An 87,500-nucleotide genomic window follows, 5' to 3' on the forward strand; every position below is an offset into this window, starting at 1 on the left:
TAGACGAAGCGACCTGGAAAGGTCCGCCGTAGCGGGTAAAAGCCCCGTAGTTGAAAGTCCATTCTCTCCAGAGTGTATCCTGAGTACGGCGGAACACGTGAAATTCCGTCGGAATCCGGGAGGACCATCTCCCAAGGCTAAATACTCCCTAGTGACCGATAGTGAACCAGTACCGTGAGGGAAAGGTGAAAAGCACCCCGGAAGGGGAGTGAAATAGATCCTGAAACCATGTGCCTACAAGTTGTCAGAGCCCGTTAATGGGTGATGGCGTGCCTTTTGTAGAATGAACCGGCGAGTTACGATTCCATGCAAGGTTAAGCAGTGAATGCGGAGCCGCAGCGAAAGCGAGTCTGAATAGGGCGATAGAGTATGGGGTCGTAGACCCGAAACCAGGTGATCTACCCATGTCCAGGGTGAAGGTAAGGTAACACTTACTGGAGGCCCGAACCCACGTACGTTGAAAAGTGCGGGGATGAGGTGTGGGTAGCGGTGAAATTCCAATCGAACCTGGAGATAGCTGGTTCTCTCCGAAATAGCTTTAGGGCTAGCCTCAAACTTAAGAATCTCGGAGGTAGAGCACTGTTTGGACTAGGGGCCCATCCCGGGTTACCGAATTCAGACAAACTCCGAATGCCGATGATTTATGTTTGGGAGTCAGACTGCGGGTGATAAGATCCGTAGTCGAGAGGGAAACAGCCCAGACCACCAGTTAAGGTCCCCAAGTATTCGTTAAGTGGAAAAGGATGTGGCGTTGCCCAGACAACCAGGATGTTGGCTTAGAAGCAGCCATCATTTAAAGAGTGCGTAATAGCTCACTGGTCGAGTGGCGCTGCGCCGAAAATGTACCGGGGCTAAACGAATCACCGAAACTGTGGATTGACATCTTAGATGTCAGTGGTAGGAGAGCGTTCCAAGGGCGTCGAAGCTAGACCGTAAGGACTGGTGGAGCGCTTGGAAGTGAGAATGCCGGTATGAGTAGCGAAAGAAGGGTGAGAATCCCTTCCACCGAATGCCCAAGGTTTCCTGAGGAAGGCTCGTCCGCTCAGGGTTAGTCAGGACCTAAGTTGAGGCCGAAAGGCGTAGACGATGGACAACAGGTTGATATTCCTGTACCACCTCCCCGCCGTTTGAGCAATGGGGTGACGCAGTAGGATAGGGTGAGCGCGCTGTTGGTTATGCGCGTCTAAGCAGTGAGGTGTGGAATGAGGCAAATCCCGTTCCTATAACATTGAGCTGTTACAGCAAGGGGATTTATCCCTGAGTCCCTGATTTCACGCTGCCAAGAAAAGCCTCTAGCGAGGCGGGAGGTGCCTGTACCGCAAACCGACACAGGTAGGCGAGGAGAGAATCCTAAGGTGATCGAGAGAACTCTCGTTAAGGAACTCGGCAAAATGACCCCGTAACTTCGGGAGAAGGGGTGCTCTGGTAGGGTGTTAAAGCCCGAGAGAGCCGCAGTGAATAGGCCCAGGCGACTGTTTAGCAAAAACACAGGTCTCTGCAAAACCGCAAGGTGAAGTATAGGGGCTGACGCCTGCCCGGTGCTGGAAGGTTAAGAGGAGAGGTCAGCGCAAGCGAAGCTTCGAATTGAAGCCCCAGTAAACGGCGGCCGTAACTATAACGGTCCTAAGGTAGCGAAATTCCTTGTCGGGTAAGTTCCGACCCGCACGAAAGGCGTAACGATCTGGGCACTGTCTCAACGAGAGACTCGGTGAAATTATAATACCTGTGAAGATGCAGGTTACCCGCGACAGGACGGAAAGACCCCGTGGAGCTTTACTGTAACCTGATATTGAATTCCGGTGCAGCCTGTACAGGATAGGTAGGAGCCTTGGATTCCGGAGCGCTAGCTTCGGATGAGGCGTTGGTGGGATACTACCCTGGCTGTATTGGACTTCTAACCCATGCCCCTTATCGGGGCAGGAGACAGTGTCAGGCGGGCAGTTTGACTGGGGCGGTCGCCTCCTAAAGAGTAACGGAGGCGCCCAAAGGTTCCCTCAGAATGGTTGGACATCATTCGTAGAGTGCAAAGGCATAAGGGAGCTTGACTGCGAGACCTACAAGTCGAGCAGGGTCGAAAGACGGGCTTAGTGATCCGGTGGTTCCGCATGGAAGGGCCATCGCTCAACGGATAAAAGCTACCCCGGGGATAACAGGCTTATCTCCCCCAAGAGTCCACATCGACGGGGAGGTTTGGCACCTCGATGTCGGCTCATCGCATCCTGGGGCTGTAGTCGGTCCCAAGGGTTGGGCTGTTCGCCCATTAAAGCGGTACGCGAGCTGGGTTCAGAACGTCGTGAGACAGTTCGGTCCCTATCCGTCGCGGGCGCAGGAAATTTGAGAGGAGCTGTCCTTAGTACGAGAGGACCGGGATGGACATACCTCTGGTGTACCAGTTGTCTTGCCAAAGGCATCGCTGGGTAGCTATGTATGGACGGGATAAATGCTGAAAGCATCTAAGCATGAAGCCCCCCTCGAGATGAGATTTCCCATTACGCAAGTAAGTAAGATCCCTCAAAGAAGATGAGGTTGATAGGTCTGGGGTGGAAGCACGGCGACGTGTGGAGCTGACGGATACTAATCGATCGAGGACTTAACCAATTTTGAAAAGGGCTTGATTACCCTGATTCGTGTAGCACAATGTCTGTTTTATTCAGTTTTGAGCGAACAAGCTCAAAGAGTCTGGTGACGATTGCGAAGAGGTCACACCCGTTCCCATCCCGAACACGGAAGTTAAGCTCTTCAGCGCCGATGGTAGTTGGGGGTTTCCCCCTGCGAGAGTAGGACGTCGCCGGTCTCACACATTTATACTTCGACATAAATGTGGTGAAGTTAATTGAAAAGTCGAAAGTTATTACATGTTAAGGTCCCGTGGTGTAGCGGTTAACATGCCTGCCTGTCACGCAGGAGATCGCCGGTTCGATCCCGGTCGGGACCGCCATTATATTTTAAATTCAGAACCGATTCCAGGGATTAATTCCGGAGTCGATTTTTTGTATTGCGAAATAAAAGATAAATGAACTTTGAGGCAATTCAATCTAGATACGCTATAGTAAGAAAGTAGATTCTAATAAATAGGGGACTTAACGTATTTGAAAAGAGTTTTATCATCCTTATTCATCAATAATGATGCTTATTTCATTCATTATGAACGAATTAGAACCGTCCATAAAAATAGTTCTTGTAATTATCGTAAGACGTGCTATACTAAGTATTGTCTTTGAGAAAAGATGATGTAGGTCTGGTGACGATTGCGAAGAGGTCACACCCGTTCCCATCCCGAACACGGAAGTTAAGCTCTTCAGCGCCGATGGTAGTTGGGGGTTTCCCCCTGCAAGAGTAGGACGTCGCCGGTCTCACATATTTACTTTCGACATAAATGTGATGAAGTTAATTAAAAAGTCGAAAATTACTACATATTTAGGTCCCGTGGTGTAGCGGTTAACATGCCTGCCTGTCACGCAGGAGATCGCCGGTTCGATCCCGGTCGGGACCGCCATTAAATTTTAAATTCAGAACCGATTCTAGGGATTAATTCCGGGATTGGTTTTTTTGTATATAGAATTCTAAGGTTTAACTAATATGCTTTTTAAAAAAGCAGTAAGCAACACTCTTGAGAAACTAAACAATGTTATCGTAAAAGAAGACAACGTTTTCAGCAAAGTAAACAACACTCTATGAGAAATAAAGATCATTTACTACGAAAACACATCTATCAAGGGTAGATACTTTCTGATATAACATGTTTTCGGTACACTATAACAAAGAAGCAGAAAGGAAATAATCTATGACTCAGAAAATAGAAGTAAATTCTGTCGAGGAGACAGAGCTAATTGCAACGAAACTTGCAGCACTCCTTACACCACCGGATGTACTTACGCTTGAAGGCGATTTAGGTGCAGGTAAAACGACATTTACAAAGGCGCTTGCAAAAGGACTGGGCGTTACACGCACGGTTAACAGTCCGACATTCACAATCATCAAACAGTACGAAGGTAATTACCCACTCAATCATCTCGATGTCTATCGCTTAGCTGGCAGCGATGAGGATCTTGGCTGGGATGAACTATTTTATGGAGATGCAATATCTGTTATCGAGTGGGCGCATCTTATTAAAGATGATTTGCCGGCAGAACGTCTGGAAATTCAGCTAGTTCACGGTGGCGGAGATAACCGGATGATTATATTCACGCCAATAGGTGAAAGATATGAAAAGATTTGCGAGGGGATTTTCTTATGATCTGGCTAGGTATAGATACGGCTAACACGCCCATTTCAGTTGCACTTGTGAAAGATGGCGAACTATTAATAGAAGGAACTTCAGCGATGGCTATTAACCACTCGCTACGTGCTATGCCAGCAATTGAGGAGCTGTTGGAACAAGCAGGGTTAGTACCGGCGGATATTGATGCAATTGCAGTCTCAGAAGGGCCAGGCTCTTATACAGGGGTGCGAATCGGAGTGACGATAGCGAAGACACTTGCTTGGACACTTGGTAAACCTCTTGTTGGCGTATCCACATTAAAAGCACTAGCGGCAAATGCATTATTCTTCAATGGTTTGGTTTGTCCAATTGTCGATGCAAGACGGGACAATGTCTATGCTGGCGTTTATCAATTTGATGCAGGAAAGCTTACTGAAGTTATTGAGGATGGCCATTACTCTTTGGAAGAGTTGGTACACTTGCTTGAGCAGCATAGTAGTCCTATTTTATTCGTTGGAAAAGATATAGCAATGCATGAGCAAAAACTTATTGAGCAGCTTGGACAACGTGCAGTTCTAGCGCCTCTTCAGTTTAATCTACCACGAGCCTCTTCACTTATTTATATTGCCTTGCAATCAGAAGCAGAAACGGATATACATGCATTTGTTCCGGAATATCGACGTATTGCTGAAGCTGAGGCAAATTGGTTAAAAGAGCAGGGGAAGGACAATGATCGTGGATAAAGAGATTAGTTATAGAGAGATGGGAATAGAAGATATTCCTTCTGTTGTTGAAATCGAAAAGGAAGCATTTGCGACACCATGGACTGCAGAAGTTTTTGAGCACGAAATGACTGGAAATGACTATGCGCATTACGTTGTTGCAGTCTTTGAAGAAGAAGTGATTGGGCATTGCGGAATGTGGATCGTACTGGATGAGTGTCATATTACGAATGTTGCAGTACGGAAGCATTTAAGGGGTAATGGCATCGGCGAAGCTCTGATGAAAGAAGCGATTGCACTTTGTATAGAAAAAAAAGTCCGGTTAATGACACTGGAAGTGCGGATGACCAATACTACGGCTCAAAACCTTTACCGTAAGCTTGGGTTCCAGGACGGCGGAATTAGGAAAAACTATTATACGGACGACCATGAAGATGCGCTCGTCATGTGGGTGGAATTCAAATGACAAAAGATATCTATATATTAGGAATTGAAACGAGCTGTGATGAAACAGCTGCATCCATCGTGAAAAATGGAACGGAAATTATATCGAATGTCGTAGCATCTCAAATTACTAGCCAAAAACGATTTGGCGGAGTAGTACCGGAAATTGCATCGAGACACCATGTTGAACAAATTACACTAGTAATTGAAGAAGCACTTGCGAATGCTGAACTAGAACCTGCGGATCTTGACGCCGTTGCTGTGACAGAAGGACCTGGTTTAGTTGGGGCCTTGTTGATTGGGGTTAATGCTGCAAAAGCATTTGCCTTTGCCAATGGTCTACCGATTATTGGCGTTCATCATATTGCGGGACATATATATGCTAACCAACTAATGCAACCCATGGAGTTCCCGCTTCTTGCACTCATCGTCTCAGGGGGCCATACAGAGCTGGTAATAATGGAGGGGCATGGTTCGTTTAAACTGGTTGGAGAAACACGTGATGACGCTGCTGGTGAAGCCTATGATAAAGTAGCACGTGTACTGGGCCTCCCTTACCCGGGTGGTCCTCAAATCGATAAGTTGGCAGCTGAAAGTGATGGACAAGTTGAATTCCCGCGAGCTTGGCTAGAGCCGGGTTCTTATGACTTTAGCTTTAGTGGTCTTAAATCATCAGTGATTAACTATAAGCATAATCTTGCGCAACGTGGTGAGGCTGTAAACCCTTCTCATGTCGCGGCTGGTTTTCAGGCGAGTGTCGTTGAAGTGCTGACTACTAAAGCGTTAAGGGCAGCGAAAGAGTTCGGGGTGAAACAGGTAATTGCGGCTGGCGGGGTAGCAGCGAATAAAGGGTTACGTTCTTCTCTTGAAGAAACATTTAAGAAAGAAGAGATACCCTTTTACGTTCCACCAATCATACTATGTACAGATAATGCGGCAATGATTGCTGCAGCGGGATCGGCTATGTTTATAGACGGAATACGCGGAAATCTTGCTATGAATGGTAAGCCTGGCATGTCCCTTGTTTCATGGAAACAATAAATAAGTAAAAACACGAAAGTCGTCATATTGTGACAACTTTCGTGTTTTTTTATCCCGATTTTTTTGAAGATGTCAATAGGGAACATTCGTACTTATGCACAATTGTGGATAAGTTGTGCATAACAATTGTATATGCACATTTAGTAACAGTGGTTGGAGGATAACTATGTGTATAAGAAATACATTTTTTGTGGATAGTGTGGATAATAACAGTGGATTACAGGTATAACTACATTCGATGTGTGGATAAAACTGTGGAAACTCTTTTTAAGAGAATATCGTTTCGTACTTTTATTTGATAGGTTACGACAGCAAGAAATGACAAAACGTCACGATAAACCATTGGTTCTGGTTTAACATGACGTTCACGCTCATTTTATAATTCCTCTAGTTCTTCTTGAAGTCCAAGCCAATTTTCTGATTTGCTGTCATGCTGTGCCTGAAGTGCATCAATCTGTGCCTGTAACTCCATTAATTTCACATGATCGTCTGCAAATTCAGGAGTGGAAAGTTCATCTTGAAGTGCTACTATTTCATCTTCCAGAACAGAAAGTTGTGATTCGACTTCGTCAATAGCTCTAGTCAGCCTTCTTTCCTGCCTTTTTAGTTCTTTATCATCATCATTTTTTCTTTCAATGACAGGAGTTGCAGCTGTTTTAGCGGCATTTGAGTCGGCAAGCAACTCTTCCTGTTCCAGTTTTTTCTCAATGAAATAATCATAATCACCGAGGTATTCGGTTGTACCTATTGCGCTAATGTCGATTACTTTTGTTGCGATGCGGTTGATAAAGTACCGATCATGCGACACGAAGATGAGGGTGCCCGGGAAGTCATCCAATGCATTTTCAAGAATTTCCTTGCTATCCAAGTCAAGATGGTTCGTTGGCTCGTCGAGGATAAGCGTGTTTGACTTTTGTAACATTAATTTAGCAAGTGATAATCGAGCTTTTTCTCCACCTGATAGGGAAGTGACAGGCTTCTCAACATCTTCACCGGTAAATAAAAAGCGTCCAAGTACTGAACGAACATCTTTTTCATTCATCATCGGCCAATCATCCCAAAGTTCCTGAAGAACGGTTCCAGTTCCGATAAGTGTCGCTTGTTCTTGGTCGTAATAGCCAAATTGAACATTTGTACCATAACGAATTTTGCCTGCTAGTGGTTCTTGGAACTTGACGATGGTCTTCAAAATTGTTGATTTCCCGACCCCGTTAGGTCCTATAAGTGCAATGCGGTCTTGTTTGTAGGCACGCAAGCCAATACCAGTTGAAACCGGTATACTGTCATAACCGACTGCTACATCTTCCAGTGCTAGTACATCATTTCCGCTGGGACGATCAATCGAGAAGGTAAAGTTTGCGGATTTCTCATTGCCATCAGGAGAGCCCATCCAGTCAGTTTTTTCGAGCGTTTTGCGGCGACTTTTCGCCATTTTTGATGTCGATGCTCGCGCAATATTGCGCTGAACGAAATCCTCAAGTTTGGCCTTCTCACCCATTTCCTTGACGTAAAGTTTTTGATCACGTTCATAGTTTTTCGCTTTTTCGTCAAGATACGCACTATAGTTTCCTGTATACTTCGCTACTTTTTTTCTCGATACTTCGTAGACGATTGTCACGATTTCATCTAAGAAGTAGCGGTCATGGGAGACGATTAAGATTGCGCCTTCATAAGACACTAGGTATTTCTCTAGCCAGCCGAGCGTTTCGATATCCAAATGGTTTGTCGGTTCATCAAGGATGAGGAGGTCCGGTTTACTAAGCAGCATTTTAGCAAGTGCCAATCGTGTCTTCTGACCACCGGAAAGAAGATTGACATTTTTGCTATAATCCTCAGGATAAAAACGCATCCCATGAAGCACCGAACGAGTATCAGATTCATATTGATAGCCACCAGAATCTTTGAATTCGATTTGTAGAGCATCGTACTCTTTGATGACGCGTTCATAGTCGCTCGGGTTGTCGTAGACAGAGGAATCTGCCATAAGCCCTTCAAGCGATCGAAGCCGCCTTTCAATGCTATGGAGTGGTTCGAATACAGTCATCATCTCTTCCCAAACCGTCAATACAGAGTCGATACCTGAATGCTGTTCAAGATACCCAATCCGGATATCTTTAGGGACGATTAAATCACCCGAATCAGCGCTCATTTCACCAGCGATTATTTTAAGTAATGTCGATTTTCCAGCCCCATTGCGGCCAACAAGTGCGACGCGGTCGCGATGTTGAACTTCGAGCTTTACGTTTTCTAATATATCTGTTCCTGAAAATGATTTTGTTAGTCCGTTCACTTGTAATACAATCAAATAAAGCACCTCTATTCCTCTTCAGTTTAAATGAATGGCGTCAAGCGTGCAACGGTCGACTTTACAACATTCATTATCTACTGTACGATAGAATCGCCTTTAGATACACTCAGGAGGGTTAACATGATAGGGGAAACAATCAAAATTCCACAGGCGACGTCCAAACGTTTGCCTTTATATTATAGGTTCCTGCAAAATTTCGCGAATTCAGGGAAGAAACGAGTATCATCCAGTGAATTAAGCGAAGCTATGAAAATTGATGCTGCCACTATTCGACGTGATTTTTCACATTTCGGCGCACTTGGCCGTAAAGGGTACGGGTATGATGTACATTATCTTGTCGACTTTTTTCGTCAGGCACTGGATCAGGATGAAGTAACAGATGTAGCGCTCATTGGCGTTGGTAGTTTAGGGAACGCTTTTTTGAAATATAATTTCCATAAAAATCACAATACACGAATCATCATTGCATTCGATCCGAAAGGTACGCATGAAGGGACAGAGATGAGTGGAATTCCAGTTTTTCATCCTGATACGATTGAGGATAAAATCAAGGAATTAGGAATCGAGCTTGTCATTCTTTCTGTGCCTTCACGTGTAGCCCAAGAAGTGACTGATAAGCTTGCTACTATCGGTGTAAAAGGAATTCTTAACTTTACTCCGGTTCGGCTGACGGTCCCCGACTCGTTACGGGTTCATACAATCGATTTGTCTGTCGAGTTACAAACACTTATTTACTTTATTAAAAACGACGTAAAAGATTCACATATGTAATGCTTTGTAAATAGTATTTCAGTCACCATTCGTGTAAAATAGACACAAGAAGGATTGAGTTCAATCCCTAGTTTTAAGAAGGAGGTGTCCGAGATGCCAGGTCCAGGAAGTCTGATTATCATTGCTGTTATTGCTTTGCTCGTATTCGGTCCCAAGAAACTGCCTGAAATCGGGAAAGCCTTCGGTTCGTCATTGCGTGAATTCAAACATGCGACAAAAGGTCTTGTAGAAGACGACGATGTAAAAAAAGTTGAAGTTAAGAAAGAAGAACTGAAGTAAGTTAGGGTGTCTGTCCGATGATAGAAAAAAACTTAACAGTCATTGAGCATATAGATGAAATTAGAAAACGGCTGATGGTTATCGTCGTTTTCTTTGTTGTAGCTGTAGTGGGAGCCTTTTTTGTAGCAAAACCACTTATTCAGTTCCTGCAAAATGATGGAGAAGCACATAATATTGCCTTAAATGCTTTCAATGTACTTGACCCGATTATGATTTACGTGAAAGTGATTGTCTTTATCGCATTCATTGTCATTTCACCGGTTCTTATGTACCAATTATGGTCCTTTATCTCACCCGGATTGCATGAAACTGAGCGGCGCGCAACATTGAATTATATTCCGTTTACATTTTTCTTGTTTGTTGGTGGTATTGCGTTTTCGTATTTCGTTCTGCTACCTTATGTGATGAAATTCATGATGAATTTATCCACGGAGCTCGATATAACCCAGACAATCGGCATTAATGAGTATTTCTCGTTCCTTTTCCAACTGTTAATTCCATTCGGTATTGTTTTTCAGCTACCGGTAGTCTTGTTATTTTTAACAAGACTTGGTATTTTGGATCCGACGACACTTGTGAAGATACGGAAATATGCATACTTTGTTCTATTTGTAATTGCGGCGTTCATTACACCACCTGACTTGTTGTCTCATATGTTCGTTACAGTTCCATTGTTTGCGCTTTATGAAATTAGTATTTTCATTTCACGTTTTGGTCACAGAAAATACTTGAAGGCTGAACAGCAGCGACAATTCGAAGAGGCGAAAGCTGAACAACAACGTCAGATTGATGAAGTTAATGAGCGACAGCAGAAATGAAAAAAGTCTTCCACAACCCTAAGTAGGGATGTGGAAGACTTTTTTAGTGCATAAAGAAGATTATGGCTTGTTTCAAATCCTCTTGCCATTGTTGTATCTTCTCAATGTTTAAATTGAGGACAACGACAAATCCATTCATTAGTAAATGGGCAATCATTGGTGTCAGTATGCGTTTCGTCCGGTAATACAAGTAAGAGAATACGAAAGCGGGCATCATATAGATTAGAAGGTGTTCGAATTCATTATGAACAGCAGCAAACACTAAAGCACTGACAATGGCTGCAATCCAGAAATTCGTTTTTTGATAAACCCCTCCAAAGACAACCCTTCTGAAAATGATTTCTTCCAGGAATGGTGCGAATAGTACGATTGATAGGATGATGATTGGTGACACTTTCGCGATGTCGGAAAGGATTGCAGTGTTATCGGATCCTGGTTCTATTCCAATTGCAACCTCGATAGCACCAGCCAGCATTTGTCCACCCAATGCTAGAAAGAAGCCAATGAATCCCCAAAGAACCGAATTGCCAATGGAAGATTTTTTCCCTTTGAAAACTTGAAAGAAGTTTTTCTTCGGTACGATTAATACCAGGAAAATGATAGCTGCAATTAAGTTAACGGTGAAAAGAGTCCAAGAACTTGCCCGATATGCCATATCCTGTTTAGTGAATTGCTCATCCCAAGGAAAGTATAAGAATAAGCCCTCTGATAAAAAGATGCTGCTTACATGCATCAGGATGTAAGTGATTAATAAAGCGAGAGAGATTTTCCAATTCTTCATGTAACGCCACCCTTTCAACTGTGGTTGAGGTCAATTTTAGCTGTTTAGGGCGAGATAAGCAAAGAGAAAATGTTCGGAGTATTTCACTTGCAATATATGCAAATGTTCATTATGATTAGAAATGTATTAGCACTCATGTCTATCGAGTGCTAAAAGGGAGATATTATCTGAGGAGGTTGTTTCAATTGTTGAAACCATTAGGTGACCGTATTGTTATCGAGCTAATCGAGGCAGAAGAAAAAACGTCAAGCGGTATTGTTATACCGGACTCTGCAAAAGAAAAACCGCAAGAAGGTAAAGTTTTTGCTACAGGTACTGGACGCGTTCTTGAAAACGGACAACGTATCGAATTGGAAGTTAAAGAAGGAGATCGAATCCTCTTCTCAAAATATGCAGGCACTGAAATCAAACATGAAGGTAATGAATATCTGATCTTGCGTGAAAGTGATATCTTAGCGATTATTGGCTAATAGACTGATGCACAGCTCGTTTAAAAATACACGAAAAATCAGGAGGGTACTTATAAATGGCTAAACAAATTAAATTCAACGAAGACGCACGAAGCGCAATGCTACGTGGGGTCGATACATTGGCGAACGCTGTAAAAGTAACGCTTGGACCTAAAGGACGTAACGTCGTTCTTGAGAAAAAATTTGGTTCACCACTTATTACAAATGACGGTGTAACAATTGCACGTGAAATCGAACTTGAAGATGCGTTCGAAAACATGGGTGCAAAACTTGTGGCTGAAGTAGCGTCTAAAACAAACGAAATCGCTGGTGACGGTACAACAACTGCAACAGTTCTAGCGCAAGCAATGATCCGTGAAGGACTGAAAAACGTTACTGCAGGTGCTAACCCTGTCGGAATCCGTAAAGGAATCGAAAAAGCGGTTATAGCTGCTGTTGAAGGCCTTCAAGAAATCTCCAATGAAATCGAAGGAAAAGAAGAGATTGCACAAGTCGCATCTATTTCTTCTGGAGACGAAGAAGTTGGGAAACTTATTGCTGAAGCAATGGAGCGCGTTGGCAACGATGGTGTCATTACTATCGAAGAGTCAAAAGGCTTCACGACTGAACTAGACGTTGTTGAAGGAATGCAATTTGACCGCGGTTATGCATCTGCATACATGGCAACGGATACAGACAAAATGGAAGCAGTTTTGGACAATCCGTATATCTTGATCACAGATAAAAAGATTACGAACATCCAAGAAATTCTTCCTGTTCTTGAGCAAGTAGTTCAACAAGGTAAGCCACTTCTTATGATCGCAGAAGACGTTGAAGGCGAAGCACTTGCAACACTTGTTGTGAACAAACTACGTGGTACATTCAATGCTGTTGCTGTTAAGGCGCCAGGCTTCGGAGATCGCCGTAAAGCGATGCTTGAAGACATTGCAACTTTAACTGGTGGGGAAGTTATCACTGAAGACCTAGGTCTTGATCTTAAATCAGCTGATATTTCACAACTTGGTCATGCAGTGAAAGTTGTTGTTACAAAAGACAATACGACAATCGTTGAAGGCAGCGGCAATTCAGATCTTATTCAAGGACGCGTTAACCAAATCCGTGTTCAACTTGAAGAATCAACTTCTGAATTCGATAAAGAGAAATTGCAGGAGCGTCTTGCTAAACTTGCAGGCGGCGTTGCAGTTATCAAAGTCGGAGCAGCTACTGAAACTGAACTTAAAGAACGTAAACTTCGCATCGAAGACGCATTGAACTCAACGCGTGCAGCTGTTGAAGAAGGTATCGTTTCTGGTGGAGGTACTGCTCTTGTAAACGTCTATAGCAAAGTAGCAACATTACTAGAGTCTACTGAAGGCGATGTAGCTACAGGTATTAAAATCGTACTTCGTGCGCTTGAAGAGCCTGTACGTCAAATCGCTAACAACGCAGGTCTTGAAGGATCAATCGTTGTAGACCGTCTGAAACGCGAAGAAGTAGGAATTGGCTTCAACGCAGCAGAAGGTACATGGGTAAACATGATGGAAGCTGGAATCGTTGACCCGACTAAGGTTACACGTTATGCACTCCAAAACGCAGCATCTGTTGCAGCTATGTTCTTGACTACTGAAGCAGTAGTTGCGGACCTACCTGAACCAGCAGGCGCAATGGGTGGCGGAATGCCTGACATGGGCGGTATGGGCGGCATGATGTAATAAGCCGCTCAAACCCTTGATATGACGGGGTTTGTATGTGAGGAGAAAGTGATTTGCTAACATTTTGCTAACATAGAGGATTATAATCGAGGCTTCTCATGAGTTCACTGAACTTTTGGGAGGCTTCTTTTTTCATTTCCTTTGTAACGTGGAGATAGACATTCTTGGTGATTTGATCATCTGAATGACCAAGTCTATCCATGATTTGTTCAAGTGCAACACCTGCTTCTGCTAAAAGCGAAGTGTGTGTATGTCTCAATGAGTGAGGTGTTAAGTCTTTGTTTAATTTTGCGATTGCAAGAAGTCTAGCCATCCTGAGTTGTACCATTTTAATGACGATAGGATATCCTGGATGTCTCTCTGTTTTAGCAAAGATGAAGTCTTGATTATTGTAAGAATCACCTACCTGTTGAATGATTTTTGCTTGAGTATCTTTGTGAATTCTTAAAGCTTTGATCACATCTTCATCCACAATAATTTTCCGTCTAGATTTTTTCGTTTTTGGTGTCACCAACTGAAACTGAACGGTATTATTATTGGGGTTGTAATAGGTTTTAGAAATGTTGATGGTTTGATTTTCGAAATCAATATCTTTCCACTTGAGCGCTACAAGTTCACCAACCCTAATTCCTGTATAGGACAAGATGAGGAACATTAAGTAGTCTAATTCCAACCCTTGATTTTTAGCAGTACTTAGGAAAAGTGCAAGCTCTTCCTTTTCCAAATACTTTGGAATTTCTTCTTCCTCTAACTGTTCAATTGTCTTTTTATTTTTTTTAAGATAGGCAAATTCAGTTGGGTCCTTCTTGATTAGCTCCAATTCTAATGCTTTCCGAAAAATCATTCTTCCAGTTCGATTTATTCCTTCCCTTGTACTATCAGAATACCCACTGTACTTTAAATCGTTCAGAGCATCTTGATATCTCTTTCTTGTGATGTCCTTCAATTTCAGTTGGGAAAAGTAGGGCAACAACTTATTGATTTCATGAATACGGACTCGAATTGTTCCGGGTTTAACATCTTTTGCTTCGCTATAGATTGGGAGCCACTGATTTGCAAACTCACAAAAGGTCAAGTCTGTTTCCTCCACATATATTCCTTGATTTAACTCATGAATGAGCGCGGCAGCCGCTGATTCAGCTTCTTCTTTAGTCATAAAACCGCTTCGTACCTTTTGCCTCCTTTTCCCAGTAATCGGATCTATTCCAATATCGACGGTAAAAGCCCATTTGGAACCACAAGTACATTTTTTCTTCTTGCACGTACATCCTCTCTTGTAAAAATGTCCTTTCATTGAATGACTTCGCTTTCCTAAATATTTATATTACAATATCCATTATTTCCATTTTGAAAGATAACAATTCATTAACCTTAGAGTTTTAGTTCAACAAATATGCGTGAAAGAGGTAAAATAAAAAAAGAACATGTTTTAATTCAGACACGTTCCTTCTCGTCATTCATATTCTGCCAATTCTTTGTAATGTTCTTCCGCTGGATTCGAACCAAAAATGCGTTTTGGATAGTCTAAACCACCATCAATACCGACAGCGCCACATTTGCATAATTTGAAATCATTTGTGTTTTTTGATTCGATAATATTATTGCAATGTATGCAACGGATTCGGTTTCTTTTTAGTTTCTTCTTCATTTATAATGCTCACTACCTTTTCCATAAGTATAAATGAATTTTAAACACAGATGTGAAATGATGCTAAATCATTTTATAGATTGTGAAAATATGTACTTAAACTAACGGGGCAGTTTAGTTGAATAAGATATCATCTATTAACGAAATACCATCAGTAGATAAATAAGAAGGTTATACTATATGGTACATCCATATGAAATATTTGGAGGAACACCTTATATACATTATTAATAAATGAATTAATGACCTTGTGGAAGATAATGACAATTGGGAGCGACTCAAAGAGAATATATTGTTGGCTATCTTTGCAAATTAATAAATGAATTGGAAACAAAAAGTGAGTAGTCCTCTTCAACTAAAGGTGTAGGATAGTTCAACAAATCGGCCATTTTGTTGAATGACGCTTTATAATAATATAATAAAAAAGGACAACCCGAATTACCTTAGGATGTCCTTTTTCAAGAGTATATTAATTTGACTTTCCAATCCTCAACTGATCTTCACGTTCTTTTTTGCCGTGTAGAAAGTAGTAAGGGACAGAAGTTGCAAAGACAATGATTCCTAAAATCGCATACATACCATTATAGCCGGTAATGGGAATGACAAACCCAAGAATAGTAGGGCCAAATCCATTACCTAGATCAAAAAAGATAAAGAAGGTCGCTGTAGCAAGCCCCACACGGTGCGGTGAAGCCGAATTAACCGCTATTGTCTGACTGACTGAAGAAATGTTACCAAAACCAAGACCAATTAAAGCACCTGCCAATAACAAGGTTACACTGTTGTTTGCTGAACTTAGAATTAGCATTCCAACCCCAAATAAGATAATAGCCGGATACATAATAAAGTTCGCACCTATTTTGTCCATCATCCGACCAGTGAATGGTCGTGAAACTAAAACGGCAACTGTATATACCATAAAGAAAAAGCTAGCTGCTTCCACCAAATTTAACTCCACAGCATATAAATTTATATAGGAAATAACGCTGGAGAAAATAAATGTCATCATAAGGATAATGATGGAGATGGGAAGTGATTTTGGCTCAATAAAGTTAGAAAGTTTAAATCCTGAATTTTCATTTTTAACTACTGTCGTTTTAACTATTGGCACTTTAACAAAGAATGCCGTTACCGAACTCAGGATTCCTAACAAAAGACAGAGAGCAAAGATCATGTTAAAGCTCATATGCTGACTCATGTAAAGTCCAATGAATGGACCTATTCCAGTACCTAGTGCTGTACTTACAGCAAAGTAACCAATACCTTCCCCTCTCCGTGTTTCCGGTATTGTGAGGGCGACAATCGTACCAATTACAGTAGTCGCAATACCCACAGTAATACCGTTAAGAAATCGGCTTATTAGGAGAAAGAAAATCCCATTATCTATAAAGTATAACAATGTAGTTAATATGAAAAAGATTAACCCGATATTTAATATTCGTTTTTGTCCAATTTTATTCATTATAGGACTCGTAAACAAGCGACCAATTAATGCCCCGATAATGAAAATCCCGGCTACGAGACCAGCTTGGCTTGTAGATGCATTGAATTCATTTACGGCATAAAGGGCAATTGTTGCATTTAATAAAAAGAATATTAAGGTTAAGAAAAAATTGACTAAAGAAAGAACAATAAAATCTTTTGTCCACAATTTAGATTTTGTTTGCATTCGTTCATCGCCTCCCTCTAGTATATCTTGTCCACTTTTCAAACTAGAATGAGTATGATTCGCCGTCATCCGGCACTAAAACATGAGAAGATATCCCTTTCTCCTCAATAAAGGCTTTTAATTCTTCTCTGGATAACGTCCAATGATTGACGGCTTCCATATGGACAGAGATAATTTTTGCGTTCGTTGCAGCCTTATACACATCATAGATATCCTCTTTCCCCATAACTAGAGAACCGCCTTCAAAAAATTGATTATCTCCACCATTTACCACAATGATGTCTGGTTTATGTGTATCGATTATTTCTTTGACCCCTTCATACCAAACCGTATCACCAGCCACATAAAGCGTTTTTTCAGTTGGGTGTTTGAAAACAACTCCACACACTTGGCCGGCAAGTTTTACCATTTCCCCTCTTCCATGCTCACCTTTTGTTTTAATCAATTGGATACCCTCAAAAATTGTATCTTCATGTAAAACTTCTATATTTCGGAAACTGGCACCATGAATTTCTTTAGCATCTTCTTCATTTTGTACATATATTTTGATTTCTTTTGGTAATGCCTCTTTCGCAGCGTCATCCCAATGGTCATCATGCAAATGAGTAACAATAACAGCATCAACATTAATGACATTTTCGATTGAAGTGGGTAAGCTAACTAAAGGATTGTTTTGATCTTGTCTTGCTGAATTTGGAAAAGGTGGGTAAGCCCCCTTTTCTGCTAAAAATGGATCTATTAAAAACTTTTTGCCTGCGTATTCGACAACTAATGTTGCATTACGAATTTGATGTATATTCATGATCATTAACTCCCTTTTTTGATATTTTCTTGGTACTTGTATAGTCTATACTAAGACACATTGACGGATACATAGATTAAATAAAGTCTTTTGTCCGTTTGACTTTATTAATGAAAGGAGTTAAACAAATGTTAGATAATACGGACATGCGGATCTTAGATGAACTATCCAAGAACAGTCGGCTCACGATGAAAGAATTAGGTGAGAAAGTCCATTTGACTGGACCAGCTGTTTCAGCTAGAGTGGCTAAATTAGAAGATCAAGGAGTGATTGAGGGTTATTCAATTAAAGTTAATCGAGTAAAATTGGGGTGTTTTATACATGCTTTTATTATAATCATTACGCAAAGTACTTATCATCAGCCTTATTTGTCGTTTATAAAAACGCAAGAACAACACTTAATCAGTAACTATAAAATAAGTGGGGAAGGTTGTTACCTTCTCGAATGCAAATTCCCTTCTAATGAAGTAATGAATGATTTTTTGAAAGCCTTAAACGAACATGCAAACTATAAATTATCAATTGTTATTGATAAATAGTGGAAATACAATGGAGAGTTTGTGAATAAATGTACTTAAACTAACGGGGTGCTTTTGTTGAAGAACAGTATTTATTTAGCATCATGATTTTTAAAAAAATTATATTTGATAAGTAGTTGGAGTATAAAATCTATATGTAGATTGAAAGCAAAATAATATTATTTTGCTTTCAATTATGTTATCATGCAATGCTTCTCATCAATTCACTAAACTTGTTTGAAGCTTCTTTCTTCATTACAGAGGTTACGTGAAGATACACCTTTCTAGTCACTTCATCGTCTTGGTGACCTAACCGATCCATAATTTCTTCTAGTCCTACCCCAGCTTCTGCAAGAAGCGATGTATGTGTGTGGCGAAAAGAATGGGGAGTAACTTCAAGATTTAAGTCTACTTTTTTTAATAATCTAGCCATTCTAGTTTCCACTAGTTTAATCAAAATCGGATAACCAGGATGACGATTGAAATTAGCGAATACATATCCTTCGTTATAGTAGGAGTTACCAAAGCGTTTAATGAGTTTTTCCTGTTCTTCTTTATGTTTTCTAAATGCATTTATTACTAATTCATCGACGACAACCTTACGTCTAGATTTTTTAGTTTTAGGTGGGCCTAACTCATACTTTTTCGTATTATTTTTAGGATTATAATAGGTCTTCGTGATACTAATAATTTGTTTTTCAAAATTAATATCTTTCCATTTTAGAACAACTAATTCACCTACACGCATACCTGTATAGGCCAACGTTAGGAAAATTAGGATATCCATATATAGTCCTTTTTCTTTAACTATGTCCAAGAATAATGCGAGTTCTTCCTTTTCAAAGTAATTTGGTAGTTCTTCTTCATCGAATTCAATAATGGTCTGTTGATCACGTTTAATATAAGCATTTTCTGCCGCATTTAATTTGATTACTCTATTACTAATAGCCATTTTAAAAATCATCTTACCAGTAGTATGAACACTTTCAATGGTGCTTTTAGAAAAATTTTGATCTTTTAAATCATCTAGTGCTGCTTGGTACATTTCTTTAGTGATATTTTTAAGTTTTCCATGAGCGAAGTAATGCAATAATTTTTTGATATTGTACTCTCTAATTCTTACAGTTCCGGGTTTTGGAGCATTTCAATCAATGTAGGCGGGTAACCACACATTAGCAAAATCCTTGAATAGAATATCTGATTCTTTAACGTATGCACCCTGATTTACTTCGGTAATTATAGCCGAGGCTGCTGCTTCGGCTTCTTGTTTTGTTTTAAAGCCACCCTTAGTCTTCTGTTGTCTTTCTCCTGTTTTTGGGTCCTTTCCTATATCAATAACGAACGACCACGTCTTACCGCAGATGCAACGATTTGGACCACACGTGCAACCTCTTTTTGTAAAATGACCTTTCATAGTGTTTTATCACCTTTCTAATCTAGTGTTTTTTATCGGGGGGATGAGAATATTAGAAGAAGGGAAAGTGTATATGGACTTAATCAATACATTTTCTCTAATACTTTTCAGCTCTAGAATTTTTTCTCTTTTCTTTGTGCAATCCAATTCTTAAGATCAGATTTTTCGACTCTTTTAGATGCACCAATTGCAAAATTAGGGATACCACCTTGTTCTACATGTACTAGAAATAACTCGTAAACTCTTCTTCTAGAGATTCCAAGAAATAGAGAAATATGTTGTGCTGTTAATGTGTCGGGCAACGATTCCCAAGTTGTATAATTCTTTGTACGTTCCATGGTATTAATCCACACTCCCTGTAATTTTCCTTTTGTAGCAGATTCAATAACGAATTTAAAACAAAAAAACCGTAGTTGGACTAAATCCACAAAATAATTAAGTGGATTAGTTCCCGCTGCGGTTTTCGCTTGTTTTGGGTTCTATTATTTGATTAGATATTTCTAAAATCATTATATCTTCGTATTTTTATATTTGAAGTCTTTTTATAAATTGTTTTAAAGTTTAATTTTTCGGTTCTTTGACCATAATTAAAGTATAGCGTTCGGTAATTTAACCATCGAGGAATACCAAGATGGTTGGAAAATCGAATGAACATGCTCTAAAAGCCTTGATTACAAGGGATTCTAAGAATGCCGATTTTGTAACAGTAAATTTAGCGCATTCACTTTCGGTTTCCTAACCAGTCAAAATTTCTTCTTATCCCATTTGTTCGGTTACATAACCAGTTGCATTTTCTAACGAAACAAACGGAGAGAGACGATAACTGATATGAATTTCGTTATTTTTCTCAAAATTAATCGCTACTTCTTCGAAAAAAATTAAGAAGAATACTCTTAGTTCGGTATCTGCAAAGTCATAAAAACTATGTTTTAGCATTTCTTTTAAAGTAACTAAAAGATAGTCATCTTCAAGAAGTAGGTTAATTTCATCTATCGTCTCACTGATATAGGTTATTTTTTCTTGTAAGTGGTTCTTAGTAGACAGAAACACTTCAGATAATAGCGGTGAGTTTGCTATATCATCTTCTAATGTTCTTTCATTAAGGAATACTAATTTAAGTTGTTGCTTTAGGTTATCCATAGTTTTTCTAAGTTTGAAAGACCATTGTTTAAGTTGGTGCTTAGAAGTAGTTATAAAAGTATCGAGCTGTGTACTCCATTTTTTCTGCAGATCACTTAAAACAGATTGATGAACAGGTATTATTGATACACTATTTTTACATTCTGTACACCTGTAAATTCTATATTCTCCACGTTTTCCTTTAGGAGATTGGTCTTTAGCCGTTAAATACGAATTGCAACTTTTACATTTAATAATTGAACGAAGATAGAATGGCGTATTCATTGTTCCATAATGACCTTTTAAATCGTTTATCTGCTTTACTAGATGAATAACGGTTGGACTAATAATGGGAGAATGAATATTTTTAAATATCTCAATATCTTTTTCAGGTTTTGGTTTACTAATTTCATAGCTCGTTCTTACACCCCATGCCAAGTTTCCTGAGTAAGCGCGGTTTGAAAGAATATAACCGATTGTACTACTATTCCAATACTTTACTTTCGCACTTGTTACGGCACATTTATTTAAAAACTCAGCAATAATAGCATGTGAATGTCCCCAGCTAGCAAGATGGTAAATTAACTCTACTATTTCAGCATCTTCATTTGGGTACAACACTCCATCTTGCATATCATATCCAGCAGGTGTGCGGGAACCGGGGCGTTTAGGTTGTTCACGATTTAATAGATTCTTTTGAGCGTCTGTTGTGCGGACGGACTTTATTTCAGACTCTTCTGCTGCAAAGACAAGCTTTGCTTGAACCATAGGATCATCTGGATTCCATTCACCTTCCGATTGAGTACTGAAAAATTTCACATGAGGATACTGTTGTTTTATAGGGATATAAATCTCGTTATAGAAATCAGTGATACTCCTAGTAATTCTAGATTCCTCATAAAAACATACTGCTTCGGCACCATTAGCTATATCCTCTAAGAGAAGTTGAATACCTTCCCGTTTACTCACGTTATTATGAAAGGCACTAGTAGCTTTATCTGCTCGCCATTCAATAATTTCTAAGTTTTCTCTTTCAGCTAATTGTTGAATTTGGCTTTTTTGAATTGCTAAAGAGTTATTACCATCTTGTTTTTTATCAGAATACCGAAGATAGGCGACTGCATTCAAAGTTTTGATTAAATTGAATTCTTTTCTGTTTTTCATGATGCATTCGATTCCTTTGCAAATGATGAAAGAAATAGATCGATATGCAAGTAAGTTTCATAAACAAGAATTTTATCAACAAATAATTCTATGAGTCGTTGAAGTTCTTGTAGGGTAAAATCATAATTAAGCTGTGATAAAAACTGGGTAATGTCCTTAATCTCGCTACTTAGCCGCTGTAAAGATAATAGATCTTGTTCTAACTCGTTGTATTTGTTTTTAAGAGCTTGGATTTCTTCCAAATAGTTAGATATAGTAGTTTTCGCTTTACCATCCAGTGTGCAAAGCTTTATTGAAGTATCTAGATATTCTGATGTCGTCCTTTCTAATGCTTTTTGAAGTTTTTTTTGCTTTGCTGTAATATTTTTTGGAATCATTCTTTTTGCCAAATCAACAGAAATCGATTGAACATGATTCAAAACAGTTTGTGTTACTAAATCATTAATCTCTTCAACCGAAATAGCTAATCTTTTATGATTAGAACTACATACAAAATAACCTACATCAAGTTGATTCTCTTTCCGATGTCTCATCCTATTTCCGCATTCACCACACTTTGGAGTTACCAAATATTGTTTGTTAACTTCTTCTAGTTTTTCAAGATAGTAAGCTATAAACTCATCAATTTGTGATTTGTTCGTTAGAAAGAGTTCTAAGCTGATGATTGGTTCTACATGATGTAGTATCTGATAACCATTTTTCGATTCATAATGTCTAGAGTAAAATGGATTTGATAAAATTCTGAGAATCTTGTCTGGATCTTTTAGACCTTTTCTACGTACCAACAAAAACTCAAGGAACTGATTTTCATTTTGAACATTACTAAAATCGATAAATATTGATTGAATGACATCTTTTTTATCTTCATTGATAATATATTGTGGTTTGTTTGCATCATCGGTAATTCGTTTATACCCATAAATACTTGATGGATATTGCTTTCGAGCATCAGCAGTACGTGTACTTATATTCTGACCTTCCATTTGTGCAAACATCCCATAGAATGCTTCTAGAGCAAGCTTGTTCTTAAAGGGTGGCTCATTACTGGCTGTATAAACAACTTCCACATCATATTTGATAAAAATCTTTGTTATATCAACAAATTCATAAAAGTTTCTAGCCAATCGATCACGCTTATAGACAACTACTGTTTTAACTTTGCCTTCTTTAATTAAACGAATTAGTTGCATTAGATTAGGTCTTTGATTCATTTTTAACTTCGTAGCTGAAACGTCGTGATCATCTAGATAAATAATACACTCTTCGTTTTCCTTTAAACCCAGTGATTCAAGATGCCTTTTTGCTGCAGAAATTTGTAGATCCAGATTTTGTGCAGCAGAACTCACACGGCAATAAATAATAATTAAATTTCTTTCCCTCATGTAATTATCCCTTCTCATAGGTTATTTTCTACTAATCAGTAAAGCACGGAGTTTGTGATCATCTTTTGCAACATGATCAAGAAGTATTTTTTCAATATATCTTCTAAACCATAACTCAGATTCAGCTGATAGCTCTTCAGAGTAACTGACTTTTACAACACGATATTGCTCGTTCATTTAGCTCCCTCCAGTCTTATTTTTGTATTATCTTTGACTGGAAGGGAACTTTTTATACTCTATTTCTCTTTATCTGTAATAGTAGATTTCATTTCTTCGAAATTAAGTGATAACTGAACATCATTAACTTCCTTCAATGAATGATTCTTTCTTGGCTTAAAAACGGTGTTTATTTCATAACCAGGAATTTTCATCTTCTTTATTATTTTGTTCATGTTTTTTTTCCTGTAGGTGGATAAACAATTTGATGATAGTATTAGAGATATTAAGGGATTCACAATGTTCAACACATTGCTGATACCATTTGGTACTACTTGGATAATTGTACTTGTCCTCCACTGAGGGGTATCCTCCTTTCTAGTTAAGATAGTTATATATAAATTGGTTGCTATTGACCTCAAGCGTTAATCATTTTACTTATAAGATGTAAGAATATTATAGGTCTAAAGTTGTTTATTCGGTGAAACAAAATATAAACTATTTGGTTTGGTCAGTATTAGCACATCTTCTAACTGGTTATCCTTGAATTTTATGTTAAAATATTGAAATTAAGATATCTCAAAGATATAAGATAAAATAAGGGGACTTTCAGAGGGGATTTTTCTGACGCAAAATCTAGCGAGAAGATAGTGTATTAGGTATAGGAGGTAAAGAGAGTGGTCAATATTTCATTTATTATTAAACCCTTAATTGGAAAATTATCTGTATTTATAAGTGGTAAGTTAATAGAACAATGGAAGATTAAATGGAAACTTAACAACATGATAAAAACATTTAAACGAGAATATGAAGATACTTTTGTTGATTCTAATGCATTTCAGAAATTTTTAAATGATGAAAAGAACGGGCTTTTGATATTTAATTATGTATTTGGTGCTACTTATAGCTCTATTACTAAGGTTGCATTTATAGAGCAATTATCTAAACTAGCAATTAATGAGATAAATCTTTATAGAAAATCAGTGAAGCTAGAAGAAATAGATAATCATCTGGTTGTCAATCAATATCTTTATGACCTAATTACATATCTTGAAGAATATAGAGATAAAAGTTTTAAATTAAGCGAAAAAAATATCTTAGCTAATGTTCAAACTAGCATTGAAGAAAGTAATGAATCTTTAAAAGAGTATTTTAAAAGAAATTTATTAGAAATTCAGGAAAAAGCGTATTTAGAAAAATATACTGATATATATTTAGAGAAAATACTAGATCGAAACATAATGGATTTAGGGAAAAGGTATATTTCAGAAGCGAATGTAGAAACGAACTTTAATGAAATATTTGATTCTTTAGTAAGTAATAAGCAAATTTTTCAACACTTTAGTGAAGTATTAGGTAAATTGCAGATGAGTATAATGGAGTTTAGTGAAGCCTTCATTAAATATAAAGAAGTTTTAGGGTACGATAATATAAACTTTATTGAAAAGATTATATATTATTTAAAGGAAATTAACTGTGAAGACAAAGAATTTTATTTGCGAAGTAGTATGAATAATCTTTCTGATGAGATTAGTGGCTTTATGGCAGAAGTAGAAGGATTGAGGTACAAGCTATATGAAGAAGAAAAGAAGAGCGTTAGGGAAGAATTAAACAGTCCAATCCACAAAATAAATAAGTATGAAAGAGAATTAAATGATTATATAGACTTGGTAATGCCGATGTTAATTAATGAGCCATACTTATTAATATACGGTGATGCAGGAATAGGTAAATCTCATTTACTAGCTGATAATGCTAAAAGATTACAGGAAGATGGCCATAGTGTTTTTTTATTTTTAGGACAACATTTAAATACACATGACCATCCTTTTAAACAATTATTTGATTTAATTGATTACAAGGGTTCTAAAGAATATTTTCTGAAAGAATTTAATGATAGAGCGAATAAGAAAAATAAGAGAACTGTGATTATAATAGATGCTTTAAATGAAGGGGAAGGAAAATACTTCTGGAAAAATTTTTTAGTGAATTTTTTAAATTCTATAAAAGAATTCAAAGATATCGCTGTGGTCTTATCTGTTAGAAGTAACTACGTAAGAAGTATCTTACCTGAAAATATTGAGACAGACTTTCCGTTGCATAAATTAGAACACAAGGGATTCAAGAGTTTAAGTCTGGATGCATTAGAGCCGTTTTTTAATTACTATAATATTAATCCATTAGTATTTCCCTCTTTAGAAAATGAATGTTATAACCCTTTATTTTTACACATTTATTGTGAAGTATTCCAAGAAGAATACGTAGGATATAGAGGTTGGAGTATAGTTGAGGTATTAGAAAGATATATAGGCAAGATTAATAGTAGATTATCACTAGATCAAAGATTTTCATATACAAAATCTTTAAATCTCGTGGATAAAATATTGAAGGAAATTGCTGCGAAATTTATTGAAAATAAAAGTCATCTCATTAAATTGGATGAACTCTATGAGATCATATACAGTACAGCGAGTCCATATACAATTGGTTATCGAGAATTGGTTTTGGGACTAGAAGAGGAAAATATTCTTTCCATTAATTCGGGATATCATGGTGAAAGTTTAGTATATTTTACTTATGAAAGATTTTCCGATATATATATATCGTTAGTGCTATTAGATAGATATCGCCAAGACAAAAAAATGTTTGGTGAAATGCTAGCTTCTGATAATGCAATTTCTTATGGAGTTTATGAGAGTCTTTCAATAATTGTTCCTGAAAAGCTAAACGTAGAATTATTAGATTTAGTTGATAGTAAGTTAATTACATTTGATTTAGCGGAATCTTTTGTTCGAGGAATCTCATGGAGAAATGTACAAAATATAGACGAACGAACTTTGTATTGGATAAATTTATGCCTGAAACAAGAAAATATAGATTTACAAAGTTTAGTATATGAAAACTTGTTAAAGCAGTCATATATAATAGAATCGCCTTTAAATGCAAAATTTTTACATGATAATATAAATCCTATTGCAATGTCTATAAGGGATGGAAGTTGGACTATATCAATAAATAATAATTCAGAAGTACCTAATCAACTTGTAGAAATCATTCTAGATCAAAATCTGAGTTTCAGACACTTCAAGTATGAAAATTTCGAATTGCTTTCGTTAAGTATTATTTGGTTATTTACTTCTACAGATCGTAAATTAAGAGATATTTCTACTATAGCTCTAGTAAAACTATATATGATTGAACCATCTATTATTCTCAAGAATATTAATATGTTTATTAATGTTAATGATCCATATGTATTAGAAAGACTGCTTGCAAGTGCATATGGTGCAATACTAAGAACTAATGAAGTACCAAATTTAGAAGAAATAATTGATATTATATATACTGAAATATTTGAACAAGAAGAAGTATATCCGAATGTTCTAGTTAGAGATTATGCTAGGGGTATTATTTTATTTGCTGCTAATAAAGGTATTATTAGTCCTGAAGAGTACGAAAAAATTACTCCCCCTTATTCAAGTAACTGGTATGGAAATAATTATACATTGCAAGATGTTGATAAAAAGTTAAGTGAAATGCAGGAAGTAGCTAAGAATAAGTTTGGCGGCTTTCATCGAATTATTAGATCTATGACAACTGAATATGGAAGAAGAACTGGAGCTTACGGAGATTTTGGAAGATATGTTTTTGGAAGTACCTTATATGAATGGAAAAATCAATTTAACGATCAAGATTTAAGTAATATTGCTACGATGAGGGTTATTGATTTTGGATATGATGAAAAAATACATGGTTATTATGATAGTAATTTAGGATATTATAATAGACATGAAAACCTTGTAGAACGTATTGGTAAAAAGTATCAATGGATTGCGTTGTATGAGTTATTAGCCAAATTAACAGATAATTATCCCGTATACAAAGAAATAAATTTGTATACTCTTGAATACCAAAAATATAAGGAAAAACAAAATAATAGAATATTCTCAGACATGAGTGAATTTCTAAAAAGTCTTTCTGATGAGGACACAGAGCTACCAGTCGAGGGAATTGAAGAACCTTTAAACGAAGAAGAACACTTTCTCGGAATTAAGAAAGAATATTATAAAAAGTACAATGGGCCGTGGGATCCGTTCTTGAGGAACATTGATCCAAGTCTGTTAGAGTATCCAACAAAAAACGAAAATTCTAACCTAGTTAAGAACTACTTACCTTATAGATCAAATAAAATGTGGGCGCAAAACGAAGATGAGTTTAATACTCTGGATGATTTTATATTTATTGAGTATGAGGGAAATAAATATGTATCTTTAGCTCAATTACTTGTTCAAAAAAGAGAAGACAGTAAAAAATTTGTTGATAGAGATGAGTTTTGTATAAAGTCAAAGGCTGTTTTTTTACCTAATATGGATAAACAAAAATATATTTCTTTAAAAACAGAAAAAAAGGGAGATATGAGTGTATCTTGGGCAAATACGTATAGTATATTTGCATTTGAACACTATTGGCATCCTTCCTTCAAAGATATGTTTTATAAAAATGAATTTGAAAATATCGAGTGTGAAGATGCTATATGGGAATACCTGTGGGAAACGAATATCAATCCTGCATCTGGTGAGAGAACTTCTTGTAGCTACCTTTTACCTAATGCTGATTTAGTAAGGTTTTTTAATTTAAGACAGATTACTGAGGGAACATGGAAAGATATTGAGGATAATTTGGTTGCATTTGATGCTCAATATATGGGCTATGAAAGTAACTTATTATTTAGAGCAGATTATTTAGAGAAATATTTAAGAGAAAATAATCTGACTTTAGTATGGGATTTTTATATGGAGAAGATATCTGAGCGCAGCAGAAAAGAAGAATGGTTCATATGTTGGACTGTTAATGGAACTGACATAAAACACACTATATTAGATCAATATAAAGAATTAGAAATGGAAGATAGATATTAATTAGCTTATATTATGGGAGATGCGATAAAACTTTATGAATATTAACCATTTGGCTGAATCCATTTTCTAATTTCCTCATCATTGAATAATTATATTCTAACCAAAAGTGCGCCAGCAAAATGCTAACATTTTGCTAACGCAATCAAATGAAAAACGGTTAATTCTCGTTAAAGATGTTACACCTCTAATTAGCTAAAACCTTGATATACCGCACTTTTGGAACACATCGTGAAAGATGTTACACACTTTCACCTTACGGGCGGAATGATGTAATTCTCTTCACAAGCTATCTTGTGAAGCTGTCTCGTTCATAATTAATTAGTATAGGAATAACCACTTCTCATAAAATTGGAGAGGTGGTTATTTTTTATTCTTTTCAAATTAGTTTATCTAGATTGAACTATAGAATTCCATTCAATTCGCTACAGCGCTACTAGTTTTATTGGTGGTAGTGAGAAATTTATAACTAACCTATACTACATAAAGCCCTTGAAAACTCCTAATAGAGATTCCAAGGGCACAAAGTTTTGTCATCATTAAATTCTCAATGTGATCAACCATAAATCATAGGGTTAAGGCGCGGAATGATATCACTTCCCGCTAAGTAAATTATTTATATAATTTTAATTGTCATTTTATTTTTTTAGTGAGTTAAATAAAGAATTGTAAGCTGTAACAACTTGTTGATAGTAACCGACTAAGTTATCCCAAACCGTTGATTGAACAGCCTTTTTAGCAGGTTCTTTCGCAGTATTGTCACTATCAACAGGTGTTTCTGCTACATCTTCAGCGGGTTCTTCCGCAGCAACGTCACCATCCTCAGCAGTTTCTTTCGCAGTATCGTCACCATCAACAGGTGTTTCTGCTACAACCTCAGCAGTTTCTTCCGCAGCAACGTCACCATCAACAGGTGTTTCTGCTACATCTTCAGCAGGCACTTCCACAGCATCATCATCACCAACAACAGGTACTTCTACTGCATCCTCAGCAGTTTCTTCCGCTACATTGCCATCTTCATCTGGTAAGATCATACCAAGATGTTCTTGGATTAGGAAATCGTAGTAATCAATTAAACTTCCATAATTTTGTATGACTGATTTATATTCATTTATTTGCTCTTCTGTTATGATAGTACTATCAGTAGATTGGTCAGGTGACATAGTATCTTCATTGATATTATCGTCAGCTGGCTTTTCTTTTTCATTAGTTTCATTTGTTGACTCATCTTCATCAGCAGGCACCTCTGAAGGTTCCTCTTCAACTACAGTTTCCTCTTCAATTACAGGCAGATCAGTTGCTTCGTCTTCAATTACAGTTGCATCCGTTGCATCGTCTTCAACAACAGGTAGATCAGTTGCTTCGTCTTCAATTACAGTTGCATCCGTTGCATCGTCTTCAACAACAGGTAGATCAGTTGCATCGTCTTCAATTACAGGTAGATCAGTTGCATCGTCTTCAACAACAGGTAGATCAGTTGCATCGTCTTCAATTACAGGTGCATCCGTTGCATCGTCTTCAACAACAGGTAGATCAGTTGCATTCTCTTCAATCACAGGTGCATCTGTTGCTTCATCTTCATCAACAGGTACATCTGATGCTTCGTCTTCATCTGTAAGATTATCCGAATCATCATCTTCATTCGGTGCGATTTCCTGCAAATTTTGATTTGCAATTGTACGCATTATTTTTCCTTTTTCAGGTGAACCCGGAATGCTTGATGCAAAAGATGAAACCTCTGCACCGTGATTTTTAAACGCTGTTTCCTCACCATTTTCAGCTCCTAAAGCCGAGCCACCTGCTCCGAAAATAGCAGCTGTTATCATTGAGGTTGACATTACAAACGGCAAAATCTTCTTGTTCGTGCTTTTCCCTTTTTGATTAGTTTCTTTAACCAAGAATCATCAAACTCCCTTTAATTGAATTTTTTAATCTCGACTACTAAATAAGAAATTGAAATAACACTCATTCTATTAAGCCGTTATGTACATCTACCTCCTTCACAAGCCAGAGCCTAAAATCAGGGTCAGTTTTTTAAATATCCGTTATGAAGTTTTTCAAATGAATAAATTTAGCAGTGCCCCTTCTGCTTATTAACAACAATAACAAAAGGAAATAACAAGAGTGTAACGAACAAGTAACAATTTTCCATGGAAATATTAACCCTTGTCATAAATGAAAAACACTCCAGGAGTCCTAACTCATAATTGACCAGAGACTAAAAAGAGGGCCTATTCTAATAGACCCGCCCTCTTAATCCAGTTTATTCCTTTCTTGAAAGGAATCGTTATAGTGCGATACAAACGTATCATATTACTTTTTGGACATCATTATTGAACGGTCTAAACGATCTAACGTTGATCAATTTCAAATATTACATTCAGAAATGTAAGAAGTAGTATAACTGAAAAAGTTATGAATGAATGGCTCTACCCCAGTTATATTAAAGGTTAAGTAATGATTCATCTACGCATGGTCATATTATTGGTCATAAGCGCAACAAAATCAGTTAAAAGTAAGTCGAAAAATACTCCCACCATTTACGATTACTCTACTATAGGTAAGCATCTACTCAACCCTTCATTTGTTTATCAATGATTAAGTATTCACTCTAACGTTCTCAAACTACCTTAATGGAAATGCTAATAATAATACCTACATTTCATTATTATGCTTACATTGATTCAAGCAAAAAGTTTTTTCATCGACCCCCACAAAAAGAGAGTCCCATACGAATAACTGGTATGTCCACAAAAGGACAAAAAAATGTTGAGGTGATTTATAATGCAGAAGAAGTGGAAACAAACTGGAGCAGTATTGCTAATTGCAGGATTAACAGTAACTGGAACAAGCTATGCGTGGGCGGATGAAAAAGCGAATGAACCAATAGATCTTAGTCAACTCAGAAAAAATTCGACTACTAATGTAGTGGAAGATCCAACTGGAAAACTGGAATTGCCAAAAGTGGAAAGTGTTAGTAAAGAAGATGAAACAGACAAAGAAGTAAAAGAAGTAAATGAAGATAAAGCAACAGAAATAGAGGAAAGTGTGCTTCTAGAAATTCCAGAAGGATATACTGCTGGAAATCTAGTTGCGCTTGGAAAAGCCTATGAAAAGGTTCAAAATCCAACCGCAAAAGCATCTATTAAACGTAATATGGAGCGTTCCATTGAAAAATGGGAGAATAAGCAGTTGGAAACTGAAACTCCTGAGCAGCCAGAGGTAACAGAAGAAGCAGATAAGCAAGAAGCGCCGTTAAAGGAAGACAAACCTGCTAAAGTGAAACAGGAAAAAGCTCCTCAGGCAGTATTGAATGCACAGCACAAAGAACAAAGACAAGAATTGAAAGCAAATCAAAAAGTAGAGCGTGAAGCTTTAAAAACTGAGCGTAAAGCGGATAAAGAACAACAAAAGCAAGCGGGAAATGAAAAGAAAAACTGATTAGTCCTAGCAAACTTCTTTTCATTTTCCGTTGCACCCATTAATATCAAAAGCAATCGGATCTAATGGGAACGGAGGGGTATCTATGCTTTTGTCTATCATGCAAGGAGTATTCAATAAGAAGTCTGATACAGCATTGAATGAGCTTGTATTGAAGGCAAAGAGAGGCGATAAGAAGGTCATGAATGACCTTCTTATCGCATTTACTCCGTTCATGAAAAAAACGGCTTCTTTCGTATGCAAACGATTCGTTGATGAGCATGATGACGAATTTAGTATTGCTATGAGTGGCTTTCATGAAGCGGTATTACAATTCAGTCCGGGAGAAAATTCATCATTGACGACATTTTCACATTTGATAATAAAGAGGAGACTCTTTGATCATTTTCGAAAAGAGGCAACGAGAAACGACGCCATTCATTTAGTAAAAGCTGAGGATGAAACTACAGGTTCAGATGCACAACATTACGTATTTAAGCAATCGTCGATTGCATCCTACTCGAGAGAACAACAAGCAGCAGAACGTCGTGAAGAGATTATGGAATATACCAAACTTCTAAAGGACTATGGTTTATCATTCCATGAGCTTGCTATGTCATCTCCAAAACATGCAGATTCAAGGAAGACAGCTATTCATATTGCGCAAATCATCGCTGAAACACCTGAATTCTATACTTATCTTATGGCAAACAAAAGGTTGCCGATGAAAGAACTTGAAACGACTGTCGAGGTTTCAAGAAAGACGATAGAACGACATAGAAGGCATATAATCGCAGTTACGTTATTGCTCAATAGTCAATTCGTGTACATAAAGGAATATATAAAAGGGGAACTTATATGATGCGGACATACAGAGGCATTGTTTGCGACAAAAAAAATAAATATACTGTGTTCCTGACGGATAAAGGTGATTTTCTACGAGGAATTCCAATTGGTGAAACACCGGATATTGGAGATGAAGTCGATTTTCAGCTGGTTTCTACGCCTTCTCTATTTAGTAGAAAAGTGAAGCCACGATTCGTTGGAGCAGTCATGATTGCTGCAGTGCTTCTCTTTTCCATCGTAGCATCTTTAATTCCTATGAATGATAAAGTGATGGCGTACGTTCAATTGGAAACGGACTTGGCATTGGAGTTGGGGGTCAACCAGAAAGGAAAGGTTATTTCCTTACGTTATCTGAACGAAACCCTTGCTGAACCTGAAAATAGTCTTGCTGAGTGGAAGGGGTATCCTATCCGTATAGTGTTGGACACTGCCGTGAAGGAATTATCGACAGGGACCAGTGGTGTGCAAGTAATTATTACAACAATCTTCCCAAATGCCAAAAGCCAACATAAGGTGCAAGGAATTGTTGGGAGCGCGGTTCGGGAAGTACGAAGTGCACATAAAGAATTGGCGTGGGAAGTTGCTGACAGCACGGCGGAGGAAAGAGCGATGGCGAATAAGCATGAAATGTCCATTCATAAATTCAAAGTGAGTCAACAAGGTCCTCCGATGAATGAAGAGAAGCCGTCTACGGAAATCGATCCCCATAAGAAAACAAATACAATGAATCAGCAAAGAGAAAAAGATACTCACAAAAATCCGGGTCTGCAATCGGAACCTACTTTGCCGTCTAACCAGAAAAACAATGTGAATGAAAAATCGAAGGAATCAAATGAACTTAATGAACCAAAACTGAAGCAACCTGAGACAAAATCGAATAAAGTGCAGGAAGAAAAGTTTAAGTATTCCCCGGCAGAGAAGGGGAAATTAACTAACCCAGCACCGAAAAATAGTAACCCCAACAATGAAAATCAAAAACCAGTTCCAAAACACCCTAAGGGAAATCCGAATCAGCAGAAGCTGCCGGAAACCGGTAATAGTCATGGAAAACAAGAACGACCATTAGTCGGGAACGGTGAGAAATAGCCTTACTGTTAATCTTTCTAATCGCAAAGCCAGGGGATAACTTTTTCCTCTGGCTTGTTTTATTATTATCATGTCAAAGTTATTAGATAGTCCATGAATACTTTTACTAATTCCGTTATTCGTACAACGGGAAAACGGAATTAGTTCTATAACTCTTTTAAACAACTTCCTCAAATCACGTTTAACTTACGAAATATAGTGAATGGTAAGGTTGTTGATACTTTACAAGAGGGAGAGTGTGAAAATGAAAAAATGGTTAGTAGTACTTTCAGTATTTGTTCTTGCTATGGTCCTTGCAGCGTGCGGTGATGGTAAAGATAAAGATGACCCGGCTCCATCCACCGAAACGGACGGGAAGGATGCGGAAGAGGCGAGTGATAAAGAATTATCCTTTGCTTCTGCGGTTTTGATAAATAGTGAAGGAAAGTCGGTTGGCACAGCGGAATTGACTGAAGAAGATAACGGTGTACGAGTAAAGGTGAATGTGACGGACTTGCCAGAAGGTCCCCACGGATATCACTTTCATGAGGCAGGGAAATGTGAAGCCCCAGATTTTGAATCAGCGGGCGGACATTTTAACCCGACTGGTGCCAGCCATGGGCTGGAAGAGAAAGAAGGACCGCATGCGGGCGATTTACCTAATCTAGAAGTCGGTGCGGATGGAACAGTAGAGGATGAGTTTTTGGCTGAGCATGTCACGCTGGAAAGCGGGAAAGATAATTCCTTGTTACAAGTTGGCGGGACAGCCCTAGTCATCCACGCGGGAGCGGACGATGGGAAAACTCAGCCATCCGGTGATTCCGGAGATCGTATTGCGTGTGGAATTGTGGAATAAAAATAAATAATATTACGTCGAACACCTTTTTTACGGGGATGAATCCGTGGAAAAGGTGTTTTTTCGAATGTATTCGAGTGCGAAACTGATAACAAGGTAGGTATGTTCTCATAACAGCAATCATAGTATCAATGTAATTGTGTGTAATCATCAATGAGGAAGATTGAGTGTGAGTTTCGGTGTTGTAAGAGATAAGGCAGAGCGGGTATCACTATAAAGAGAATTTGAAAAAATCTCTTGTTCACAATTCGCTGAATCTGTTGTACAATTTATAGACTACTAATTTTGGAGGGAAATTTTGGTGAAATTTAAAAAAATTGGGGTCATATTAAGCTCTTCTGCTTTAACATTTGGGATGTTCGCGTCTGTTGGCAATGCTTCAACCACAACGATTGGACAACCTGCCAAAGTACAAATTCAAGTTGCTTCAACGGAAACAATTTTTTCGAAAAATGATTTAATTAAGAGGTTTCGTACCTTGTTCCCCGATCAGTTTGATTTTTTATCGAATAGTGATTTTCGTGTGGAAAGTAGTTTCTTTTATCCTGAAGATGATACGTTACGTTATGGCCTATCCTTCTTTAAGACAATTGATGGTAAGCAAGTAAATGGTAATATTGGATTTGTTGGAGAGAATTTAGAAATTGAGCAATTTTATTATCAACCTTCGAATGAAGCAGAAGCTTTATTTCCCGCCAAGGTCTCAAAAGAGGAGGCTAAGAAAATAGCCACTGATTTTATCAAGAATATTCTGGGTGGGGATGATTTTCAATTAGAAACGGATGTCTATAACTATTATCCAAATCAAATATTAACTGAACCAATACGTTACTCATTCTCTTTTGCCCGGACGGAAAATCAAGTATCCATTTCTAATCAAACAATAGGAGTATCTGTTCTTGGCAATGGTGAAGTTGTTAGTTTTCACAGAAATCCTGTGGAGTTGGAAACGTCTACCTTTGATGATCTAAAAAAAGTACTTGATAAAAATGAAGTTTTAAAGAAAGTAAAAGAAAATCTTGCCGTAGATTTGCAATATCATATTGATACGGATTATCGAACGGGTGATCGCCAAGTTCAGCTTGTTTACCAGCCAACAACAAAATTACAGGGGGTTAACGCACTATCAGGTAAGTGGTTGACTACAGACGGGTACTCAGCGGATTTTCCAGGGAAAACGAAAATTGAAAAAATTACAGCTGATTCACTACCGGCAAAACAGAATGGAATTACTTTAGAAGAAGCAAAGAAAATTGCTGAACAATTACTTGCCATAAAATCAGATAAGGTTAAGTTGAATATTCAATCTATCGATGAAATAGAAAACCAAAACGGACAGGCAGTTATTAGCATTCAGTATATGTATGAATATGCGAGTGGTGGAACTGGAACGAATTTGGAATTAGATAAAAATACGGGCGAGATTATTCAATACAGTGATATAAAAAGTGGAATGCTAGAACGGATTGAAGATAAACCTGAGAAAGAGAAAACGCTGTCTCAGAAGGAAGCCCTCACTCAAGCAGTGAAATATATTAAGGAATGGGCTCCGTCTAATGCACATCACTATGCTATGCCTATAGAGGAATCACACTTTGAAGATAGACAAGGTGCTTATTACTTTTCTTTCCCGAGAATTGTAAATGGGATTACAGTGATAGGGGATCAAATTGGTGTAAGTATAGGCAGTGATGGTTCTTTAAACAGCCTTAATGTCAATTATCAAGAGATGGAAAAATGGCCATCAATTGATGAAGTTATTTCTGAAGAAGACGCAATTGCTACCTTGAAAGAGGCACTAAGCCTAAAACTTAATTATATGAAACAAGGGAATAACAAAGATAATCATCACTATGATTTAGTCTATTCACCTGTTTTTAATGATGCAGACCTTAGTTTTTTAAATGCTAAGACGGGAGAATGGGGTAGCTTGTATGGTGGCGGAAATTCAACCGTCATTTCACATCCTTGGGCAGAAGAGGAACTTAATTATCTTATTAATGCCAAAATATTAGATATTAAAGATACTAAAAACTTTAATGGTGATGCCTCTGTATCAAAAGGGGAAGCGATAAAAATCATCATGAATTCACTTACTTATATTTATTACGGCAGGGATTATGGAGGAAACGAAAATACGAATCAGACTTTTGATAATATAGATGCCAAACACCCCCTCTATCAATCGGTCGAACGTGCCGTTGAAATGGGCATTATTAAAGGAGACAGTCAGAGCTTTGACATGGATGCACCCGTCAAAAGAGAAGAATTGGCAGCTTGGTATATACGCGCTCTAGGTCTTGAGCAAGCAGCTAAGCAAAGCAGTATTTATAAACTTGATATTGTTGATGCAAATAAGGTGCAAAAAGAATACACAGGCTATGTAGCTTTGGCAACATCACTGGGATTATTAAAGACTGACCAAAATCACTTTAACCCTGAACGAGAAGCGACGTATGCCGAGTTAGCAGTTTCAATTATTAAGCTAGCCCGAGAAATAACTGAAAAAGGCAGGGGCCTGAATTATTGAAATGTAAGGATATAACTATTTAATAACCCTCCGCCGTATGAGAACTCAAACGGTGGAGGGGTTTAGTTTGTCTAATCTATTACCAATTTCTTCAGTTGGTAACACCTGTTTTAAATGAATGTATAACACCGATTACGGATTATCACCGACTAAAATCGTAGCAATCATCGTATTTGTTACTCCCCTAACTATGGAAATACTATTATCATTCTGATTTGCCAACATCGATGGAAGAAAGCCTTTATCTATCAATTTTTTAGATGGCTACAAGGTCAATCGTGATCATATTCCTTATTAAAAAGCGATCCTACCTTTAATTTGCAAAGGTAGGATCGTTTTTTTTGCTTCAACTATTATCGAAAGCGTAAAAATCAATTGCTTGATCCATTAAGGCTATAAACTATTTGACTTTCGTCGCATAATCGCTCTTTGGATCGGATTTTTAGTGTATTTATATTCTGATGGAAATAAAAACCCCTTTACATTGTTGAAATGAAAGGGGCTACAGAAAAAAATGTACTCTTTCTTTTGACCTTATTTTCTACGGTTAGTTGTTTACGAAATAGTTATACCAGCACTTGCAGTACCTATAACAGTAGCGGCCAAAGGAGCACCAGATACTGAGAATACCATTAGCAATCGATCGCCTACCGATACCGGTACGGGTGCGAAACTCGCTGATCCGCTAAGTGTAGTGCCTACTGTCAAGAGATTTGTTAGAGTTGGGGCTAAATTCACGCTTATACCTGTTGGACTGAAGGTATTACTTCCAGCAGGTGCGCGATAGACTTGTGCATTGACAGTTGCAGTTGTTGCAATACTCAATGCAGTAGTTATTGTGTAAGCAGCGGAAATAGCCGTTATGCTACCTGCCCGTGGAACTGAAAAGGCTTCATTTATCAAACCTGTCAAGTCTATCGTGGTGCCAAGAACGACAGGGCTCGGAATGGCAGTGCCAAATCCAATGAAAAAGGGGATACCAGCTAATCCACCTACGAGAGAAGTCAATGCAACAGGTACTAGTCCAGAAGCGAATGGGATAATCGAACCAGTGTTGGCTGTTGGGATTATACAAGCTGCATCAATAGCTCTGAATGGTCCCAAATTACAATTGACGTGCCCAGTATCGACTCGGAAGCAACCAGAACTTCCGTGACGAGATCCACCAGATCCACCACATCCACTACATCCATGAAGTTTAAAATTATTAGAATTCATTTTAACACCTCCTTTCTCTGTTATCCTATTCAAAACAATTGCAGGGCGGACGGGCAATTAACTAATCGTTAATAATAGTTTTTAACTCATCCTAGCGTAATGTAGATTATTTGGATCAACTGTGTAGCTTTCGAAGCGCTACAGCTAGCTAAATTCCGCTGACCTTCTTACTAGATTTAAAAAAATAGCCATTCTGACACTAAGTCAGAATGGCTATTTTAAATGGGGTATATAATATGCCGAATACAGGAAATTAATCTGACTAGCAATTATTTTTCAGTAGCTCTAAATTATTGCTTCTTCCGAAAAATATTGAACAGCGATAATGTTTCTTTGTTTTTATGTTGTTGTCGTTTCATTTCATTCGAAATTTCAATTGGGGCTTTGTCCTCCTCAATTGTAGTTGCATTATGCACTTCCTCAGGTTCCGGCGTTACCGTTTCGATAATCTTCGGCTCGCTAGCCGTGAGTAACATATCAGGATCCGGCATCACTGTTTCATTAATTTCAAGCTCGCTAGTCGTGAGTATGGAAGCCGGATTCGGTGTCACTGATTCGTTAATTTCCGGCTCGCTGGTTGTTACTAACAAAGCCGGATCTGAATTCTCGTTTACGTTCATTGGAATCGCTTGTTGTTTCACAACGTTAGTCAGATGAATGGTCAATGGCCTATTTACATTTTTGTACAGCCTATTATGGATTTGCCCAGTATGAATGCCAGTATACGGAAAACTTTGCTTACCGAATTGCTGCTCTGCTGGATATTCCTTTTGAATATCCATACTTACTATAGGCGTTGTATCACTCGAAACTTCTTGGATGTTATTAGCGTTTCCTACCAGATTTTGCAGTTGCCTATAAGATGGTGGGCGATTAGATTTTCTCATGGAAGTATTAGATGTAGTTTCTTCTATATGGACCTCTTCTTTTTCCTCAATATTATTGGCAATACTTATAGATCTTGCTACATCAACTGGAGAAATTACTTTTTCTATAAGATCCTTGCTACCATCTTTTATTAATTTATTCTTGACTACGGAAAAGTCTTGATTCAACTCCTCGATTGTTTGATTAAGGGAGTCCATTTGTACTGAAAAACTTTTAATTTGTTGCTCATACTCCTCCAGTTGTAAACTTTGCTTTTCATTCATTAGTTCCATTACACCTTCTAATTTTGAGACTTTTGTTTTGAAACCATTCGCTTCTATCTTCAAGGCTAGATAATCGTCAACCGAATTCCCAATTTTTAATGTGGTTAGGGTATCTTTGTAAGTCGCAATTTTCTGCTTTAATTTTTCAATGTCCTCAGCGGAGTATAACTTAGAGTCTCCCATCAATTTTCACCCCTTTGCAGTACATTACTATTCTATTAATGATGTTTTCATTGCGTGACAAATTGTTTCCTGTTAGACGTGAATTTACTCAGTGATAAATTATTTGTCACTTTCAGCCTCGGTTCTATATATGATGAAGAAATGGATTCTCAGGGGACGATATCCTTTCTGAACTACTAAATTAGTATTAATTACTTCCTTCCTCCATCCTTTATGTGTCTAAGTTAATAAATATCTCGATAAATCATTTCTTTGCCCATACACTGATTTTTCCACATCATATGCTACGAACGAAAGATAAAAAATTTGGAGGTGTCTGCAACATGCAAGGAAAAGATCATTGTGATGGGAAAGAACTAATTTGTATAAATGTCGACAAGGTGTACGACTGGATTGTGAAAGAAAATTCGTTTGATTTTGCACTTCCAACGGGACCAATTGCTTTTACTCCAACGGGTTCAGTACCAACTTCAGCAACTGCAGGACTGCTTACTGGTGCGACAGTTACATGTGAAGTGAGCCCTGCTATGGCGTTTCCAATCGAGATTCTAAGTCGTGAGAATCGCCCGTTTTGTATTGATGGAAAGACTGTTCTTCTTCAACAGCTTCACATTCGTAAGAACTTTGTGGTAACAATTGTCGTGACTTTAACAAACGGAACGGTGCTGAGAAGTGCGGCTATTCCGCTTACCCGTTGTGAACAAGTTACCTTATGTGCACCTGAAGGAACAGACGTTGTAATTACGTATACGGATCTAGACTGTTTCGTGTGTTCTCCTGGGACACTCACTGTACCAACGGGTACTGCTGCTGGTTCAATCGTAATTACTGGCTTAAATCTCTCTGTAGCTACTTGCCAAAGCATTCAATCGACATTCCCGGTAACTGTTGAATTTTTAGCTGATTACTGTGAACCAAGAGATGATTTACCAACTGCGTGCCCTCCACCATTGCGCCCGCAACAATGCTCTGTTGTTTTCCCTGATACCGGACATTGCTGCCACTAATGTCGGCTAATGGTGATAACGAGTAAGCCTCAAACATATAATGAAGGGAGGATATTCCTCCCTTCATTTTTTTGTAACGTCAAAAAATATAAGCTCATGAATAACCTTATTAAGCCAATTAGGGCTCTGCTGTCACCTAAAGGCTCGGTAATAGTCGAGTTTTCTAATGGAAAAGGGGTAGAGAATAATGAGTAATAATCACAAAGATTTGGAAACAAAGATTACGCAGCTTCAGCATCAAACAAAATCATATGTATATGAAATTAAAAAGCTGGTAGATGAGCTCAATGATTCCGCCAGAATGAATATAATTAGCTATTTTACTTATTCATTAAACATTTCTCACGATCCTGAACAGGAGAGCTTATGCCTAGGAACTTACCATGTACATAATATGGGGAATCAGCCAATCACAAATCCTTATTTGTGTATAAAAATTCCTGAAGAATCTCCATTTTCATTTTCCGGGCGATATGTTTATGAAAACTTCAAACAGTCATTGAAGAATGCCGGTGGATGGGAACGAATAAATGATAAAACGAATCAAGAGGAATTTTGGCTAAAACCTTTGGGTAAAACATCCCTTGAACCTAATGAGACCATTTCATTTTCAAACTTCCAGATAAAATGGTTACCAGTAGAATCATATGCAGGTACTATTATGGGATTTACGTATAGTGATCAACTGAAAGATGGAATAGCCGTGATTAATCCCATCAATCTCAATGGAACTGTACGTGTAGAGGGGGTAGAGAATGAGTAAAACAGATGAAATAGAATTAATAATGAAGAATATAATACGTCAAATTATGAAAGATCAGTTTAACGAACAAACAGAAGATAAACAGGAAAACAACAATAGTTTTGTCTATTTAGAGAAAAGCACATTGAATATGTTGATTATGTATATGTTGATGAATGGTGAGCGTCGGCCTGATAAAGAGGCAAAAGGAGATTCTGACGTGAAGATTTTAGAGGAACTTGAACAGGCAATTATGGCCAACAAAGAGGACTTTGAGGAAATCATCACTCTACTTAAAGAAAGAATCTAAATTCATTTGATACAGCCTTTTGCTTGGAAAATAGCTGCGATAGGAGGGAATGACGTGAATAGTGAGAACGTCAAAAATAACGATCCCTTACAACTTCAACAAATAATCATCTTTTTAAAGGCGGAATTAGCTAAATATAAATACGAAGTTAAAAAGTATCAAGATAGCTATCACTATTCATTAGTAGAAAACCTTGAGCAAGAAAATATACAATTGACTAACGAAAAAAAAGAACTGGCTGAGGAGTTAGTTAAGTTAAATCAAGAATTTGAAAAAAGGGCTATCGATTATAAAGGATCTGTCCAATTGCAAGGATTACAAGGGAAAAGATACATCACTTCTATTGATTCCTTTCAGAAAACAAAAACAGATCTACTACCAATTAGCAAACAGCTAACTGAAGTTATTAATAAATTGAAAGACGGAGCTAATACCGATCAACATAGATACAAAAAACATGACAGGCAAGTTACATCTCTTCATAAAAAACTTGCTAATAATAAAACGACTATAGAACAGCTCGAATACAAGCTTGGTGATCTCATTCAAGAAACAAATAAACAAGTACACTCCCAACTGGAGAAGTTAGACATAGCCAACAAAGAGCGTACCCAGTCCGAGAAAGTGAGACAACGATTACTAATAGAAATAGAAGAAAAAAATAATACTATAGGAAAACTCCAACATGAAATATCGAATTTAAAAGAACAAAATGAAAAGCATACTGTGGCTGTTGCAATAGAAGAAAAAAATCTAACTAATAAAACGATTATAGCTCAGCTCGAATATAAGCTTGTTGATCTCATTCAAGAAGAAAATAAACAAGTACACTCGCAACTGGAGAAGTTAGCCATAGCTAATAAAGAGCATACCCAGTTCGAAAAAGTGAGACAACAATACCTACTAGAACTAGAAGAAAAAAATACGACTATTGGAAAACTCCAACATGAAATAGTGAATTTAAAAGAACAACATGAAAAGCACATTGATGCTATTGCAATAGAAGAAAAAAATCTAACTAATAAAACGACTATAGAGCAGCTTGAATATAAGCTCGTGGATCTCATTCAAGGAGAAAATAAACAAGTACACACGCAACTGGAGAAGTTAGCCATAGCCAACAAAGAGCATACCCAGTTCGAAAAGGTGAGACGGCGATTACTAAAAAAACTAGAAGAAAAAAATACTGCTATAGGAAAACTCCAGCATGAAATAGCGGATTTAAAAGAACAACATGAAAAGCATAATGAAGCTTTTACAATGCTAGAAATAAAATTGAACCAGAAGAATGATAGTCAAGCAGGGATGGACTATCATTCTTCTACACCTACTATTGATACTGAAACACTTATCTACTTAGACCATCAAATAAAAGAGGTAGTAGCCAAAACGTTGGATTACGAAGAGAAATTAGATGCGAAGTTGCTTGTTGTTAATAATTTGGAACAGAAATTAGATCAACTTACTGATGAAATTGACGGAATAAAGATTTTTAGTATAGAGGGGAGGGTTTTAAAAGAATTTTGACGATTATTGGTGTGTAATAGGATGGTAGCGAGTAAAGTAGATTGCATTTTGGTGTTCTATATTTACCTGAAACTCAATAGGATTACCCATAAGGCTCAACCTTTTCTCGAAAAGTTCTGAGCCTTTTTTGTTATGTTCTATTATAGAGTATGGACATAGCGACTATTAAGCTATCACTAATCCGTCTTTTGTAAAAGTAACACCCGCAAAAAAAATGAACCCCCTTTGTTAATCCTTAATCTAAGCGTTTACATTTCGTCACAATTGACCTATCATACTTGTATACAAGTATATCGGGCATCAAGTGGGGAAGTGAAATCATGAGTGAATACAAGGAATTACTATATCCTGAAAAATGGATTGCGAACGCTTCCATGGGAGCGCGTTTAGCGTGCGAGCTTAGAATGCGGATTATTTCTGGCATGATAGAAAAGGGTACTGTTTTATCGGAAAATAAATTAGCGTTGGAATTTGAAGTAAGTCGTTCTCCTATCCGGGAAGCACTAAAAGTATTGGCATCAGAAAATATTATTCGATTAGAAAGAATGGGAGCGGTTGTAGTTGGGTTAACCGAGAAGGATATCGAGGAAATTTACGATGTTCGTTTACTGATAGAAACCTTCGTTTATGAACGGATTGTTAAAATAGATACAAGTGAATTAGTGAAAGAACTAAGTAAAATACTTGAATTGATGGAAGTCGCCATTAAATATGGAGATGCAGATGAATTTTCTTATCAAGATGTTTTATTTCATGAAACGATTATTCGTTCAATTGACCATTCATACATCATGTTGATTTGGAATAATACGAAACCTGTGATGGAAAGTTTAATACTTTTATCGATGCGAATGCGTTTAGAGAAGAAATACGATGATTTTTCACGTGTATTGAAAAATCATGAAATCTACATTGAAGCCATAAAAATAAAGGATAGAGATATCATGATTCAAGCATTGCATCAAAACTTTGATGATGTTCAAGATAAAGTGGCAGACCTTTGGATGTCCCAACAAATGCTCGAAAAAGGAAGGGAGCGATAACTATGACGAACTATATGCTAGGTGTAGATATTGGTACAACGAGTACTAAAGCAGTTCTATTTACAGAAAAAGGTGAAATTATTCAACAGGAGAATATCGGTTATCCTCTTTACACACCAGATATTTCGACAGCTGAACAGAATCCAGAGGAAATATATCAAGCTGTATTACAAGCAATTTCAACCATAATGGGGAAATCTCAAATCTCTTCGGAAAAGTTATTGTTCATTTCATTTAGTAGTGCGATGCATAGCGTTATTGTAATGGATGAAAATGATGAGCCCCTAACGCAGTGTATCACCTGGGCAGATAATCGAAGTGAAGCTTGGACACGTAAAATAAAAGAAGAGTTAAATGGGCATGAGGTATACAAACGGACTGGAACACCTATTCACCCAATGTCCCCTTTAAGTAAAATTGCTTGGATTGTGCATGATCGTCCTGAAATAGCGACAAAGGCTAAAAAATATATAGGCATTAAAGAATATATTTTCAAGAAATTATTTGGTCGGTATGTTGTAGATCATTCTTTGGCTTCAGCAATGGGGATGATGAATCTGGAAAGATTGAATTGGGATGAAGAAGCATTGGAGATAGCGGGTGTCACGCCGGAGCAGCTATCTGAACTTGTACCGACAACCGAGATTTTTAATAATTGTAACGTAGGAATAGCGAGTAAGCTTGGCATTGATCCACAAACTGTATTTGTCATTGGCGCAAGTGATGGAGTGCTTTCTAATATAGGTGTGAATGCAATTGGTAAGGGTGAAGTAGCGGTAACGATTGGGACAAGTGGTGCAATCCGAACAGTCATTGACCGTCCTCAAACCGATGAGAAAGGACGGATATTTTGCTATGCATTAACTGAGAAACATTGGGTCATTGGTGGGCCAGTAAACAATGGTGGAATGGTACTTCGATGGATTAGAGATGAATTTGCATCATCAGAAGTAGAAACAGCAAAAAGACTAGGGATTGATCCATATGAAGTGTTAACGAAGATTGCTGAACGTGTAAGACCGGGATCTGATGGATTGTTATTTCATCCATACCTAGCGGGTGAACGTGCACCGTTGTGGAATCCTGACGTGCGCGGCTCATTTTTCGGTTTAACAATGACACATAAAAAAGAACATATGATTCGGGCGGCTCTTGAAGGTGTGATTTATAATCTGTACACAGTATTTTTAGCACTAATTGAAGTCATGGATGAACCAGTTATCCGAATTCAAGCAACTGGTGGCTTTGCAAGGTCTGATTTATGGCGCCAAATGATGGCCGACATATTCGATTTGGAAGTAATTGTCCCGGAAAGTTATGAAAGTTCATGTCTAGGTGCTTGCATCTTAGGGCTTTACGCTACGGGGGAAATTGAATCATTTGACGTGGTATCTGAAATGATTGGCAGTACTTATAAGCACACACCTATGGATTCTAATGTGCAAGAATATAGAAAACTATTACCGATATTCATTAATTTATCCAGAGTATTGGAAAAGGAATACACAAGCATCGCAGATTATCAGAGAAGCTTAAGTAAAGAGTAACAAAAAAGTTTGACCCTAAAAGAAAAAATGTAACACGGACGGTGCTTGAAACGATTATTTCGGAGAAAAAAAGACTATTAATTAGGTTTGAGAAAAGTTGTAGGGCATGTCATTTCCATCTTTAATTAAGTAATAAAAAATGATCTTTCATGAGTTCACATTGAACTTACGAAAGATCATTTTTTATTGTTTATTGCATATCAAAGCTGCCCTATTGAACGAAGAAGAGATGGTGGAGCCAAAAACAAAAACGTGAAGTCCGCTAGCCCCAAACATCCCATGTAGCCTCCAGGGACCATTGCCACAATTCTAGCGCACTCTGTATTTTATTCCAGACTGGAAATAGGCATAGGTGAAAATCGCTGCCAACAAACCAATACGTTTTCCGAATATAGAGTTAGTGACAGCTAGATTTGAATTATCTAGAACTTCTTTCATATCTACTAAAGTGTCTTGTCTTGTCATGGGAATAAAAAAATCTTTAACATGGAAAGCGACATGATCTATGTGCAGAATCGTCGTATGCGTTATTTGGAAATTGTCTAAACTTACTTGTCCTCTTTCTATCGACTTCTTTGTTTGATAAGCAAATAGATAAAGTAAGGTGCCCCTATTACGGCTGTCCATACACCTGCAGGCACTTCAATCGGTGCAAAGGCAACACGAGCAATCCAGTCTGCAACAACAACGAGAATTGCTCCAATGATTGCGGATAAACCTACCATTGAACCAAAGGTAGGGCCGACAATTCTTTTTGCAATATGTGGTGCGATTAACCCAACAAACCCAATACCGCCGGCAAAAGAAACGGAGGCACCCGTCAAGGCGGCACAAAGTAAAAGGAAAATAATTCGGTTCTTTTGAACTGGGGATCCAGCACTTTTCGCCAAATCATCACCAAGTTCTAAAACGTTCATTTCCCTCGTCATGGCAAGCGTGATGAAAAAAAGAATAGTAATCCATATCGCAATCATTCGAACTTCAGTCCAATTTGAACCGTAGATACTTCCAGTGATCCAAATATTCGCTTGGCTCGCCTGATGGATTGGTCCAACAAGCATAAGTACGGTTGTTCCAGCATGCATAAATGCTGAAATTCCAATCCCTATAAGTAACATTCGGAAGGGGGCAATGCCGTTTTTCCAAGATAACGTGAACACAATCGCGGCTGTAATCATCGCACCACCGAAAGCAAATAACGGCATCCAATCTTGACTCACTGTTAGCGCATTACTTTCATTTGAAAACAATGCTAGAAATAATACAACTGCAAATGAAGCTCCTGCCGTAATCCCAATGATATCTGGGGAACCAAGAGGATTTCTAGATACACTTTGCAAAATGGCGCCCGCTGTCGCTAAGCCGATTCCAACTAAAATGGCCATCATAATACGAGGTAGCCGAAATTCAAAGATAATCGTTTGATCAAAAGACTCACCAATACCCAAAATAACTTTTAAGACATTTAAAGGTGAAATGAAAAACTCACCAGAACTCATCGATAGAATAGCTACTAACCCTAAAAGCAACGTTGCAATCATCGTTGTAAACAAAGATTTCTTATCTAAAATAAACGAAGCAACATTTCCTATTCGAACTGTCACTTTATTTTTCATGCCCCAAATCTCCTTCTTGCCACATAAATAAAGAATGGAACACCGATTAATGCAGTCATGACTCCAACCGGCACTTCCTTGGGCATTATAATGTATCGGGCTGCAATATCAGATACGAGTAAGAGAATTCCACCGTATAATGCACAAAATGGAAATACCCACTGGTGTTGGATCCCGATGAATGATCGAACGATATGAGGAATAATGATTCCGATGAAGCCGATAGGACCCGCAATTGCTACAGAAATACCTGCTAATACAACTACAATAAGAGAAAAAACAAATTTTAATAGCACTACATTCTGACCTAATCCAGACGCAACATCGTCACCCATTGCTAGTAGGTTCATTTGCTTCGCCAAAACAAAGGCTACCAGCAATCCAATCACCATATAAGGCAATCCTGTAATTAATAGACCGATAGGCCGATTGGCTACGGAACCTGCGAGCCAAAATAATACTTGATCGAGTGCTGTTTCGTTAATTGTTAGGAATCCTTGTGTCATGGATGAGAATAAAGCGGAAACTGCTGCTCCTGCTAATATAAGCTTCATTGGCGTTAACCCTTCTCTGCCAATACTACTTAAAACAAAGACAATCCCGAAGGAAACGGCCGCTCCGACTAATCCGAACATCATATAAGATTGGAGGCTTTGTACTTGGAAGAACACAACCCCAATTACGACAAAGAAAACAGCACCAGCATTAATACCTAGAATACTTGGAGAGGCTAATGGATTTTTCGTTATGGATTGCATAATTGCACCTGAAGTGGCTAAACAAGCTCCAACAGCTGCAGCAATTAATGCACGTGGTAAGCGTACATTTTGAATGACAAGATGTTCAGTTGATCCGTCATTTTCTTTAAATGCGGAAAAGGCAGTGGACCAGCTTGTATCTGTATAGCCGTATACAATACTAGAAAAAAAACAAAGAATGAAAACTAAACTACTTACGATAAGAGCAATCCACTTACCCCTTGATGTATGTATCATGACTTCCTCACTTCATTGAGAATTATTTTCAATTCACTGTTGACATGAAATATATTAGCATATAGCATACTAAGTGTAAATGATTTTCATTCTCAATTAACAGGAGGAAATAATGTACATGCGAAAAATATCATCCCTCATACTTATTATGAGTATTCTTGTATTAGCGGCTTGTGGGGCTACTAAGGAGTCAAAAGATTCAGGTGAAAGTGCACAACCAGCTGATGTAGAAACATATACTGTCGATCATGCAATGGGAAGTACAGATGTAAAAGGAACACCAAAACGCATTGTAATCTTAACAAACGAAGGTGCTGAAGCCCTTCTATCAATGGGAATTCAACCTGTAGGTGCAGTTCAATCACCCGCTGAGAAAATTTGGTATGATCATATGGACATGACAGGTACTGAATCTGTGGGTATTGAATCAGAACCAAGTTTAGAAAAGATAGCATCTTTAAAACCAGATCTGATCATTGGGAATAAAATGCGTCACGAAGCAGTTTACGAACAGTTAAGCAAAATTGCCCCAACTGTTTTTGCAGAAACGCTTCGCGGGGATTGGCAGGAAAACTTTAAATTATATGCGAAAGCAGTAAATCAAGAAGAAAAAGGTAACGAGGTATTAGGTGCATACAATAATCGCGTTGAAACAATCAAGACTGAATTAGGGGATCAAACAAATAAAAAAATATCAATGGTTCGCTTTATGGCGGGAGATGTACGCATTTACCATAAAGATTCCTTCTCGGGTGTGATTCTAGATCAACTTGGATTTGCGCGCGCAGATGGACAAGATGTGGACGATTTTGCTGAAAAAGGCCTCACGAAAGAACGTATTCCAGCTATGGATGGCGATGTGCTCTTTTACTTCACTTATGAAACTGGAGATAACGAAGCTACGAAGCTTACAAACGACTGGATTGAGGATCCATTATTTAAAAATCTAAATGTCGCGAAAAGTGGAAACGTCTCACAAGTAAATGACATCATTTGGAACACTGCTGGTGGTGTATTAGCAGCGAACTTAATGCTGGATGATATTGAGGAGTATTTCTTGAAAAAGTAATTTAAATGGAATGAAATAATAAAAAGATGAAAACAGAAAACAGCCCGATGATGCGATATTTACTCGCTTCACTGGGCTGTTTTTTTATACATAATTTACTGTTCAGCTGCGTCTTCTTTAGGATACTTTATCACAAACGACGTTTTGGTGTTCTGATGTGGCCGAACTGCAAAAAACTAACTAGTAAATCGTAAGCATACAAATCAAATAAAAAAGGTATGTATGGTAGGAGCCCAAACATACCTTGAAGTATCATTAATTATCCGGCTACTGGAACATCGTGATTAATAATACGATGGCTCCAAGCAGGATTGAAATCCATGCCAATGCTTTTTGTGGAGAAGCTAAACAGACTAAGCCTAAAACGAGTGCGCCACCACCTAACCAATAAGGAGCATAAAAGAACCCTATAGCCGCTAAAATTATTGCTAACCAACCAATCCAGATGCCCAAGGAAGTTTTCAAGTCAATGACCTCCCTTCAATTTGATGGGAACAACAACTGAGTAAACGGGTCGTTCGTTATTGTTCTTATAGTTTATTATATGCAGGGTTACAGAGGGGACAGTGGTTAATGGACTCATTATTAATATTATTATTATGTGCATTTAGCTCACTTAGGATGGGGGAGCAAGAGCGGCGGGTTACGCAATCAATTCTGGAAAAGGATCAATTGACAGAAGTGACTTATTGGTACCTTGATTGACCTATTTAAGCTAAGAGGGACGTAAGAATTTAAATGAAGGATGGCGAAAGGCTGTTTAGCAACTATGTTGTTTAAAGTGACAAGCAATAGTCTGAATCTGTGAAATAAATTAATTACTTTCCAAAAAGGTGTTGCTAATTTTCCAACAATGATGTAAAGTCTGTAATAACGTAACTAAGCAAATCCAATTTAATAGTTTTTCTTATCTAGAGAGGTATAGGGACTGGCCCGATGACACCTCAGCAACCGCCATTTTATGGCATGGTGCTAATTCCAGCAAGTTGATAACACGACTTGGTAGATGAGGAGAAGACTTATTCAGATTTAGAGTCTACTTCCTTTATTCAACATAGGAAGAGGCTCTTTTTATTTTAACTAATTTTCCCATTAAGTAACATATTTTGAAGAATGATGAAGAGAGTTTCCGGAACGGGACTTTGGGAAAGTGAAAGGAGCAAGTGATAGTCGTGAATTTACTAGATACTATGAAAGAACGAATTTTGATCGGTGATGGTGCAATGGGAACTCTACTTTATTCTCACGGTGTGGATCTTTGTTTTGAAGAGCTGAACTTGACACATCCAGATCAAGTGCTTCGCATCCACCAAGCCTATATAGAGGCAGGTGCGGATATTATTCAAACTAATACGTATGGTGCGAATTATATCAAGTTAGCACGTCATGGGTTAGAGGACAGTGTAAAAAAGATAAATAAAGCCGCAGTTCAAATTGCGAAAAACGCAGCGGGTAAAAATACGTTCGTCCTTGGAACTATCGGGGGTATTCATGGATCTCGAACATCCATTGGAACAAAGGATGAAATCAAGCGCAGTTTTAGGGAACAACTATATTGCTTACTTCTTGAGGGAGTGGACGGCCTACTTTTAGAAACTTATTACGATTTTGATGAATTAACAACCGTGCTCAAAATTGCACGTGAGGAGACAGATATCCCGATTATTACGAATGTTTCAATGCATGAGGCGGGGGTGCTCCAAAATGGGATAGAGCTCATAGATGCCTTACAGCAGTTGGAGGATTTAGGTGCAGATATAGTAGGCATTAACTGTCGCCTTGGCCCTCACCATATGCTGAAGTCTCTAGAAACTGTGCCGTTGATGAAGCGTGCTTTACTTTCGGTGTATCCGAATGCTAGTTATCCAGGATATAAGGATGGGAAACTTTTTTACGAAAATGAGCCTGAATATTTCGAGAAGTTCGCACTGAGTTTTCGGAAGGCAGGAGTTAGTTTAATAGGAGGATGTTGTGGGACGACGCCAGAACATATTAGGGCCCTAGTGAAAGGACTTACAATTCGGGAACCAATTCAAGAAAAGCTTGTTAAGAAGAAGGAGGTAAAGACAGAGGTTGTGGAGTCTGAATTGAAGGAATCTCAACCCCCAACATTGCTTGAAACAGTGAGAAAAAGACATTCGATAATTGTTGAACTTGATGCGCCCAAACATTTAAACACGGGCAAGTTCTTTGAGGGGGCTCAGGCGTTAAAGGATGCAGGCGTGGATGCCATTACACTGGCTGATAATTCCCTAGCGACGCCAAGAATTTGCAACGCTTCAATGGCTTCTCTTGTTAAACAAAAGATTGGTGCAACACCTTTGGTCCATATTACATGCCGAGATCGCAATCTAATTGGATTACAGTCACATCTCATGGGATTACACACACTGGGTATTACTGAATTGCTAGCGATTACGGGGGACCCTACGAAAATTGGTGATTTCCCCGGAGCAACATCCGTTTTCGATGTGACATCCTTTGAATTGATTCAACTCATAAAGCAATTCAATGAGGGCATTTCAAAGTCTGGAAAGTCATTGCAACAGAAAACATCCTTTACTGTGGCAGCGGCCTTTAATCCGAACGTGCGTCATTTAGATCGTGCTGTGGAGAGATTAGAGAAAAAAATAGAAGCAGGAGCCGACTATTTTATTACCCAGCCTATCTATAGCACGGAGAAGATAATAGAAGTATACGAGGCAACAAAACATATTGAGACGCCAATTTATATCGGAATTATGCCGCTGACCTCATCGCAAAATGCCGAATTTCTACACAATGAGGTACCAGGCATTAAGTTGACGGATCAAGTACGTGCAAGAATGGCTTTATCTGATGGTAATCGTGAGCAGTCTACGAAAGAAGGTTTAGAGGTTTCGAAAGAATTGATCGATGTGGCGCTGGAGCATTTTCATGGCATCTATTTAATCACTCCCTTTATGCGCTATGACATGACTGTGAATTTGACGGAGTATATACACGGTAAAGTGGACGTGATTGTAGCAAGGGAGGTGGTCCAAACCGAGAGTATCGTGTATTAAAACAGGTTGAAAAAATACAATAAAAAATAAAGGGGCTAACATACAATGGTAAAAGTACAAAGTTCAACTAGTGGATATCCAAGAATCGGTGGAAAACGTGAATGGAAAAGGGCGTTGGAAAGTTTTTGGAATGGGGCAACATCAGAAGAACAGCTACTGAAAACAACGGAAACGCTTCGTTTAGAAAGTCTACAGAAACAAAAAGAATTCGGTGTTGATCTAATTCCGGTTGGAGATTTTTCATTATACGACCATGTGCTGGACACATCTATTATGTTTGGTGTCGTACCAAAACGCTTCGAGTATGCGGGTGGTAAAGTACCTTTGGAAACATACTTTGCAATTGCGCGTGGAACTAAAGATGCGGTTGCCTCAGAGATGACAAAATGGTTTAATACAAATTATCACTATATTGTTCCGGAACTAGAAGGTGTAACGCCGCAATTAGTAGAGAACCGCCCGCTCGCTTTTTATAAGGAAGCAAAAGAAAAGCTGGGTATTGATGGCAAGCCGGTTATCCTAGGCCCAGTTACATATATTAAACTGGCAAAATCTTTTGGCGAAGAGAATTTTTCTACTTTATTGCAACAGTTTACGCCGTTGTACATTGAAGTATTGAAAGAGCTTGTAGTGGCAGGCGTTGAGTGGGTTCAGATTGATGAGCCGATTCTTACAAGTAAGTTGACAGAAGAGGATTTCCAACATGTGCAACAGGCATACGCAGCAATTCATGAAGCAGTGCCACAATTAAAGATTATCCTACAAACTTATTTTGAAAAAGTAGCTAATTATGAAGCGGTTGTTGCGCTGCCGGTACACGGATTTGGTTTAGACTTTGTTCATGGCGATTCGCTTGAATTGCTACAAAAATATGGTTTCCCTCAAGACAAAGTACTTGCGGCGGGTGTCATTGATGGTAGAAATGTGTGGAGAGCGGATCTGGATAAAAAAGTAACACTATTAGAAGAAATTCAGTTACATGTTGATAAAAGCCGTTTGATTGTTCAACCTTCCTCTTCACTTCTTCATGTTCCTGTCAGTACGGAAACTGAAGAGAAATTGGATCCAATTATTAAAGGCGGTCTGTCATTCGCTGATCAGAAGCTTGCTGAAATTGTGCTCCTTAGTCGGGGGATTCACGATGGAACTGAAACGATTGCGACAGGACTTGAGGAGAGCAAGAACGCACTTGCTCGTCTAAATAACTCGAAGTATCGGCAAAACGTTGAAGTGAAAGAAACGATTGAAAATCTAACTGAGCAAGATGTAAATCGCTCATTGCCATTTGCGAAACGAATTATCGAGCAGCAAAAACGTTTTAATTTGCCTCTTCTGCCGACAACGACAATCGGGAGTTTACCGCAGACGCCAGAAGTAAGACAGACAAGATCTAAATGGCGTAAAGGAGAAATTACAAACGAGGCCTACGAGCAATTTATCAAAGATCAGATTGACAAATGGATTGAAATTCAAGAAGACATCGGCATTGATGTTTTGGTCCATGGTGAATTTGAAAGAACAGATATGGTTGAATACTTCGGTGAAAAGTTCGAAGGATTTGCAGTATCACAGTTTGGCTGGGTTCAGTCTTATGGTTCGCGTTGCGTCAAGCCACCACTCATTTTAGGTGATGTTGCGTTTAGTGAACCAATTACTGTGAAAGAAAGTGTATATGCTCAAACGTTAACGACGAAGCCTGTAAAAGGTATGCTGACGGGCCCTGTAACGATTTTGAATTGGTCCTTTGTCCGAGATGACATTCCACGTTTCGACGTATTGAACCAAATTGCATTTGCACTTCGTAAAGAAATTGAAGAGCTTGAAAAGAACGGTATTCGCATGATTCAGGTAGATGAACCTGCGCTTCGAGAAGGTTTACCGTTGGATCAAGATAAACGTGAAAGTTACTTAGATGCTGCTGTCTATGCATTCAAATTGGCAACTTCTTCTGTTGAAAATGACACGCAAATTCATACGCATATGTGTTACTCGGAATTCAGCGGTATTATCAAATCCATTAGCGCGCTGGATGCAGATGTTATTTCAATCGAAACGTCAAGAAGTCATGGCGAAATTATCGCTGCATTTGAGAACAATACGTATGATAAAGAAATTGGCTTAGGCGTTTATGACATCCACAGTCCACGTGTTCCAAGCAAGGAAGAAATGAAACAAAATATTAATCGTGCACTCAAAACAATTAATCCAAAACAATTTTGGATTAATCCGGATTGTGGCTTGAAAACAAGAAAAGAAGAAGAGACAATTGGCGCTTTGAAAATCATGGTTGAAGCGGCGAAAGAAGTTAGAGAAAGTCAATTGGCTACGCTTAAGAATTAATTATTTAAGTTGAAATGAAGATTCATTTCAAATCCGCTTAGGCTACCTCAGTAAGGCACCATTGCTTTGTTATTACATGTATTCATATGTTCACAATAAAAAAGGTATCTTCCCGTGCATTAATGACGGGGAGATACCTTTTTATTGTGGTCGGGGGAATATTGGTCTGCGAAGTATATGCTCGGTTGGTGAGGGATATGATCGGTTGCGTGAAGTATATGCTCGGTTGGTGGGGGATATGATTGGTCGTGTGAAGTATATGCTCGGTTGTCGGGATATATGATTGGTCGCGTGAAGTATATGCTCGGTTGACGGGATATATGATTGGTCGAGAGAAGTATATGCTCGGTTGTCGGAGGATGATTGGTCAAGCGAAGTATATGCTCGGTTGACGGGGTATATGATCGGTCGGGTGAAGTATATGCTTGGTTGGTGAGGGATATGATTGGTCGAGCGAAGTATATGATCGGTTTGCGTGGTATATGATTGGTCGCGCGAAGTATATGATCGGTTGTCGGGATATATGATTGGTCGGGTGAAGTATATGCTCGGTTGTCGGAGGATATGATTGGTTGTCGAGGGGATATGATTGGTCGCGCGAAGTATATGCTCGTTTTGTGGAGTATATGATCGGTCGCGTGTAGTTTATGCTCGTTTTGTGGAGTATATGATCGGTCGCGCGAAGTATATGCTCGGTTTGCGTGGTATATGCTCGGTCGTGTGAAGGATATGCTCGGTTGGCGAGGGATATGATTGGTCGGGCAAAGTATATGCTCGGTTGTCGGAGGATATAATCGGTCGTGTGAAGTATATGCTCGGTTGTCGGGATATATGATTGGTCGCGTGAAGTATATGCTCGGTTACGCAGGAAAATATGATGAGCTTAGGTCAGCATTTTTACTTTTGCCTTATGTGGTATCCTTTCATATACTATGGCACTTTGAAGTGCGTACTACCTAATTTGATTTACTTGTGTATAATTAGTATAGGAAGCTGAATTACAATCACAATCATATATAATAGAGGAGTTTTACATCATGGCAATTAAAGTTAAGGCAATTATCGGTAGTACAAGTTCAACTTCATTCAACTTGAAAATAGTTGAACATATGAGAAGTCGTTATGCAGATCAATTAGACATTACACCTGTCTTTATCAATGATCTTGATATGTTTTCAATTGATATAGAAAGCAACCCATCTGCAAACGTAGTTGATTTTAAAAATAATGTAAAAGATTCAGATGCTGTATTATTTGCAGTTCCTGAATATAACTTCTCTATTCCAGGCGCAATGAAAAATGCAATCGACTGGTTATCACGTGGTGGAGATTTCACACTTAAAAACAAACCTGGCTTCATCGTAGGATCATCTATGGGAGCATTCGGAAGTATCCGTGCGCAACTCCACTTAAGAGAAATTCTGTCAAATCCGGCGTTAGCTCCTATCTTACTGCCAGGTAACGAAGTATACATCGGTTCAGTTCATGAGAAAATGAACGAAGCTGGTGAACTTACTGATAAAGCTACGATCGATTTCTTGGATTCAGTAGTATTTAACTTTATTGAGTTCTATAACAAAACAAATACTACAGTTAAAGCTTAAGAAATCTCCTGATCATCAAAAACAGACACTCCCTGGAGAGTGTCTGTTTTTGATTTATCCATTATAGTGCGTCGCTGGTATTCTGGCTAATTCTTTTCTTTTCAATATGTGTGGCATGACCGGTGCCCCATTCGTGCATAATTGCTAAGATGGGCTGTAAGCTTTTTCCGTAATCCGAGATAGAATACTCAACTTTCGGGGGGACCTGTGGATAGATGACTCTGTTAATAATATCTTCATCTTCCAATTCCCTTAATTGCTTGGTTAACATTTTTTGGGTAATCCCTGGCATTAATCTTTTTAATTCACTAAACCTCTGAGTTCCTTCAGTAAATAAATGCAGTAAAATGATTGGTTTCCATTTACCTACTAAGATACCTAAAGCTTCGTCAACTTTACATAGTTCAGGCTTTATCCCCATAATAACCTCCATTAGTATCTTTTTGTATACTATAGCACTTTCAAGTGTGTACTTCACATTTTGGTGAATTTATTCCATAATAACATATATAGTGATCCATTACTATTCGGTAAAATTTAGCTATATATGCTGAACAAATGAACAGTTTTCTAAACTTAGCGAAAGCACCTTACAAGGGGCAGCTGAAGCCTGTCTTAGGACGGGGCACTCCTTAGCACCGTTGCTAATACAATGGGATCTTTTAATTCAACATATACAACCAAAAACAGAAGGAGGAATTTAATATGAATAATAAATCGGTCTTTTCAAGGGGAATCAGAAGTGTAAGGGATGTCGTTTATCAGGAACACTCGCCAACTCATAAAGTAGGATTGGTCATTGAACCGGGAAACTGGGAAGAAGTCGATCCATTTCTATTGATGGCTGAAGACTTTTTCGTGCGTGGAACATTTGGCATGCATCCACACCGTGGTATTGAAACTGTTACGTACGTCATTGATGGGACGCTAGAACACTTTGACAATAAGACTGGGGGAGGAGAACTACATCCAGGAGACGTTCAATGGATGACAGCGGGTAAAGGAATCATTCATACAGAGGATCCGGCTGTTGGGGAAACGGTTCAATCCCTGCAACTGTGGGTCAATCTTCCAAGTGATAAAAAAATGACGGAACCGCGTTACCAGAACATGCGTGCACAAGATATGTCGGTCCGTCATGAAGACGGCGCTACGATACGTGTCTTTTCCGGTTCTTCGGAAGGTGTTACGGCTGACACGAAAAATCACGTGCCTGTTACGATGGTTGAATTGATCATTGAACCCGGTACCACTGTTACACAGGACCTTCCCGGCAGTTACAATGGATTTCTGTATATAATAGAAGGAATAGGGACATTTGGCAGTGAAAGCGTGGAGGGGAAGAAGGGGCAGGTTCTCTGGTTGGAACGTGGAACAGATGAAGAACAAACTGAAGTGAAGATTCACGCAGAAGAGAAACTGCATATCATGTTATATGCAGGTAAGCCTGTCGGAGAAAAAGTAGTAGCTCGCGGCCCGTTTGTGATGAATTCAGAAGAAGAGATTATGCAGGCCTATAAAGATTACAGAGAAGGAAGATTCGAGTGAACATGTACCAGTGAATTTAGTGCGGAATCACAAAGTATGAAATATTCTAATAGATTTGATATGATTTTAAGTGAAATAAGAAAATGGGAGTTGCTGATATGGGAAGTAAGATAGAGCAGGTAGCGAGTTTTAAAGAAGCAATGGGGAATTACCCGACGGGAGTCACTGTCGTTACAGCATTTGATGCAGATAAAAAACCGATGGGATTAACGGTCAATTCATTTGCATCGGTATCATTAGAGCCTTTACTAATTTTATGGTCCATTGATAAAAGAGTATCCACTTATAGTGACTTTCTAGATGCTGAAAAATTTTCGGTGAATATTTTGGCAGCAGATCAAAGTGAGTTATGTACGTTATTCTCGAGCAGGGTTGCTGATCGATTTAGTCAATGTGATTGGAAAGAATCGGATTTAAACCTACCAGTACTTTCAAATTCGCTTGCGGTTTTACAATGTAAGACGGTGCAACAAATTGAAGCTGGAGATCATACGATATTAATAGGCGAAGTATTAGATATTCAGAATGAAAGTAAAGAACCACTTCTGTATCACCGTAGAACTATAGGTGCAATTCCAGAAGAATTTTATAGCTGACAGTGTCTATACAATCTTCAGTGTAGAAAGGCGTGTCATCAGTTTAATCTACTGATGACACGCCTTTTTTTCTTGAAAAAGAGGCTCTGTTAAAGTTTAATGTTGATATAGGGAAAAATTAGAACTTCCAATTATCCGGAAGTTCTAATTCGTAGTACAGCCTTCTTATACTAATGTGCCCATTTATGGAAAATAATTGTTAGGGATAAATTTCTTCTTTTTTGCTATAAATTTCATAAGCAAAATAGCCAACTAATAAACCTATCCCAGGTCCCCAAGCAATTGCAGATAGTAAGGGAATTAGGGAAAATATGTTTAAAAGTACAGCAATAGCGAATCCAATCATCATTCCGAATGGTATTAAACTATCTAATAAATTTTGAGCACTTTTTGACTTTTTCTTACCAAGCGTGCCTTTCTTATACTTATGTTTCATTCTTAGAATTACAAATACTGCAATTCCACCCACTATTACAATGGGTAGTAAAATACGCACAAATTCCAAAGTTGAGCCCATATTATAATCCCTCCTTTCTTTTGCTTTTGAATTGATTCAATTTTAACATAGTTTATTCCATTAAATGGTCCGTTAGTTGAATAAGAACTACTTTTTATAGTGCGAATCCTATATATGTTGACATAAAGAATCCACTCAACAACGCTCGGCTACCCCTATGAGGCGCCTTCGCTGGAGATTATATAGAACCATTAGTTCAACATATATAGGTGCATCATAGGTTTCTGTATTTTGTGTTAGATTTCCTCTGATAATCAAGTCATTCAAAGTGACTTCATTTCTCTGATATTGGCTACTTTCTAATACTTGAAACCAAGTGAGATAGTTGTTCAAATATTTAGTTGCAGATCACCTGGAATAGTGTCTAGCCCCACGAGCCATTGCCGCAGAACATCGCGATCTTAGCCTGCCTACTTCCTTTGATTGAATTATGCCTGTTGCATCTTAAAGGGCATCTTGCGCTTTTCTCAAGCCAAGGATACAACGTTCTTGCGGACCGCCTTACTGGAGATGGCTAGCACTAGAACTAGGCCCGCCGCCATTAATGCGCCATCGAGTAGAAGTGGCAAGCCCCAGCTGCCGGTGTTATCTCGAATGACTCCGGAGACGACAGGTGAGAGAACTGCTCCGATTTCTCCAATCAAATTGAGCATTCCAAACATGGATCCTCTGCTTTTTTCGGGCGTCAAATCGGAAGCCAGAGCATGTGCCACCGGTTGCAATGCAAAAAAGAATAATCCGGAGACAAACAAAATGACAGACATAACGATGGGGTTGTTATTGCCCATCATGACATAGACTGCAAATATAAAAATAGTTACAGTCAGTACAGCGGTTAGTACAGCAAGGACGTTACGTCGCCCATTTGGACGATTGGCCACTATGTCAGAAATTTTGCCGCCAAGAGGAAAACCAATGATTCCGGCCAAACCATTAAACGATGCAATCAAAGCGGCAGCCATTAACGCACCGCCACCGAAATCTTTGACGATAGAGACGGACCAAAATCCGTAAAACCATAGATGCCACATGATAGGGATAAAGAACAAGTACAATAAGAAAAGATTCTTATTCGCTATTAACGGTTTTATTTCAGACTTCTTCGTTGTGTATAAATAAAGTATTAAGAGCGGACAAAGTGCAACAAGAATGACCGCAATCGCGATAGAGGATAGACCTAGTTTGACGGAAAAGTAATAGATGCCCATCACTATGACAAGAAAAACGGCTGAGTACATGGACATGTACAATAGCCCTTTGCTAAACTGTGCTTTAATACCAGGTGAAGACAAATCTACAGAAGCACTTGAATCGTTTTTGGGCTTCATATATTTAAATAGTAGGAGTGCAATAATGAGTGTAATTGTTCCGGTCACGAAAAAAGGAAAGCGCCAAGCCCCTTCACCCATTAATGGTTCTGCGACTGTAATAAGATAAGGGACGCCAAGTGTGCCCGCTGTCAGACCAACAGAAAGTCCGGTAAGCGCCACGCCCATTCCTAATCCAACTTTTTCAGGAGGTGTATGATAGGCAATATAAGAGCGGTCATTCGAATAAAAAACGCCTTCGCCTAGCCCGAGTAGGACTCGGAAAAGAATAAATGCAACAAGGCCTCCCACCAAACCCGTTAATAAAGTGGCGATTCCAGCCCAAACAATACTTAAAATGATAATAGCACGATAGCCAAACCTGTCCCCAAAGTAGCCACCAGGAAATTGCATTAACATAAAACCGGCAAAAAATAAACTACCAATCAATCCGCCAATTCCATGGGGGTTTGCCACGACTGCAAAAAAAGAAACTTCATTTTCAATCATATATGTAATGATCGGCCCAGTTGCAACCCGGTCAACGTAAGAAACAAACCAACCTAAAAATAACAAGCCCCAAATCGTATGATATCTTTGCAAACCTTCCTTTTTCATTTCTCACACTTCCAATTCTATTGTTAATAAAACAAAATGCCCCTCCACTGTGTTAGTAGAGAGGCATTCGAGAGAAAATACCCTCTCATTTTCCAAAGCATAGTGCTTTGCAGGAATTAGCACCTTATCAACATGATTGTTGAATGGTTGCCGGGTTTCATAGGGCCAGCCCCTCCACCGCTCTTCATAAGAGTTTTATTAGCCTATTTAATTTGTAAAGGTTACTGCCAAACGTCTTGCGCGATAGTTACAACATGACGAACTTTTTCCCATTGTTGTTCTTCAGTTAACTGATTACCTTCTTCTGTTGATGCGAAGCCACATTGTGGGCTTAAGCATAGTTGATCTAAAGGAACATACTTTGAGGCCTCTGCTATTCTTGCTTTAAGCTGTTCAGGGGCCTCTAATTCGCCGAATTTAGAGGTGATCAAGCCTAATACGACGAAAAGGTCAGGGCGATTGACATGGCGCAACGGTTCAAAACTGCCGGAGCGTTCGTCGTCAAACTCAAGGAAAAGACCGTCAACATCTAATCCGCCGAAAATTGTTTCGGATACATCCTCGTAGCCACCACTAGAAAAATAGGTCGATTTGAAGTTGCCGCGGCAAATATGCATCGTCACGAGCAAGTCGGCAGGCCTTTTCGCGATGGATTCATTGATGGCACGTGCCGATAGTTGTACAAGTTTGTCAGGATTTTGCCCCTTCGCTTTCAATGTTTCCCTTCCTTCTTCCGATAAGAAGGAAGCCCAAGACGTGTCATCGATTTGAAGATAACGACATCCCTCATCGTACAGTGCTTGAATTACGTCTTGATAGGCTGTAACCAAGTCATCAAATAACTCTTCGTCATTTGCATAGATGCCTTCTTCGAATGTCGCTCTGTGAATCAGCATATTCGGGCTTGGAATCGTGAATTTTGCGACTGCATCAACTGCGATACTTTTCAGGAACTTGAAGTGTTCAATCATGTAATGGTCGCTAAACCCAATTTTTCCTGTCACTCTAATGCCGTGTGCTTTCGTTACAACACCATTGAATTGGAGTCCTTTATCTGTTTCGAAAAACTCAACGCCGTCAAAGCCAGAAAGGAAGTCAAAATGCCACCATTTACGGCGGAATTCTCCGTCCGTCACAGAATTAAGTCCAGCTTCTTTTTGCTTTTCGACGAGCTTTGTAATTTCTTCGTCTTCGATTGTGCGTAATTCCTCGGCAGTGATATCACCGGTTTCTCTTTGCAAACGCGCCTGCTTTAGGCGTTCTGGTCTTAAAAAGCTCCCGACGTGATCTGCTTTAAATGGTGCTTTCGTCAAAGTTTGTTCGGCTATAGGTTTTGTCAATTTAAATTCCTTCTTTCCAATATAATAATGTTTTCTTTAATGGTACTTAATTAGGTATGGCAACTTTTTCACTTGTTTTAATCAAGGCTTGATCAAAATCGGCAATCAAGTCATCGACATGCTCGAGTCCAACAGAAAAACGTAGCAGACCATCGGTAATACCACGTTTCTCCCGTTGTTCTTTAGGCATGGCGGCATGGGACATCGTTGCAGGATAGGAGAGAATTGATTCAACTCCGCCTAGACTTACTGCGAAAACGGGTATCCGAACGTTTTCAACAAAGGCCTTTGCTGCATCTCTGTTTGGCAAACGGAAAGATAAGACAGCGCCTGGACTTGTCGATTGTTTCGAGTGGATTACGTGTCCTGGATGACTTGCTAACCCTGGATAAAACACCTCTTCTACTAACGGGTGGTCGTTCAAGTACGAGGCTATTTTACTCGCCGATTCGGATGACTGTGTTAAACGGGCACCTAGCGTTTTAATTCCTTGAATTAACGCGTAAGAATCTTGTGCGCCTAGAATAGAGCCGAAAGAGTTTTGAATGAATGCCAATCGATTGCCAAGTTCTTCCCCCTTTGTAACCGCTAGCCCAGCAATGATATCGCTATGCCCCGATAAAAATTTGGTAGCACTATGAACAACGATATCAACTCCAAGATCTAGTGGACGCTGGTAAAGTGGCGACATGAATGTGTTGTCGAGAAACGTTAGACAGTCATTCAATTTTGCAAGGTCAACTATCGCTTCAATATCTGTAATGCCCAAACGCGGGTTGGATGGTGTTTCAATATAGATCACTTTTGTATTTGGACGGATTGCACGTGCGGTTTCATCTACATTCGCTAGATCTACAAAAGTATGGTCGATACCGAATTTCGGTAATACCTCGGTTACGAATCGGTATGTGCCGCCGTAGACATCTTCGGTAACCACGATATGGTCACCCGAAGAAAGGAGCATAAATGTAGCTGAGATGGCAGCCATTCCGGAAGCGAAGGCCAATCCGCGCGAACCGCCTTCTAGTGAGGCAATCGTTTTTTCCAACGCATCCCTCGTTGGATTGCCCGAACGGCTATAATCATACGGCCCGAATGCATCGAAGCTTTCCTGATGGAACGTTGAAGATAAGTAGATAGGAACGTTGACAGCACCTGTTTTTTGTTCGTAATCTCCGCGGGTCGAAGCATGGATAATAGTCGTTTCCAACCGTTCTTTATTCAAACTCATCGTTGTAGCACCCCGCTATTCAAAGTTGCAAACACTTGCTTCAAATCTGCGATCAAATCGTCAGCCTTTTCGACTCCGACAGAGAAACGTAAAAGTCGGTCGCAGACGCCACGTCGTATTCGTTCTTCACGAGGAATATCGGCATGTGTTTGCGTTGCAGGGTAAGTGATGAAACTTTCCACTCCACCAAGACTTTCCGCAAATGTAATGAGCTGCAGATTTTCAAGGAATGGCCCGACCGATTCACTATCGTTCAGCCGAAATGATAGCATTCCACCTTTTCCTGGATAGAGAACGTCCGTAACAAGTGGTTCATCTTTCAAATAATTGACGATTATTTTCGCGTTTTCATCATGCTGTTTCATTCTTAAATGCAGTGTTTTCAGCCCTCTGATGATTAGCCAAGAATCGGAAGGGGAGAGGACTGCGCCGATAGCATTATGGTTGGCGGCAAGTTGTTCGCAAAGTTTTTCACCTTTTGCAACGACAAGTCCCGCGAGGACATCGTTATGTCCACCGATATATTTCGTTGCGCTGTGCATGACAATGTCAGCCCCGAATTCAATCGGTCTCTGGAAATAAGGCGTTAAAAATGTATTGTCAACAATCAACAGTAAATCATGCTTTTGAGCCAGTTCTGCATACTGCCGAATATCAAATTCTTGCATGAGTGGATTGGTCGGTGTTTCTATGAAGAGCGCTTTTGTCTTCGAAGTGATCAACTTTTCGGTCTCGTTCACATCGGCGAAACTCGTATACGTTGTACCGATTGAATAAACGTCGGAATACTGTTCGAGCAAGCGATATGTGCCACCGTAAATATCTTCTGGGACAATCAATTCATCTCCAGGACGGAACAGCGTTAAGATAAGCTGAATCGCCGCCATACCAGAACTGCATGCATACCCTGCATCACCGCTCTCTAAGTTTGCAATTCCATCTTCCAATATGGAGCGGGTTGGATTTTTTGTCCGTGTGTAGTCGTAGCCAGTCGATTGACCGAGCCCCTTATGTTTGTACGCAGTTGATAAATAAATCGGAGGGTTGACAGCGCCCGTCTTCGGATCACTGTTGTTGCCTAATTGGACTAGGATTGTATTCAAACTTTGTTTTGTCATTGTAGTCACCCTTTTCTTTTAGATTACAAAAGGGGACCCTCTATAAGAAGAGGGTCCCCGAAATATCGTAGACTATCTTCTTATCTTCTAGGGAAATGAACACCTAAAGGAATTAGCACCGTACCTGAACAGGCTGGTTGCTGAGACGTCATAGGGCCAATCCCTCGGTCTCTCTTGATAAGAATCAAATTATGGAATTATGTGAAAAGAACAATTTCAATAACTTTATCATGACATGGAAAATAAAACAAGAGCGAATTATTAAAATCTGTCTTTCAGCAGCTGCATCCGTTGATTGAATAGACTTGGATATGATAAAAAGCCAAGCAATACACTTGTCACTGCAGCGGTCGTCAATAATAGGAATATGATGAGCAATTGGAACTGAACCGCTTGGATGGGGTCCGCACCTGCGATGATTTGACCACTCATCATACCTGGAAGTTGAACCAAGCCCATTGTCTTCTGACTTTCGATTGTCGGGATCATGCTTGCCTTGATTGCGTTGATGAGTTGTCTATGAATGGCCTGTTTTGGCGTTCCACCGAGAGAAAGGATGAGTTCGGTTTCATCACGATGCGTTTCAATCTCAGCTGTGAACCGGTTAAGGAATAGGATTGATAGCACCATTGAGTTGCCAATCACCATGCCGCTAATTGAAATGATGTATTGTGCGGTTGGCGGTACGATTTGAAAGCCTAGTAGAATACTCTGGGTTAGTACTTCTACAAAAAGTAATGTGACCGCGATTTTCCAAGTGATTCCCTTGATTGCTTTTCCTTTCTTACGGGTGTTTTGTGTTGCCGCTGCAATCATTAATGTAACCATTAACAAAATGTACAATATGTTTTCAGAATCGAAGACAAATTTAAGAATATAGCCGACCATAAGCAATTGGATAATGGACCGAATTGTCGCAATGATTGTGTCTTTTTCCAAATCTAAACGTAGAGTCTTTGATAGTAGTAAAGGTATGATTACAAATATAAGTGTAATGGATAACGTAAGATAGCTCATTCTACGCCTCCTTGCACAAACTGCTTCACAAATTCATTTGTTGGTGATTTCAATAAGTCACTTTCGCCAGTTTCAATGACTTGACCATTCATTAGAACCCAAGTGTAATCTCCAATTGATAAGGCTTGTTCTAAATTATGTGTTATCCAGATGATGGTTGTGCCATACACCCGGTTAATCTTGACGATTAATTCTTCGATTTCATGTAAAGATGTTCGGTCCAAGGCGGATGTGATTTCATCCAGTAATAGGATTTCAGAGCGGTTGATTAGTGTGCGAGCAATGGATACTTTTTGACGCTGACCACCGGATAATTCATTGGTTTTACGATGTAAAAATTGCACATCTAATCCGACGTCTTCTAGAATTTTAATGGCATCCTGTTCAGGCAATTTTTTACCTTGAAGTTCCATAGGGAGAGCTAAGTTATGATAGACGGTGCCTTTAATCATTGGTGCGCTTTGAAGTGCGATTCCGACATGGCGGCGTAGTTCAACGGGTTCATATGTGGAAATGAGTTTATCGTGAATGAAAATATCTCCTGAAGTAGATGAGATCAGCCCGTTACATAATTTAAGCAATGTTGTTTTTCCTGCTCCAGAAGGGCCGACGAGCGTTGTGATTTTCCCTTCCGGAAAGGAGCCCGTAATATTTTTTAAAATATGTACGTCACCAATGGAATAATTGGCGTCATGAAAGTGTAGGGCGGGTTTATAAAAATTGGACATTACATTCTCTCCTACCAGTTTCTTATTTATAATAATTCTAATCTAGGTAGTTTTGTCATGCAAGGAAAATCTATTGCAATTCCAAAAAATGTTTGTTACTATATCGTTAATCGATATAGCGATAAGCGATATAGTGAGAAGGTGAAAGAATGATAAAACAGCCAGAAAGTTTTTTACCATTGTCGCAGGCAACATATTATATTTTACTGTCCTTAAGGGAAGTACGTCATGGATATGCCATTATGCAGGACGTAGAAAAAATAAGTCGGGGGGAAGTTACAATGGGTCCCGGGACATTATATGGAGCACTAGGAAAATTAGAAAAGCAGAAAATCATTCAAAAAGTAGACATAGATGATGCAGAACGCCGCAAGTATAATCAGCTGACACCCTTAGGTAAAGAAGTGCTTCAGCTTGAGTTTAAGAGGCTTGAATCACTTGTGAAAAACGCCAGGAGCATCATAAAAGAAATGGAGGGCGAAGAAGATGACTGTTAAAAGGTTCAAGATTTTTCTTGCTTCAAGTGTTGATAAAGAAGAGCAGTGGCTGACGGATATGTCACGCCAAGGATTTCATTTTAAAAAGTATGGATTATTTACCTATACCTTCGATGAAAATCCTAATGAATCATATGTCTATCAAATTGATTTCCGGGATGCGAATGAAGAGTATATGCAACTATGTAAAGATGCCGGTTGGCAATATGTAGACAGCGCTCTAAAGCAATTTCATTATTTTCGTACAGAAGCAAATGAGTCAGGGGTAAAAAAGATTTACTCTGATGGTGAGTCAGTAAAAGAAACGTTTCAGCGGATGATGAAATTTTATCTGATATTATTTATAATCTTTTTAACATCGCAAATTGGATTGTTTTTGACGTGGAAAGGTCAGTTGACTCAAATAATTATGACGGTTATCATTATGCTTGTTATTCTTTTGTACTTGTACGTTTTTATTTCCTTGAAGAGAAAAATTGATTTTTATTGACTAATAAATGATGCTTATTTCAGCAAGTACTATTTGAAATTCATTCACCAATCGTCATTACAACCTTGATTTTAACCGCTGTTTTAGCGATATTCTTTTCTATATATATGATTGGATTATCGAATGAAGATAAACCCCCTTGGTAAATAAAGCGAGATGATTTAATAAAAAAGTGAAGGGCAAACAATTTGAGTTTGCCCTTCTATTTTATCTCCAAGGGGAGGTGATTGAATAACCAATCATGAAATTACTTGATCTTAGTAAAGAAAACGCCACAAGTAAAACGTCGCATAGGACTCCCAGTTCTCCCATGGTGCAGCAAGCTTTAAAATTTCTTCTTTCGTTGGCTTTTCTTCTGCTCCTGTCAAATGTTTGATGGCGTTATGAAGTCCGACGTCAGCAATTGGAAACGCGTTTGGGAAACGCAAACAGCGCATTAAGACATAGTTTGCAGTCCAGGGCCCAATTCCGCGGATTTTGATAAGCATGTTTTCCGCTTCCTTAAAGTTCCCAGTTCCCAATACCTGAGCTTTGGATAGGCTTCCATCTGCGATAAGCTGTGCAACCCCAATCAGGTACTCACATTTTTTTACGGTCATTTTTAATGACGATAAATCCTCGACTGTAAGCTTCGCAATGTACTCTGGTTCAGGGAATATCCAATATGACTGTCCTTCCCATTCAATCGAATTTCCGAACGTCTCCACAAAGCGCCTTTTCAACGTATATGCGTATGTCAGATTGATTTGCTGTCCAAGAATTCCCCAACATAACGCTTCAAACAGGTCAGGGATTCCGATGTTTCGCAATCCATAAAACTCACTTACTGCTTGTTGAAGCAATGGATCCCTTTTCGCCATCTCATAATAAGGTTTCAAATCAGTATCGAGATCGAACCAATCACGTACATAATGGACGACCATATCCCGGACGCTATCGCTAGACGGTGTATATTTTTCTATAAACCGAACCAGAAGGTTACCCTCTGTATTTTCGCTGACTTCGACTAATAGAATCTCATTCCCAACTGGAATTGCCTTGATCACTTTACCATCACGGATTTCAAACATACACTCATTGTTTGACCTGGACATATAGCTGATATTTTCTTTGAAATTGAACTCTTTCGGAACGGCTATTATCAAATGATCTTGTTGATTAACTAGCATTTTAAAAAATCTCCTCTGCATCTTATCTATATGTTTAGTTGTACCATAATCCCAGGTGGAAAAGTTTCGCTATCTTGCTGTTACGTCCTGAAAAGCATTTATTTTGGAAATAGAGGAGGTATACTTAGGGTAAGAGAAAGAGGTGATTCCGTGAGCGATCATCAACAAGTCAGGCAGTTGACTGACGAACAGTGGCAAGCAATTAGACATAACGACGTAAGGTTTGATGAAATCTTCATTTATGCCGTGAAATCGACGGGTATCTTTTGCCGACCATCTTGCAAATCAAGAGATCCAAAAAAAGAGAATGTCCGTATTTTCAATGATGCGGCGGAAGCGCTAGCAGATGGATTCCGACCTTGCAAACGCTGTAAGCCGGGTGGGCTGCGTTTACCTGATGAAGAATGGACTATCCAAATTGGAGAATATATAAACGAGCATTTTCAGGAGCCATTGACGTTAGAAATACTTGCAGACATGTGCCATGGAAGTCCTTATCACCTTCAGCGAACATTTAAAAGAATCACGGGGCTGACGCCTGTTGAATATATCCAAAAGATCAGAATAACGAAAGCGATGTCTGAACTTACTACAACCGATAAATCCATTGCTGAAATTGGGGTAAGCGTGGGGCTTCGGAATCCGTCCTATTTCATCACGCTATTCAAAATGAAAACTGGACAAACACCAAAACAATATCGAAAACTAGTGAAGGAGGTAGAGGTTAGTGGAGAAGAACAGTAAAAATAACGTGTATTGGACATTGCTTAATCACTCACAATGGAATATGTATATAGCTGCGACGACAGAGGGGCTTTGCTATATAGGTACCCCGAATGCACCATTCGGAGAACTGGAAGCGTGGGTGAACAAACGGCTTCCAAGTCATGTTCTGATAGAAGAAGCGGATATCTTACAGCCACACGCAGTTGAGTTAATGGGTTATTTGAAAGAGCGACGCAGGGATTTTGCATTGCCAATCGATCTTCACGGTACTCCTTTTCAACAAATTGTCTGGAAGGCCTTGCAAGAAATTCCGTACGGACGGACTGTTTCATATTCGGAAATTGCAGAACGGATTGAAAAGCCGAATGCGGTACGAGCTGTTGGAACCGCTATTGGTGCCAATCCGGTCTTAATTATTGTTCCTTGTCATCGTGTCATTGCGAAAAGTGGTAAGTTAGGTGGTTTCAGGGCCGGTTTAGAGATGAAAGAGCAACTTCTAGAACTGGAAAGATAGTGTTTCGACATAAAAAAAGACAAGGGAGAAGTTAATCTCACCTTGTCTTTTTGCTTTTTGGAACAGGTATGTGATTCGCAGGTTCTTTATTCGTGACATCAAGTATATCAAGTAGGAAGACAAACACGGGAATACCGATAATGAGTCCCCAGACGCCAAAGAAGTTTTGTGAGAAAATCAGTACGATAAACGTGTAAAAAACGGGTAAATCTGTTTTGGAGGACATCAGTTTTGGATTTAAGATATATGCTTCAATGCCATGAATAATCATAACTGCAATGAGAACATAAACAACTTTCAGGAATCCTCCGATTGTAAAAGCAATTATCGTCAGAGGGACAAGTGAAATGATGACCCCGGCAACGGGAATGAGTCCTAAAAAGAAAATCATAATTCCCAAACCGATTATTTGTGGGAATCCGAGTATGAGTAATACGATCACGGACAATATTGTATTAACAATTGCAATGATAAATTGGGCTTCAATCACTTTTCCGAATGTACGCGTGAACTTTTTACCAAAGAACTCAATTTCGAAGTAAAAGGGAGCAATCTTACTATCTTTAAATTTGTTTGTAAACTCTATTAACCGTGGTTTTTCTAGCAGGAAAAATAAGCTTAATACGAGGGCAAGTATGACTTGAATACTTGTTTTACTAATATCAGAGAAATATTTTAACAAAAATGAAAAACCATTTTCCAAATAGGCTGCAATTTGATTACTAGAGATGACGGATTCTAAGTAGGTGAGCAGTACACTATCATGAGGTGTGGAATAGAAGTTTGTAATTCTTACAATAATTTGACTGATTTCCATTGTGATTATAGGCAAATACTTAACAACACCAACTGTCAGTAAGCCAACAATCACTGTATACAGGAGAATGACTAGCAGCTTGCGGTTAAAATGTACACGTTTGAGCGTAAACTCAATAAGTCGATCCAACAAAAAAGCGAAAATGAAGGTAAGCAATATAATATTCATCATACTTTTGACGCTGTAAAGAATTAAAATAATCAAAGCGAAAATAAGAATACGCCGTGGTCCCTTTTTCTCGAAAATGTCTAATAACCCATTCATATGACTTTAGCTCCTTCATAAATAATTACAAGTGAAAACGAGAAATGAGACCTTTCATTGTTAGTATTGCCATGATTTGTAGAGATTATAAATTAGAAAATCTCTTTTAAAAAATAGCTTACGAACGAATATGCAGCACTAGCTGTGAAAAAGGAGTTATACACCGGAAAAGGTTATATCTCCTCAGCTCATGTTTTATTATATTATAGTTGTTGCAATAAATGAAGTTTGAAACATATTTTAATTGATAGGGATGGCTACCCAATGTCCTTTTGAAACCTCGATTAGCTCAGATTGCAATAGTTGATATTTATCCTCCTCAATTTGATCTTCCATTAACGTTCGTTTTTTCTTCGATTCTATTTTAGGGTCAGGAATTGGAATCGCTGAGAGTAACGATTTTGTATAGGGATGCTGTGGGTTAGAGTACAACTCTTCGCTTTCGGCAAGCTCAACAATTTTCCCCGCATACATAACTGCGACCCGGTCACTAATGTGCTTAACCATAGACAAGTCGTGCGCAATGAACAGATAGGTGAGTCCAAGCCGATGCTGAAGATCTTCCAGTAATTCCACAATTTGCGACTGGATAGAAACATCGAGTGCGGATAACGGTTCGTCGCATACTATGAAGTCAGGTTCTACGGCAAGTGCACGTGCAATACCAATTCTTTGGCGCTGTCCACCGGAAAATTCATGTGGATAGCGCATTGCATGGGAAGGTTCGAGTCCGACCATAACAAGCAACTCTTCTACCCTCTTTTTTCGTTCCTCTTTATTTTTACTCAACCGATGAATGTCTAATGCTTGACCGATAATATCAAGCACTTTAAAGCGTGGATTAAGTGAAGAGTACGGATCCTGAAAGATCATCTGCATATGGCGCCGCATCGTTTTCATTTCATTTTTCGAAAGCCGGTTAATGGCCATCCCTTGATACAAGACATCTCCGTCTGTCGGTTCGTGAAGGCGCAAAATGGCGCGGCCGGTCGTTGACTTACCTGATCCCGACTCGCCAACAAGACCGAGCGTCTCTCCGGGTTTGATATGAAAACTGATATCGTCCACGGCTTTCACTATATTGCCTTTCCCAACGTCGAAATGCTGCTTTAGTGATTTCACTTCTAGCAGGGGTTTCCCTTTTTCTATACCAATGGTACGTAAAGGAGTGCGTTTAGGCTTCTTTTTCTCGTCAAGGCGAGGAAGGGCATTGAGCAGTTTCTTTGTATAGGAATGTTTTGGGTTATCAAAAATTTCTTCCGTCGTTCCGGTCTCCACAATTTCCCCGTCTTTCATAACAGCGACACGATCACACATGCCGGCAACAACGCCTAGGTCATGGGTAATCAGTATGATGGATGTTCCAAAACGTTGCTGCATATCTTTCATCAAATTTAAGATTTGGGCTTGTATTGTCACATCAAGTGCAGTCGTGGGTTCATCCGCAATCAATAGGGTCGGACGGCAAGCGAGTGCAATCGCAATCATGACGCGCTGCCGCATTCCACCTGAAAACTCATGCGGATATTGGCTAAAACGATCTTCACTATTACGGATACCTACAAGTTTCAAAAGTTCAATGGTACGGTTTTTCGCATCTCCTTTAGATAAGTTCTGATGTTTAATTAAACTTTCCGCAATTTGTTTACCGATTTGAATTGTTGGATTTAATGAAGTCATCGGATCTTGAAAAATCATGCTTATATCACGACCGCGGATACTCTCCATCTCTTTTTCCGTTTTTTGCACGAGATCTTCACCTTGAAATTCAATCTCTCCATCTTTCAGATAAGAAGGGGGAGAGGGGAGGAGGCGCATAATTGAGCGGGCTGTCACGCTTTTTCCACTTCCTGATTCACCTACAATACCAAGTGTCTCACCTTTCTTCACTTCAAAACTGACACCACGGACTGCTTCAAATTCCTTGTCGTGGCCCAAAAACGAGACGCGTAGATCACTTACCTTTAATACTGTTTCCAATAAAAACACCTGCCTATTATCTGAAATTATATTTAACTAAAAATTACATTGACTTAAATAGTTACCGAATCTATACTTTACTATACCAATAGGAATTAAACAATATCGGGAAGGAGGAATTGCTTCAATGCGAGTGAATAAAGAAGCGACATCCTATTTTAGATTATCAGATGTTCTCCGATATACGTTTGGCAAAATGGGAAGACGACCGACTTATAAGTATTTGCTACTAATTTTAGGTTTGCCGGTTCATGTTATTGTATTTCTATTCTATCTGTCGAAAAGAGGAGACAATAAATACTCTTCAATTTATGAAGAGGTAAGGGCATCATTGACATCAACAGGTTATAAAGAGGCGGCGATGCTTGATTTTAAAGAACAATTACTACGGAAACAATCATTCTTCAATAAAGAAGTAAATGAGCGAGAAATAGATAGGCAAGTGGAGGAGCTTGCCGAAGAACAATTTAGAAAAACGCTAACGAAAAAAACAAATCAGCTAGCGGAACAGAAAGGTGTTCAACAAGTTACGTATTCAACTTACTTTCAATCATTGCTTGGAAAACCGTTGTTCTTGCTTGCTTCATTCATTCCAGGCATCTTTATGTATCTACTTATTCTTTTGTTCAGCAATCCGTACATCAAGTTTATAGTTGAACGATTGATTATGAGTATCTTTGTTATTGCTGGCGTTGCAGTTCTTGTGTTCACGATACTTTACTTATCGCCGTTTGATCCTGCCGCGAATATTCTTGGCGAGGCGGCGACGAAGGAACAAATCGCATCATTCAATAAATTACATGGTTTGGATTTATCATATCTTTCACAATTATGGAATGCGCTAAAAGGAATCGCGACGTTTGATTTAGGTGCTTCTTATGCCGGCAATGAGGATGTCGCAGCAAGTATAGCGAATAAATTCCCAATCACATTAACGATTGCGGTTTTATCATTACTGATGGCAGTTGTCATCGCTATCCCGGTAGGCATCATTTCTGCGACAAGGCCGAATTCATTTTTGGACTATTCATTCATGTTTATTGCATTGATTGGATTATCGATTCCGAACTTTTGGCAAGGATTACTATTTATTTTGAACTTCTCTATTAAATTACAATGGTTACCGGCCACATATAGTCCTCAAAACTGGCTTTCTATCATCATGCCTGTTGTTGTGCTTGGAACTGCATTGACTGCATCTGTCGCGAGGATGACACGTTCTTCGATGTTGGAAATCATCAATGAGGACTACATCATTACCGCTAAAGCGAAGGGCCTCAATCGGCTTCAAGTACTTTGGAAACATGCGATTGGCAATGCAATGATACCAATTATTACAGTCATTGGTCTGCTATTCGGGGGAATGCTCGGGGGAGCGGCGGTGACTGAGAAAGTATTTAACATTAGCGGAATCGGAAGTTACATCGTAGACAAGCAGTTCATTCCCGATATTCCCGCTATTATGGGTGGAGTTATCTATATTGCAATAACGATTTCATTAGTCAATGTGCTCATCGACATTTTGTATGCGTTTTTCGATCCTCGCATCCGTTCGAAGATGAAGCAATCGTAGAGCAGGAGAAGGTGTGAAGGTGAATCTAAAAAAAAAACATGCATTGAAATTATCGAGGGAATATACACAAGCAAATTTCACATGGATTATTTCTTTAATCCTGACAGTCGTCTTGCTACTGAACAGTTTCAATTTCAAAGAAGGGGAGTTGAAAAGTTCGGTCTTCAGCTTATTTGCGGCCTATGCGTTGTTCACTATTTTTCAAATGATTCTTACGTGGATGGTGAAGCGAGACCTTCTGACAATAGGTGAAATTCGAAGTTCGACAAGAAAGCTCGGCTACATACAGCTGTTTAGTATAATGACGGGTAATATTTTCACTGTAGCATTTGCATTTAATCTTATTAAAAAGAAGAAGACACCTGAATATACGTTTGCCGTTTATATGCTGCTTACTCAGGTTTTTATCATCGCGATATCATCACTTAATTTATTCAAGTCATATGTGGCGGATTCATTTTTAACGGCAATGATTATCTTGCTAGGAATAATGATTTTTCAAGTCGTGACACTTGTTCTCACAGCGAAATATGTTGAGGAAGAAAGTGCGCCAGCTTGGATGATGATTGTTGCCATATTACTTCTGTTTACCGCATTGACGGGTAATATTTTTGCACTATTGCTTGGCTATAGCTTGATTTTAAAGGTTCGCAGTCATGATCAGTCTAGGATTTCGAAGTGGAATACGATGTGGGAGAAGATTACCCGTAATTCAACGGCGATACTTGGTTTGTTTTTCATCACTCTCATGTTTTCCATATCCGTTTGCAGTGTATTTACGTTTGACTACGATATGGCAGTTGAAAATGATTATGGTGCAATACTTCAAAAACCGAGCCTTGTCTATCCGTTTGGCACTGATAATTTCGGACGGGATTTGTTTTCAAGAATCATCTTTGGTGCAAGAATTTCGCTTCTTGTAGGGTTTGCTTCAACGGCCATACCGGTAGTTATTGGTGGATTCTTAGGTGCATTAGCCGGGTATTACAGTCAGCGGACGGACAATATCATAATGCGACTGCTTGATGTACTATATGCCGTTCCTGGAATTTTATTGGCAATTGCTATCATTGCGGCATTTGGAGCAAATACGACGAATCTTATTTTAGCGCTTAGTGTGGGGTCCATCCCAACCTATGCCCGAACGATGCGTGCGAATGTCATGATGGTGTCGAACTATGAATTTGTCGATTCAGCACGTGCGCTCGGTTCATCGGACTTCTCTATTATCTTTAGACAGATAGTGCCGAATTCGCTCGCGCCGATGATTGTCAAGGCAACACTGACAATCGGGGGCGCTGTCATCGCGACGAGTAGCTTAAGTTTCTTAGGACTCGGTGTGGAACCGCATATTCCAGAATGGGGAAATATTTTAAAAATCGGTAGCACATACTTGGAATCGCATTCCTATTTAGCCATTATCCCGGGGCTTGCGATTATCTTACTTGTATTATCGTTTAACTTTTTGGGAGATGGATTGCGTGATGCATTTGATCCAAGAATGGATTGAACATAAATACCAAACAATAATAAGGGGGAATTAATAATGAAGAAAAGTTTATTGACGATTTTAATAGCAATTATGGTGGTGTTGGCCGGATGTGTAAGTACGAAATCGGATGTTTCCGATAAAAAGAATGACAATACAGAACCAAAGACGGATAAAAGTAAGGTGGTCATCGAACTTCTGGGTATGGGTTCTGGGGAAGAAGATATGAATATTGTACGAGATCAGCTTATAAAAAATGGCTTTGATGTGAAATTGAATATTCAGCCTGATTACGGAAGCTTCACTGCACAGAAAGATGCAGGGAATTATGATGTCGCATTATCTAGCTGGACGACAGTTACGGGGAACCCCGATTATGCTGTTCGAGCACTGTTCAAATCAGACGGTGATAACAGTATTATGGCTGATGATGAAGTTGATACATTGATTGAAAAGGCAAGTACAGAAACGTCTGATGAGTTTGCAGAGACATACAAGCAATTAGAACAGCGTCTAGTGTTTGACAAAGCTTACATTGCACCTCTTTATAATTCATTTAAAGCACAGGGAGTTAATAAAGACATTCTCGACGTAGACACAGTTAGGCTTGCTAAATCACGTGCAATTGCCTGGGAACCTATTGATTTCATTGACAAATCAAAAAGAGATACGGATCCATTAATCATTCAGCAAGCTATTGGAACTTTGACGTCCCTCGATCCTATTAAAGGGAATGATGGATCTATCAATACATTGAATACAAATATGTATGTGCGTCTCGTTAACTTGACAGATGATGACGTTGTTGTTTCAGACGGCTCATTATCCTATAATCACAGCATCGCAGAGGGCAATTCAGATTATTACTTCCTTCTTCGTGATGATATCAATTTTGCGTCAATTACAGACGGAAAAGCTGTAGATACTGGTGAACGCGTAGGAGCGGACGATGTCATCTTCTCGATGAATCGTGCAAAAGACCCGAATTCAGTACCGGATCACCGTACGTATAGTTTACATGAACATATTAACGAAGTGGAAGTAGTCACAGATCTATCTGATCTCGATATTTTGCAATCAGGAAGTGATGCAACAGTCAGAGAAGGGCTTGAGAAGAACTTGGATGTGAAAATCGGGGAGCTTGTTTCTGATAAAAAAGAAGCCGATAATGCGACTGGGAAATATCAAGTGGTAAAAATGACAACAACAGCTCCATTCCCACAAGTACTGAACTATTTAGCTCACCAATCTGCGGGGATTGTCTCGAAAAAACAAGTTGAGAGTATTAATACGTATGATGTTTCTTCGTTTGATGTGAGTAAAGACATTCCTTACGGAGATCAGAACACAGTCATAGAGGGTGCTAAATACAACAATACATTGTACGCGAGTGGCCCATACATTTTGTCACACAAAAATGATTACGAAGGTATTTTCTATAAAAACCCTGCTTATATGGTGGGGACAGAGCACGAACCGAAAATTTCAAATGTAACAGTTCGCTTCATCCAAGATCCGGACAGCACGCTTTCAGCTTTACGCAATGGTGAAATCCATATTTTCAACGGAGTCCCAGAAACAAAATACGACGTGGTTGAAGGTGACAGCAAACTATTCTTGCAAAAAAATGATAGTAATGCTGTAAGTTACTTGCTTTTCAATACAAAAAATCGTGAAGTATCAACGAGTGAAGAGTTAAGAAAAGCCGTTCTTTACTCGATCAACCAAGATGAAATTCTGAATTTCTATCAAGGGAACAAGAAGAAGGCTGTTTCTACGGTCAGCCCACTGGTAGACACAGGGAATGAATTGAAGGCAGATCCAGCTAAAGTTCAAGAGTTTCTGAATGATTATAAAGCGGGTAACTAATATCTATTCGTATTATTAATGAAGTGAGACTAAATCCGTTGTTACTAGGATTTAGTCTCACATTTTTTTATTCATATTTTACTTTTCTGTCGACCGATAAAAATCAATCATCGCTTTTTTTCGGTCACCGAGGGTTGCGAACTCACGGGATAATTCTTCATGAATGCCGTTTTGATCGATCGTTCTTTTTTTTATTTTTTCGGATAAGGTCTCGTTTTTGTTTGCATCTCGTTCATTGTCTTGTTTCATTAAAATACCTCCTCGTATATTAGAACCAGTTCTTTTTAATATGGCTCGGGAGGACAAATTCATTCATAATTGTGAAAAAGCTATAAAAGGATATGTCACATCATGTTATGTTAAGTCGAATATAGGGTAAATAGTGTATACTTGAACCATTAGAATGCGGAAGAAGGAGATTGACATGAGTTCGAAATATGCGGATGACAGCTTGGCTTTACATACGGATTTATACCAAATCAATATGGCGGAATCATACTGGGCGGATGGAATACATGAACGAAAAGCGGTTTTTGAACTTTTTTTCAGAAATTTGCCGTTCGGTAATGGCTATGCGTTATTTGCGGGGCTTGAGCGAGTTCTCGATTATTTAAGAGGGTTTCATTTTAGTGAAAGTGATCTTGCTTACTTAAAGGATGATCTCGGCTATGAAGACGACTTCACCTCTTATCTAAAGGAGCTACGTTTTACAGGCACTGTTTATTCCATGGCTGAAGGGGAGCTGGTTTTTGCGAATGAACCTATTATTCGCGTGGAATCGACACTTATCGAAGCACAGCTGATTGAGACCGCTCTACTTAATATCGTTAATTATCAGACGCTTATTGCGACGAAAGCAAGCCGCATCAAACAAGTCGTCAAAGACGAAATAGTGATGGAATTTGGCAGTCGGCGTGCACACGAGATGGATGCGGCGATATGGGGTGCACGTGCTACGTTCATTGGCGGCGTTGAAGCGACAAGTAATGTCCGCGCTGGGAAAAGATTCGATATTCCTGTAGCGGGAACGCATGCTCATTCAATGATTCAAGCTTATAAAAGTGAATACGAAGCATTCCATTCATACGCTAAACGTCATAAGGACTGTGTTTTCCTTGTCGATACGTATAATACAGTAAAAATAGGCATTCCGACGGCAATCCAAGTAGCTAAAGAACTTGGTGATAAAATCAATTTCATCGGCGTTCGTTTAGATAGCGGTGATATTTCATTCCTATCCAAGGAAGCGCGCCGTATGTTGGATGAAGCTGGATTCTTGGATGCGAAAGTTTTCGTTTCAAATGACTTGGATGAATATACAATTCTCAACTTGAAAGCACAAGGTGCAAGGGTAGACGTATGGGGAATTGGAACGAAATTGATCACAGCGTACGACCAGCCTGCACTTGGGGCCGTCTATAAAATTGTTTCCATAGAAAACGATGCCGGTGAAATGGAAGATACGATTAAAATTTCGTCGACAACCGAAAAAGTAACGACGCCTGGACGTAAAAAGTTATACAGAATTATTGACCGAGAAAATGGTAAGGCAGAAGGGGATTATATTACGATGTATGATGAAAATCCCGCATCCGAGAAACGCATCAAAATGTTCCACCCCGTCCATACATTCATCTCGAAGTTTGTTACGAATTTTGAAGCGAAGGACTTACACGTCAAAGTCGTGGAACAAGGGGTTATCATCTATAATAATCCGACTCTTCAACAAATGCGTGATTACGCAAAAGACAACTTGGAGTTATTATGGGATGAATATAAACGATCCCTTAATCCAGAAGAGTATCCGGTCGACTTAAGCCAAAAATGTTGGGACAATAAGATGCGCAATATCCAGGAAGTCCAGGAAATGGTGGAAGACTTTATTAATGGCTAAGGAGGTTTGTTGAAGTTGACATTACAAGATAGAATTATCGCTGAGTTAAAGGCGCAGCCAATCATTGAACCTAAAGAGGAAATTCGGAAATCGATTGACTTCATGAAAGAATATGTAAGGGAAAACCCATTTTTAAATGGCTTTGTTCTTGGAATTTCAGGTGGGCAAGACTCGACGCTTGTCGGGAAACTTGCTCAACTCGCTGTTGATGAATTAAATGATGAAGAGGAAACTAAGCGATTTAAATTCATTGCAATCCGGTTGCCTTATGGTTCTCAGTTTGACGAGGAGGATTGCCAGGATGCATTGGAATTCATTAAGCCGTCTCTAATCTACACGATTAACATAAAAGAAGCTGTCGATGCGAGTGAACGTGCATTGACTGCAGGTGGCGTTACGTTGACCGATTTTGCTAAAGGAAACGAAAAAGCACGGGAACGTATGAAGGTTCAATACTCAGTTGCGGCCATGCATGATTGTATTGTTCTCGGGAGTGATCATGCAGCGGAAGCCATTACCGGATTTTATACGAAATTCGGGGATGGCGGTGCAGACCTTATGCCGATCTACAGGCTGAACAAACGGCAAGGGAAACAACTACTTAAGGAACTTGGATGCCCTGAACATCTCTACTTGAAAGTTCCGACAGCGGATCTTGAAGAAAACAGACCGGCTATTCCTGATGAAGTAGCGCTTGGTGTCACCTATGACGATATCGATAATTATCTTGAAGGTAAAAAGTTGCCGGAGGGATCCCGTACAGCAATCGAGAATCATTTTCTCCGTTCAAAGCATAAACGGCATATGCCGATTACAATTTTTGATGATTTTTGGAAATGACTTCAGGGGGCTCCTTATTGGGGCTCCTTTTTATTTTCTAATCAGTGCTTAAGTTGTGTGAGAATTAGATATCCTGTATTATAAAGGTATGTTTTGTTAATTTTCGGACAAATTTAGCGTAATAGACAATTGGGGGAATTGAAATGACACATAAAGAGATGATTGAAAAAGTCTTAACCAATATCGAAAAAGTGATGATTGGGAAAAGAGATATCGCCGAATTAAGTGTTACCGCACTTCTTGCCCGAGGGCATGTCCTACTTGAAGACGTGCCAGGTGTTGGAAAAACGATGATGGTAAAAGCATTGGCTAAGTCAATTGGGGCAGATTTTAAGCGAATTCAATTTACACCGGACTTACTTCCTTCCGATGTTCTAGGCGTTTCAATTTATAACCCTAAAGAAATGGAATTTGAATTTAGGCCAGGACCCATCATGGGGAATATTATTCTAGCCGATGAAATTAATAGGACTTCGCCAAAGACGCAATCCTCTCTATTGGAAGGGATGGAAGAGTCCACCGTGACGATAGATGGAGAAACGATGCGAATTCCGCAACCCTTTTTTGTCATGGCAACACAAAATCCGATTGAATATGAAGGTACATACCCGCTACCTGAAGCGCAACTTGACCGTTTTCTATTTAAACTGAAGATGGGTTATCCGACGAAAATGGAAGAGATTGAAGTACTTGATCGTGCGGAGAAGGCCGTTCCAATTGACACGTTAGAAACCGTAGTATCACTTGAAGAATTAATCGAACTCCAAAAGGCTGTAACAGAAGTTAAAGTCGATAATACTATTAAGTCCTATATCGTAGAATGTGCTTCGCAGACGCGTGATAATCCATATGTCTATTTAGGTGTAAGTCCCCGAGGATCTCTTGCGCTTATGAAGGCATGTCAGGCGTATGCGATGATAAAAGGGAGAACTTACGTTACACCGGATGATGTCCAGTACTTGTCGCCATTCGTATTTGGACATCGCATGATTTTACGTCCTGAAGCCAAGTATGAAGGGATTTCCACTTCGGAAATTATAGAACGAATTTTGATGAAAGTACGTGTACCTGTAGATAAGGTTCAGCTGAAATGACAACTGTTAGGAAAATGATTGATATTTCGAGCCGGTTACTATTTGTTTTGTTCGTCTTGGTTTCTACATTTGTTTTTGCCATGTTCCAAGGCGGCATGGTCAGTTGGACTATTTTTTATATTATATTGCCTTTTATAATCTATTCTCTATTACTATTTTTCTATCCAATGTCGAAAATGACTGTGGAACGTACCATTCGGACACCTCATGTGCAAAATGGTGAGAAGTTGATTGTTTCTTTATCTATTAAACGTAAAAATCGATTTCCCTTACTTTATACCGTTGTAAGTGAACAGTGGGCAGAGCCCGAAATAGTTGTTTTGGCAGGTGAAAAGTTAAAACGCCTGTTTGTTTTTGGATTCCGTCAAGAAGTTGAGTGGGAATACGAAATCGAAAAAATACCCAGGGGTGAACATATACTTCAAGGGGTGAAAGTCGAGATTTCCGACTTTTTTGGATGGCTCCGAAAAACGAAATTTATTGAAGTAGAGAATATGATTCTAGTGTATCCCAAAATGACAGGTATTCATTATGTACCATTTAATACACAATATGACCAAGGTACGATGGCCTCGCCATTAAATATCGTCAAAGATACGACGATGGCAACGGGTGTACGCAATTACCAGTCAGGTGATCGGGTGACATGGATTCATTGGAAATCGTTTGCTAGAACGCAGACCTTGATGACAAAGGAGTTTGAAGATAGACGATCACAAGAGTTATTTATAATCATGGATGGCAGAGAGTCGAAAATGTTTGAGGAGCTAGTAGAACTTACTGCTTCAATATTGAAAGAAGCATCAAATCATCAGGCAGATCTTGCCTTGATGACGACGGGTCCTAAACCCTCCTTATTCCCATTTATACAGTCGGAAGAGCAACTTCATATGGCATTGGTTCACTTGGCAAAGATTAAGCCTGCGAATGAAGCATCATTAGCTGACTTTGGAACCACGTTTCAACACGGGGGCAGTATTGTATTGATCACGGGGAACCCCGATGGGCCTTTCATACAATCAGTCCTGCTAAGTGTGGACAACGTTGAATCTATCATTTGCATGGTCGTAGTGAAACGTGATGATCCAGCATTGCAAAGGATTGAAGAGGATATTAGACTTGCAAAATCGAAGGGAATTACCGTGCATTTATTAGAACAGAAGCAGTTTTCAGATGCTTTTAAAGAGGCGGTGCGATTATGACTGGAGCGCGAATTGATAGGCAACTGCTACTAATTCTTTATATACTGGCATTGATCCTTTTAAGGGAATGGCTAATTCCGGTTATTGAATTGACCAATTCAGATCATTTAACACTGTTTTTATTATTTGTGGCGCTATCATTTTTTTTGGCCTTAATTAAAGCAAAGTGGTGGATAGTCGTTCCTACAAAGATTATTTTCATTGTAGTAGCGACCCATTATGTATTTTTTGAAAAGGTACTATTTACAAAGGAAACACTAGTATATGTATCAGGTGACTTCCTTTCGAATGCCCCAATTATCATGAATGGTGACTGGGAAAGTATTACGAATCCATTTAGAACTGTGTTGTTTTTCGCGCTACTGTGGATGACGACCTATCTTATCCGTCATTGGATTGAAGTAAGGAAAAGTATTTTGCTATTTTATATCATGACTATTCTATTTATAGCGTTCATTGATACGTTCGGTGGATATGCTGCAGGTGGCGCTATTTTCCGAATTATGGTGACGGGGTTATTACTTCTTGGTTTACTTGCGATTACTAGGCTTGCGGAGAAGCACAACACATCAGTTCCAACAGGTGCATTCCTAGCGATATCCGTTCCACTTCTTTTCGCAGTTGTTGTGAGTGGAACGCTTGCCAACATTCTTCCGAAACAAGATCCCATCTGGCCAGATCCGCTACCTTATTTTGAGTCATTTGTGCAAGGGAGTGGGGAAGGTGGGGTGGCTAAAAGTGGATACGATACGAATGATTCCACATTGGGTGGTTCGTTTGTGCAGGATTCTACATTAGTCATTGAAGCAAAAGTGGCTAATGAACAATACTGGAAAATTGAAACGAAAAACACATACACCTCAAAAGGTTGGGAGCAGGTATCTGTTGACGAGTCCCAGACTAGTTATACTCCTGGTATGGAGATAGGGGAAATTGCGAGTCAAGGAAATGTGGACGCTGCAGCCCAACAACTTGCGGATTTGAAGGTGTCGGAAGACTTTTCTTTCATCGTTTATCCTTATGGGATGAATAAAGTATACGCAACAAAGGATGTTGTTTTTCAATACTTGGAAGGGGCAGGAAAGTACAGTACAGAAATTGAGGGCAAGGAAGGGGTCCTAGATTCGTATCAAGTCGAATTCACAGAGCCTGATTACAGCTTGAAAAAGTTAAGGGCTACTAGGATGGGAGATTTTTCAGAGGTAGCTGAAGATTTAACTCAGTACCTACAACTTCCAGAGCAATTACCTGAACGGGTGGAGGAACTTGCAAAAAACATAACAGAAAATCAGGAAAGTGTTTACGAGAAGACGAAGGCAATCGAAAAGTACTTTGGAAGAAATGGCTTTGTTTATACTCAGCAAGGTGTCGCTATTCCAAAAGCAGGCGATGATTATGTAGATCAGTTCCTCTTTGATACCAAACAGGGATACTGCGATAACTTTTCCACGTCTATGGTTGTCATGTTGCGCTCGATTGATATTCCAGCACGTTGGGTAAAAGGTTTTGCTCCCGGAGAATTTGTCTTAAATGACGAAGGGGAGAAAGTTTATCAAATTACGAATAATGAGGCGCATTCATGGGTTGAAGCATATATGCCTGGTATTGGCTGGATGCCATACGAACCGACAATTGGATTTAGTAGCTTAACGGATATTGAATATGATATCGAGTTGAACCTTGATGATACACTAACACCGGAAGTGAAAAAGCCTGTACAACCAAAGAAAGAGCAGGCTGAAAAAACGGTAAAAGCAGATAGGCACTTAAAAAATAGTGAGATTTTCAAAACTATGGGTACTTGGATCCGGAATAATATGTGGATAATAGGTGTGATTGTGTTAATAGTCATTTTTGCCGGCTGGCGAATATTCGTTAGTAGGGTAAAGTGGCTGCCTAAAGTGCTAGTTTATGTCCATCGTACTAAACAAGAAGATTGGTTAACATTTACAAAGCGCTATAACAGTTTATTGAAACAACTGGATCGTTCTGGTTTGAAGCGGGCAACTGGTATGACATTATCTGATTATGCAACGAGTGTTGACAACTACTTCGGTGGAGAAAGAATGAAAATGCTTACAACTGCATATGAAAAGGGTTTTTACGGTGGAAATATAACTGAACACGAATGGGTAGTGTTGCGGGAAATATGGGAAGATTTAATCAATAGGTCTTCGGGTTGATTTTTGTCGTAAATAGAAGTAAGATGAAAAAAGAACAAGCCCAAGGTGCCCTCATATATATCCGATAATACGGTTCGGATGTTTCTACAAGTTACCGAAAATGACTTGGCTATGAAGGTGGATTTAGCTCATTGATATATGAGCTTTGTTCGCTTTTTTATAGATGATGAGACGCGCAGAAAGCTGGACTTTCTGACGCGTTTTTCTCTATTTGAAAAGGCCTTGTGGAACGTTTGGAATATAGTTATGTTGCACGATGAAAAAGTTGGTAAAATAGCCGGAAAAGGCTGGAATAATAAAATTAAAAGGAGGTTGTATCATCTTGAAGCAGGACAATATTTTAGTATTGGATTTAGGTAGTAGTGAGAATACGACAATAGCCCGTTGGATTCGTGATTTAGGTGTATATAGTGAGATTCACCCTCATGATATTATATCACAAACGATTGAAGGTTTAAAAACGGTAAAAGGAATTATTTTAAATGGTGGTGAAAATAATATCGTTGATGGTGAAGCGATTGACGTATTAGATGAAATATTCGCTTTAAACATTCCGGTAATTAGTGTGGGTCATCCTTCTACGAAAGCACTTAAAACATTCGAGCAATGGCCAAGTGAAAAGGAAACGAAAGCACTTTTAAAAGATTTCGTGTTCCATACATGTAAGGCAGAAGCTAACTGGAATATGAAAAATTTCATTGATGATCAAGTTGCTTTAATCCGTAAACAGGTAGGCGATAAGAAAGTATTATTGGCTCTTTCAGGTGGTGTAGATTCGTCTGTTGTTGCGGCATTATTAGTTAAGGCAATCGGCAAGCAATTAATTTGTGTGCACGTAAACCATGGTTTAATGCGTAAAAACGAGTCTGAGGGCGTTGTTCAAATGTTCGAAAAAGACTTGGGGGATAACCTTGTTTACGTGGATGCAAGCGAGCGTTTCTTAGGTAAACTAAAAGGGGTAGACGAGCCAGAAGAGAAGCGTAAAATTATCGGCAATGAATTTATTCGCGTATTTGAAGAAGAAGCGCGTAAACTTGAAGGAATTGACTTCTTAGCACAAGGAACAATATATCCAGATATCGTAGAATCTGGTACAAAAACGCATAAAGTTGTGAAGTCACATCATAATGTTGGAGGACTTCCAGAAGACTTGCAATTTGAATTAGTGGAGCCGTTATTCCAACTATTCAAAGATGAAGTACGTGCGTGTGGTGTTGAGTTAGGTCTTCCGCACGATATGGTATACCGCCAACCATTCCCAGGACCTGGTCTAGGTGTGCGCGTTTTAGGTGAAATTGAGCCTCATCGTCTTGAAGCGGTACGCGAATCAGATGCTATTTTACGCGAAGAATTTGCACTCGCAGGATTGGATCAGAAAGTTTGGCAATACTTTACAATCATTCCGAACTTCAAGTCTGTCGGTGTACGCAACAACGAGCGCACGTATGAATACCCAATCATTATTCGTGCCGTCAACACAGTAGATGCGATGACAGCGACAGTGGAACAAATCGATTGGCCAATTCTTCTGAAAATCACTGACCGGATCATTAACGAAGTGAAAAATGTAAACCGCGTATGCTATGACCTGTCTCCAAAGCCAGGCGGCACAATCGAGTGGGAATAAAATAGAAGATATCGTATAAAACCGAGGATATGGCTCGGAAGTTTCTACCGGGACACCTTAAATTTCCCGACTACGATTCAAATAGAAGGGGGATAACCCTTCTATTTGAATTTGTTTTAGGGAAGCATGCGAAGTACTATCGCATGCTTTTTTTATCTAAAAAAACTATTTGAAGAGGAAGTTATACATGAAAAAGTATTTTGAGTTCGATAAGCTCGGAACAAATTATCGCCGAGAAGTTATCGGTGGTCTGACAACGTTTCTTGCAATGGCATATATTCTTATTGTCAATCCGTTAATGTTGTCGCTTGATGGCATAACGGGCATTCCGGACGAAATGCGTATGGACAAAGGCGCTGTATTTGTCGCAACAGCATTGGCCGCAGCAGTAGGTTCTTTATTTATGGGACTTATCGCGAGATATCCAATTGGACTTGCGCCGGGTATGGGATTAAATGCATTCTTCGCATTCAGTGTAGTATTGGGTATGGGGATTCCTTGGCAAACAGCATTAACGGGTGTACTTTTTTCAGGTCTCATATTCATTGTATTATCACTTTCTGGTCTCCGCGAAACGATTATTAATGCAATACCTACACAACTTAAGTATGCAGTTGGTGCCGGTATAGGTCTTTTCATTACATTCCTTGGATTTCAAAATGCCAACATTATTGTTGCTGACCCTAACACGCTTGTAACTTTGGGTGATTTAACGAAGGGGCCGACATTGCTGGCGATTTTTGGTCTTGTTATTACAGTAATTATGATGGTTCGAAAGATTAACGGTGCTATATTTTACGGAATGATAACGACTACTATAGTAGG

72 protein-coding genes, 2 tRNA genes, 3 rRNA genes, 1 pseudogene and 5 riboswitches (2 of these 83 running past the window's edge) are annotated in these 87,500 nt (G+C 39.0%); of the genes and pseudogenes, 47 read left to right on the plus strand and 31 right to left on the minus strand.

Annotated features, from left to right (window positions below; translation table 11 throughout):
• The 9 genes from H7992_RS02580 to tsaD all read left to right on the plus strand — a co-directional run.
• Positions 1 to 2,598: ribosomal RNA gene (locus tag H7992_RS02580) — 23S ribosomal RNA — on the plus strand; it begins 334 nt to the left of the window's first position.
• Positions 2,599 to 2,678: 80 nt separating this feature from the next.
• Positions 2,679 to 2,794 (plus strand): 5S ribosomal RNA (gene rrf, locus H7992_RS02585).
• Between the two features lie 68 nt (positions 2,795 to 2,862).
• Positions 2,863 to 2,938 (plus strand) — tRNA-Asp (locus H7992_RS02590).
• A 299-nt stretch (positions 2,939 to 3,237) separates the two neighbouring features.
• Positions 3,238 to 3,353 (plus strand): 5S ribosomal RNA (gene rrf / locus H7992_RS02595).
• 67 nt (positions 3,354 to 3,420) lie between these two features.
• A tRNA-Asp gene (locus H7992_RS02600) sits at positions 3,421 to 3,496 on the plus strand.
• 288 nt (positions 3,497 to 3,784) lie between these two features.
• Positions 3,785 to 4,237 carry a tRNA (adenosine(37)-N6)-threonylcarbamoyltransferase complex ATPase subunit type 1 TsaE gene (gene tsaE / locus H7992_RS02605; RefSeq protein ID WP_067205339.1) on the plus strand — a complete coding sequence of 151 codons (453 nt, stop codon included), beginning with the start codon at positions 3,785 to 3,787 and terminating at the stop codon, positions 4,235 to 4,237.
• Positions 4,234 to 4,944 (plus strand): tRNA (adenosine(37)-N6)-threonylcarbamoyltransferase complex dimerization subunit type 1 TsaB, encoded by a 711-nt coding sequence (gene tsaB, locus H7992_RS02610; protein ID WP_067205342.1) that lies wholly within the window; start codon positions 4,234 to 4,236, stop codon positions 4,942 to 4,944. Before tsaE ends, tsaB begins: the two co-directional genes overlap by 4 nt.
• Positions 4,931 to 5,389, plus strand: a complete 459-nt coding sequence (gene rimI / locus H7992_RS02615; protein WP_067205345.1) for a ribosomal protein S18-alanine N-acetyltransferase — start codon at positions 4,931 to 4,933, stop codon at positions 5,387 to 5,389. Before tsaB ends, rimI begins: the two co-directional genes overlap by 14 nt.
• Positions 5,386 to 6,408 (plus strand): tRNA (adenosine(37)-N6)-threonylcarbamoyltransferase complex transferase subunit TsaD, encoded by a 1,023-nt coding sequence (gene tsaD / locus H7992_RS02620; protein WP_067205347.1) that lies wholly within the window; start codon positions 5,386 to 5,388, stop codon positions 6,406 to 6,408. The genes rimI and tsaD overlap by 4 nt, the downstream gene beginning before the upstream one ends.
• Before the next feature lie 376 nt (positions 6,409 to 6,784).
• Here the strand turns inward: tsaD and H7992_RS02625 are convergent, their stop codons facing one another.
• Entirely contained in the window at positions 6,785 to 8,713 is a 1,929-nt protein-coding gene (locus H7992_RS02625) for an ABC-F family ATP-binding cassette domain-containing protein (RefSeq protein WP_187047771.1), read from the minus strand.
• A gap of 123 nt (positions 8,714 to 8,836) precedes the next feature.
• On the opposite strand from H7992_RS02625, the gene H7992_RS02630 reads away from it, so the two are divergent.
• The 3 genes from H7992_RS02630 to tatC all read left to right on the plus strand — a co-directional run bounded on the left by H7992_RS02630 (position 8,837) and on the right by tatC (position 10,584).
• A complete protein-coding gene (locus H7992_RS02630; RefSeq protein ID WP_067205350.1) occupies positions 8,837 to 9,487 on the plus strand; it encodes a redox-sensing transcriptional repressor Rex in 651 nt (216 codons plus the stop codon).
• A 93-nt stretch (positions 9,488 to 9,580) separates the two neighbouring features.
• A complete protein-coding gene (locus H7992_RS02635) occupies positions 9,581 to 9,766 on the plus strand; it encodes a twin-arginine translocase TatA/TatE family subunit (RefSeq protein WP_187046559.1) in 186 nt (61 codons plus the stop codon).
• 17 nt (positions 9,767 to 9,783) lie between these two features.
• Complete coding sequence (tatC, locus tag H7992_RS02640; protein ID WP_187046560.1) at positions 9,784 to 10,584, plus strand: twin-arginine translocase subunit TatC; 801 nt, start codon at positions 9,784 to 9,786, stop codon at positions 10,582 to 10,584.
• Positions 10,585 to 10,627: 43 nt separating this feature from the next.
• Here the strand turns inward: tatC and H7992_RS02645 are convergent, their stop codons facing one another.
• Positions 10,628 to 11,365, minus strand: a complete 738-nt coding sequence (locus tag H7992_RS02645) for a CPBP family intramembrane glutamic endopeptidase (RefSeq protein ID WP_222618001.1) — start codon at positions 11,363 to 11,365, stop codon at positions 10,628 to 10,630.
• Between the two features lie 185 nt (positions 11,366 to 11,550).
• Between H7992_RS02645 and groES the strand changes: the two genes are divergently transcribed.
• Complete coding sequence (gene groES, locus H7992_RS02650; protein WP_067205358.1) at positions 11,551 to 11,835, plus strand: co-chaperone GroES; 285 nt, start codon at positions 11,551 to 11,553, stop codon at positions 11,833 to 11,835.
• A 56-nt stretch (positions 11,836 to 11,891) separates the two neighbouring features.
• Positions 11,892 to 13,526: a chaperonin GroEL gene (gene groL, locus H7992_RS02655; RefSeq protein WP_187046561.1), complete on the plus strand. Its 1,635-nt coding sequence runs from the start codon at positions 11,892 to 11,894 to the stop codon at positions 13,524 to 13,526.
• A gap of 67 nt (positions 13,527 to 13,593) precedes the next feature.
• Here groL and H7992_RS02660 read toward each other — a convergent pair whose 3' ends face one another.
• The 4 genes from H7992_RS02660 to H7992_RS02675 all read right to left on the minus strand — a co-directional run bounded on the left by H7992_RS02660 (position 13,594) and on the right by H7992_RS02675 (position 17,645).
• Complete coding sequence (locus H7992_RS02660) at positions 13,594 to 14,820, minus strand: site-specific integrase (protein ID WP_187046562.1); 1,227 nt, start codon at positions 14,818 to 14,820, stop codon at positions 13,594 to 13,596.
• Between the two features lie 159 nt (positions 14,821 to 14,979).
• Entirely contained in the window at positions 14,980 to 15,174 is a 195-nt protein-coding gene (locus tag H7992_RS02665; protein WP_067205394.1) for a DUF7695 domain-containing protein, read from the minus strand.
• Positions 15,175 to 15,643: 469 nt separating this feature from the next.
• Positions 15,644 to 16,843 carry an MFS transporter gene (locus H7992_RS02670; RefSeq protein WP_187046563.1) on the minus strand — a complete coding sequence of 400 codons (1,200 nt, stop codon included), beginning with the start codon at positions 16,841 to 16,843 and terminating at the stop codon, positions 15,644 to 15,646.
• A gap of 43 nt (positions 16,844 to 16,886) precedes the next feature.
• Positions 16,887 to 17,645: an MBL fold metallo-hydrolase gene (locus H7992_RS02675; RefSeq protein ID WP_187046564.1), complete on the minus strand. Its 759-nt coding sequence runs from the start codon at positions 17,643 to 17,645 to the stop codon at positions 16,887 to 16,889.
• Between the two features lie 128 nt (positions 17,646 to 17,773).
• On the opposite strand from H7992_RS02675, the gene H7992_RS02680 reads away from it, so the two are divergent.
• On the plus strand, positions 17,774 to 18,184 hold the full coding sequence (locus H7992_RS02680; protein WP_067205403.1) for an Lrp/AsnC family transcriptional regulator: 411 nt from the start codon (positions 17,774 to 17,776) through the stop codon (positions 18,182 to 18,184).
• Between the two features lie 181 nt (positions 18,185 to 18,365).
• Here H7992_RS02680 and H7992_RS24550 read toward each other — a convergent pair whose 3' ends face one another.
• From H7992_RS24550 to H7992_RS02705, 6 genes are all read right to left on the minus strand, one after another.
• Complete coding sequence (locus tag H7992_RS24550) at positions 18,366 to 19,115, minus strand: site-specific integrase (protein WP_255428566.1); 750 nt, start codon at positions 19,113 to 19,115, stop codon at positions 18,366 to 18,368.
• A gap of 192 nt (positions 19,116 to 19,307) precedes the next feature.
• Positions 19,308 to 19,577 (minus strand): Arm DNA-binding domain-containing protein, encoded by a 270-nt coding sequence (locus H7992_RS24555; RefSeq protein WP_255428567.1) that lies wholly within the window; start codon positions 19,575 to 19,577, stop codon positions 19,308 to 19,310.
• 113 nt (positions 19,578 to 19,690) lie between these two features.
• Complete coding sequence (locus H7992_RS02690; RefSeq protein WP_187046565.1) at positions 19,691 to 19,915, minus strand: helix-turn-helix domain-containing protein; 225 nt, start codon at positions 19,913 to 19,915, stop codon at positions 19,691 to 19,693.
• Between the two features lie 418 nt (positions 19,916 to 20,333).
• The gene (locus tag H7992_RS02695; RefSeq protein WP_187046566.1) at positions 20,334 to 21,860 is read right to left on the minus strand and encodes a recombinase family protein; all 1,527 of its coding nucleotides are present in this window, start codon (positions 21,858 to 21,860) and stop codon (positions 20,334 to 20,336) included.
• Positions 21,857 to 23,242: a recombinase family protein gene (locus H7992_RS02700; RefSeq protein WP_187046567.1), complete on the minus strand. Its 1,386-nt coding sequence runs from the start codon at positions 23,240 to 23,242 to the stop codon at positions 21,857 to 21,859. The genes H7992_RS02695 and H7992_RS02700 overlap by 4 nt, the downstream gene beginning before the upstream one ends.
• A gap of 21 nt (positions 23,243 to 23,263) precedes the next feature.
• Positions 23,264 to 23,419 carry a hypothetical protein gene (locus H7992_RS02705; protein ID WP_156475943.1) on the minus strand — a complete coding sequence of 52 codons (156 nt, stop codon included), beginning with the start codon at positions 23,417 to 23,419 and terminating at the stop codon, positions 23,264 to 23,266.
• 656 nt (positions 23,420 to 24,075) lie between these two features.
• On the opposite strand from H7992_RS02705, the gene H7992_RS02710 reads away from it, so the two are divergent.
• On the plus strand, positions 24,076 to 28,317 hold the full coding sequence (locus H7992_RS02710) for an ATP-binding protein (protein ID WP_187046568.1): 4,242 nt from the start codon (positions 24,076 to 24,078) through the stop codon (positions 28,315 to 28,317).
• Positions 28,318 to 28,952: 635 nt separating this feature from the next.
• On the opposite strand, the gene H7992_RS02715 is transcribed toward H7992_RS02710, so the two are convergent.
• Positions 28,953 to 30,212: a hypothetical protein gene (locus tag H7992_RS02715; protein WP_187046569.1), complete on the minus strand. Its 1,260-nt coding sequence runs from the start codon at positions 30,210 to 30,212 to the stop codon at positions 28,953 to 28,955.
• 886 nt (positions 30,213 to 31,098) lie between these two features.
• Here H7992_RS02715 and H7992_RS02720 point away from each other — a divergent pair.
• The 5 genes from H7992_RS02720 (at position 31,099) to H7992_RS02740 (ending at position 37,031) form a co-directional block, all read left to right on the plus strand.
• Positions 31,099 to 31,755, plus strand: a complete 657-nt coding sequence (locus tag H7992_RS02720; protein ID WP_187046570.1) for a hypothetical protein — start codon at positions 31,099 to 31,101, stop codon at positions 31,753 to 31,755.
• A gap of 85 nt (positions 31,756 to 31,840) precedes the next feature.
• Positions 31,841 to 32,596 carry an RNA polymerase sigma-I factor gene (sigI, locus tag H7992_RS02725; protein WP_187046571.1) on the plus strand — a complete coding sequence of 252 codons (756 nt, stop codon included), beginning with the start codon at positions 31,841 to 31,843 and terminating at the stop codon, positions 32,594 to 32,596.
• On the plus strand, positions 32,593 to 33,666 hold the full coding sequence (locus H7992_RS02730; RefSeq protein WP_187046572.1) for an anti-sigma factor domain-containing protein: 1,074 nt from the start codon (positions 32,593 to 32,595) through the stop codon (positions 33,664 to 33,666). The genes sigI and H7992_RS02730 overlap by 4 nt, the downstream gene beginning before the upstream one ends.
• A gap of 244 nt (positions 33,667 to 33,910) precedes the next feature.
• Positions 33,911 to 34,501, plus strand: a complete 591-nt coding sequence (locus tag H7992_RS02735) for a superoxide dismutase family protein (protein WP_187046573.1) — start codon at positions 33,911 to 33,913, stop codon at positions 34,499 to 34,501.
• A gap of 301 nt (positions 34,502 to 34,802) precedes the next feature.
• Complete coding sequence (locus tag H7992_RS02740) at positions 34,803 to 37,031, plus strand: YcdB/YcdC domain-containing protein (RefSeq protein ID WP_187046574.1); 2,229 nt, start codon at positions 34,803 to 34,805, stop codon at positions 37,029 to 37,031.
• A gap of 555 nt (positions 37,032 to 37,586) precedes the next feature.
• On the opposite strand, the gene H7992_RS02745 is transcribed toward H7992_RS02740, so the two are convergent.
• On the minus strand, positions 37,587 to 38,249 hold the full coding sequence (locus tag H7992_RS02745; RefSeq protein ID WP_187046575.1) for an exosporium glycoprotein BclB-related protein: 663 nt from the start codon (positions 38,247 to 38,249) through the stop codon (positions 37,587 to 37,589).
• Between the two features lie 290 nt (positions 38,250 to 38,539).
• Positions 38,540 to 39,583: a hypothetical protein gene (locus H7992_RS02750; RefSeq protein WP_187046576.1), complete on the minus strand. Its 1,044-nt coding sequence runs from the start codon at positions 39,581 to 39,583 to the stop codon at positions 38,540 to 38,542.
• 323 nt (positions 39,584 to 39,906) lie between these two features.
• Here H7992_RS02750 and H7992_RS02755 point away from each other — a divergent pair, with 323 nt between their 5' ends.
• The 6 genes from H7992_RS02755 to gntK all read left to right on the plus strand — a co-directional run bounded on the left by H7992_RS02755 (position 39,907) and on the right by gntK (position 45,759).
• Positions 39,907 to 40,590, plus strand: a complete 684-nt coding sequence (locus H7992_RS02755; RefSeq protein WP_067205457.1) for a BMQ_0737 family morphogenetic spore coat protein — start codon at positions 39,907 to 39,909, stop codon at positions 40,588 to 40,590.
• 187 nt (positions 40,591 to 40,777) lie between these two features.
• Positions 40,778 to 41,353 (plus strand): hypothetical protein, encoded by a 576-nt coding sequence (locus H7992_RS02760; RefSeq protein WP_067205459.1) that lies wholly within the window; start codon positions 40,778 to 40,780, stop codon positions 41,351 to 41,353.
• On the plus strand, positions 41,346 to 41,642 hold the full coding sequence (locus H7992_RS02765) for a hypothetical protein (protein ID WP_187046577.1): 297 nt from the start codon (positions 41,346 to 41,348) through the stop codon (positions 41,640 to 41,642). The genes H7992_RS02760 and H7992_RS02765 overlap by 8 nt, the downstream gene beginning before the upstream one ends.
• Positions 41,643 to 41,696: 54 nt before the next feature.
• On the plus strand, positions 41,697 to 43,169 hold the full coding sequence (locus tag H7992_RS02770) for a coiled-coil domain-containing protein (protein ID WP_187046578.1): 1,473 nt from the start codon (positions 41,697 to 41,699) through the stop codon (positions 43,167 to 43,169).
• Between the two features lie 320 nt (positions 43,170 to 43,489).
• Positions 43,490 to 44,212 (plus strand): GntR family transcriptional regulator, encoded by a 723-nt coding sequence (locus tag H7992_RS02775; RefSeq protein WP_067205466.1) that lies wholly within the window; start codon positions 43,490 to 43,492, stop codon positions 44,210 to 44,212.
• 2 nt (positions 44,213 to 44,214) lie between these two features.
• Positions 44,215 to 45,759: a gluconokinase gene (gntK, locus tag H7992_RS02780; RefSeq protein WP_067205469.1), complete on the plus strand. Its 1,545-nt coding sequence runs from the start codon at positions 44,215 to 44,217 to the stop codon at positions 45,757 to 45,759.
• Positions 45,760 to 46,322: 563 nt separating this feature from the next.
• Here the strand turns inward: gntK and H7992_RS02785 are convergent.
• Together H7992_RS02785 and H7992_RS02790 are read right to left on the minus strand one after the other, a co-directional pair.
• Complete coding sequence (locus H7992_RS02785) at positions 46,323 to 47,375, minus strand: FecCD family ABC transporter permease (RefSeq protein WP_187046579.1); 1,053 nt, start codon at positions 47,373 to 47,375, stop codon at positions 46,323 to 46,325.
• The gene (locus H7992_RS02790; RefSeq protein WP_067205474.1) at positions 47,372 to 48,370 is read right to left on the minus strand and encodes a FecCD family ABC transporter permease; all 999 of its coding nucleotides are present in this window, start codon (positions 48,368 to 48,370) and stop codon (positions 47,372 to 47,374) included. The genes H7992_RS02785 and H7992_RS02790 overlap by 4 nt, the downstream gene beginning before the upstream one ends.
• 112 nt (positions 48,371 to 48,482) lie before the next feature.
• Between H7992_RS02790 and H7992_RS02795 the strand changes: the two genes are divergently transcribed.
• The gene (locus H7992_RS02795; protein ID WP_067205476.1) at positions 48,483 to 49,439 is read left to right on the plus strand and encodes an ABC transporter substrate-binding protein; all 957 of its coding nucleotides are present in this window, start codon (positions 48,483 to 48,485) and stop codon (positions 49,437 to 49,439) included.
• Positions 49,440 to 49,706: 267 nt separating this feature from the next.
• On the opposite strand, the gene H7992_RS02800 is transcribed toward H7992_RS02795, so the two are convergent.
• Positions 49,707 to 49,904: a hypothetical protein gene (locus H7992_RS02800; protein WP_197485359.1), complete on the minus strand. Its 198-nt coding sequence runs from the start codon at positions 49,902 to 49,904 to the stop codon at positions 49,707 to 49,709.
• 439 nt (positions 49,905 to 50,343) lie between these two features.
• A riboswitch (SAM riboswitch) is annotated at positions 50,344 to 50,452 on the plus strand.
• 159 nt (positions 50,453 to 50,611) lie between these two features.
• On the opposite strand from H7992_RS02800, the gene H7992_RS02805 reads away from it, so the two are divergent.
• The 3 genes from H7992_RS02805 (at position 50,612) to H7992_RS02815 (ending at position 56,427) form a co-directional block, all read left to right on the plus strand.
• A complete protein-coding gene (locus H7992_RS02805) occupies positions 50,612 to 52,483 on the plus strand; it encodes a bifunctional homocysteine S-methyltransferase/methylenetetrahydrofolate reductase (RefSeq protein WP_067205481.1) in 1,872 nt (623 codons plus the stop codon).
• A gap of 45 nt (positions 52,484 to 52,528) precedes the next feature.
• A complete protein-coding gene (gene metE, locus H7992_RS02810; protein ID WP_187046580.1) occupies positions 52,529 to 54,823 on the plus strand; it encodes a 5-methyltetrahydropteroyltriglutamate--homocysteine S-methyltransferase in 2,295 nt (764 codons plus the stop codon).
• Between the two features lie 1,037 nt (positions 54,824 to 55,860).
• Entirely contained in the window at positions 55,861 to 56,427 is a 567-nt protein-coding gene (locus tag H7992_RS02815) for an NADPH-dependent FMN reductase (protein WP_082786472.1), read from the plus strand.
• A gap of 61 nt (positions 56,428 to 56,488) precedes the next feature.
• On the opposite strand, the gene H7992_RS02820 is transcribed toward H7992_RS02815, so the two are convergent.
• Positions 56,489 to 56,848, minus strand: coding sequence for a winged helix-turn-helix transcriptional regulator (locus H7992_RS02820; protein WP_187046581.1), 360 nt, complete (start codon positions 56,846 to 56,848; stop codon positions 56,489 to 56,491).
• A 284-nt stretch (positions 56,849 to 57,132) separates the two neighbouring features.
• Here H7992_RS02820 and H7992_RS02825 point away from each other — a divergent pair, with 284 nt between their 5' ends.
• Both H7992_RS02825 and H7992_RS02830 read left to right on the plus strand, forming a co-directional pair.
• Positions 57,133 to 57,975, plus strand: a complete 843-nt coding sequence (locus H7992_RS02825) for a pirin family protein (RefSeq protein WP_067205490.1) — start codon at positions 57,133 to 57,135, stop codon at positions 57,973 to 57,975.
• 98 nt (positions 57,976 to 58,073) lie between these two features.
• The gene (locus tag H7992_RS02830; RefSeq protein ID WP_255428568.1) at positions 58,074 to 58,571 is read left to right on the plus strand and encodes a flavin reductase family protein; all 498 of its coding nucleotides are present in this window, start codon (positions 58,074 to 58,076) and stop codon (positions 58,569 to 58,571) included.
• Between the two features lie 199 nt (positions 58,572 to 58,770).
• Here the strand turns inward: H7992_RS02830 and H7992_RS02835 are convergent, their stop codons facing one another.
• The 8 genes and pseudogenes from H7992_RS02835 to H7992_RS02870 form a co-directional block, all read right to left on the minus strand.
• The gene (locus H7992_RS02835) at positions 58,771 to 59,088 is read right to left on the minus strand and encodes a hypothetical protein (RefSeq protein WP_082786473.1); all 318 of its coding nucleotides are present in this window, start codon (positions 59,086 to 59,088) and stop codon (positions 58,771 to 58,773) included.
• Between the two features lie 135 nt (positions 59,089 to 59,223).
• Positions 59,224 to 59,433 (minus strand): annotated as a pseudogene (locus H7992_RS24560) (hypothetical protein); the annotation flags it as partial.
• A gap of 122 nt (positions 59,434 to 59,555) precedes the next feature.
• On the minus strand, positions 59,556 to 61,013 hold the full coding sequence (locus tag H7992_RS02845; protein WP_187046582.1) for an MFS transporter: 1,458 nt from the start codon (positions 61,011 to 61,013) through the stop codon (positions 59,556 to 59,558).
• Between the two features lie 82 nt (positions 61,014 to 61,095).
• Positions 61,096 to 61,206, minus strand: a riboswitch (SAM riboswitch).
• Between the two features lie 28 nt (positions 61,207 to 61,234).
• Positions 61,235 to 62,353 (minus strand): 5-methyltetrahydropteroyltriglutamate--homocysteine S-methyltransferase, encoded by a 1,119-nt coding sequence (locus H7992_RS02850; protein WP_255428569.1) that lies wholly within the window; start codon positions 62,351 to 62,353, stop codon positions 61,235 to 61,237.
• Positions 62,354 to 62,399: 46 nt separating this feature from the next.
• Positions 62,400 to 63,584 carry a cystathionine beta-lyase gene (gene metC, locus H7992_RS02855; protein WP_187046583.1) on the minus strand — a complete coding sequence of 395 codons (1,185 nt, stop codon included), beginning with the start codon at positions 63,582 to 63,584 and terminating at the stop codon, positions 62,400 to 62,402.
• Positions 63,581 to 64,702, minus strand: coding sequence for a methionine biosynthesis PLP-dependent protein (locus tag H7992_RS02860; RefSeq protein ID WP_187046584.1), 1,122 nt, complete (start codon positions 64,700 to 64,702; stop codon positions 63,581 to 63,583). Before H7992_RS02860 ends, metC begins: the two co-directional genes overlap by 4 nt.
• Before the next feature lie 77 nt (positions 64,703 to 64,779).
• A riboswitch (SAM riboswitch) is annotated at positions 64,780 to 64,886 on the minus strand.
• Positions 64,887 to 64,963: 77 nt separating this feature from the next.
• The gene (gene fetB / locus H7992_RS02865) at positions 64,964 to 65,719 is read right to left on the minus strand and encodes an ABC transporter permease (protein ID WP_067205503.1); all 756 of its coding nucleotides are present in this window, start codon (positions 65,717 to 65,719) and stop codon (positions 64,964 to 64,966) included.
• On the minus strand, positions 65,716 to 66,447 hold the full coding sequence (locus H7992_RS02870) for an ABC transporter ATP-binding protein (RefSeq protein WP_067205506.1): 732 nt from the start codon (positions 66,445 to 66,447) through the stop codon (positions 65,716 to 65,718). The genes fetB and H7992_RS02870 overlap by 4 nt, the downstream gene beginning before the upstream one ends.
• A 149-nt stretch (positions 66,448 to 66,596) precedes the next feature.
• Here H7992_RS02870 and H7992_RS02875 point away from each other — a divergent pair, with 149 nt between their 5' ends.
• Together H7992_RS02875 and H7992_RS02880 are read left to right on the plus strand one after the other, a co-directional pair.
• Positions 66,597 to 66,944, plus strand: a complete 348-nt coding sequence (locus H7992_RS02875) for a PadR family transcriptional regulator (RefSeq protein WP_187046585.1) — start codon at positions 66,597 to 66,599, stop codon at positions 66,942 to 66,944.
• Positions 66,934 to 67,434 (plus strand): DUF2812 domain-containing protein, encoded by a 501-nt coding sequence (locus H7992_RS02880; RefSeq protein WP_067205511.1) that lies wholly within the window; start codon positions 66,934 to 66,936, stop codon positions 67,432 to 67,434. Before H7992_RS02875 ends, H7992_RS02880 begins: the two co-directional genes overlap by 11 nt.
• A 257-nt stretch (positions 67,435 to 67,691) precedes the next feature.
• Here H7992_RS02880 and H7992_RS02885 read toward each other — a convergent pair whose 3' ends face one another.
• Positions 67,692 to 68,603 carry a DNA-3-methyladenine glycosylase family protein gene (locus H7992_RS02885; protein WP_187046586.1) on the minus strand — a complete coding sequence of 304 codons (912 nt, stop codon included), beginning with the start codon at positions 68,601 to 68,603 and terminating at the stop codon, positions 67,692 to 67,694.
• Positions 68,604 to 68,753: 150 nt separating this feature from the next.
• Between H7992_RS02885 and H7992_RS02890 the strand changes: the two genes are divergently transcribed.
• Positions 68,754 to 69,347, plus strand: a complete 594-nt coding sequence (locus H7992_RS02890; RefSeq protein WP_255428570.1) for a bifunctional transcriptional activator/DNA repair enzyme AdaA — start codon at positions 68,754 to 68,756, stop codon at positions 69,345 to 69,347.
• Positions 69,331 to 69,843, plus strand: a complete 513-nt coding sequence (locus H7992_RS02895) for a methylated-DNA--[protein]-cysteine S-methyltransferase (protein ID WP_370569954.1) — start codon at positions 69,331 to 69,333, stop codon at positions 69,841 to 69,843. The genes H7992_RS02890 and H7992_RS02895 overlap by 17 nt, the downstream gene beginning before the upstream one ends.
• Before the next feature lie 37 nt (positions 69,844 to 69,880).
• On the opposite strand, the gene H7992_RS02900 is transcribed toward H7992_RS02895, so the two are convergent.
• Both H7992_RS02900 and H7992_RS02905 read right to left on the minus strand, forming a co-directional pair.
• Positions 69,881 to 70,924, minus strand: a complete 1,044-nt coding sequence (locus tag H7992_RS02900) for an AI-2E family transporter (RefSeq protein ID WP_067205520.1) — start codon at positions 70,922 to 70,924, stop codon at positions 69,881 to 69,883.
• Between the two features lie 240 nt (positions 70,925 to 71,164).
• Positions 71,165 to 72,904, minus strand: a complete 1,740-nt coding sequence (locus H7992_RS02905; RefSeq protein WP_187046588.1) for an ABC transporter ATP-binding protein — start codon at positions 72,902 to 72,904, stop codon at positions 71,165 to 71,167.
• A 127-nt stretch (positions 72,905 to 73,031) separates the two neighbouring features.
• Between H7992_RS02905 and H7992_RS02910 the strand changes: the two genes are divergently transcribed.
• The 3 genes from H7992_RS02910 to H7992_RS02920 are packed head-to-tail and all read left to right on the plus strand — an operon-like array spanning position 73,032 to position 77,835.
• The gene (locus H7992_RS02910; protein ID WP_187046589.1) at positions 73,032 to 74,477 is read left to right on the plus strand and encodes an ABC transporter permease; all 1,446 of its coding nucleotides are present in this window, start codon (positions 73,032 to 73,034) and stop codon (positions 74,475 to 74,477) included.
• Positions 74,478 to 74,490: 13 nt separating this feature from the next.
• Positions 74,491 to 75,987 carry an ABC transporter permease gene (locus tag H7992_RS02915; RefSeq protein ID WP_187046590.1) on the plus strand — a complete coding sequence of 499 codons (1,497 nt, stop codon included), beginning with the start codon at positions 74,491 to 74,493 and terminating at the stop codon, positions 75,985 to 75,987.
• A gap of 36 nt (positions 75,988 to 76,023) precedes the next feature.
• Positions 76,024 to 77,835, plus strand: coding sequence for an ABC transporter substrate-binding protein (locus H7992_RS02920; RefSeq protein WP_187046591.1), 1,812 nt, complete (start codon positions 76,024 to 76,026; stop codon positions 77,833 to 77,835).
• 78 nt (positions 77,836 to 77,913) lie between these two features.
• On the opposite strand, the gene H7992_RS02925 is transcribed toward H7992_RS02920, so the two are convergent.
• Positions 77,914 to 78,084, minus strand: coding sequence for a hypothetical protein (locus H7992_RS02925; protein WP_187046592.1), 171 nt, complete (start codon positions 78,082 to 78,084; stop codon positions 77,914 to 77,916).
• A 175-nt stretch (positions 78,085 to 78,259) separates the two neighbouring features.
• On the opposite strand from H7992_RS02925, the gene H7992_RS02930 reads away from it, so the two are divergent.
• The 7 genes from H7992_RS02930 to H7992_RS02960 all read left to right on the plus strand — a co-directional run.
• Positions 78,260 to 79,729 (plus strand): nicotinate phosphoribosyltransferase, encoded by a 1,470-nt coding sequence (locus tag H7992_RS02930; RefSeq protein ID WP_067205531.1) that lies wholly within the window; start codon positions 78,260 to 78,262, stop codon positions 79,727 to 79,729.
• Positions 79,730 to 79,744: 15 nt separating this feature from the next.
• Entirely contained in the window at positions 79,745 to 80,569 is an 825-nt protein-coding gene (nadE, locus tag H7992_RS02935; protein ID WP_067205534.1) for an NAD(+) synthase, read from the plus strand.
• Positions 80,570 to 80,712: 143 nt separating this feature from the next.
• On the plus strand, positions 80,713 to 81,663 hold the full coding sequence (locus tag H7992_RS02940; RefSeq protein WP_067205537.1) for an AAA family ATPase: 951 nt from the start codon (positions 80,713 to 80,715) through the stop codon (positions 81,661 to 81,663).
• Positions 81,660 to 82,865, plus strand: a complete 1,206-nt coding sequence (locus H7992_RS02945; RefSeq protein ID WP_187046593.1) for a DUF58 domain-containing protein — start codon at positions 81,660 to 81,662, stop codon at positions 82,863 to 82,865. The genes H7992_RS02940 and H7992_RS02945 overlap by 4 nt, the downstream gene beginning before the upstream one ends.
• Complete coding sequence (locus H7992_RS02950) at positions 82,862 to 85,048, plus strand: DUF4129 domain-containing transglutaminase family protein (protein ID WP_187046594.1); 2,187 nt, start codon at positions 82,862 to 82,864, stop codon at positions 85,046 to 85,048. Before H7992_RS02945 ends, H7992_RS02950 begins: the two co-directional genes overlap by 4 nt.
• Positions 85,049 to 85,079: 31 nt before the next feature.
• Positions 85,080 to 85,180: riboswitch (purine riboswitch) on the plus strand.
• A gap of 187 nt (positions 85,181 to 85,367) precedes the next feature.
• Entirely contained in the window at positions 85,368 to 86,675 is a 1,308-nt protein-coding gene (gene guaA / locus H7992_RS02955; protein WP_222618018.1) for a glutamine-hydrolyzing GMP synthase, read from the plus strand.
• Positions 86,667 to 86,768, plus strand: a riboswitch (purine riboswitch). It overlaps the preceding gene by 9 nt.
• Before the next feature lie 94 nt (positions 86,769 to 86,862).
• On the plus strand, positions 86,863 to 87,500 hold the 5' end (the start) of the coding sequence (locus tag H7992_RS02960) for an NCS2 family permease (protein ID WP_067205559.1). 697 nt of this gene lie beyond the right edge of the window; only the first 638 of its 1,335 coding nucleotides appear in the window; the start codon lies at positions 86,863 to 86,865; its stop codon lies beyond the right edge, outside the window.

This window comes from Sporosarcina sp. resist (assembly GCF_014302295.1).
Classification (GTDB): Bacteria; Bacillota; Bacilli; order Bacillales_A; family Planococcaceae; genus Sporosarcina; species Sporosarcina psychrophila.

What these genes read in the sequence shown, in the direction of transcription:
- H7992_RS24555 (WP_255428567.1), bottom strand. Translation starts at nt 19,577, where the DNA reads ATGAAAGGTCATTTTACAAAAAGAGGTTGCACGTGTGGTCCAAATCGT.
- gntK (WP_067205469.1), top strand. Translation starts at nt 44,215, where the DNA reads ATGACGAACTATATGCTAGGTGTAGATATTGGTACAACGAGTACTAAA.
- H7992_RS02845 (WP_187046582.1), bottom strand. Translation starts at nt 61,013, where the DNA reads ATGAAAAAGGAAGGTTTGCAAAGATATCATACGATTTGGGGCTTGTTA.
- H7992_RS02735 (WP_187046573.1), top strand. Translation starts at nt 33,911, where the DNA reads ATGAAAAAATGGTTAGTAGTACTTTCAGTATTTGTTCTTGCTATGGTC.
- H7992_RS02690 (WP_187046565.1), bottom strand. Translation starts at nt 19,915, where the DNA reads ATGGAACGTACAAAGAATTATACAACTTGGGAATCGTTGCCCGACACA.
- H7992_RS02835 (WP_082786473.1), bottom strand. Translation starts at nt 59,088, where the DNA reads ATGGGCTCAACTTTGGAATTTGTGCGTATTTTACTACCCATTGTAATA.
- H7992_RS02945 (WP_187046593.1), top strand. Translation starts at nt 81,660, where the DNA reads ATGACAACTGTTAGGAAAATGATTGATATTTCGAGCCGGTTACTATTT.
- H7992_RS02660 (WP_187046562.1), bottom strand. Translation starts at nt 14,820, where the DNA reads ATGAAAGGACATTTTTACAAGAGAGGATGTACGTGCAAGAAGAAAAAA.
- H7992_RS02950 (WP_187046594.1), top strand. Translation starts at nt 82,862, where the DNA reads ATGACTGGAGCGCGAATTGATAGGCAACTGCTACTAATTCTTTATATA.
- H7992_RS02675 (WP_187046564.1), bottom strand. Translation starts at nt 17,645, where the DNA reads ATGAATATACATCAAATTCGTAATGCAACATTAGTTGTCGAATACGCA.
- H7992_RS02870 (WP_067205506.1), bottom strand. Translation starts at nt 66,447, where the DNA reads ATGTCCAATTTTTATAAACCCGCCCTACACTTTCATGACGCCAATTAT.
- H7992_RS02755 (WP_067205457.1), top strand. Translation starts at nt 39,907, where the DNA reads ATGCAAGGAAAAGATCATTGTGATGGGAAAGAACTAATTTGTATAAAT.
- groL (WP_187046561.1), top strand. Translation starts at nt 11,892, where the DNA reads ATGGCTAAACAAATTAAATTCAACGAAGACGCACGAAGCGCAATGCTA.
- H7992_RS02925 (WP_187046592.1), bottom strand. Translation starts at nt 78,084, where the DNA reads ATGAAACAAGACAATGAACGAGATGCAAACAAAAACGAGACCTTATCC.
- H7992_RS02695 (WP_187046566.1), bottom strand. Translation starts at nt 21,860, where the DNA reads ATGAAAAACAGAAAAGAATTCAATTTAATCAAAACTTTGAATGCAGTC.
- H7992_RS02680 (WP_067205403.1), top strand. Translation starts at nt 17,774, where the DNA reads ATGTTAGATAATACGGACATGCGGATCTTAGATGAACTATCCAAGAAC.
- H7992_RS02790 (WP_067205474.1), bottom strand. Translation starts at nt 48,370, where the DNA reads ATGATACATACATCAAGGGGTAAGTGGATTGCTCTTATCGTAAGTAGT.
- metE (WP_187046580.1), top strand. Translation starts at nt 52,529, where the DNA reads ATGGTAAAAGTACAAAGTTCAACTAGTGGATATCCAAGAATCGGTGGA.
- H7992_RS02700 (WP_187046567.1), bottom strand. Translation starts at nt 23,242, where the DNA reads ATGAGGGAAAGAAATTTAATTATTATTTATTGCCGTGTGAGTTCTGCT.
- H7992_RS02765 (WP_187046577.1), top strand. Translation starts at nt 41,346, where the DNA reads ATGAGTAAAACAGATGAAATAGAATTAATAATGAAGAATATAATACGT.
- H7992_RS02635 (WP_187046559.1), top strand. Translation starts at nt 9,581, where the DNA reads ATGCCAGGTCCAGGAAGTCTGATTATCATTGCTGTTATTGCTTTGCTC.
- H7992_RS24550 (WP_255428566.1), bottom strand. Translation starts at nt 19,115, where the DNA reads ATGGCTATTAGTAATAGAGTAATCAAATTAAATGCGGCAGAAAATGCT.
- H7992_RS02940 (WP_067205537.1), top strand. Translation starts at nt 80,713, where the DNA reads ATGACACATAAAGAGATGATTGAAAAAGTCTTAACCAATATCGAAAAA.
- tatC (WP_187046560.1), top strand. Translation starts at nt 9,784, where the DNA reads ATGATAGAAAAAAACTTAACAGTCATTGAGCATATAGATGAAATTAGA.
- H7992_RS02720 (WP_187046570.1), top strand. Translation starts at nt 31,099, where the DNA reads ATGCAGAAGAAGTGGAAACAAACTGGAGCAGTATTGCTAATTGCAGGA.
- H7992_RS02645 (WP_222618001.1), bottom strand. Translation starts at nt 11,365, where the DNA reads ATGAAGAATTGGAAAATCTCTCTCGCTTTATTAATCACTTACATCCTG.
- H7992_RS02900 (WP_067205520.1), bottom strand. Translation starts at nt 70,924, where the DNA reads ATGAATGGGTTATTAGACATTTTCGAGAAAAAGGGACCACGGCGTATT.
- tsaB (WP_067205342.1), top strand. Translation starts at nt 4,234, where the DNA reads ATGATCTGGCTAGGTATAGATACGGCTAACACGCCCATTTCAGTTGCA.
- H7992_RS02760 (WP_067205459.1), top strand. Translation starts at nt 40,778, where the DNA reads ATGAGTAATAATCACAAAGATTTGGAAACAAAGATTACGCAGCTTCAG.
- H7992_RS02920 (WP_187046591.1), top strand. Translation starts at nt 76,024, where the DNA reads ATGAAGAAAAGTTTATTGACGATTTTAATAGCAATTATGGTGGTGTTG.
- tsaD (WP_067205347.1), top strand. Translation starts at nt 5,386, where the DNA reads ATGACAAAAGATATCTATATATTAGGAATTGAAACGAGCTGTGATGAA.
- H7992_RS02630 (WP_067205350.1), top strand. Translation starts at nt 8,837, where the DNA reads ATGATAGGGGAAACAATCAAAATTCCACAGGCGACGTCCAAACGTTTG.
- H7992_RS02860 (WP_187046584.1), bottom strand. Translation starts at nt 64,702, where the DNA reads ATGACAAAACAAAGTTTGAATACAATCCTAGTCCAATTAGGCAACAAC.
- tsaE (WP_067205339.1), top strand. Translation starts at nt 3,785, where the DNA reads ATGACTCAGAAAATAGAAGTAAATTCTGTCGAGGAGACAGAGCTAATT.
- H7992_RS02910 (WP_187046589.1), top strand. Translation starts at nt 73,032, where the DNA reads ATGCGAGTGAATAAAGAAGCGACATCCTATTTTAGATTATCAGATGTT.
- H7992_RS02785 (WP_187046579.1), bottom strand. Translation starts at nt 47,375, where the DNA reads ATGAAAAATAAAGTGACAGTTCGAATAGGAAATGTTGCTTCGTTTATT.
- H7992_RS02745 (WP_187046575.1), bottom strand. Translation starts at nt 38,249, where the DNA reads ATGAATTCTAATAATTTTAAACTTCATGGATGTAGTGGATGTGGTGGA.
- metC (WP_187046583.1), bottom strand. Translation starts at nt 63,584, where the DNA reads ATGAGTTTGAATAAAGAACGGTTGGAAACGACTATTATCCATGCTTCG.
- rimI (WP_067205345.1), top strand. Translation starts at nt 4,931, where the DNA reads ATGATCGTGGATAAAGAGATTAGTTATAGAGAGATGGGAATAGAAGAT.
- H7992_RS02880 (WP_067205511.1), top strand. Translation starts at nt 66,934, where the DNA reads ATGACTGTTAAAAGGTTCAAGATTTTTCTTGCTTCAAGTGTTGATAAA.
- H7992_RS02825 (WP_067205490.1), top strand. Translation starts at nt 57,133, where the DNA reads ATGAATAATAAATCGGTCTTTTCAAGGGGAATCAGAAGTGTAAGGGAT.
- H7992_RS02705 (WP_156475943.1), bottom strand. Translation starts at nt 23,419, where the DNA reads ATGAACGAGCAATATCGTGTTGTAAAAGTCAGTTACTCTGAAGAGCTA.
- H7992_RS02875 (WP_187046585.1), top strand. Translation starts at nt 66,597, where the DNA reads ATGATAAAACAGCCAGAAAGTTTTTTACCATTGTCGCAGGCAACATAT.
- H7992_RS02670 (WP_187046563.1), bottom strand. Translation starts at nt 16,843, where the DNA reads ATGCAAACAAAATCTAAATTGTGGACAAAAGATTTTATTGTTCTTTCT.
- H7992_RS02815 (WP_082786472.1), top strand. Translation starts at nt 55,861, where the DNA reads ATGGCAATTAAAGTTAAGGCAATTATCGGTAGTACAAGTTCAACTTCA.
- H7992_RS02775 (WP_067205466.1), top strand. Translation starts at nt 43,490, where the DNA reads ATGAGTGAATACAAGGAATTACTATATCCTGAAAAATGGATTGCGAAC.
- H7992_RS02830 (WP_255428568.1), top strand. Translation starts at nt 58,074, where the DNA reads ATGGGAAGTAAGATAGAGCAGGTAGCGAGTTTTAAAGAAGCAATGGGG.
- H7992_RS02930 (WP_067205531.1), top strand. Translation starts at nt 78,260, where the DNA reads ATGAGTTCGAAATATGCGGATGACAGCTTGGCTTTACATACGGATTTA.
- H7992_RS02820 (WP_187046581.1), bottom strand. Translation starts at nt 56,848, where the DNA reads ATGGGGATAAAGCCTGAACTATGTAAAGTTGACGAAGCTTTAGGTATC.
- H7992_RS02885 (WP_187046586.1), bottom strand. Translation starts at nt 68,603, where the DNA reads ATGCTAGTTAATCAACAAGATCATTTGATAATAGCCGTTCCGAAAGAG.
- H7992_RS02750 (WP_187046576.1), bottom strand. Translation starts at nt 39,583, where the DNA reads ATGGGAGACTCTAAGTTATACTCCGCTGAGGACATTGAAAAATTAAAG.
- sigI (WP_187046571.1), top strand. Translation starts at nt 31,841, where the DNA reads ATGCTTTTGTCTATCATGCAAGGAGTATTCAATAAGAAGTCTGATACA.
- H7992_RS02730 (WP_187046572.1), top strand. Translation starts at nt 32,593, where the DNA reads ATGATGCGGACATACAGAGGCATTGTTTGCGACAAAAAAAATAAATAT.
- fetB (WP_067205503.1), bottom strand. Translation starts at nt 65,719, where the DNA reads ATGAGCTATCTTACGTTATCCATTACACTTATATTTGTAATCATACCT.
- H7992_RS02665 (WP_067205394.1), bottom strand. Translation starts at nt 15,174, where the DNA reads ATGAAGAAGAAACTAAAAAGAAACCGAATCCGTTGCATACATTGCAAT.
- H7992_RS02795 (WP_067205476.1), top strand. Translation starts at nt 48,483, where the DNA reads ATGTACATGCGAAAAATATCATCCCTCATACTTATTATGAGTATTCTT.